Here is a 115343-nt window from a genome sequence, read left to right as displayed (position 1 = left end):
GTGAGGAAGCCGGTGCCGATGCCGACGGCCCGGCGGATTTCGTAGCGGAGAGGGCGGAGAGGGGTGGGGGCGGGGCGGACGGAGATGGGGGGTGGGAGGGGGGAGAGGGGGAGGGCGGCGTTGGACCGAGCCGAGACGTGCGGTTCGGCTTCGGCTTCGGCTTCGGCTTCGGCTTCGGCTTCGGCTTCGGCTTCGGCTTCGGCTTCGGCTTCGGCTTCGGCTTCGGCTTCGGCTTCGGCTTCGGCTTCTTGGGGAGTGTCGGGCGGCGCCAGGTGGTGCGGTGCGGCGTGGAGGGCCCGGACTGCGTCGGTGCCGGGCGCTTCGGTGGTGTGCGATTCGGTCGGCGACTGCGTGGCCTCGGCTGTTTCCGGTCCGTCCAGTGGAGCCGCCCCCGCCCCGGGTCCCATGTCCCCGACTTCGTCCGCGAGTTGGTGTACGAGGATGCCGTGGCGGAACGCAGTTTCGCCGATGTCGGCGCAGGTGCTGCCGTACACGGAGAGGCGGTTGCCGTTCTCGCGGACGACCTCTACGGAGCGCTGTGCGGTGCGGGCCTCCTTGGTGAGGAGAGCGGCGAGGCGGGCGGCGTGCGGGCTGCGGACGGCGACGCGGGGGCGCAGCCGGGTGCGGGCGAAGTCGTCGACGTCCTGGTCGGCGACGAGTCTGCCCTGCTCCAGGGTGACCACCCGGTCGGCGCTGCGCGCGGCCTCCTTGGGATCGGCCGTGGTGAGCAGGACCGTGCCGCCCTGGGCCGCGTGGGCGCGGAGCATGCCGTGCAGCCAGCGGGTCTCACGGGCGGAGAGGCCGTCGGCAGGCTCGTCGAGGACGAGTGTGTGGGGGTCGGACAGCAGGGCGCAGGCGAGGCCGAGGCGGCGGTCCATGCCGCGCGAGAGGGTGCCGAGGCGTTCGTCGCGCAGGCTCACCAGGCCGACCACTTCGAGGACTTCGTCGGCGCGGCGGACCGGGACCCCGGCGGCGGCGCAGAGCATGCGGAGATGACCGCGGACAGTGCGGGCCGGGTGTCCTGGTACGTCACCCAGGAGCACGCCGACCTCACGCGAGGGGTGGGCGATGCGGTGCAGGGGGCGGCCCCTGAAGTAGGTGACGCCACGGCCCTGTTGGAGTTCGAGCATGAGTCTGAGCGCCATCGTCAGGCCCGCGCCCGGCGCGCCGAGCAGTGCGGTGACGCGGCCCGCACGCGCCTCGAAGGAGACGTCGTCGACGGCGGGCGGAAGGTCCTTGCGGGTATTGCTGGTCAGTCCGAAGGCCTGGATCACTCGCAGCAAGATAGCGTGCTATTTCCGGTTTTTCGGGCATAGCGGCGCCCGCTCCACGCGCGCGGCCGTCACACCTCGGGGCGCAGCATCGGGGGGTTGAGCAGTGTGGCGCCACCCGCACGGAACAACTGTGCGGGCCGACCGCCCTGGCGGGTCGTCGTACCGCCGGTGGGCACCAGGAAGCCGGGCGTGCCCGTCACCTTGCGATGGAAGTTGCGCGGGTCGAGCGCCACGCCCCAGACCGCCTCGTAGACCCGGCGCAGCTCTCCGACGGTGAACTCGGTGGGGCAGAACGCCGTGGCCAGCGACGAATACTCGATCTTCGAACGGGCCCGCTCCACCCCGTCGGACAGGATCTGGGCATGGTCGAAGGCGAGCGGTGCCACCGGCTCGCCGTCCCGGCCGTAACCGCCCTGCTGCAGCAGTTCCTCGACCGGCGCCCAGCGTGCGTTGCTGGCGTCACCACCCGCCCGGGGCGGCGGCAGGTCAGGGGCGAGCGCCAGGTGAGCGACGCTCACCACGCGCATCCGCGGGTCCCGCTTGGGGTCGCCGTAGGTGGCGAGCTGCTCCAGGTGGGCACCGTTGTCCTGAGCCGGTACGGCGGGGTCGTGCGCGCGCAGCCCGGTCTCCTCGGCCAGCTCGCGCGCCGCCGCCTGCGCCAGGTCCTCGTCGGCCCGTACGAATCCGCCGGGAAGCGCCCAGCGCCCCTGGAACGGCGGTTCGCCCCTGCGCACCGCCAGCGCACACAGCGCATGGCGCCGCACGGTCAGCACGACCAGGTCCACGGTGACGGCAAAGGGCGGAAATGCTGACGGGTCGTAGGACATGCGGCGATCATAGTCGTCTGCCTGACGATAAACACTCCCTTCGTAGGCGACTTCGGTGGCTGATCCAATTCGCTTCGGGAACTGATCCAATTCGGTCCGGAATGCGTGTCGACGTCCGCTCCGGGTCGTCCCGCGGTGGTACGTCGTCCGAGGTCACCCTCCTAGTTGGAGGCCGTCGCCCGCCTCCTCGACCATGGCCAGGCCGAGTCTGCTGACCCGTACGGAAAAGGGTGCGCCCGCGACCCGCAGCCCCGTCAGGACGATCTCGCCCAGGGGTGCGCTGTGCACGGGGCGCAGCGTGACTGTCCCGCCCGGTGCGTCGGGGCGGATGCCCGCGAGGCTGATCGGCAGCAGCACTCCCGCGGCCGCCGCGGTGGCCGCGGGGCGGCAGGACGCCGGATGCGGGACGGGAACGCTTCCGTCGGCACGCTGCTCCCCCGCGTACATCTCGGGCAGCCGGTAGCCGAAGGCCTCGGCCGCCGCCAGTGCACCGCGCAGCAGCCCATTCGCCTCCTTCTCGTACCCGGCGGCCGCCAACCCCGCGACGGCCACGGCCGTTTCATGAACCCGCACGGCACCGCTGCGGTGGCCGAACGGGTTGTATCCCGCTTCCTTCGCGCCCAGTCCGCGCAGCCCCCAGCCCGAGTCCATGGCAGGGCCGCCGAGCAGTCGGGCGAGTTGCTCGGTCTGCACCTTGTCAAGCAGGCCGACGGCCAGTCCGCCGTTGCCCAGCAGGCCGGTGTCGAGAAGGTGGGCGGCGGCCGCGCCCAGGTGCGGCACCGGGCTTCCGTCCGGGGCGAGCGCCGCTGCCGGTCTGCCGCCGCCGAGGTCGTCGATCCAGAAGTCCTCCCGGAATGCCGTCCGCAGTGTCTGCGCCCACTCACGCAACTCGGCACTGCCCGGTCTGCCACAGGCATGAAGCAGATCCGCCCCGAGAAGCGCCGCGCGGTGTGCGTGGGCCTGTGTCTCGCAGCGGACGGGACCGCCGGGGTGCGGGTCGCTGAGGTAGGTGCCGTCACCAACGGTCGTCCGCAGCCAGGTCAGGCAGCGCTCGGCCGTCGGCAGCAGTTCCTCCATCTCCTGCTCGGCGAGTCCCCAGCGGCGGGCCTCCGCGAGGAGCACGGGGAAGAGCAGCGTGGCCTCCGTACCCGTGCAGCCCGGCGGCAGGTGGGTGCCCGCGTCGCGCCGTGGCCCAGGGAGCATGCCGGACTGCGGCCCGGATCCAGCGAGTTGGGTACGGGCGAGAGTACGCAACGTGCCCGCGGCGAGCCGGGTGCCGAGGGCCAGCGTCATCCGGGCGGCGGTGAGCGCCTCGGCCGGGGCCAGGCCGCAGCGCCAGGGTGCGCCGGCCGCGAGGTGGAGGTCGGAGGGGTGCGCGGGGTCGCGCAGCAGGAGGGCCTGGAGGTCCTCGACGCTCGTGCGCAGCAGCGACTCGATCCGGGGATCGTCGCCCGACGCGCGTGCGGCTGCGAGCGGGCTCGTCGCCGCACGGCCCGCGGACCGGACGGGGCCGGCTCCGTCCGGCCGCACTCGTAACTCCACCGTCCTGCTGCCGCCGGGGGCCAGCTCCAACTCCCAGCGCAGCAGACCTGCGGAGGCCAGCGCGTCGGCGGGCGGCGGATCCGCCGTGACCGAGGAGTTCCCGGTGGCGCAGGACCAGCGCAGGCCCGAGTCGTGGACGCTGGCGGGCAGTTCGGGGCCGGCGGTTCCGGAGGCGATGGCGCCCAGGTCTGCCAGGTCCGTGCCGAGGGCGACCTCGAGCGGGACCCGCAGGGGGCGCAGCGCCGCGCTGTGCAGGGTGATGCGCTCGGTCCCGTCCGCGTGCCGGATACGCTCGACCACGACGTCCGGATCCGGGCCGGAGTGCGGGGAGACACGCACGGTTCCCACGAAACGGGCCTGGTCGGCGGCGGTCATCCGGGCCTGCACGGCGAGCGGTTCACGCCCGGCCACCCGAACCTGGCAACGGGCGAGAACGCGCCGACCCGCACGGTAGAACCCCTCCAGCCCCTGCGCGGTCATCTGCGCCTGCTCCGTGGAGATGGCGAGCCCGGGAAGAGCGACGCAGATCATGGCGGTGTGGGTGGACGGCAGTTCGGCCGGCCGACGGGGTGGCAAGGGCGGTGAGGGAACTCCGCGGGTTGGAGGGGCAGTTCCTGGGGGCGGGAAGGCGGGTGGGCGGCGGGTCGGGGCTGGGGGTGGGGAGACGGGTGGGCGGGCTGTCGACGCTGTTGACGGGAAGGCGGGAGGGCGGGGTGTCGAGCCTGTTGGCGGCAAGGCAGGTGGGCAGGGGGTCGAGCCTGTTGACGGGAAAGCAGGCGAGCGGGGTGCCGGGCCTGTGGGCGGGAAAGCAGGCGGGCGGGGTGCCGAGCCTGTGGGCGGGAATTCGGCCTGGTCCTTGCTCGGCGAACAAAGCACGGGCCGCCCCGGATCCCTCGGGCGAGCGGCTGGAAAGGGCTGGTCCGTGAGTCGGCCGGCGGACTGATCACCCCGTGTCGCAGGGCTGACCGGCCATGGCTGGTCAGCCGAAGTGGACGCGGGCGGATCCGCCGGGGCGGACGAAGGCGAATCCGCCGGGGCAGACGAAGGCCGACCCGAGGGCGCAGCCACGTGCCTGCCCACAGGCGCGGCCGGGTGCCGGTCCATTGCGGCGGGTACAGAGGCGCCCCGCAGGGTGTCGTCGGCGAACTGCGGCTCGTGTCCGCCCTCCCGGGTCACATGCGGCGGCAGGTCGTCGCCCGTCCAAGGGGGCGGCTCGAAGCGGGCGCCACGTGGCCGGTCGTCGGCGGTGGAGGGCGGGGGCGGCGGCTGATGCATGTGATGGCTTCTTCTGCGCTCTGTGCACCTCGGGCGTGTGTTGCACCGGGTGAGGTATCCGGACGGACGTGGGCTGTGCGGCGGCACAGCCCATCCAGGCGCTCCGCCACTCAGGTGAACGCGACGGGGCTCTCCCGGGTCACGCTCACGATCGTCCGACCCGACCGAATGGCGGCGGCGCCACAGGCTGTCCTCGACGGCTCGCCGTTCAGTCTTCGCCCCATCCTCAAGGTCGATTTGCCGACAAGTTCCAGTGCTCTCCCGGCCGTTGCTCACGCGTCCCCCTCGGTGGCGTCGCCTCCGGGGTGCGTGTCGGCGGGACGGTTGCCGTGCCGGTGCGCAGGTCCGTTCTCGCCGCTACGCGGGCGCGTGCCACCCGCGCGCGCTGTGCCGGGACGGGTGCCGTCGGCCGCTGATGTCCGCGAACGAGGAACTCCCGCCGCGCTTCCCCGACCGTTGGCCCTCGCCGGTCGAGTCCGGCTCCCGGCCGCACGACCGGAACGAGTCCGGCGCCGCGCACGAGGAGCTTCCTCCGACACGGACAGAGCCGACGGCGCTCCGGCTCCCTCACCCACCGCTGGTACCGAAGCCGCCCGCTTGACCTCAGCCGCCTCCTTGACCTCAGCCGCCTCCGAATTTTCCCCTGGCCCCCGCCTCCCCCCGGCGCCCGGCCCATCACCCTCGGCCCGATGGACCGTTCCCCCGTCGCGGTCCCGTCGTTCCGCCCGCAAGCAGCGCCGGATCGACTCCGGATCCAGGCTCTCGTTGCAGGCCTGGTGCAGCAGTCGGGCGAAGAGATAGCCGGGGTCGGCCCCCAAGGCCATGGCCAGGGCCTCCCGCGCCTCCAGTTCGTCACCGCTGGACCAGGCGACCCAGCCGGCGAGGGTCAGCGGCGCCGCGGCATGCTCTCCGTACGGTCCGACGCAGCGGCGTGCGAGAGCCCGCCAGAGGCGCAGTGCCGGGGCTGCCTCGTCGTCCTCCATCCACTCGGCCGCACGATCGCGCGTGGCCCGGTCCTGCAGACCGAGAATCAGCCTCGCCGCTTCGTCGTGCCCGAGCAGTTCGTCGTCGCGGAGATCCGCATTGAGCGCGCCGGACAACGGAGGGACTTCCGCCAGGCGGCCCCTGATCCGTTCGGCCAGCTCCAGCGTCTCGTCGGCCACGCCCGCACGGCTGTCCCCGTCGAGAATCCTGGGCACCAGGGCCATGCTCGCACTGTCCAGGGCGGCCTCCTGTTCCAGGGCGGCGGCGGTCTCCCAGGGTTGGAGCCTGGCCCGGAGTTCGCGCAGGGTTCCCAGTACCTGCAGGCCGGCATAGGTGGCTGCGGCGGCAAGCACAGAAGTGCCGGGCAGGCCCATGGGCAGGCCGTCGGATGGGCAGCAGTTCTCGTTCACGCAGCAGTACGACCAGAAACGGCCGTCCGAGATGCACAGCGCCTCGATCACCGGGACGTCGAGCTGACCGCACTCGACGCGAAGTTTCTGGGCCAGCGGGCGCAGTCGTTCCATGACCTGTCGACCCGACTCCCCCTTCGCCGGCTCCTGGCAGAGGTAGGCGACGATCTGCTCGGGCCGGGCTCCTCGACGCTCACCACCCGTCACCAGCCCGTGCGCCAACTGCCGTGCCGCGGACGCCCAGTCGTCGGCGCTCGTCGGAATTCCGAGGCGGGCTCGGCCGCCGAACCGGCCCCGCCCGTCCCTGTCGTGCAGGGCGACCAGGACGATGCTGTCCTCGGGGCGGTACCCGAGCAGATACGGCAGTGCGTCGGCCAGTTCGGCAGGTGTGCGCAGCGTGACCTGGTGCTCGGGGCCATGGCTGTCGTAAGCGGTGCAGTCGACCGGGCCCGGGCGGAGGGTGCGCCCGTCCACGCGGGGTTCGCGGCCGTCGCGTCGTCCGGCCTCGCCGTTTTCGGGTGATCCAGTGGTTTCGCCGTGATTCGTCATGCGCCGACGATCTCGCGGATCACAAGATTCCGCTTTGCCCTGTGGATAAGTCCGACCAGGGACACGACAACGCTGTGCCGGACGGGTCCAACTCGCCCGACGGCACCGAGGGTTGGGCGGCTCGCCTCGCCTGTCGTACGAGCAGCGGCCCCTTGGGAATCCGACCCTCCCCCTTGGAGAAACGACCAGGCTCCCTCGAAAACACCGGCAGGCCGCTCCCTCCCACCCCGGCCCGGTCCGGATTGTCAGTGCCGTCCTGTTGGATGGGACGCATGGAGCACACGAGCAACGCGGAACTCCGGGCGGCTGCCGACGCGGTCCTGGCCCGCCTCGTCGGGGACGCCGGCGGCACGGCCAGGCTGCGCGAGGACCAGTGGCGGGCGATCGAAGCGCTGGTCGCCGACAGACGCCGTGCGCTCGTCGTGCAGCGCACGGGGTGGGGCAAGTCCGCGGTCTACTTCGTGGCGACGTCGCTGCTGCGGGCCCGCGGCAGCGGTCCGACGGTGATCGTCTCCCCCTTGCTCGCCCTGATGCGGAACCAGGTCGAGGCCGCCGCCCGGGCCGGCATCCACGCGCGGACGATCAACTCCGCCAACACCGAGGAGTGGGAGACCGTTCAGGCCGAGATCGCGGCGGGCGAGGTCGACGTCCTGCTGGTCAGCCCGGAGCGGCTCAACAATCCGGATTTCCGGGACCAGGTGCTGCCCAAGCTGGCCTCCGCCACCGGGCTCCTGGTGGTGGACGAGGCGCACTGCATCTCCGACTGGGGGCACGACTTCCGGCCGGACTACCGGCGCCTGCGCACCATGCTCGCCGACCTCCCGCCGGGCGTGCCGGTGCTCGCGACCACCGCGACCGCCAACGCGCGCGTGACCGCCGACGTCGCCGAGCAGCTCGGCACGGGGGGTACGTCGGACGCCCTGGTGCTGCGCGGTCCGCTGGACCGGGAGAGCCTGAGCCTGAGCGTGCTGCGGCTGTCGGACGCCGCGCACCGGATGGCCTGGCTCGCCGACCACCTCGACGAGCTGCCGGGGTCCGGGATCATCTACACGCTCACGGTGGCCGCCGCCGAGGAGGTCACCGCCTTCCTGCGCCAACGCGGCCACACAGTCGCCTCGTACACGGGCAGGACGGAGAACGCGGACCGGCAGCAGGCCGAGGACGACCTCCTCGCGAACAGGGTGAAGGCCCTGGTCGCCACCTCCGCGCTCGGCATGGGTTTCGACAAGCCGGACCTCGGCTTCGTGGTGCACCTCGGCTCGCCGTCCTCGCCGATCGCCTACTACCAGCAGGTGGGCCGCGCCGGACGCGGCGTCGAGCACGCCGAGGTGCTTCTGCTCCCGGGCCGGGAGGACGAGGCGATCTGGGAATACTTCGCGTCGCTCGCCTTCCCACCGGAGGAGCTGGTGCGCCGCACACTGGACGTCCTCGCACGCGCGGACCGGCCCGTGTCGCTGCCCGCACTGGAACCCCTCGTCGAGCTGCGCCGCTCCCGCCTGGAGACCATGCTCAAGGTACTCGACGTGGACGGGGCGGTGCAGCGGGTCAAAGGCGGCTGGATCGCCACCGGCAGGCCGTGGACGTACGAGGCGGAGCGGTACGAGTGGGTCGCGCGGCAGCGCGGGACCGAGCAGCAGGCGATGCGTGAGTACGCCTCGACGACGGACTGCCGGATGGAGTTCCTGCAGCGCCAGTTGGACGACGAGGGCGCCAAGCCCTGCGGACGCTGCGACAACTGCGCGGGCGCCCGCTTCACGGCGGACATGTCCACGGCCGCGCTGGACGCCGCGCGCGTCGACCTGGGCCGGGCGGGTGTCGAGGTGGAGCCACGCCGGATGTGGCCGACCGGCCTGCCTGCGATCGGCGTCGACCTCAAGGGACGCATTCCGGCGGGTGAACAGGCGGCTTCAGGGCGGGCGTTGGGTCGGCTGTCGGACATCGGCTGGGGCAACCGCCTGCGGCCCATGCTCGCGCCCCAGGCGCCGGACGGGCCGGTGCCGGACGATGTGGCGAAAGCCGTCGTCGGTGTGCTCGCCGACTGGGCCAAGGGGCCCGGCGGCTGGGCCTCGGGCGAGGCGGGCGCCCAGGCGCGTCCGGTGGGCGTGGTCACCGTCGCCTCACGCACCCGGCCGCATCTGATCGACTCCCTGGGCGCGCGGATCGCGGAGGTCGGCAGACTGCCGCTGCTCGGCTCCGTGGAGTACGCGGATGCCGCGCCACACGTCTCCCGCAGCAACAGCGCCCAACGGCTCAAGGCACTGGACGGCACACTGACCGTGCCGCCCGCGCTCGCCTCCGCCCTCGCCGGAGGCCCGGTCCTGCTCGTCGACGACTACACCGAGACGGGCTGGACGCTCGCGGTCGCGGCCCGAATGCTCCGACGCGCGGGCGCACAGGAGGTGCTGCCTCTCGTCCTGGCCGTCCAGGCCTGATCGCGGGCCCTCGGTCGGGGTCCGGGTCACGCCCTTTTGCCGAGTACGGCGACACTCCTCTGGACCACCTGTGTCCCAACGATGTACGAACACGAGATGAACGGCCACCTCACGCGTCGCGGCAGTAGGCACTGGGTAGGGATATAAACCGCATACCGTCAGATTCCGGTCAGTAGCCCCAATTGCTCGTTGCCGCATCCAAGTTCGACAGCAAGAATTGAACTCCGCTCCCCGCACGGCTCGTCCGTGGACCGGTAGGGCTCTGCTGCGGTGCGCGCTCCCCCGAATCCGACCTCGCCCGCAGTGTGGGCGCGTAGCCGAAGGGAGGACCGTGACCTTCGGATTCGCTCCGTCCTCGGCGGCATCCACGTCGACGTCTGCCGACCTGTCCGCCGCTTCCACCAACCCGCTCGCCCGCATGCTCGAACCGGCGGAGTGGGCCGACGCCGGGATCCCGCTGCTGCGCAATCCCCGGGAGGTCGTCAACGGACTGCACTCCCGCCACCGCCCCCGGCCGGCGACCGCGATCGTGGCCGTGCTGGATCCGGACGAACGGCTGTGCGCGAGCGCCTCGTTCACCCGCCGCCCGGCACCTGCCGACGGCTGGATGTTCCGCAACGCGCTGCTCGCCCAACTGCGCCGGGTGATCCCGCACGACCTGCGCCTGCGCACTCCGGTGCGGACCGCCGTGCTGCTCTACTGCCGCGAGGGGGACGCGCGTTGGACGGAGGAGGACGGTGCGTGGATGTGGGGCCTGCGTGACGCCTGCACACTGCACGGACTGCGCTGCGGGGCCTACATCACGCTGACCCGGGACGGCTGGCAGGTCGTCGGTGAAGGCCGTGGCGGGCGCCGCCCGAGCGCGGACTCCATACCGGAGCCGTTCGGCATGACCGAGGCGCCGCCCCCGCTGCCGCGAACCGGCGGTGCCGCTTCGGAGGTCCTGCGCCGCGCGGCAGCCCGCTGAGCCCACCGGCCGAACGGCACGCCAACCGTCGTATGCCCGCACGGCGTTCAAGGACGAAGACCCGCGCATACGACGGACACCGAGCCCCCGCGCCGGGCCTCCCCGCGGCATCGCGAGCCAGCGGAAGGACCCGCGTCACGGGCGCCCTCGGCGAGCACCCGGCCGTCATCAGTGCATGCCGAGGCGTCCGCCGTGCCGGTGCCGCCGCAGCGGCGCCGTCCTCGCTCCGGCGTCCGCGTGGACGTACCGGAGCGAGCTCAGACGCCTGCGCCCAGAACCGTGTTGATCTGCTGCGGGTCGCCGCAGACGATCAGCAGGGCGCCGGCCCGGGCGTGGGCCAGCGGCAGGGCAGTGGCGGCGGCAGTCTCCGGACCGCCGTTGACGGCGACCACGACCACGGGACGCGAGCCGGCCCGGGAGGCGACGGCGGCGTCCGTGTAGAAGACGTCGTCGCCCGCGTCGTGCTGGGCCCAGTAGGAGGGTTCACCGAAGGACAGCTCGTGGGCGGCCCACGGGTGCTGTTCGCCGGTGGTGATGACCAGTACGTCGCCGGGGGCGCGCCCCGAGTCCAGGAGCAGGTCCACAGCTTCCTCGGCGGCGTCGAGCGCGCCGTCGAGCGAGGCAGGGATCAGCTGGATCTGCGGGATCGCCGGAGCCGCGACGGAGACTGCGGCGGCAACCGGACCCGAGGGTCCGGGCTTGGCGGCCACGTCACGCGACGTACGTTGCACCGGCGGAGTGGGCCGGAGCGGACCAGGGCGACCGGGTCGCGGCGGGGCCGCGGGACGGGGGCCGGGTACGGGGCGAGGGGTCGGCGCGGTTCGGCCACTGGCCGGAGTGGCGCGGGGACCCTGGGCACTCTCGTGAATCTGAGGCTCCTCGGGAATGAGAGGCATGAGCTGATTTTTATCAAACACTGGTACGGCTCGCGTCGGGGGGTGGCACATGAGTGCGAGCGGATTCGTCAGAAGTCGAAGCCGAGCTGGCCCTCGATCTCCGGAACGCTTCCGTCCGCCCAACTACGGGCCTTCTTGAGGTGCCGCCACTGGGGCAGCGCATCAAGATACGCCCACGACAAGCGGTGGTACGGGGTGGGGCCCCGCTCCTCCAGCGCGGCCTTGTGCACGGGAGACGGATACCCGGCATTGTCCGCAAAACCGAAGTCTGCATGGTCGATACCCAGTTCGGCCATCATTTTGTCGCGCTGAACCTTGGCGATCACCGAAGCCGCCGCGACCGCCACGCAGGACCGGTCGCCCTTGATCACCGTACGGACCTTCCAGGGCGTCCCGAGATAGTCGTGCTTCCCGTCGAGGATCACGGCGTCAGGCCGGACGGGCAGCGCCTCCAGGGCACGCACCGCTGCGAGCCGCAGGGCGGCCGTCATGCCCAGGGAGTCGATCTCCTCGTGAGACGCGTGACCCAGGGCGTACGAGGTCACCCACTTCTGCAACTCCCCGGCAAGCACGGTGCGCCGCTTGACGGTGAGCAACTTGGAGTCGGTGAGGCCTTCGGGGGGTCGGCGCAGTCCGGTGACCGCCGCGCAGACGGTGACGGGTCCGGCCCAGGCGCCTCGCCCCACCTCGTCGACACCGGCAATGATCTTCGCTCCGGTCGTTGCGCGAAGGGAGCGCTCGACGGTGTGAGTAGGTGGTTCGTACGGCATGGCGCCCTTAGCCTACGCCTCGCGGATCACCTGGCGACACCCCGGCTCCCCGCGCCGCGCCACGACCGTCCCGAACCACGCTCAGCCCTCGGTGGGCCGCAGCAGCGGAACCATCAACTGGTCGATCATCTCCTCGATATCGGCATCGCTCCATTCGCTTCCGCGCATCTTCGAGCGGTACATCATCATGGCCGGGATGGCATCGAGGACGTAGCTGTTCGCCGCGTCGGGCCGCACCTCGTTCCGCTCAATTCCACGGGCGACCACCTGGCGGAGCAACTCGACCGTAGGCTCCACGATCCCGTCGAAGATCACGCTGTGGAAGCGCTCGGCCTGGATCGGATCGCATTCGTGAATCACGGCGCGGACCGCGAACCCGGGGCGCGAGAACATCGCGTCGCGCGCCTGCAGGCACAGCGCGAGCAGATCCTCCCGCACGCTGCCCAGATCGGGCGCCTCGGCGAAGCTGGGCAGTCCGGCCCGCAGCGCGTCCGCGACGAGATCCTCCTTGGATGGCCAGCGGCGATAGACCGCCGCCTTGCCGGTCTGGGCGCCGGCGGCGACGCCCTCCATCGTGAGGCCGTTCCAGCCCACCGTACTGAGTTGCTCCAGGGCGGCATCGAGGATCGCGCGTTCGAGCACGGCGCCGCGCCGACGGAGGGAGGCCGCCTGAGCGGGGGCGGCCGTCCAGCGCGAGGTAACCATCTGACTGTCTCCAGCGTGCATGGGGGAGCGGAGTTTTCGGGGACATGGGCGCGCCGCGCGACAGCAACGGGGGACCCGCCGCACGACACCAATTTAAGTGAACGCTTGCGTTCACTATCGGGGACTCACTACCGTTGACGCCACAGTGAACGGGATCGTTCACTAACCCGCTTGTGGGGGACCCATAGTGACAACCTCTCAGTTGATCAAGGACCAGAAGCCAGGTGCGGCCCGCCGCGAAGGGCATCCCGGCATCGCCCTCGCGGTCATCGCGGCCTGCCAACTCATGGTGGTACTCGACGCGACGATTGTGAACATCGCGCTGCCGCACATTCAAGACGCTCTCAACTTCAGCACCACCGACCTCACCTGGGTCGTCAGCGCCTACACGCTCACCTTCGGCGGCCTGCTGCTTCTGGGCGGCCGGGCCGGTGACATCCTCGGCCGCCGCCGGGTCTTCATGACCGGCATCCTGCTGTTCACCTTCGCCTCGCTGCTCGGCGGACTCGCCCAGGAACCCTGGCAGTTGCTGGCCGCGCGCGTGCTGCAGGGCATGGGTGGCGCGATCGCGTCGCCCACCTCGCTGGCGCTGATCACCACGACATTCCCCGAAGGGCCGGAGCGCAACCGGGCCTTCGGCGTCTTCGCCGCGGTCTCCGCGGGCGGCGGCGCGATCGGCCTGCTCGCGGGCGGCATGCTCACCGAGTGGCTCGACTGGCGCTGGGTGCTCTTCGTGAACGTGCCGATCGGCGTGGTGATCGCCCTGCTCGCGCCGCTCTACATCAGCGAGTCCGAGCGGCACACCGGACGCTTCGACATCGCGGGTGCGGTGACCTCGACGGCGGGCATGGCGGCCCTCGTCTACGGCTTCATCCGGGCCGCGGACGAGGGCTGGCGGGACAGCCTGACCATCGGCTCCTTCGCGGCTGCCGTGATCCTGCTGGTGGCCTTCGCGCTCGTCGAGTCCCGCGCCAAGGAGCCGATCACCCCGCTGCGAATGTTCGCCGACCGCAACCGCTCGGGCACGTACGTGATCATGCTGAGCCTGGCCGCGGCGATGTTCGGCATGTTCTTCTACATCGTGCTCTTCGTGCAGAACGTGCTGGGGTACAGCCCGATCCAGGCCGGCCTCGCCTTCCTGCCGGTGACGGTGGTGATCGCGATCGGGGCCGGACTGTCGCAGCGGTTCCTGCCGGTGTTCGGGCCCAAGCCCTTCATGCTCACGGGTTCGGCGCTCGCGGCGGTCGGACTGGCCTGGCAGACCCTCATCACCTCCGACAGCTCCTACGCGGGCGGGGTGCTCGGTCCGATGCTGGTGTTCGGCTTCGGCATGGGCCTGAACTTCGTGACGCTGACGGTGACCGCGGTCTCCGGCGTCGCCCAGCACGAGGCGGGCGCGGCCTCCGGACTGCTCAACGCCATGCAGCAGGTGGGAGGCTCGCTCGGGCTGTCCATCCTCACCACGGTGTTCGGCTCGGCCAGCAAGGACGAGGCGCAGAAGCAGTTGCCGAAGTTTCTCGCCGACGGCTCGGCGGAGCAGAAGGCCGAGTTCGCCAAGACGCACCAGCTGCCCGGCACTTGGGGACACCAGGTGCTGACCCAGGGCATCTCGACGGGCTTCGTCGCGGCGGCGGCCATGGCCGTACTCGCCCTCGGCACCGCCTGGTTCGTGATCCGGGTCCGCAAGAGCGACCTGGAAGCGCTGGCCGGCACGGCGGGCCCCGCTGTGGGCTGATCCACTCGGGCCCGCGAGAGACCGCGGATGGCCGGACCGAGTCCAGGGGACCGACGGCGAGGACGTCGGCCCGGCCATCCGCCCACCCCGGGCTCGCCAAGGCAACAGGAACCGCATCACCACCCCCAGGACCTCTCACGTTTCAGCTGTCGCTGTCGGACCGCACGCAACACGCCCGACATCATGACAACGGCCGTCCGGTCACGCAGAGTTCCCATCATGCACGGAGAGTTTTCAGCGGTTGTATCTCACCGCTCTCTCCCGGGTGGCGGGCCAGTCAGAAACGCGCCTCCCTCGGGCGGCGGGCCAGCCAGAAACGTGTCTCCTGGGCGGCAACCCGCTCAGGAGCGCGCCACCCGGACCTCGGGCACCCACTCCGGCAGCGCCTCGGTCCGGCCCGCCCACTCCGTCGGCGGCGCCCCTGCCGGTCCAGCGGCGATCACCCCGCCCACGATGGCGCAGGTCGTGTCCACGTCGCCGCCGACCTGGGCGGTCGCCCAGAACGCCTGCTCGTAGTCGCCGAGGGCCCGTGCGGCCGACCAGAGTGCGAAGGGCACCGTGTCGTGAGCCGACGTACGCCGCCCGCAGCCCAGTACGGCCGCGACGGTGCCGGCGTCGCCGTAGTCGAGCATGTCCCGGGCTCGACGCAGTCCCGCACCGACGGCACTCTTCGGCACGAGCGCGACGACCCCGTCGAGCAGCGCCTCGGGGCTCGGCGGGCCGTCTGGGGCGGCGGCCAGTGCGGCGGCCGCCGCGACGGCCATGGCGCCGACGACGGCCTCACGGTGCTGGTGGGTGGGGTAGGCGGAGATCTCCGCCTGGTGGGTCGCCTGTGCCGGGTCGTCCGCGTACCAGGCGCCCAGTGGGGCGATCCGCATCGCCGCGCCGTTGCCCCAGGACCCCTGCCCGTTGAAGAGCTCGGCGGCCAGCTCGCGCCAGTCGCCGCCCTCCCGGACCAGTCGCAGCAGACGGTTGACCGCGGGGCCGTACCCCCGGTCGAAGTCGTGGTGCTCGGCGAAGGAGTGCGCCAGCGCGTCCTGGTCGACGCGGTGGTGGGCGGCGAGGACGGCGACGACCGAGCAGGCCATCTCCGTGTCGTCGGTCCACTGCCAGGGACCGGGCGGCAGCTCGCGATGCTTCAGCAGCGGGTGGTTCCCCGGCACGAAGAACTGCGAGCCCAGCGCGTCCCCCACCGCCAGTCCGCGCAGGCTCGCCAGGGCGCGCGCCAGGCGCCCGCCCGGGGAAAAGTCAAAGGTCATCGCTCTGCCACTCTATCCGGTGATCCCGTACGGCTCGGGGTCCCGCCAGCGGTCGAAAGGCCGGTCCAGCACATACCTGTCGTCGTCCCCGAGAACGAGCATCCGCATCTCCGCGTTCCCCGGGTTGGACAGCGACTCGAATTCCGCGACCGTCCAGTGGAACCAGCGCATGCAGAACAGCCGCATGGCCAGGCCGTGGGTCACCAGCAGCACGTTCGGCGGGTGGTCGGGGGCCTCGAAGCTGCGGAACAGGCTCTCCAGGAAGCCGCCGACCCGGTCGTAGACGTCCGCACCGGACTCGCCCTGGGCGAAGCGGTAGAAGAAGTGGCCGTACGCGTCCCGATAGGCCTTCTGCAGGCGTACGTCGTCGCGGTCCTGCCAGTTCCCCCAGTCCTGTTCTCGCAGCCGGGGCTCCTCGCGCACCCGTATGAGATCGGGGTCGAGATGGAAAGCTCGGAGCGTCTCGTGCGTACGGCGGTACGGGGACACGTACACGCTGACGCGCTCGCGGCCGAACACCTCGCGCACCTGCTTGCCGGTCTCCTCGGCCTGCTGCCAGCCGCGGTCGGTCAGCGCGAGGGCATGGTCGGGTTCACGCTCGTAGACGGTGTCATCAACATTGCCCGTTGACTCCCCGTGCCGGACAAGGACGATGCGCCGTGGTCGTGCCATGCCAAAACCCTAGATCGAGTGACGGCCGATCGAGCACTCGTACGGGCTCCATACGGCGTAGGTCACACAGTTTTCGCACCACAGGCCACATCAGAGCGCACGTTCGGCGGGTCTGGTTTCCAAACTAACCGGTCCGGTTTTCAAACCGACCCGTCAGACCGTCCAGGTCGGTTCCATCTCCACGATGTCACCCGTGAGGGCCGCCACGTCCGCCTCGATCTGCGCGCGCAGGGCGAGCCGCTCCACGCGCTCCGTGCGGTACTTGCCGTGTTCTGCGGCCGATCGCCACATGGACAGCACCAGGAACTCGTGTCCCGGCGCCTCGCCGAACAACCCGCGGATCATGCCGGGCGAGCCGGCCATCGCGGGGTTCCAGACCTTCTCCTGCATCAGGGTGAAGTGTTCCGCGCGCTCCTCGTGGACCCGGCACAGAGCGACCCGCAGCAGGTCGGCGTCGGTGAACCGGGGCTCGAAGCCCGTCTTCACGTCGAAGCGGTAGTCGAAGAGCTTGACCTGGGCGTCCTTGAAGGTGCCCGCCTGGGACGCGGCCAGCCGGTCGTGGGAGCGGGCCATGAAGGAGTCGTAGAAGGCGCGGCTTTCCCAGAACGCGAAGATGTGCGCCACACCGGGTCGCCCCCGGCTCCAGCCACCCCCTTGTCCCCGAAACCCCGGCTCCCCCAGAAGCCCCGCCCACTTTCGCTGCCCCCGCTCGAAGCCGCGGCGGTCCACCACGGTGCAGCGAATCCACTTGACCAGCACCGCGCCATGGTAAGGCCACGGAGCGTGGCCCCGGTCACGCTCCGGCGGACATCACCGGCGCATGGGCACGCGCGGGCGTGGCAGGATGGACAACGGGCCCTGTCTGTCCAGCAGTTCGGGCCACGAGGGGCACACGGGGAACGGGGAAGGGGAAGTCTGGTGAACGCCCTCAGCAAGGGGATCCGGAAAGCGGAGGTCGCACTGAAGTGGGACCCCAGTCCGACGGGACAGCCGCCCACCGATCTTGACATCGTCGCCGCCACCTACGCCACGGGCGATCCGTACGGCGATCCCGCATATGTGGTGCACTTCGACAGCCGCTCCCCCGACGGCACCATCTACCTCAACCGGGACAGCAAGGACGGCAAGGGCTTCGGCTGGGACGAGGTCATGACCCTGGAGCTGGACCGGTTGAGCGACCGGTACGCGCGCGTGGTGGTCGGAATCGTCATCCAGCAGCGTGAGGCACACCGGACCTTCGTCAGTGTGATCAACCCCGGTCTGCGCATCCGTGAGGGCTACACCGTGCTCGCCGAGGACGACTTCGGAGACGTCCTGGGCGCCACGGCGGCGACCGTCGGGGAGTTCGTGCGCGACGAGTCCGGTACGTGGACCTTTCGGGCCGGGACCCACGGCTTCGAGGACGACCCGGCGACCTTCACCAGGACCATGGGCCGAGCACACCAGCCCTGACGACCCTCAGCCGGCTGTCCAGCCCGGGACCTCCGGCAACACCTCCTCGGCGACGCGGACCAGGGCCGCGTCGTCGGGTGTCACGTCGTCCTGGCGCCAGATGGAGACCTCGAAGAATCCGCCACCGTCCTTGGCGTCCCGCGCGACCATGAGACTGCGGGCGATGCCACCAGGGCCGGTGTCCACCTTGCCACCACCCAGGTTGAAGCTGAGGGCGACGGTCCGGTCCGAGTAGAGCACCGCCGGGTGCCCCAGGATCGTCCGCTTCTGCGCGCCGTTGCCCAGGAAGGCGGCCATGTCGGCCACCGGGACGTCGTCGTCCGACACCGAGAGCTTCAAGGAGTACGTGTCCAGGTCGACGTTGCCCTCGGGGGCCGGGGTCTTGGAGCCGTCGGCCGAGGTGATCGTGGCATCACTGCCGTAGGCGGTCTGCGCGTACTCGTCCGGCGTGCCCAGGAGCATGGGCAGGTCCGGACGGTTCAGCGCCGTACACAGCTGCGCTCCCGAGAGATGCTTCGACCGCTGCTTGCTGTCCGACTTCTCGCACACGGCCGGCGTACGGTCCTCGGCCTGCTGCTGAAAGCTTCCGCCAAGCGCCCATACGAGAGCCGCGAGACCGCCGACCGCCACCACGGCGGCAACTGCCTGAGACCCCGCGCTCCAGCCCTTCTCCGCCTCCGGAACAGCCTCGGTCATGTCCCCCGCCCCCCTTGTGCTGTGCACCTGCTGTGCGGTGGGGAGCCTAATGGGTGATCGTTTCGTGGGGGAAATGAAATTGTCCCGTGCATGCAGAAAACCCGGGGCAACAGTCCGCACATGCCGAGGGCGGTGAAGTCCCCGCAGGAACTCCACCGCCCTGACCGGCTGGTTCACGCCCAGTGGGCGTTCACGATCAGCTGCAGCCGCTGGTCGACCCGCAGCCCTCGCAGATGTAGCAGGAGCCGGCCCGCTGCATCTTCGTACCGCAGGAGAAGCACAGCGGGGCGTCGGCCTGGATGCCCAGCTGCATCTCCACCAGCTCGGCGCTGGTGTGGGCCTGCTTCGGGGCGGGCTTGGCCGCCTCGACCTCGGCCTTCGGCGTGGCGACGGCCTTCAGCTCCTGGGCGCGCGGCGCCGACTGGGCCAGACCCTCGACGTCGAGCTCCTCCTCGGAGGGCTCGTACGAACCGGTCTCCAGGTGGCGCTGGCGCTCCTCGGCGGAGTGGATGCCGAGCGCGGAGCGCGTCTCGAAGGGCAGGAAGTCCAGCGCCAGGCGGCGGAAGATGTAGTCGACGATCGACTGCGCCATCCGCACGTCCGGGTCGTCCGTCATACCGGCCGGCTCGAAGCGCATGTTCGTGAACTTCGAGACGTACGTCTCCAGCGGCACGCCGTACTGGAGGCCGACGGAGACCGCGATGGAGAAGGCGTCCATCATGCCCGCGAGGGTGGAGCCCTGCTTGGACATCTTCAGGAAGACCTCGCCGAGACCGTCGTCCGGGTAGGAGTTGGCGGTCATGTAGCCCTCGGCGCCGCCGACCGTGAAGGACGTGGTGATGCCGGGACGGCCCTTGGGGAGGCGCTTGCGGACCGGGCGGTACTCGATGACCTTCTCGACCGTCTCGCGGATGGTCGCCTCGGCCTTCTCCGTGACCTCGGCCTTCTCCTTCTCCTTGGTCTTGGCGGAGAGGGGCTGGCCGACCTTGCAGTTGTCGCGGTAGATGGCGAGCGCCTTGACGCCCATCTTCCAGGCCTCGAAGTAGATCTCCTCGACCTCCTCGACGGTCGCCGACTCCGGCATGTTGACCGTCTTGGACAGGGCGCCGGAGATCCACGGCTGGATCGCGGCCATCATGCGGACGTGGCCCATCGCGGAGATGGAGCGCTCGCCCATGGCGCAGTCGAAGACCTCGTAGTGCTCGTGCTTGAGGCCGGGGGCGTCGACGACATTGCCGTTGTCGGCGATGTGGGCGACGATCGCCTCGATCTGCTCCTCCTGGTAGCCCAGGCGGCGCAGGGCCTGCGGGACCGTGCCGTTGACGATCTGCATCGAGCCGCCGCCGACCAGCTTCTTGAACTTGACCAGCGCGAGGTCGGGCTCAAGACCGGTGGTGTCGCAGGACATCGCCAGACCGATGGTGCCGGTCGGGGCGATCACGGACGCCTGCGCGTTACGGAAACCGTTCTTCTCACCGAGACGCAGCACGTCCTGCCACGACTCGGTGGCGGCGGCCCAGATCGGCGTGTCCAGGTCGTCCATGCGGACGGCCTTGGTGTTCTCGTCCGCGTGCTGCTTCATGACGCGGTTGTGGGCGCTCGCATTGCGCGCGTAGCCGTCGTACGGGCCGACGACCGCGGCGAGTTCGGCGGAGCGCTTGTACGACGTACCCGTCATCAGCGAGGTGATGGCCCCGGCGAGGGCGCGGCCGCCGTCGGAGTCGTAGGCGTGGCCGGTCGCCATCAGCAGGGCGCCGAGGTTGGCGTAGCCGATGCCGAGCTGGCGGAACGCGCGCGTGTTCTCGCCGATCTTCTGGGTCGGGAAGTCCGCGAAGCAGATGGAGATGTCCATCGCGGTGATGACGAGCTCGACGACCTTCGCGAAGCGCTCGACCTCGAAGGACTGGTGGCCCTTGCCGTCGTCCTTCAGGAACTTCATCAGGTTCAGCGAGGCGAGGTTGCAGGACGTGTTGTCCAGGTGCATGTACTCGCTGCAGGGGTTCGAGCCGTTGATACGGCCGGACTCCGGGCAGGTGTGCCAGCGGTTGATGGTGTCGTCGTACTGGATGCCCGGGTCGGCGCAGGCCCAGGCGGCCTCGGCCATCTTGCGGAACAGGCCCTTGGCGTCGACCTCTTCGATGACCTCGCCGGTCATCCGCGCGCGCAGACCGAACTTGCCGCCCTGCTCGACCGCCTTCATGAACTCGTCGTTCACCCGAACCGAGTTGTTGGCGTTCTGGTACTGCACGGAGGTGATGTCGTCACCGCCGAGGTCCATGTCGAAGCCCGCGTCGCGCAGGGCGCGGATCTTCTCCTCTTCCTTCACCTTGGTCTCGATGAAGTCCTCGATGTCGGGGTGGTCGACGTCGAGGATGACCATCTTGGCGGCGCGGCGGGTGGCGCCACCGGACTTGATGGTGCCGGCGGAGGCGTCGGCGCCGCGCATGAAGGAGACCGGTCCCGAGGCGTTGCCTCCGGAGGAGAGCAGTTCCTTGGAGGAGCGGATGCGGGACAGGTTCAGGCCGGCGCCGGAACCGCCCTTGAAGATCATGCCCTCTTCCTTGTACCAGTCGAGGATCGACTCCATGGAGTCGTCGACGGCCAGGATGAAGCAGGCCGAGACCTGCTGGGGCTGCGGGGTGCCCACGTTGAACCACACGGGGCTGTTGAAGCTGAAGATCTGGTGCAGGAGGGCGTACGCCAGCTCGTGCTCGAAGATCTCCGCGTCGGCGGGCGAGGCGAAGTACTTGTAGTCCTCGCCGGCCTTCCGGTACGTCTTCACGATGCGGTCGATCAGCTGCTTGAGGCCGGTCTCGCGCTGCGGGGTGCCGACGGCGCCCCGGAAGTACTTGCTGGTGACGATGTTGACCGCGTTCACCGACCAGAAGTCGGGGAACTCGACGCCGCGCTGCTCGAAGTTGACCGAGCCGTCGCGCCAGTTGGTCATGACGACGTCACGGCGCTCCCACTGGACCTCGTCGTACGGGTGCACGCCGGGGGTGGTGTGGATGCGCTCGATACGCAGGCCCTTGTTCGCTGCCGCCTTGGTGCCCTTGGCGCGGGAACTCCGTGCCGGACCGCTCGCCGTCTCTGTCATGCCGCCTCCCTGTACGGGCTAAAACGCCCTGAAGTGCCACGATGTTCCCGAGGCACGGTGTTGTGTCTTGTGTTGCGGGCACCCTCACGCTGCCCCCAACAGGTCTTCGGATCGCCGCCTTCCGACCGGATCCGGGGTCTCCGCCCGGTTTCCGGTCGGCCGTCAGTCGGCGGCGTGCGCGGGCTCGGGGACCTGAACGGCCGCTCCCGGCCCCGCGTCGTCTTCCTGGCTCCCCGCGACAGCGTCCGGGCGGTCTTCGTCGTCCGCGGCGGCGCGTCGCGTCTCCTCCCTGAGTTCCACGATCGCGGCCTCGAAGTCCTCGAGCGAGTCGAACGCCCGGTAGACGGAGGCGAATCGCAGATACGCGACGAGGTCGAGCTCCTGCAACGGTCCGAGTATGGCCAGCCCCACGTCGTGGGTGGTCAGCTCGGCGCTTCCGGTGGCCCGCACCGCCTCCTCGACCCGTTGGCCGAGCTGGGCGAGTGCGTCCTCGGTGACAGGCCGTCCCTGGCATGCCTTGCGCACGCCGTTGATGACCTTGGTACGGCTGAAAGGCTCGGTGACTCCGGACCGCTTGACCACCATGAGCGAGCACGTCTCCACGGTCGTGAAACGACGGGAGCAGTCCGGACACTGGCGGCGCCTGCGGATCGACGTGCCGTCGTCGGTCGTACGACTGTCGACGACGCGACTGTCGGGGTGCCTGCAGAAGGGGCAGTGCATGATTTCCCAACCCTCCTCACAGCAGACTCAATAGCCTCGTTGAGCCCCATGGGCCCCTCGAAGCAGCCCCAAGCATAGGCGATGGCCAAGGGTCCGGAGACCCGGGGGACCACAACTTCTGGGCTGCTGTTGCAATCCAACCACTACATGTGGGGATTGGCTCATACATACACGCCGTACGCGCGTGTCGCGCGCGTATTGGCATGTGCCACGCGACCGCGGCGACGCGCGGGATGCGGCACTGCACAGCCGTACCGCTGCGGCACATGCGGAGATACCGTGGGTGCCGCAAGGAGGGGGCGTGCGACTCCCGCACAGATGGGGGCCGGTTCCCGGTTGACGGGATGCCGGATGGCAGACTGGGTCGACAACCCACGAGGTCACCACCCCGGCGGTGAAGAGTACAACAAAGGGCCCTTTTGTCCGCCAGGTGCCACGTTAGCCATACACCCAGACACATGATCAAGTCAGGCGATCCACGGTTTTTCACTCGAACGTGTGTTTGGCGCAACCTTTCGAAAGCAACTACCGTTGTCCAGCAGGGAGACCATCGAGAGGGGCCGACGTGACCACCACCGCAGACAGTGCCACCATCACTGCCCAGGACCGCTCCCAGGGCCGACTCGAGCCGGTGCATGCGATGAACGAAGCCGTGAATCCCGAGGGGCACAAGCGGTCCCTGCCGGGCCGACCTCCAGGCATCCGGGCGGACAGCTCCGGACTCACCGACCGGCAGCGCCGGGTGATCGAGGTCATCAGGGACTCCGTGCAGCGGCGGGGCTACCCGCCGTCGATGCGGGAGATCGGCCAGGCGGTCGGCCTGTCCAGCACCTCCTCGGTCGCGCACCAGCTGATGGCACTGGAGCGCAAGGGCTTCCTGCGCCGCGACCCGCACCGCCCGCGCGCGTACGAGGTGCGCGGCTCCGACCAGGGCGCCACCGTGCAGCCCACCGACACCGCGGGCAAGCCCGCCGCGTCGTACGTCCCGCTGGTCGGCCGGATCGCCGCCGGTGGCCCGATCCTCGCCGAGGAGTCGGTCGAGGACGTCTTCCCGCTCCCCCGCCAACTGGTCGGTGACGGCGAGCTGTTCGTCCTGAAGGTCGTCGGCGACTCGATGATCGAGGCCGCGATCTGCGACGGCGACTGGGTCACGGTCCGCCGCCAGCCCGTCGCGGAGAACGGCGACATCGTCGCCGCGATGCTCGAAGGCGAGGCCACCGTCAAGCGCTTCAAGCGCGAGGACGGCCACGTCTGGCTCCTCCCGCACAACGCGGCGTACGAGCCGATCCCCGGCGACGACGCGACCATCCTCGGCAAGGTGGTGGCGGTGCTGCGCCGCGTGTGACGGCTGCGGCGGGCGGTTCCTCGTGGGTACCGCCCCCTGACCGGGCCCCGGGACCCCTGCGCCGGTTCCGGGGCCCTGTGCTGTCCGGACCCCGGTGACGGGCGGTCCGGGATCCGGGGTTGGCCTGTCGCGGCGCCGCGACAGGCCAACCCCGGATCAATCGGCCTCTTCCTCCGCCGCTTCCGCGGTCTCCACCGCTGCCTCTACGGCCTTCGCGGCCGCGTCGATCGCCGCGAGCGACTTCCGGACCTGGTTGCGGTCCGTGGTGTACCAGAAGTCCGGCAGCGAGGCCTTCAGATAACTCCCGTACCGGGCCGTCGCCAGCCGCTGATCCAGTACGGCGACCACACCGCGGTCCCCCGTCGCCCGTACGAGGCGGCCGGCGCCCTGGGCCATGAGCAGCGCGGCGTGTGTGGCGGCGACCGCCATGAAGCCGTTGCCCCCCGCGTCCTCGACCGCCTTCTGGCGGGCGCTCATCAGCGGGTCGTCCGGGCGCGGGAACGGGATCTTGTCCATGACGACCAACTGGCAACTGGGGCCGGGGACGTCGACACCCTGCCAGAGCGACAGCGTGCCGAACAGACAGGTCTTCGGGTCGGCCGCGAAGTTCTTGATCAGCTCACCGAGGGTTTCCTCGCCCTGGAGCAGGATCGGGAACTCAGGGATGCGGGTGCGCAGTTCCTCGGCGGCCAACTGCGCGCCTCGCATGGACGAGAAGAGGCCGAGCGTACGGCCGCCGGACGCCTGGATCAGCTCCGTCAGCTCGTCCAGCATGTCCGCACGGTCGCCGTCGCGCGCGGGGCGCGACAGGTGCTTGGCGACGTACAGGATGCCCTGCCTGGGGTAGTCGAAGGGCGAGCCGACGTCGACGCCCTTCCACTGCGGGAGGTCCTCGCCCGCGGTGCCCTCCGGGGCGAGCCCGAGCGAGGCACCGACACCGTTGAAGTCTCCGCCCAGCTTCAGCGTCGCGGAGGTCAGGACGACGGAGCGGTCCGCGAAGAGCTTCTCCCTCAGGAGTCCTGACACCGACATGGGGGCGACCCGCAGGGAGGCTCCGAAGCGGTCGTGCCGCTCGTACCAGACGACGTCCCACTCGGACCCGTTGGTGACCCGCTCCGCCACGTCGTGCACCGACTCGACCGACGCCAGCGCTTGTTTGCGCACCGCGTCCTCGTCCTGGACGGACTTGTCGCGGGTCGTGCCGATCGCGGAGATCACCGTACGGCATGCGTCGCGCAGTGCCATGAGCGCGTAGCCGAGGTCCTCCGGGATCTCCTCCAGGCGGCCCGGCAGGGCCAGTTCCATCAGCCGCTCGAAGCCCTCGGCGGCGGTCTGGAGCTGGTCGGCGGCCTTCTCGTTGACCAGCTTCGCGGCGCGCCGCACCGCGCGGTTGACCTGGCCGGGCGTGAGCTCACCGGTGGCCACGCCCGTGACCCGGGAGACCAGCTCGTGCGCCTCGTCGACGATCAGCACCTCGTGCTGCGGCAGGACCGGAGCGCCCTCGATCGCGTCGATCGCGAGCAGCGCATGGTTGGTGACGACGACCTCGGACAGCTTGGCGCGCTCGCGGGCCATCTCTGCGAAGCACTCGGCGCCGTACGCGCATTTCGACGCGCCCAGGCACTCGCGGGACGAGACCGACACCTGGGCCCAGGCACGGTCGGAGACGCCGGGAGTCAGATCGTCGCGGTCGCCCGACTCGGTCTCGTCGGCCCAGTCCCGCATCCGCAGCAGGTCCTGGCCCAGTTTGCTGGTCGGTGCGGCCGCCTCGAACTGGTCGAAGAGGCCCTCCTCCTCGTCCTGCGGGACACCCTCGTGGAGGCGGTGCAGGCACAGGTAGTTCGATCTCCCCTTCAGCATCGCGAACTCGGGGCGGCGGCGCAGCAGCGGATGCAGGGCATCGACCGTACGCGGCAGGTCACGCTCGACGAGCTGGCGCTGCAGGGCGAGGGTGGCGGTCGCCACGATCACCCGCTCCCCGTGCGCGAGCGCGGGCACCAGGTAGCCCAGCGACTTACCGGTGCCGGTGCCGGCCTGGACCAGCAGATGGGAGCCGTCGTCGATCGCCTCCGCGACGGCTTCGGCCATGGTCACCTGGCCAGGGCGCTCCGTACCGCCGACGGCAGTGACGGCAGCATGCAGGAGTTCGGGGAGTGAGGGCTTCGTCATAGGGCGACCACCCTACGACCCGCCACTGACAAACGGGTGATCAAGGCAGGGGCAGGGGGCGGGATCAAGGTCGGGTGTTCCTCGGTCGGGGTGAGGGTCGGTCGGGGTGAGGGTCGGTCGGGGTGGGCGTTGGTCGCGACAGGGGTTGCTTGGGGGGATGCCTTGAGGCCGATTCGGGGTCGCAGCTTGGAGAGCGGAGATCGGCTCGGCGGGAGTGGGAACCGGATCGTTGCGAGTGGTGTACCAAAAGTGATGATGCGGTGGCACGGCGTCACAGCAGATCGCGCAGGGACCGGTCTCGGACCATGAGGGCGGCTCGCTTGGCGGGCAGGTCGACCTCGGCGGAGAACCGGAAGCCGGCGCTCAGGAAGGCGGCGACGGAGGGGGTGTTGCGAAGGTCCGGCTCGGCGATGACGCGTGCGCAGGCAGGGCGCCTGTCGAGCACGAGGTCGGCGACAGCTCGCAGCAGCGTGCTGCCCAGTCCGCGCCCGCGGTCGGCGACGGACCCGATGAGGAGGTGGATTCCGGTGTCATGAGGTCGAGCGGGATAGTGGCGGGCCAGCGGGTCGAGGTCCGTCCGGTAGATCTCCCAGTAGCTCATCGGCGTGCCCTCCAGCACACCGAGGCACGGAACACTCCGTCCGTCCCCGGCGAGCTGGGCCCGCAGGTGATCCTGGGTCACGGTCTGGGAACCGGCCAGCTCCCAGAACTCCGCGACAGCAGGGTCGTTCATCCAGCGGGTGATCAGGGACAGGTCCCTGTCGATGTGCACGGGGGTGAGGTGGAACTCTCCGAGGGCCGTGAGGACGGGTCCCCAGTCCGCGACGCGATCGAGGAGGTCGTCGTCGGCCTCAGTGCCGGTGCCTGTGCCGAAGACGGAGCCGGAGCCGACGTCAGGCGGACCCTCGTCTTCACCCCGGCTCCGGGCCTGATCACCTTCACCCTCCTCCGCGAAGAGGGCGATCAGCTCGTCGGGCAGACGCAGGTCCAGCGTGTCCTCGCAGTCCGTGCCCGAGCCGGTACCGCTCTCGGCGGTTCGGAGGCCTGTGTCGGCGCCGGTGTCGGTGCTGGGGACGGGCGTGGCAGTTGCGTCTGCGCCGGCGTCGGTGGAAGGCACGACGACGCTCCTCTCAGAAGACGGGGTGGGGCATGTTCCTCAGGAATGAAGGGAGTTGGGGCTCAGGGAAGTGGCAGGTGGGTGGCGGTGGACGGGATGGTCAGAGCTGGAGGGGGTTGGCGATGGTGACGTAGACGGACTGGGTGTCGACCGGGCCGACGAGTTCGTCGAGGCCATGCAGCCGGGTCAGCAGGTTGGCCTTGCAGCGCAGGACGGGTGAGTCGAGGAGGTGGGCCGACAGCGAGGTGCGCAGGCGCGCGGGACCGGAGGCGACGTCGCCGAGGAAGCGGCGGAAGGCGGCGAGCAGCAGCAGTTCGTCGGCCAGCCGCTGGGAGCCGAACGCGCCGATGAGGCCGAGGACGTTGTTGATCGCGAGGTAGTACGCGAAACGCTCGTCGGTGACCTCGTCGGAGACGAAGGTGTCGCTGTGGTCGCCGATGCCGGGCAGCCGGGCGTCGAGTTCCGCGCGTCGGGATTCGCGGAAGTAGTAACCCTGGTTGTCGCGGTAGCGGCCGCCCACGGGCCAGCCGTCGGCGTCCAGCAGGAGCAGCGTGTTCTGCTGGTGGGCCTCCAGGGCGATCCCCGCTTCCGCGTCCAGCCACAGCACGGGCCGGACGACCCGCTCCAGGTAGCGGAGGAACCACTCGGCGGCGACGGCTCCACAGGGACGGCCGGTCCGGGCAGCGAGACGGGTGACGACCGTGGCCAGTCGTGAGCGCATGACTGACGGGGCCGACTCCGCGGGGCGGTCCGAGGCCGACGCGGTCGCTTCGGTACGGCGGTTGGAGGCCGATGTGCTGCGGGGGTCGGCCTCCGGTCGCGGGGAGACGAGTCCGGCGATGCAGGAGACGTCGTCCGCGGGGCTGAACGGGTTGTGCCGGATCATCACGTCGACTCCCGGCACAGGCTCGCCGTCCGGTGTGTCGACGGCGAGCCAGGCAGGGTCACGGACGATGTCGAACCCCGGGTGCGCCGCCAGCCACTGCTGAGACAGGCCGGTGCGCAGCAGACGGTGGACCTCGACGCCGCGGTGCAGTTCCTTACGGAGGTTCTCGCGGCGGGAGTTGGTGATGCGCAGGCCCAGGGACAGCTTGAGCATCGCGGAGGCGCCGGTTCGGTGGACGGTACGTACGGAGGAGGTGGGGTGCCACGGGGAACCGTGGGGGCCGAGGTCGCGGAGCAGTCCGGTGTCGAAGAGGTGCGCGGTCTCGGTGCGCTGCCTGATCTCGCGCATCTGCCAAGGGTGCAGCGGGAGGGCCGCGTAGCGCTCGGGCAGCGGCAACGGGCGGTCTGTCTCGGCGAGCCGTGCCGTGAGCCGGGGTGCGGGGACGGGACGGCCGCGTTCGGTCCAGGCGGAGTCGGTGGCGAGGACGGAAGGTGCGACAGCCAGCCAGTGCAGGGGGAAGGAGCCGCGCAACTCCGGTGAGTACAGCTGCGCTTCGGCCTCGGAGAGACCTTCACGGCTCTTCGGGGTGGGGTGCAGCGGGTGACCGAGCAGGAGCGCCTGTTCGGCGGCGAGGAAGAGGTCGGGGCCGTCGGCGGGGTGCTCGCGTCGCTCGCGGATGAAGGTGACGGTACGGCGGAGGGAGTCGGCGACACGGGCGACGAGGTTGGTGGCGGATGCGGGGGCAGTCGGTGCGGGGGTGATGGCAGGGAGGTCGGGCGTGTCCCCGGCGCGGGTTGACTCCCGGGCGAGCAGGGCGGCGACGGTGATCGCGTCGACCCACCGGGATGATGCCGGGGCGTCGGCGAGGTGCGGGAGGCCGAAGCGGTGCCATCCCGTCCGGGACCAGTAGTGGACGGGGACTAGCAGGGTCGTACCGCTGGCCGGCAGGGGGATGCGGAGCGTGCCGTCGCTCGGGGCGTGGAGGCCGGTCTCGCGGGCCCAGCAGCGCAACAGGTTCTCGACGGCGGCGGCCTCGGCGGCGAGGTCCGGGTCCGGGTGCGCGAGGAGGTCGGGGGCGGCACGGCGGAGGTGTCCGACACCGGGAGGGGTGCGCTGCTCGGGGACCCTTTCCTGCGCGGGCGCCCTGCCCAGTTCCGGGATCCCCTCCTCCGCCGCCTCTTCCTCCTCCGGTACCCCCTCCGCCGTGGACACCCTGCCCTGCTCCGGAAGCCGACTCTCGCCCACAGCACTTCCCTGCCCCGGCAACCGGCCCATCCCCGACGCGGTTTCTCGCTCAGGCCGCCCGCCCGGCCCGGACTCGGCCCCGTGTCGGTCGGCTACCGAAGCAGCCTCCGAGGCGCCTGGCGTCCGGCCGGACGACGACCACTCCGGGACGTCTCGCCAGGCGGTCCCTGTCGGGCTGTCGGATGCGGGGGCGGGGTTGGGGCTGGGGCTGGGGCTGGGGTTGGGGTTGGCGTTCACGGTGGTCCTCAGGGGTGGTTCTGGATTGTGCGGTGACGAACCTGAGCCGCCAGTCGGCAGCCGCAGCGGCAGCGGCAGCGGCAGCGGCAGCACGGGTGTTGGTGGCAGCCTCGGCATACGCACGCGCGGCTGTCAGTCACGGTGTTGCCCCACGCACTCGGCTCGATCGGGCTCCCGTCGGTATCGGTGATCCGATCCGGGCGGTCGGCTCCGGCCAGGTGGTCGGTCGGCGTGCGTGCGGGCCGCCGTCTCCAGCGCGTCGGCCAGGCGGTCGAGTACCGCGGTCGCCTGTTCGTCGGTGATCGTCAGTGGGGGGAGGAGGCGTACGACGCTGGCGTCGCGGCCGCCCAGTTCGACGATCAGGCCTCGGCGCAGGCATTCCCGTTGGACGGCGGCGGCGAGTTCGGGAGCGGGCGGGTGCGGGCCACCGGCCGCGGGGAGGGGGCCGTCCGTCGGGGACGGTTCGGCGTCGGGAGAGCCGAGGCCGACGATCCCCGCGGGTGCCGGAGCCGTCTCCGTCTCGGTGTCCACCAGCTCCATTCCGATCATCAGCCCCCGCCCCCGCACGTCACCGATGCATGGCAAGTCCCTGGTCAGCGCCCCGAGTTGGTCGAGCATGCGGGAGCCGAGGGTCGCCGCTCGTTCCGCGAGGTGGTTTTCGCGGACGTGGGAGAGGGTCGCCGTGCCGGCGGCCATGGCGAGTTGGTTGCCTCGGAACGTGCCTGCGTGGGCGCCGGGTTGCCAGACGTCGAGGTCGTCGCGGTAGACCACCACGGCGAGCGGGAGGCTGCCTCCGATGGCCTTGGAGAGGACCATCACGTCGGGGGTGATGCCGCTGTGCTCCACGGCCCAGAAGGCGCCTGTGCGGCCGACGCCCGTCTGGACCTCGTCGGCGATGAGGGGAATGGAACGGGCGGCCGTGATCTCCCGCATCCGCCGCATCCAGGCGTCCGGCGCGGGGATCACCCCGCCCTCGCCCTGCACGGGTTCGAGGATCATCCCCGCGGGGTGCGGTACCCCCGACTTGGGGTCGTCGAGGACGGACTCCGTCCAGCGGGCGGCGAGTTCGGCGCCGCGTTGGCCGCCGACGCCGAAGGGGCATCGGTAGTCCTGCGGATAGGGCAGGCGGGCGACCCTTACGTCGGTGGCGTCACCGGACGCGGCCAGGGCTCCGGCGGTCATGCCGTGGTAGGCGCCGGTGAAGGCCAGGACACCGCTACGGCCCGTCGCGGCCCGTACCAGTTTCAACGCGGCCTCCACCGCGTCGGTTCCCGCCGGCCCGCAGAACTGCACGCGCGCGTGGTCGGCGAGTCCGGGCGGCAGGGTGTGGAACAGCTCTGTGATGAAGGCGTCCTTGACGGGTGTGGCCAGGTCCAGGACGTGCAAGGGGGCGCCGGAGTCCAGGACCTTGCGGATCGCCTCCAGGACGACGGGGTGGTTGTGGCCCAGGGCGAGCGTTCCGGCGCCGGAGAGGCAGTCGAGGTAGCGGCGGCCGTCGGCACCTTCGATGGTCAGGCCCCGCGCCCTCACCGGCACGATCGGCAGGGCACGCGCGTAGGTACGAGCCGCAGACTCGCGCGCCTTCTGGCGCCGCAGAATCCCTTCGTGCGCGTCCCGCGACGCCAACGCCACCTCGCCGGCGGCCGGGCCGCCCGCGATCGCACCAGCGCCCCGGTCCCCCACCATCTCCCCGACGACCGCTCCCCCACCGCCCCCGTCGGACACCCGGCTCCCCACCGCTCCCCCGGACGCACTCCCCCCACACGAAGACTCGGTCACGGCTCCCTGTCCTTCCGCCCACACAGGCACGGGGGACCTCGCACGGACAGCAGACCCCCCACCGGTACCAACAGCGCACCGCCGACCGGGTTACGGGTTGCCTCAAGATCCTTGCCGTGACGGAACCGTTGCGCTTCCGTCGGGAGTCCCCCACAGCGAGCGCATAGTGTGTGATGCCGTTCCAGGGAAGGCCCAGTTCGTTCACCTCAGGGGGAGTTCAGACCATGCGATCCACACGGCCGTCGTTCCATGTTCGGCGAGACAGGGGTGCGAGCCGCAGAACCTCCCCTGTGCTCGCCGCCGTTGCGCTCGCCGCCGCGCTGGCGCTCACCGCCACCGCCTGCAACTCCGGGGACGACAAGGCGGACGGCCAGGCCTCCGCCTCCGCGACCGACACGGGCAGCGGCGATGGCAAGATCAAGATCCCGGACGACATCAGGAACCGGCTCAAAGAGCATGGGATCGACATCGACAAGTGGAAGAACGGCGCCTGGAAGAACTGGGACAAGGACGACTGGCTGCGCGAGGCCGACGAGTTCATCAACCCGATCATCAAGGGCCTGTGGGACCCGGACCGGATGCGGGACGCCAACGACCCGGACAAGGGCGTCGACGACAACGACCTCTCCGGTGACCAGGGCGTGACCGACCCGGAGCCGACGCCGGTGGACGCGAAGGCCGTGGCGACTACGTACCACGCCAACGCGGCGACGGCCGGCAAGGTGTTCTTCGACTCCCCCGAGGGGACGATGGTCTGCTCGGCGACGGTCGTGGAGGACCCGGCCCATCCGGGCAAGTCCAACCTCGTGTGGACGGCGGGGCACTGTGTGCACGCCGGCAAGAACGGCGGTTGGTACCGCAACATCGCGTTCGTGCCGTCGTACAACAACTCGGGCAAGTCCGAGGCGCAGTTGCAGAACGCCTCGCGGGACGAGGTCGCCCCCTACGGTGTCTGGTGGAGTGACTGGGCGAAGACCTCCGAGCAGTGGATCGAGCAGGGTGGTGAGACGGGCGGTGACGGTGCTTCGTACGACTACGCCGTCATCCATGTGACGCCGGAGAAGGGCGGCAACGGCAAGTCACTGGAGGAGACGGTCGGTTCGGCACTGCCTGTCGATTTCAACGCGCCTGCCGTGCCGAAGGTTCCCAGCATCACCGCGACCGGCTACCCGGCCGCCAAGCCCTTCGACGGCCAGTTGCTCTACCGGTGCACGGACCGGCCCGGACGGCTGTCGATCAACGCCTCGGACCCGACGATGTACCGCATCGGCTGCACCATGACCGGCGGTTCGTCCGGTGGCGGCTGGGTCGCGACGGGCTCGGACGGCAAGCCCGCGCTGGTGTCCAACACCTCGATCGGCCCGGTGTCCTCGGGCTGGCTGGCCGGTCCGCGGCTGGGCGACGTGGCCAAGGGCGTGTACGACTCGGTGAGCGAGAAGTTCGCCGGTCAGTGACCGGTCGCTGAGCACCGACGGGGGCGGGGCGCCGCACGGCAGCCTTCACCGCCCCGTCCCCGTTCGCACGGAGTGCAGATGCTCACGTGTCACGCCGAAAGGCCCGCCCCCGCGGTGAAGCGGGGGCGGGCCTTTCGGCTGTTCTGCGGTGGTCAGGCCACCGGTGCCGGTACGTACGGCGCGAGGTCCGCCGCCAGTTCCTCGTGCACCCGCGCCTTCAGCAGGGTGCCCTCCGGGGTGTGCTCCTCGGAGATCACGTCGCCCTCGTCGTGCGCACGCGCGACGAGCTTGCCGTGGGTGTACGGGACCAGTGCCTCGATCTCGACGGACGGCCTGGGCAGCTCGTTGTCGATGAGCGCGAGCAGCTCCGCGATGCCCTGGCCGGTGCGGGCCGAGACGGCGATCGAACGCTTCTCGATCCGCATCAGCCGCTGGAGCGTCAGCGGGTCGGCCGCGTCGGCCTTGTTGATCACGACGATCTCGGGCACGCGCGTGGCGCCGACATCGGTGATCACCTCACGTACGGCGGCCAGCTGCTCCTCCGGGTTCGGGTGCGAGCCGTCCACCACGTGCAGGATCAGGTCGGACTCGCCGACCTCCTCCATGGTGGAGCGGAACGCCTCGACCAGGTGGTGCGGCAGGTGCCGTACAAAACCGACCGTGTCGGCCAGCGTGTACAGGCGGCCGCTCGGGGTCTCCGCCCGGCGGACGGTGGGGTCCAGGGTCGCGAACAGGGCGTTCTCGACCAGGACACCGGCGCCGGTCAGGCGGTTGAGCAGCGAGGACTTGCCCGCGTTGGTGTAGCCCGCGATGGCGACGGACGGCACCTTGTTGCGCTTGCGCTCCTGGCGCTTGATCTCGCGGCCGGTCTTCATGTCCGCGATCTCCCGGCGCATCTTCGCCATCTTCTCGCGGATCCGGCGCCGGTCGGTCTCGATCTTGGTCTCACCGGGACCACGGGTGGCGAGGCCGCCGCCCTTGCCGCCGCCCATCTGACGGGACAGCGACTGACCCCAGCCGCGCAGCCGCGGCAACATGTACTGCATCTGCGCGAGCGCGACCTGCGCCTTGCCCTCTCGGGACTTGGCGTGCTGGGCGAAGATGTCGAGGATCAGGGCCGTACGGTCGACGACCTTGACCTTGACGACGTCTTCGAGGGCGATGAGCTGGCCCGGGCTGAGCTCGCCGTCGCAGATGACGGTGTCGGCGCCGGACTCGACGACGATGTCGCGCAGCTCCAGGGCCTTGCCGGACCCGATGAAGGTGGCCGCGTCGGGCTTGTCGCGGCGCTGGATCACGCCGTCGAGCACCAGCGCGCCCGCGGTCTCCGCGAGGGCGGCGAGCTCGGCGAGGGAGTTGTCCGCGTCCTGCACGGTCCCCGTGGTCCAGACGCCGACGAGGACGACCCGCTCCAGGCGGAGCTGACGGTACTCGACCTCGGTGACGTCCTCGAGCTCGGTGGAGAGGCCGGCCACACGGCGCAGGGCCGCGCGCTCGGAGCGGTCGAACTGCTCGCCGTCCCGCTCTCCGTCGATCTCGTGGCTCCAGGCGACGTCCTCTTCCATCAGGGCATCGGCCCGAAGACCTTCGGCGTATGACTGCGCGAAGCGCTGCGTGTCCTGGGAAGGGGATGAAGAGGAGGTCATTGGATCCTTACGTCGATGGGGATTCCGATTCGGCGATCACTTGCACAACGCACGAGTGCTCCGGGAGATTCCCGTGTCCCGTGCCGCGCCGACCTGAAGATGGTCGCACGGTACGGCCCGTCTCGTCACCGCCTTATTTCACGGCCTTCCTGCCCGGATCGGCCGACTTCCAGTCCGGGTGACCGGGCATCGGCGGGGTTTTCTCGCCGTACAGCCAGGCCTTGAAGAAGCCGCTCAGGTCGCGTCCGGCGATCTCCGAGGCGAGGTGCTCGAAGTCGGCCGTGGTGGCCGTGCCGTCGCGGTGCATGCCCACCCAGGCGCGTTCCAGGCGCTCGAAGCGCTCGCGGCCGATCTTCTGGCGCAGCGCGTAGAGGGCGAGGGCGGCGCCGTCGTAGACGTTCGGCCGGAAGATGCTGATCTTCTGGCCGGGCGCGGGGGCCTTCGGGGCGGCCGGCGGTCCCCCGGCGGCGCGCCAGCGGTCGGAGGCACCGTACGCGGCTTTCATGCGCGCCTCCATGGGGTGGCCGCCCTTCTCCTCCGCGTAGAGCTCCTCGTACCAGGTGGCGTGCCCTTCGTTGAGCCAGAGATCGGACCACGTGCGGGGGCTGACACTGTTGCCGAACCACGAGTGGGCCAGCTCGTGCACCATGATCGACTCGACGTACCACTTGGGGTAGGCGGGCTCGGTGAAGAGCTCTCTCTCGAAGAGGGTGAGCGTCTGCGTCTCGAGTTCGAAGCCGGTGGTGGCCTGTGCCATGAGCAGGCCGTACGTCTCGAAGGGGTACGGGCCGACCTTGCTCTCCATCCAGGCGATCTGGTCGGGGGTCTTGGCGAGCCACGGTTCGAGGAGCTTGCGGTCCTTGGTGGGCACGACGTCGCGGACGGGCAGGCCGTGCGGGCCTTCGCGGTGCAGGACGCTGGAACGGCCGATGGAGACCTGGGCGAGCTCGGTGGCCATGGGGTGCTGAGTGCGATACGTCCATGTCGTCGACCTGCCGACCCGGTCGACGCCGGTGGGCAGACCGTTCGCGACGGCCGTGTAGCCGTTGGGCGCCTTGATCCTGATCGTGAACATGGCCTTGTCGGACGGGTGGTCGTTGCACGGGAACACCAGGTGCGCGGCATCGGCCTGGTTGGCCATCGCGAGACCGTCCGCGGTGCGCACCCAGCCGCCGTCCTGCCCGTCCGCGGCCACGGGGTCGCTGGTGTGCCGCACGGTGATCCGCGTCCAGCTGCCCTCCGGCAACGGGTCCGCCGGCGTCACCACCAGGTCCTCACCGGCACTGGTGTACGAGGCCGGCTCGCCGTCGACCTCGACCGACTCGACCTTGCCGTGCGCGAAGTCGAGGTTGATGCGGTCCAGGTCGGCCGTGGTCCAGGCGTCGATCGTGGTGACCGCCTGGAGGGGCTTGCTGTTGCTCCCGGGATAGGTGAAGGAGAGGTCGTACGACGCCACGTCGTACCCGGGGTTGCCGAGGTACGGGAAGAGGCGGTCACCGACGCCCAGGGGGGCCGCCGGGGCGCTCGCGGCGAGCAGGCAGACGGAGACGGCGGAGGCGAGCAGGGCGGTGGCCTTGAGCCGGCGGCGGCTTCCGGCGCCGGTGCGGGAGGCCGGGGCGGGGGCCGGGATGCGGGAGCCCGCGGCGCCGGGAGTGGTGCGAGGGGTGAGCAGCATGCATCACGGCTATCAGCGCACGCGCGCGTGGAGGCGACGACGCGCGATCGGCCCACTCGAACGGGTAGGGCGAGCGGGGGCGCGTGGGTCAGGCGCGTGGGTCAGGGACACGCGGGCGCGAATCGTGTCCTGCCGGCGCACGGCCCCTTTCTCACGCCCCCCGTTTCACGCCTCTCACGCCCCCGTTTCACGCCCCCGGCGTCTGCGCCCGGCTCACGTCGTACACGCCCGCCACATTGCGCATCGCGCGCATCAGGGCGGGCAGGTGGGCGGCGTCCGGGAGCTGGACCGTGTAGGTGTGGCGGACTCGCTGCTGGGTCGGTGGTTCGACCGTCGCCGAGACGATCTCGGCGCCCTCCACGGCCATCGCCTCCGTGAGGTCCGCCAGCAGGTGGGGGCGGACGAACGATTCGGCGAGCAGGGTGACCCGGCACTCGGTGGTGTCCCCCAGCGCACGCCGACCTCCGCGCGCCCCGCGTCCTTCATACGCGCCACCGCGGCGCATTCCACGCGGTGCACGGTGACCACACCACCCCGGACGGCGAAGCCGGTCACCTCGTCCGGCGGCACGGGCGTACAACAACCGGCGAGGCGTACGGTCGCGCCCGGCTGGTCGACGGCGACGGCGGGGGTGCCGGGTCGCGGGGTGGTGGCCTCGGTGGTGGGCCGGGGCGCGACCGAGGGCTCGGCGGCGGGCCGGGGCGCCGCATGCGCCGGATGGGCCGTCAGCCAGCGCTGGATGGCGATACGGGCCGCGGGCGTGTGGGCGTGCTCCAGCCACTCCCTGGAGGGCTCGGAGGCCGGGTCCTGGCCCATCAGGAGCTGGACGGTGTCGCCGTCCCGCAGGACGGTGCTCAGCGTCGCCAGGCGGCCGTTGACGCGGGCGCCGATGCAGGCGTGCGCGTCCTCGCCGTACTGCGCGTACGCGGCGTCGACGCAGGTGGCGCCCTCGGGCAGGCCGAGCGTGCCGCCGTCGGGGCGGAAGACGGTGATCTCGCGGTCCTGGGCGAGGTCCTCGCGGAGCGTGGACCAGAAGGTGTCCGGGTCGGGCGCGCCCTCCTGCCAGTCGAGGAGGCGGGAGAGCCAGCCGGGCTTGGTGGGGTCGACGCGCTCGCCGTCGGCCGGGTCGTCGGCCGCGGGGGCGTACGGGTTGCCGAGCGCGATGACGCCGGCCTCGGCGACCTTGTGCATCTGGTGGGTGCGGATGAGGACTTCGGCGACCTGGCCGTCCCCGCGGGCGACCGCGGTGTGCAGCGACTGGTAGAGGTTGAACTTCGGTACGGCGATGAAGTCCTTGAACTCCGAGACGACGGGCGTCATACAGGTGTGCAGTTCGCCGAGGACGCCGTAGCAGTCCGCGTCCTCGTTCACCAGGACCAGCAGCCGGCCGAAGTCGGCGCCGCGCAGTTCGCCGCGCTTGCGGGCCACGCGGTGGACGGAGACGAAGTGCCGTGGCCGGATGACCACTTCGGCCTGGATGTCGGCGCCGCGCAGATGGCCGCGGACCTCGTCGGCGATCTCGGCGAGCGGGTCGTCCGCGCGGGAGGCGTTGTCGACGATCAACTCACGCGTGTGCTCGTACTCCTCGGGATGGAGGATCGCGAAGACCAGGTCTTCCAGTTCGGTCTTGAGCGCCTGGACGCCGAGCCGTTCGGCGAGCGGGATGAGGACGTCCCGGGTGACCTTGGCGATGCGCGCCTGTTTCTCGGGGCGCATGACGCCCAGGGTGCGCATGTTGTGCAGCCGGTCGGCGAGTTTGATCGACATCACCCGGACGTCGCTGCCGGTGGCCTTGAGCATCTTGCGGAAGGTCTCGGGCTCGGCCGCGGCGCCGTAGTCGACCTTCTCCAACTTGGTGACGCCGTCGACGAGATAGCGGACCTCCTCGCCGAACTGCTCGCGGACCTGGTCGAGGGTCACATCGGTGTCCTCGACGGTGTCATGGAGCAGAGAGGCCGTCAGGGTCGTTGTCTCGGCGCCGAGTTCGGCGAGGATCAGGGTCACCGCGAGGGGGTGCGTGATGTACGGCTCGCCGCTCTTGCGCATCTGGCCGCGGTGCGAGGACTCGGCCAGCACGTAGGCGCGGCGCAGGGGGTCGAGTTCGGCCTGCGGGTGGTGGGCCCGGTGGGCGTCGGCGACATGGCTGATGGCGTCGGGCAGCCGGTCGCGGGTGGCGGGGCCGAGGAGGGCCGCGCGTCCCAGGCGGCGCAGGTCGATCCGGGCCCGCCAGCGAGCCGCCGGGCCTGTTACCGAACCTGGGGTCGCGGGATTCGTGGCCTCCGCACTCATGGGCACCTCCGGCTGCGTGGACCGGTGGACGGGGTGCCCCAGGGCGGACACGGCTCAGGGGGCGGCAACGGTCCCCCGTCCGGGCCGGTGCTTGATGCTACCGAGCCCATCACGTGCGTCCGACCGCCTCTCGCCGAGCGTGAAACGGATCACCCATTCGAGCGAAGGTTTGTAGGTTTACGGTTTCGCGCCACACAAAGTGAGGCCGACCGTCGTTTCGAACCCGCAGTCGATGTCCCGGTAGTTGACGCGTGCACCATCCGGCACACGCGCCTCCGATCCCAAACCGCACGGCCACTCAGCGAGCGATGCTTTCCAGCCACTCGGCGTCGATCTCGCCTTCGGCGACGATCACCGCGGGACCTGTCATCTCGATCTCGCCGTCGGGGTGTTCGGTGATCACCAGGGTGCCGCCGGGCAGATCGACGGTGTACGTCACCGGGGTCCCGGTGGCGGCCGGGTCGGTGCCGTCGCGGCGAGCGGTGGCCACGGCGACCGCGCACGCGCCCGTGCCGCACGAACGGGTCTCGCCGGCGCCGCGCTCGTGCACGCGCAGGGCGACGTGCCGGGGGCCGCGGTCGACCACGAACTCGACGTTCACGCCGTCCGGGTAGGCGGAAGCCGGGCTGAAGGGGGGTGCCGCGAACAGGTTGCCCGCGTGCGCCAGGTCGTCCACGAAGGCGACGGCGTGCGGGTTGCCCATGTTCACGTTCAGCGCGGGCCAGCTGCGCTCGCCGACGCTCACCGCGACCTCGCCTTCGGGGAGCAGCGCCTTGCCCATGCCGACGGTGATGTCACCGTTCTTCGCGATGTGCACGGTCTTCACGCCGCCGCGGGTGGCCACGGCGAGGTCGCCCTCGTCGGCGTGGCCGGTGCGCTGGAGGTAGCGGGCGAACACGCGCACGCCGTTGCCGCACATCTCGGCGATCGAGCCGTCGCCGTTGCGGTAGTCCATGAACCACTCGGCCTCGGACGCCATGTGCGCGGCCTCCGGGTGGGCGGCGGAGCGGACCACGTGGAGCAGGCCGTCGCCGCCGATGCCGGCCCTTCGGTCACAGAGGGTGGCGACCGTGGCGGGGGGCAGGTCGATGGCGTTCTCGGGGTCCGGGACGATGACGAAGTCGTTCTCGGTGCCGTGGCCCTTGAGGAAGGCGATCCGCTTGCTCATGTGTCGATCGTAAGGGAATCCCGAAAAGCAAAGACCTCAGCGCAGCCTTGCTACCCGCCATACCGCGAGGACGACCACCGCGGCGACCAGCACGACGTACGCCAGGACCACCCGCCAGTCAGGCCTGCGCCCGGAACCCCGCTGCGGGAGCCCGGGCCACGTGTAACCCACCCGGCGCGCGGCCATCATTCCCCAGCCCGCCGCGCAGGAGCAGATCAGGAGGCCCAGCATGGCGATCACCGCGCCGCTGTCGCCGAAGTCGAAGGCCAGGGGGAAGGCGAACATCAGGGAGCCGACGGCGGCCAGGGCGACAATGGGGGCGAGCTGCCAGATGCGCAGGCGACGCTGCGGGCGCAGCTCGACCTCGACCTCGGGGCCGCTCGCGAACATCTCCTCGGGCTCGGGACCGTCCTCGGTCACCCCGCCCTGCGTGTCGTCGGGCCCGTCGGGGCTCAGACGATCCTCGTCCTGCTCCGGTTCACCGCTCTCCGCGGTGAGGGGCTCGGTGCCTTGTGCGGTGTCGCGAGGGCCGGCCTCCATCGCCACGCGCCCTCCCAACTAGGACTCCACTTGGTCGATCGAAGCACGATGATGGCACGGCGCCGGAGGGCCGGATGACGGCCTGAGCGTCCCGATGCCATGACGTGATCAGGCTGTAACCGGTCGTTCCACCAACGCCAGCGCGAGCTGCGGAAGTTCTGTGAGATCCGCCGCAGCCCCACTGAGCCAGTGCACCCTGGGGTCGCGCCTGAACCATGAATCCTGGCGGCGCGCGAAGCGTTTGGTGGCACGCACGGTCTCGGCCCGCGCCTCGTCGAGCGTGCACTCCCCGGCAAGCGCCGCGAGCACCTGCTGGTAGCCCAGCGCGCGGGAGGCCGTGACCCCCGAGCGCAGGCCGCGCGCCTCCAGCGCACGCACCTCGTCCACGAGCCCCGCGTCCCACATCCGGTCCACCCGGCGGGCGATGCGCTCGTCGAGTTCGGGGCGGGCCACGTCGACGCCGATCTGGACGGTGTCGTAGACCGAATCGTGGCCTGGGAGGTTGGCGGTGAAGGGCTTCCCGGTGATCTCGATCACTTCCAGGGCCCGGACGATACGGCGGCCGTTGCTGGGCAGGATCGCGGCGGCGGCCTCGGGGTCCGCGGCGGCCAGACGCGCGTGCAGGGCGCCGGAGCCACGCAGCGTGAGCTCCTCCTCCAGGCGGGCCCTGACCTCGGGGTCCGTGCCGGGGAACTCCAGGTTGTCGACGGCCCCGCGGACGTACAGCCCGGAGCCGCCGACCAGGATCGGCCAGCGGCCCTCCGCGAGGAGCGCGTCGATGCGGGCGCGGGCCAGCCGCTGGTACTCGGCGACGGACGCCGTGACCGTCACGTCCCAGATGTCCAGCAGGTGGTGCGGGACGCCGCCGCGCTCCTCGGGCGTCAGCTTGGCGGTGCCGATGTCCATCCCTCGGTAGAGCTGCATGGAGTCGGCGTTGACGACCTCGCCGCCCAGCCGCCGGGCGAGGAAGACGCCCAGATCGGACTTTCCGGCCGCGGTCGGTCCGACGACGGCGATGACTCGGGGGGCGGGGGGTGCGCTGCTCACCGCACCAGTCTCGCAAACCCCGAAGCCTCTCCTCGAACGAGTTAGGTGACGTGGCGTGAGCGGGGTCGTTGCCCGTTCGAGGTTCGCGCCGCCGGTATCGGGAGGCGGCGACCCGGGCGACGCAAATGGGCGCACCGGACGACGCGGGATTTCGCCCGCACGAGTAACGTATGGAGCGGATATGGGTGTTTTCGCACGACTTCTCCGGAGGTCCAAGGCTACGGAGGAGGCGTCAACCGCCGAGGACCGGGCCGGCACAGCGACGGCCGAGCCCGTGGCGGAGGAGGCGGCAGAGGCGAAGGGGCCGGCCGAGGCCGAGGGCACGACCGCCGTGGAGCGGACCGAGGCCGAGCCGGTGGCCGGGTCCTCGGACGAGGCCACCGCGACCGTGTCCGGCGAGGGCGTCGTCGAGATCCCCAAGCAGCAGTCCGCCGAGGAAGCGGCCGACAGCGAGGCCGGCGAGGGCGCCCGCACATGACCGCGCCGTGCGCGGGTACTCCCGGGAGCTGACCGGGCTACAGGAAAGGTGGACCATGGGTCTCCTGGACAATTTGAAGGCCAAGCTCTCCCCGGCCAAGGACAAGGTCTCCGGCCTCGCGCAGCAGCACGGGGACAAGATCTCCCACGGTCTGGACAAGGCCGCGAAGGTCGTGGACGAGAAGACCAAGGGCAAGTACAGCGACAAGATCCAGACCGGGACCGGCAAGGCCAAGGGCGCCATGGACCGACTCGCGCACAAGGGCGAGACGGAGACGGGCGGCGGCACGGTGCCGCCGGACACTCCGACTCGGCCGGCTTCCTGAACGGCACGGCACATCGACGGACGGCCGCGGGGCCACTGCCTCCCGGCCGTCCGCCGTTTCCCGGCCCTACGACCAGGTCGCGACCACGTACCCCACCCCGTACGGCGCGTCCTCGTACAGCAGGGTGCCGGACAGGGCCGCGTCCTCGGCCGCGCCCGCGAGCACCTGCCAGGGGGCCCGGCCCGAGGCCTTCAGTTCGTACGCCAGCTCGGCGTCCAGCGTCTTGAGGGCCGCCACGTCCGCCGTCCCCAGCGCACGCGCGACCTCCGCGTCGAAGGGGGCCGCGCGCTCGTCGAGATAGCCGGGGGCCTTGAGCGTGCGGCAGGCGCTGGCGTCGCCCATCACCAGCAGCGCCACCCGCTCGGCCCGGGCGGCGATTTCCCTTCCGACTTCAATACACCGCTCGGCGGCGAGAGGTTCCCCCACGCCGAGTCCCTCGATCGGGGCGTCCGACCAGCCGGTCCGCTCCAGCAGCCACGCGGCGACGGCGAGGGAGGGCGGAAGCTCGCGTCCCGGCGCCGTGCCGTCCCCCGTACCGAGCCGGACGTCCACGTCCACGCCGAAGCCGCGGAAGGAGCCCCGGGTGCCCTGCGGATGCGTGCCTCGCCCGCTCTGCTCGGCGGGGCCGAGGACCACGAGCAGGTCGGGCCGGGACGCGGCGAGCACGCCGAGCGCATCCGCGCACGCGGTCCGCGCGGCGTCCAGCTCGGGCGCGGCGCCCGCGGCGGCCTCGGGCACGAGGAGCGGCGGGCAGGGGCAGACGGCGGCGGCGACAAGCATGATCGGGAGCCTACCGCCAGGGTTCGGGCGCCGGATCGGAGCTCCACACCAACTCCGCGAGCCGGTACGTCACGGCGCTGCCGGCGCCGTCCGCTGCGCGGGAAGTGGGTGCGGGCGATCTCGTAGAGGCAGGCGGCGGGCCTCCTCATGAGTGCACTCGAACTCATGAGTGCCCTCGAAGCGCGCCACCTCGCTGCAGCGGTAGTCGTCGTAGCCTCTGGTACTCGCCTGTACGAGAACCACCCAACGCGCCACGACCCGTCCCCCGTCCGCCCTGCGTGAGAACGGCGTTCGCTCAGTGCGCCGCGCAGCCGCCCGTCGCCACCGGCAGCGGCTCCGGCACCCCGATCTTCGGCAGGCCCAGCAGGACTCCCGCCGGCTTCGCGGCCTCCGCCGCGTTCCGCTTCTCCCAGGCGTCCCCCGCGGCCGTGCGGCGCACGTCCAGGACGGCGCCCTCGGCGAGGAGGTGGTGCGGGGCGGCGTAGGTGATCTCGACCGTGACCACGTCGCCGGGGCGGACCTCCTGGTCGGGCTTGGTGAAGTGGACCAGGCGGTTGTCGGGGGCGCGGCCGGAGAGGCGGTGGGTGGCGCCGTCCTTGCGGCCCTCGCCCTCCGCGACCATCAGGTCCAGGGTGCGGCCGACCTGCTTCTTGTTCTCCTCCCAGGAGATCTCCTCCTGAAGGGCGACGAGACGCTCGTAACGCGCCTGGACGACCTCCTTGGGGATCTGGTTCTCCATGGTGGCGGCCGGGGTCCCGGGGCGCTTGGAGTACTGGAAGGTGAAGGCCTGGGCGAAGCGGGCCTCGCGGACCGCGTGCAGGGTCTGCTCGAAGTCCTCCTCGGTCTCGCCGGGGAAGCCCACGATGATGTCGGTGGTGATCGCCGCGTGCGGGATGGCGGCGCGCACCTTCTCGATGATGCCGAGGTAGCGCTCCTGCCGGTACGAGCGGCGCATCGCCTTCAGGACCGTGTCCGAGCCGGACTGCATCGGCATGTGCAGCTGCGGCATCACGTTCGGGGTCTCGGCCATCGCCGCGATCACGTCGTCCGTGAAGTCGCGCGGGTGCGGGGAGGTGAAGCGGACCCGCTCCAGGCCCTCGATCTTCCCGCAGGCCCGCAGCAGCTTGCTGAAGGCCTCGCGGTCCCCGATGTCGGAGCCGTACGCGTTGACGTTCTGGCCGAGCAGGGTGATCTCGGAGACTCCCTCGGCGACCAGGGCCTCGATCTCGGCCAGGATGTCGCCGGTGCGGCGGTCCTTCTCCTTGCCGCGCAAGGCCGGGACGATGCAGAAGGTGCAGGTGTTGTTGCAGCCGACGGAGATCGACACCCAGGCCGCGTAGGCGCTCTCACGGCGGGTGGGGAGTGTGGAGGGGAAGGCTTCGAGGGACTCGGCGATCTCGACCTGGGCCTCCTCCTGCACGCGCGCGCGTTCCAGCAGGACCGGCAGCTTGCCGATGTTGTGCGTGCCGAAGACGACGTCCACCCAGGGCGCCTTCTTGACGATGGTGTCCTGGTCCTTCTGCGCCAGACAGCCGCCGACCGCGATCTGCATGCCGGGCCGCGAGGCCTTCCGCGGCGCGAGTCGGCCGAGGTTGCCGTACAGCCGGTTGTCGGCGTTCTCGCGGACCGCGCAGGTGTTGAAGACGACGACGTCCGCGTCGCCGTCGGAGCCCTCGGGGGCACGTACGTAGCCGGCCTCCTCCAGCAGTCCGGACAATCGCTCGGAGTCGTGGACGTTCATCTGGCACCCGTAAGTGCGCACTTCGTAGGTCTTGGGTGACTGAACGTCCACTGCCGGGCTCCGGTCGCTGCTGCTGGTCATGGGTCAAGGGTAGGCGTTCCCCGGACGGCCCCGAACGGGTCAGGCCGCGAAGCGGAACCAGTGGACGTTGACGAAGTCGGCGGGCTGTCCGCTGGCGAAGGTCAGGTACACCGTGTGGACGCCGGTGACCTTGCTGATGTTCGCTGGGATGGTGACCCAGCTCTGCCAGCCGCCGGTGTTCGCCACGGCGAAGCTGCCCACCGGTGCGGCCGTGGGACTGTCCAGCGCGACCTGCACCAGGCCGCTGACCCCACTCGCGGCTCCGGAGGCCACCCGGGCCAGGAACTGGGTCGCCCCGCCGCTGCCGAAGTCGATGTCCGCGTAGCCGAGCCAGTCGCCGTTCGCGATGTAGCCCACGTCGTAGCCGCCGCCGGTGTCGCCGGTGGGCTCGGTGACGGTGCCGGACTGGGCGGTGTACGAGGACGCCTGGACCGTGGAGTAGGCGCTTGTCCCGCCGGCGGGCGGGGTGGTTCCGCCGCTGCCGTGGACGGGGCTCAGGGTGACCGTGAGCAGGGTGGGGTCACCGGCCGTGACGAAGCCGGACTGGTCGGTGCCGCCGTCGGGGGTGACGTCGTCGTAGGGGAAGGCGTAGCCGCGTCCGTCGGTGGAGGTGGCGTGCACCAGGCGGGCGTAGTGGTTGGTGGGGGTCGTCGTGTAGTAGGTGGCGGGGTTCTCGCCGCCCGGCTGGTTTGCGTCGGCGAGCAGGGTGCTGCGGTTGAGGGCCGCGCTGATCCGGGCGGTGAGGGCGCCCATGACGGCCGAGGAGACGTTGAAGGGGCCGGAGTTGCAGCTGAAGATGTCGGCGGCCGACGGCTTCGCGAAGGATCCCGCCCCCGGGAAGGTCAGCAGACCGCCCGAGACCGTGCCGGTGAGGGTGCCCCAGGACGCCTGCGTGTCGACGTACAGCGGGGTGGACGCGTACTTCGCCCAGACCTGGTCGACGTAGGAGGAGTAGTAGCCGGAGAAGAGCGCGGAGTCGCGGACGATTCCGGCGGTTGGGCTGAGGGCGCGCAGGTTCTGGCCGCCCGAGGTGACGATCAGCTGCTCCCAGCCCTGCCCCTGCGCGCTCAGCCCGGCGCAGATGGTGTCGAGTCCGCCGGCCGGCAGGCCCGGGACGGTCTGGGTGCCGCCGGAGTCGGTGGTGAGCTCGAGTGCGATGGGTACGGCCGCGAAGTCGACGGCGCTGACGTTGGCGTACAGGACGGAGCTGTCGAAGGTGAACTCGCAGAAGTCCCACTGGATGTCGATGTTCGGGTCGGAGGAGTTGGTGACGGACGGCTCGACGAGTGCCGGGCCGGGGTTGAGCAGGAACGTCAGCTTCTGGTCGAGGGAGACCCAGATCCGGCCGCCGGCCGTGCGCGGGATGGTGATCCGCTTGGCGCCGGCGCCCGAGGGGTCGAGCGGGATCGCGCAGTCCGCGGCGAGCGGGGTGCCGTTCGAGGCGGGGGACGTGGGGTAGTACGGCGTCCGGCCGTCCGCCTGGAGCAGGTACCAGGCGTTGCCGTTGTCGAGAGCGAGGCCGGTGACGTACGCGTAGACCGTGTCGGAGCCGGTGTTGTTCCGGAGGTCGACGCTGACGGTGGACGCGGTGGCGGAGGCCCGTGCGGCCACGCCCGTGACGAGCGCGGGAGCGGCCAACGCGGCCACGGAGGCTCTGAGCAGGGTTCGGCGGGGCAGCATGCGGATCTCCTCGTCAGGGCGTCAGGTAGCAGGTCTTGGCCACGCCCGGCAGCGGGTCGGTGCCGAACGCCGTCGTCGTGCAACTGGCGCCACCGGTGAAGGACTTGTAGAGGAACCGGCCGCGTGCGCCATAGGCGACGGTGCGCTGCCCGCTGAAGGCGCAGGTGCCGCCCTCGGCGGAACAGGAGGTGGCGTAGCCGGGCGGGCCGCCGGTGGCGGTGTAGCAGGCCTTCGACTCGTTGGGGATCGGGTCGCCGCCGAACGTGGCGTTGGTGCACGGGGTGTCGCCGGTGGCCGTGATCGTCGTAAACGCTCCGTAGGCTCCGTAGGCCACCGGCTGTCCCGCGGCGGCCGGGCAGGTGCCGGCCTCGGCGGCGCACTGGGTGTAGCCGGGCGGGGCGCCGGCGTTGGCGACGTAACACGACTTGGCGACGCCGTCGATGGGGTCGCCGAAGTGGGCATTGGTGCAGGCGACCGAGCCATTGGTGACCTGGTGGGCGAAGTTGCCGTTGGCGCCGTAGGCCACGTCCCGGTTGTAGCCGGGGACCGAGCAGGTGCCGTTCTCGGCCGCGCACACGGTGTACCCGGGCGGTCCGCCCGCGTCGGCGACGTAACAGGACTTGAGAACGTTCACCGCCGGGTCGCCGCCGAAGGAGACGCTGGTGCAGGGGGTGGAGCCGGTGACCGTCTTGTACGTGTACGTCCCGGCGCCGTACGCCACCGAGCGGGTCCCGCTGAAGGAGCAGGTGCCGCCCTCCCCCGCGCACCGGGTGAAGCCCGCCTTCAAGGCACCGCTCACAGCGGGGTCGTTGGGGGCGGCCGGGTCGCCCAGGCCGGAGGCGGTCACGGTGTAGCTGCCCGGGGCCACGCCGGTGAGGTAGACGTAGGTGTCGTCCTGGCTCGCACCGGTGATGCCGGTGGTGGGTGTGAAGGTGCCGTTGCTCCAGACCGTGGCGCCGTTCACGGACACCGTGATGTTGCCGCCGCCGGACTTCGGGACGCCGATACGGCCGGTCGTGCCCGACGGGCTGGTGAGCTGGGCCTGGTAGGTGCCGGCGCTCCGGTCGATCGACCACGAGGCGTCGACCGCGCCCTGGGGCATGGTGATCCGCCCCTGGGCATCGGCCAGGTCGCCGGGGTGCGGGACGAAGCGGTACGAGGCGGCCACCGACTCCGGTGCGATACCCAGCACGTCGAAGGTGAGCGTGGACGTGGGGGCGGTGGACCAGCCGTGGGCCAGGCTCATGAACGAACCGCCGTACGCGAGGCCGCCGTCGGCCTTCACGCCCTCCCAGAAGGTGCTCTTCGTACCGATGTCACTGTCGAGCATGTGGCCCCAGGTCCGGCGGATCTGGTCCAGGGCGGTGTAGTCGTCGCCCGCCGTGAAGCGGGCGTTGAGCTCCATGCCGCCGGCGAAGGGCGAGACGTTGCCGCCCCATTCGGGGGTGGTGGGGCCGTACGCGCCCCAGTTCTTCCCGAGGCCCGCCACGATGCTCTTCGCCTTGGCGGCGGTGTCGGTCAACCCGTACCAGACGGCAAGGGAGTTGCCGTCCTGCGGGTACAGGCCGCTGGTGGGGTTGTCCTTGTACATGCCCTTCGAGGCGTCCCACAGCAGGGAGTTGGCCGCGGTCCTGAGGGCGACCGCCTTGGTGAGCCAGCTGGAGGCGAGCGCGCTGTCCCCCTCGGCCGCGGCCAGGGTCGCGCCGCCCTTGAGCGCGGCGAACAGCAGCGCGTTGGCCGAGATGTTCTCTCCGCCCTGGCCGACCCGGGCCCAGTCCTGGGTGCGGGTCACGTTCAACAGGCTGTTGCCGTCGACCTTGTTGAGGATGAAGGCCATCCCACGCTTGTAGTTCGCCCACTCGGAGTCCAGCCACGCGCGGTCGCCGGTGTACGTGTAGTACGTCGACGTGCCCAGCAGGGTCCAGGTGTGGTACGTGTCCGAGCCGGTGAGGTTGAACGGCGGTCCCGACCAAGGGATTTCACCCTCGGCCGACTGCGCGTTGTACATCGTGGTGAGCGCGTTGCGGGTCGAGGTCAGGTCCCCCGAATAGGCGTACTGCGTGGGTACGGCGATGCCCAGGTCGCCGGGCCACACGGTGCGGTCGCGCTTGGCGCCGTCGACCAGGACGGAGTCGCCCACGCCGACGGTGGCGCCGTTGTCCCACGTCGAGGCGGGCGGGGGCCAGGCGCGCCCCTGGTTCGGGGCGATCGTGTCGAGCTGGACCGTGTAGGCACCGGCGTACCAGATGCGGTTGAGCAGGTCGTCGCTGGAGTGGAAGTAGTTGGCGTAGTCGGCCGGGTTCGACTTCCCCGGAGCCGCGGTGAAGTCGAGGCTGACGCCGGTCAGGTCCACCCAGCCCGAGGTGTCGAGGAAGATCGTCAAGTAGCGGAAGCCGCCCCGGAGTTGGGCGGTCGGCATGGTGTACGAGCCGTTCGCGGCGGCCGTGGCGTACAGGGCACCGTCCTCGCCGCCCCGGCCGCTGCTGAGGTCGCTGTTGTTGCCGACGTACAGGGACGACTCACTGAAGGCCAGCCCGACCCGCTGGCCGCTGTCGCTGGTGGAACCGAACGACAACGTTGCCAGGCCGCCGACCTCTTTGCCGAAGTCGAGCGTGATGGCCGACTGGGAGCCGGAGATCCGCGTGGCCTGACCGCTCAGGACGTTCGACGGGTTCGCGACGCCGCCCGAAGCGGCGTACACGGCGGTCGGCTTGAGAGTGCGTGAGGTCGGTGAGTAGTTGAGGGCGTCAACTGCCGCCCGGGGCTCGGCGGTTGCGGTTGCGGTTGCCGACTCCACGGCGGTTGCCGTCACGGGCTCCACAGCGGTCGCGGGCGGCGCGAGGGCCGTGGCCGTCACGGTGGCCGTGGCCAGGGCGAGGCCGAACAGGCGGCGGCGCATGGGTACCTCCCGGATCGGAAACACACACTCGATATGAATCGATTCAAATCGATCGACCAGTAGACCCCTCGGTCGATCAGGTCAGGGATGTGCGAAGTGCCTCGCCGAATTCGCACCGATGATGGGCGCCCCGAAACGCCAGTGTCAACCCGTCGCACCCATCCCGAACTCCACTGGAACGAGCGGCCGTTGACCAGAACCACGGGAGTTGGGTCAAGGAATGGTCGAGACGCAGGTCTGGTCCATTGACGCGCACCCTCGCGCTGGCTAGCTTCCGAGAGCGATTGGTTCCGACGCCATCATGACAACGTTGTCTCTCTGCACATCACTTCACTTCCGCATGCGCCGTACCAGGAGGATGAAATGTCATGGGCATGACCTATTTGCCGTCCAGACGCCCGCACGGCCACCCGCCCAGAGCGCGACGCCTCACCGCGGTCCTCGGTGCGGGCGTCGCGCTCGCCCTTTTCGCCGCGCTCCCCGCCCAGGCGGCGGCCCCGAAGGCGCTGGTCTCCGACCCGGCCTCGCTCGTCAACCCCTTCATCGGCACCACGAACGACGCCAACGACTTCCCCGGTGCCGACGTCCCGTTCGGCATGGTGCAGTGGAGTCCGGACACGCCCTCGCGTCCGGACGGCGGCGGTTACCAGTACAACGACACCACGATCAGCGGATTCAGCCTCACCCATATGTCGGGCCCCGGCTGTGGCGCGGCCGGCGACATCCCCGTGCTGCCGACCGTCGGGGCGGTCAACACCGGTACCACCGTGGGCTTTTCGCACTCCGACGAGTCCGCGACGGCCGGCTACTACAAGGTCGGGCTCGCCAACAAGGTCACCACCGAACTCACGGCCACCACCCGCAGCGGCATGGCCCGCTTCACCTTCCCGGCGAGCACCCAGTCCAACCTGGTCTTCAAGGTCGCCGGGAGTCAGAGCACCGCGACCAACACCCAGTTCACCAAGGTGTCCAGCACCGAGGTGAGCGGACAGGTCACCAGCGGCCACTTCTGCGGGGCGGGGAACACCTACACCGTCTACTTCGACATGGTCTTCGACCGGCCCTTCGCCTCCCAGGGCACGTCGGCCGCCGCGGCCGTGAAGCCCTCCCCCACCCCGCGCGCCTCCAAGAACGCGGCCGAGAAGCCCAACAAGCCGACGCTGCACGGCAAGATGCCGAAGGCCGCCGCCGTCACTCCGAGCGTGGCCGCTTCCAACGGGTACGTCACCTTCGACACCACCGCCAACCCGGTCGTCCAGGCCAAGGTCGGCGTCTCGTACGTCTCGACGGCGAACGCGGTCGCCAACCGCACCGCGGAGAACGCCGGTTGGGACTTCGACGGCACCCGCGCCGCCGCCAAGAGCAGCTGGAACGCGCTGCTGGGCAAGATGCAGATCGGCGGGGGCACCGCCGACCAGCAGACTCAGTTCTACACCGCCCTCTACCACTCGCTGCTGCACCCGAACGTCCTCAGCGACACGAACGGGCAGTACTACGGCTTCGACGGCAACACGCACACCGTCGACTCCGGCCACTCGGCGGTCTACGCCAACTACTCGGGCTGGGACATCTACCGCTCCCAGGCGCAGTTGGAGGCGGTGGTCGCACCCCAAGTCGCCTCCGACACCGCCCAGTCGATGCTGGACGACTACGCGCAGACCGGGCAGTTCCCCAAGTGGTCGGAGAACAACGGCGAGTCGTACGTGATGGTCGGCGACCCCGCCATCTCGATCCTCGCCGACTACTACTCCTTCGGCGCCCGCGACTTCGACACCGCGACGGCTCTGAAGGACATGATCGCCGAGGCGGGCAAGGCCAACAACAACTGGCCGGGGCAGGGTTATCTCACCGCACCGGGCTTCCTGCCGCACGACGGCAGCTACGGCTGCTGCAACTTCTACGGCCCGGTGTCGACCACCCTCGAGTACGACACCGCCGACTTCGCCCTCTCCGCGTTCGCGGGCGCCCTGGGCGACACCGACACCCAGCAGACGTACGCGGGCCGCGCGCAGGACTGGCGCAACACGCTCAACCCCGCCTCCGGCTTCGTCCAGCCACGCACCGCCAACGGCAAGTGGACCACCGACTTCGACCCCACCAGCGGCAACGACATGGTCGAGGGCGACTCCTGGATCTACACCGGCATGGTGCCGTTCAACGTGGCAGGTCTGGCCCAGGCCAAGGGCGGCAACACCGCCATGAACCACTACCTGGACACCGTGCTGCGCAGCTACACCGGTGCGAACGGCTACGCCTGGGTCGGCAACGAGCCCAGCATCGAACTGCCCTGGGAGTACGACTACACCGGGAAGCCGTACAAGACGCAGGCCACGGTACGTGACGTCATGGACCGGATCTGGTCCAACTCCCCCGCGGGGCTGGCCGACGGCAACGACGACCTCGGCACGATGAGTGCCTGGTACGTGTGGGCCGCGCTCGGCATGTACCCCATGACCCCGGGGACTTCGGACCTGGCGCTCGGCTCACCGCTGTTCCCGCAGGCCGTCGTCACCCTGCCGTCCGGCAAGACGCTGACCGTGAACGGCACCGGCGCCGCGGACAACGCCCCCTACGTGCAGTCGGCGTCCTTCAACGGCTCCGCCTGGAACAACGCCTACGCCCCCACCTCGGCCGTCAGCGCCGGCGGCACCCTGACCTTCGCCCTCGGGACCACCGCCAACACCTCCTGGGCGACGGGCTCCGACCAGGCACCACCCTCCTACGGCGGCAACGTCACGGCCCCGCCCCGGCCGCGCATCGGCACCATCGTCTCGGGCCTCTCCTCGGGCCTGTGCGTCGACGACGCGCAGTCGGGCACCACGAACGGCACCCACGTCCAGATCTACGGCTGCGACGACACCTACGCCCAGGACTGGACGATCGCCGACGACGGCACCATCCGTACCCTCGGCAAGTGCCTCGACGTCTCGGACAGCGGCACGAGCGACAAGACCCCGGTCCAGCTGTGGACCTGCAACGCCACCGGCGCCCAGCAGTGGCAGCCCGGCGCGAGCGGCTCCCTGGTCAACCCACAGTCCGGCAAGTGCCTGGACGTCCCCGACTCCACCACCACCGAGGGCACCCAGCTCCAGATCTACACCTGCAACAACAGCACCGCCCAGAACTGGACCCTGCCGGCCGCCCCGACCGCCCGCAAGGGCGCCATCACCGCGGGCGTCTCCTCCAGCCTGTGCGTGGACGACCGCAACTCGTCCGCCACGAACGGCAATCCGATCCAGATCCAGGGCTGCGACAGCTCCGACGCCCAGACCTGGACGGTGGCCGCGGACCACACCCTGCGGGTCCTCGGCGGCTGCCTGGACGCGGCCAACAGCGGTACGACGGACCGCACTCCGGTGCAGTTCTACGCATGCAACGGCACCGGCGCCCAGCAGTGGCGTGCCACCAGTGCGGGCCAACTGATCAACCTCAACTCCGGGCTGTGCCTGGACGACCCGGGCTCCTCCACCACCGCGGGCACCCAACTACAGCTCTACACCTGCAACAACAGCACCGCCCAGAAGTGGCAACTGCCCTCCTGACGCCCCCAGTGCCGCCCGTCGGCCGGACCGGCCGACGGGCACCCGAACCGGAGGGACCATGGTCACACTCGCCAAGCGTGTCCACATCGCGCTGGTCGCCGCTGTCGGACTACTCACGTTACTCACGGCCCAGGCGTCCACCGCGCACGCCGCCGAGCCAACTCCGTTGCGCGTCATGCCACTTGGTGACTCCATCACCTGGGGCGAAGCCAGCAGTACGGGCAACGGCTACCGGTCGACCCTGTGGAACGACCTCGCGGCCGAGGGCCACACCCCGGACTTCGTCGGCTCGGTCCACAGCGGCACCATGACCGACCCCGACAACGAGGGTCACCGTGGGTGGCGTATCGACCAGATCGCCTCGATCGCCGACGCGAGCCTGGCCCGCTACCGGCCCAACGTCGTCACCCTGGAGATCGGCACCAACGACCTGCTCCAGAACTACCAGGTGTCCACCGCCGCCGACCGACTTCGCTCCCTGGTCGACCGGATCACCACCGCCGTCCCCGACGCCACCGTGCTGGTCGCCTCGCTCATCGTGTCCACCAGTTCGGTGGAGGAGCCCAACCGGCCGGCCTACAACCAGGCCATCCCCGGGATCGTCGAGGCGGCGCAGGCCGCGGGCAAGCATGTGCGGTACGTCGACATGGGTGCCGTGACCGCCGCCGACCTCGTCGACGGGGTGCACCCTGGCGACGCCGGCTACGCCAAGATGGGCGACGCCTTCAACACCGGCATCCAGGCGGCCGACAGCGCCGGCTGGCTCCAACAGCCCAGGCCCTACAGCGCGTTGCCCGGTACCTGGGACCTGTGCGCGACCGAGAACGGGACCTGCGACACCGGCGGGGCGGCGGCCGTCGCCTACGGCGCGAGCGGCAGGTTCAAGTACCTCACCTCGACGGGTTCCGTCGCGTGCACCAACACACTCTTCGAGGACCCGATCCCGGGCACCGTCAAGGCCTGCTACGGCCAGACCGCCCCGCCCGCGGAGAACGTGTGGTCCCCGTGCGCCACCGAGGGCGGCACCTGCGCCTTCTCCGGCGTGATGACGGTCGCCTACGGCGCGAACGGCTCGTTCCACTACGCGACCCTGCCCGGCGGCACGGCGTGCACCAACGCCGTGTTCGAGGACCCGACCCCCGGCACTCCGAAATCCTGCTACCTGATCTCCGCCCCACCCTCCTTCACCACCTGGACCGTCTGCGCCGCCGAGAACGGAACCTGCACCTTCAGCGGCGAGCACGAGGTCGCGTACGGCGCAGGCGGCCGCTTCGTCTACCGGTCCGTCACCGGTTCGACCGCCTGCACCAACGCCGTCTTCGACGACCCGATATCCGGCACCCCGAAGTCCTGCTACGTACAGTAAGAAGCATCTCCGGATGAATCCGATACGGCGGTGATCCGCGGCGCGGGTACCTCGTCCCCGAGCGCCGTCAACCTCGTGCGGAGTTCCTCGGCCGCCGTCGGATCGGTCCGCGCCAGGAGCCGCAGGGCTCGCTCCCAGACCGTGCGGGCCGAACCGGGGTCCCCGGTGACGAGGTAGGTGTCACCGAGGTGGCGGAGCGTGCCCGCCTCGCCGAAGGTGTCGCCCACCTCACGGTAGAGCCGCAGCGCGCACTGGTAGGCGGCGACCGCCCGCCGGTGTTCGCCGAGGTGGTGACGGGCGATGCCGAGGCTGTCCCAGCAGCCGGCCTCGCCGTACCGGTTGCCCTGGGAGAGACCGGCGAGGCCGCCGAGGGCCTCCTCGAAGTAGGCGGCGGCCCTTCGGTGTTCGCCGCGCAGGACATGGGTCCAGCCCAGGGCGTGCAGGGCGCTGGTCTCCGCGGCGCGGTCGTCCAGCTCCCGGTAGCGGGCGAGCGCCCGTCCGGCCGCGTCGAGCGCACCGTCGTAGTCGCCGAGCCGGTCGAGCAGCCAGCCATGACTGCGGTGGGCGTGGCCGAGGCCGAGCCGGTCCCCGAATTCGGTGAACAGGTCGAGGGAGTGCCGGATGTGGGTGCGGGCGTCGTCGTACCGCTCCAAGCGGGCGGAGGCGCGCGCCAGGCCACGGTGCAGATGGGCCTGCGCCGTGCGGTTCCCGTCGCGGACGGCCGCCTCCAGCCCGGCGCGCTGGAGCGCTGCCCCGTCGTGCCAGTGCCCCTGCCGGTCCATGAACCGCTCCAACGCCCAGGCCAGCCCCCAGACATGGGCATGGTCGCCCCGCGCGACGGCCCGTCCCGCGACCGCGGACAGCACCCGCGCCTCGGCCGTGTACCACCGCAGCGCCTGCCCGTCGTCGGCGAAGGCCTCGGGACGCGCGCCCGGGGCGGCGGGCGGTGGCGGATGGAGCCGCCAGAACGGCGAGTAGACGGCACCCGCGGCGTGCGCGGTGTGCAGGTAGTGGTCGAGGAGTCGGCATACGACGGCCTCGCGCTCCGCCGAGTCGTCGTGCTCGGCGGAGCGTTCCGCCGCGTAGGTGCGCAGCAGGTCGTGGCAGACGTACCGGCCGGGCAGGTGCTCGGTGAGCAGATGGGCGCGGGTGAGCTCGGCGAGCAGGCGGCGGACCTGGCCCGGCTCGTCGCCCGTGGCGGCCGCCGCGGCCGGCAGCGTGACGTCCGGGCCGGGGTGCAGGGACAGCAGCCGCAGCAGCCGCGCCGCGCCGGGGCTGAGCGCACGGTACGACCAGGAGAGCACCGCCCGTACGTCCCCGGCCGGGTCCGCGTCGCTGAACGCGTCGAGGCTGCCGTGGGCCGTGCGCAGTTCGCCCGCGATCGCGGTGAGCGGGAAGTCCGGGTGGGCGGCGGCCCGGGTCGCGACGACGGCCAGGGCCAGCGGGAGCCCCGAGCACCGGGCGACGATCTCGTCGACGGCCGTCGGATCGGCGAGCACGCGGTCGGCGCCCAGGCGCCGGGTGAGCGACTCGCGGGCCTCGGCCACGGGCAGCCGGTCCAGCGCCAGCGGGCGGGCGGCCTCGGCCGTGACCAGGCCGAGGAGGCGGTCGCGGCTGGTGACGAGGACCAGGCAGCCGGGGCTGCCCGGCAGCAGCGGACGCACCTGATCGACGTCCCGCGCGTTGTCGAGCAGGATCAGCGTCCGGCGCCGGGCCAGCAGGCTGCGGTAGAGCCCCGCCTGGGCGTCCGTCCCGGCGGGTATCCGCTGCGCGGGCACACCGAGGGCCTCCAGGAAGGCGCGCAGCACCTGCTCCGGATCCGCCGGGGCCCCACCGGGGTCGAAGCCGCGCAGGTTCGTGTACAGCTGCCCGTCCGGGTAGCGGTGGGCGACGCGATGCGCCCACCGCACGGCCAGCGTGGTCTTGCCGATGCCGCCCATCCCGCTGATCACGGCGATCCGGGTGCCCGGCGCCTCCTGCGCCGACAGCTCGGTCACCCGGGCGAGTTCGGCCCGCCGGCCCGCGAACGCGGCCAGGTCCGCGGGCAGTTGGGCGGGCCTGACGAACGGAGTGGCGGGCCGCGGGTCGTTCCGTGGCGCATCGGGTACGACGGTCAGCCGGACCGGCGCGGTACGCCCCCGCGTCGACGGCTCGGCCGTACCGGCGTCCCCGCGCAGCACCTCCCGCTGCGCGGCCCGCAGTTCGGCGCCGGGCTCGACGCCCAGCTCGGCGGTGAGCCGGGCGCGTACCCGCTGCCAGGTGTCGAGCGCCGACGCCCGCTGCCCGGTGACGGCGAGCGCGCGCACCAGGCGGGCCTGCACCGACTCGTCCAGCGGGTGCTCGCCCGCGGCGCGGTGCAGCACGGCGAGCAGCCGCCCGGCCGTGCCGGTGGCCAGGGCCGCGTCGGCCGTCTCCTTCACCACCGCCAGGTGTTCACGCTCCAGGGCGTTGAACGCCGGGTGGGACCGCGCCTCCACCGGGACGCCGGTGGCGACCGGCCCGGTGCGCAGGCTCAGCGCCTCCAGCAGCAGCGGTACGGCCTCTGCCGTGCCCCGGGTCCCGCTCTGCCGGGCCTGGCTCACCAACTCCCGGAACCGCAGCAGGTCCAGGGTCTCGGGCGAGGCGTTGAGCCGGTACCCGCCCGCGTCCCGGACCAACCAGCGACCCGGCGCCCGGACCCGCAACTGCGGCTCCAGCAACCGGCGCAGCACACCGATGTGCCGGTAGACCGCGTTGGCCGGCCCGCCCGGCGGCGCCTCGCCCCAGAGCGCGTGCTGCAGCTCCTCCATGGCCACGGGACCGCCCGCGTGTGCCATCAACTGGGCCAGCAGCAGCCGCTGTTGGGCCGCGCCGAGTCCCACCTCGGCGCCGTCGCGCCAGACCCGTACCGGTCCCAGGACCTCGAACCGCATCGTCACCGTCGTAATCCCCGTGTCACCGTGTTCCCCGACTCCCCCGTGCCCTGCCTCCGTTCAGGTGGCCGGCAGTCCTTCGATCCAGCTCAGCACCAGCGCGTTGAACTCGGCCGGACGCTCCTGGAACAGCCAGTGGCCGACCCCGTCGAGGACCACCGACGCGCTGTACGGGTGCCGGCTCAGGGACTCCTCCCAGTCCGCGTCGACGCCCTTCGCCTTGAGAGAGGCGGCCGCCGAGACGGACAGCACCGGGCAGGCGCGGCGCGCGAGGTAGCTCTCGACGCCGGGCCGGGCGGTCAGCGGGGCGGCCGTCTCGTCGAACATGCCGTGGAAGACGTCCCGTACGGTCATCGGGTCCATGCCGAGGACCCGCCGGCGGTGCCAGACGCGCAGCGCGTCCTCGGCGCCGGCCGTGGCGGGGTTCTCCAGCCCGCCCAGGACCGCCGCGGCGGTGGCGACCGGGTCGGGGACGCGGAAGGCCGCGGCGAGCTGCGGCACGAACTCCGCCTCGAAGCCGTAGCCGGGATCCACCGCGACCACGGCCCGTACCAGGGACGGGTGTTCGACGGCGAGCACGGAGGCGACCAGCGCGCCCATCGAGTGGCCCACGACGACGACCGGCCCGGGGTCGATGCCGTCGAGCAGCTCGGCCAGGTCCGTGGCGAAGTCGCGCGGGCGCATGCCGCCGGTCAGGCCCGTGGAGTGGCCGTGCCCGCGCAGGTCCGGCGCGAGCACCCGGTGTCGCGTGGCGAACGCCCCGATCTGGGCCGACCAGTCGTGGGAGTCGCAGGTCCCGCCGTGCACCAGCAGCAGTGTCTCGCCCGCGCCGTCGCCGACCGGTCCCTCGTCGGTGTGGAACAGCCGGTTGCCGTTGATCAGGCTGTACGTCACTGGGATCCGCCCCTCGCTCATGGAAGCCGCCGACTGCCGGCGGGTGGCGGGAGCGTAGGCAAGGGGCAGTGGACGAAGTGTGCCTGGCTTGTGAGCCGGCCCCGGACGAGTTCGGCGGCGTACGCCCGCAGCAGGTCGTGGCAGGCGTACCGGCCGGGCGAGCGTTCGGTGAGCAGGTGCGCGTCGGCCAGCTCGGTGAGCAGTACTCGGACCCTGGCGGCCGGTTCGCCCGCGAGGGCGGCCGCGGTGCGGACGGTCAGCTCGGGCCCGGGATGCCGGGAGAGCAGCCGGAACATCCGCGCCGCCGGCCCACCGAGTGCGTCGTACGACCACGAGAACACCGCCCGTACGTCGCTCGCCGGGTCGGCGGCTCGGAACGCGTCGAGCCCGCCGTCCGCGGCCCGCAGCTGCTCGGCCGGCGTCGCCAGCGCGAACGCCGGGCGGTCGGCCGCTCGGGCGGCCACGACCGCCAGGGCGAGCGGCAGCCCCGCGGTGAGCGAGACGATCTCCGCCACCGCCCGGGGCTCGGCGGCCACCCGTTCGGCGCCGAGCCGCAGGGCCAGCGCGGAGCGGGCCTCGGCCGGCCCGAGCACGTCAAGCGTGACCGGGTGGGCGCCCTCCGCGGAGGCCAGGCCGCCGAGCCGGTTGCGGCTGGTGACGAGCACCAGGCAGCCGGGGGCGCCGGGCAGCAGCGGCCGGACCTGGGCGGCGTCACGGGCGTTGTCGAGCAGGACGAGCAGTCTGCGTCCCGCCGACAGGCTCCGGTACAAGGCCGCCCGGGCGTCGAGTCCGTCGGGTATGCGGGCGGGCGGTGCGCCGAGGGCGTCCAGGAAACCCCGTAGGACGTCCTGCGGCGGGGTGGGCCGCCCGGCGGGGCCGAATCCGCGCAGGTCCACATGGAGCTGCCCGTCCGGGAAGCGGTCGGCCACTTCGTGGGCCAGGCGCACGGCGAACGCGGTCTTGCCGACGCCCGGCGGACCGCCGATGGCCGCGATCGCGAGGGCGGGGGTGCGATGCCCGGCGCCGTCCAACAGGTTGCGCAGCCGGTCGAGTTCGGCGGTACGGCCTGCGAAGACGGTGAGGGCCGGGGGTAGTTGGGCGGGGCGGACCGGGGGAACGGACGGGGTTGCGGGGAGCGGGGTGTCCAGGTCGGCCGCGCCGGTGTGGTGCGCGAGGGCTCGGTCGGTGTGCGGGTCGCCGCCCCGCGCGGTTCCCGGCCCCGAAGTCACCCACAGCCGGGCCGCGTTCAGCTCCGCCCCCGGGTCCACGCCCAGTTCGTCGGTGAGCCGGGCGGCCGTCGCGCGGAACACCTCCCGTGCCTCCGCGCGGCGGCCGGTCGCCGCGAGCGTGCGGATGTGCAGCGCCTGGAGTCCCTCGTCGAGCGGGTGGCGGGCCGCGCTCTCCGACAGGGCGGGCAGCACGCGGTCCGCGTGGCCGTGGCGCAGCGCCGCGTCGGCGGCCTCGCGCACCATGGCGTCGTACTCACGGTCCAGGTCCGAGAAGACGGGGTGCGGCGGCGCCGCGGACGGGCATCCCGCGGCCGATCCGTGCCGTAGCGCGAGCGCCTCCGCGAACACGGACACCGCCTGCTCCGAGGCATCGCTACGGAGCAACTCCCGTGCGGTCGTCGCCAGTTCACGGAACACCAGCAGGTCCACGGAGCCGGACGGGGCCAGCAGCCGGTAGCCGCCACCGCCACGCAACAGCAGGCTGCCCTCGGCCCGGTTGGGCAGCTCCGGCTCCAACAGCCGCCGCAGCTCCCCCACATGACGGTGCACCATGTTGACCGCGCGAGCGGGAGGCCGGTCGGCCCACAGCGCGTCCACGATGTCCGGCAGCGGCACCGGGGAGCCGGCCCGGGCCAGCAGCAGGGCGAGGAGGGTCCGGCGCAGCGGCGGCCCAGGGTCCACCTCGGCCCCGTCCCGCCAGACCCGTAACTCCCCGAGCACCGTGAACCGCCACGGCATCGATGTCATCGCCCCGCCTCCCCTGCCGACCGCACATGCTAGGCAGCGGCGGGGACGGCTTCACGGGGCTGGACATTACGGGCGTGGCACACCGCGAGCCGGTGCGTCGACCGTCCAACTGCCCTTCCTCACAAGGCGGTTACGACACCTTGGCAACCACGTCCGCGATCGCCTCGAACGCGTCGTGCCGCCCGAACTCCGCCCTCAACGCGCCCGCACGTTCGCGGTACCCGGGCTCGGCCAGCACGGTGCGCACCGCGTCGCGTACGGCCTTCGGCGACGGCTCCCCGGTCCGCAGGTCGAGCCCGGCCCCGCTCCACTGCACACGGGCGGCGACCTCCGGCTTGTCCTCGCCGTCCCCGGCCACGACGAGCGGTACCCCGTGCCGCAGCGCCTCGTGCACGCCGCCGTACCCGCCATTGGTGACCAGCACAGACGCGTGCGGCAGCAGTGCGTCGAAGGGGACGTACCCGCCGATGCGTGCGTTCGCCGGCACGGGTCCGGCCGCCTCGATCGCGGCCGGACCGTCCTCGCGTCCCGTCGTGGCCACGACCAGGACGTCCTCGTCGGCCAGCGCCTCGACGGCGGGCCGCACGAGCCGGCCGAGATCGCGGTTGTCGAACGACCCCTGGGTGACCACGACCACGGGCCGATCCGCCCGCGCCACCTCCGCCCACCAGTCGGGCAGCGGCCGCGGTGCGCGCGGCGCGGCGGGCAGCGGCCCGACGAACCGGAACGAGGGGGGCAGATCGGTGCGCGGATACTCGAACCCCGGGACGGTCAGCTGGAGATAGTGGTCCGGCACGGTCACCAGGCAGTCCAGGACGAACCCGGGCAACTTGGTGCCGCTCTCCCCGAAGTTCTCCTCGATGTGCCGCTGGGCACCGGCGAAGACCTCCTTGACCTGCTCGTTCATTTCCCGGTGCCGCTTCCGGGCGCCTTCGCCGACCAGTGGCGGCATGGCGAGCCCGATGGGTGGCGCGTCCTCGCTCAGCAGGGTCGGCATCGTGATGCCGAGGCCCACGGTGACCGGACGGCGCCCGGGCGGGGCGGACAGGGTGAGCGCCGTCGTCCCGAGGAAGAGCGGATCACTGATGACGACGGATGCCGGGTACCGGCGCTCCAGCAGGGTCCGCAGCGCGCGGTACTGGGCGGCGGTCGGATCGCCGAAGACGTGCTTCATGTCGTAGTCCAGCTGGGCCGGTCCGGTCGGGAAGGCGGCCCGGTCGGGGAAGTACAGCTCGAGGCGCCGGTCGTCGAAGTCGGCGGCCGGCGGCAGCGACACGTGCTGGGCACCCGCGGCCCGTACGTCCTCGGCGAACCGGCTCCCGGTCAGTACGACGACCTCGTGCCCGCGCCGCACCAGGTCGGAGGCGACGGCGAGGACCGGCTGGACGTGGCCGTGGAACGGCGTCGCGGCGGCGATGATCAGTGTCACGGACGGCTCCCTGTGCTCGGTGGACGATGCCCGGGGAGCGTAGGAACCCGTTGTGCAGAAGAAGTGCGCCCGCCTCAGGGTTCGATCAGGCCGGCCCGGATCGCGTAGCGCGTGAGCTCCAGGCGGTCGCGCATGCCGAGTTTCTGCAGCAGATTCGCCCGGTGGCGTTCGACCGTCTTCGCGCTGATGAAGAGCAGCTCGGCGATCTCCTTGGAGGTGTGACCCTCGGCGACGAGCTTGAGGATCTCCTCCTCGCGCTCGGTGACCGCCCGGGCCGGCAGATCGTCGCCCCGGCGCAGCCGCTCCAGGTAGGACCGCACCAGGGCGCGTTCGGCGCCCGGATACACGAAGGGCTCGTCGCGCATCGCCGCCCGGCAGGCCTCCACCAGATCCCGGTCGGCGACGGACTTGAGGACGTAGCCGCTGGCCCCGGCCCTGAGCGCCTCGAAGAAGTACTGCTCGTTGTCGTACATGGTCAGCACGAGCGTGCGCAGTCCGGGCAGCCGGCGGGAGAGCTCGCGGGCCGCCTGGAGGCCGGTCTGCCGGGGCATGGCGATGTCCAGGACGGCCAGATCGACGTCACGCGCGCGTGCCAGCTCGACCGCCTCCGCGCCGTCCCCGGCCTCGGCGACCACCGTGAGGTCCGGCTCGCCGTCCAGGATCAGCCGCACCCCGCGGCGTACGAGCGCGTGGTCGTCGGCGAGGAGGATGCGGATCACTGCCGTACCCCCTCGGCGACCGCCATCCGCAGCCGCACGTCCGTGCCGTCCTCGGGCCCGGGTCCCAGCGACAGCTCGGCCCCGACCAGCAGCGCCCGCTCCCGCATCCCCCGTATCCCGGCCCCCTCCGGAGCCGTACCGAGGCCTTTTCCGTTGTCTCTTACGAGGAGTTCGACGCCGTCGGCGACCCGGGCGAGGCGGATCTCCGCGCGGTCGGCACCCGCGTGCCGGGCCGTGTTGGTGAGGCCCTCCTGGGCCACGCGGTAGAGCACCAGTTCGGACTCCTCGGTCAGCGGGGGCAGGTCGCCCGGGACGTGGTGCCGTACCGTCAGCCCGCGTGTGGTGAACTCCGCCGCCAGCGAGCGCACCGCGCTGGCCAGACCGAGTTCCTCCAGGACGCCGGGGCGCAGCCGGCGGGCGATGCGGCGGATCTCGTCGAGACCGGCCCGGGTCGCCTCCTGGGCCTGGGTGACCTCCTCGCGCAGCTCGTCGGGGGCGCGGTCGGCGACGCGCTTGAGCTGGAGCAGGACGGCGGTCAGGGTCTGGCCGACCTCGTCGTGCAACTCCCGCGCGATCCGCCGCCGTTCCCGCTCCTGCGCGGACAGGGCACGGGCGGCGCCGGCAGTGCGTTCGCTCTCCAGGCGGTCGAGCATCATGTTGTACGTCGTGATCAGCTCGGCCGCCTCCGCGGGGCCGGCGACGACCGCGCGGGCGCCGGGGCGCAGCAGGTCGGCCGTGGTCATGGCGCTGCCGAGGCGGCGCAGCGGAGCGAGCCCGACGCGCAGCACGACCGCGTTGCCGGCGAGGAGCGCGGCGAGGCCGGCGACGACGACCAGGGCCTCGGCGGGCAGCACGGGCGTGGAGACGGTGACCGGGCCGAGCAGGAGGGCGGCGGCCAGCACCAGGCCGGCGGCGTTGAGGGAGAAGATCCGCCAGAACAGCGACACGGTTCCCGTCCTCTCCCCGACCTTCGTTTTCGGCACCGTTTCGGTCACCTTCTCCGCCCGATCCCGGTCGCGTATATCCGTGCTGTCACCCATGTCGCCACCGTACGGGCGGGTGGCAGCATGCGAGGCGGCCGAGGGTGATCACGGCCCATCGACGTGACAGCCCATCAATGGAACAAAGGGGAGAAACGTGTCTGCGCCACGTCTGAGGGCGACGCCGCTGCCAGGCATCGGAGTCCAGTACGACCTGGTGACGCGCGACGGGCGCCAGCTGTCCGTGGTGGCGCACCGGGACGGCGTCCGCACGGTGAACGTGTACCGGGCCGACGACCCCGACTCCTGTGCCCACTCGCTGCGGCTGACCGGCTCCGAGGCAGGCGCGCTGATCGACGCGCTGAAGCCGTCCCACCACAGCGCGAGCCTGCTCTACGCCTCCGACCTGGGCCTGGTCGCCGAGCGGATCGAGGTGGCGGCGGCCTCACGCTTCAACGGGCGGGTGCTCGGCGACACCCGGATGCGTACCGCGACCGGCGCGTCCGTGGTGGCGGTGCTGCGGCGGGCGGAGGCGATTCCGTCCCCGGCGCCCGACTTCCGGCTGGCGGGCGGCGACATCCTGATCGTCGTCGGCACGCGCGAGGGCGTCGACGCCGCCGCGGCGATACTCGGGCGGGAGTGAACCGGTGCACTCCGCGGTCCTGTTGATCGAGTTCGGTTCCATCCTCCTCGCCCTCGGCCTGCTCGGCCGGTTCGCCGGACGCTTCCGGCTCTCCCCGATCCCGCTCTACCTCCTCGCCGGGCTGGCCTTCGGCGAGGGCGGGCTGCTGCCGCTCGGGGCGAGCGAGGAGTTCGTCTCCATCGGCGCCGAGATCGGCGTCATCCTGCTGCTGTTGATGCTCGGGCTGGAGTACACGGCCGGCGATCTGGTCACCAACCTCAAGGCGCACTACCCGTCGGGCCTGGTCGACTGTGCGCTGAACGCCCTGCCGGGCGCCCTGGCGGCGCTGCTGCTCGGCTGGGGCCCGGTGGCCGCCGTGGTGCTGGCGGGCGTCACCTGGATCTCGTCGTCCGGCGTCATCGCGAAGGTGCTCGGCGATCTGGGCCGGGTCGGCAACCGGGAGACGCCGGTGATCCTCAGCGTGCTGGTCCTGGAGGACCTGGCCATGGCGGTGTACCTGCCGATCGTGACCGCGCTGGTGGCCGGCGCCGGGCTGCTGGCGGGGAGCGTGACGCTGGCGGTCGCGCTCGGGGCGGCGGGGCTGGTGCTGTTCGTGGCGGTCCGGTACGGCCGGGTCATCTCTCGGTTCGTCTCCAGCGACGACCCGGAGAAGCTGCTGCTGGTGGTGCTGGGCCTGACCATCGTGGTCGCGGGCGTGGCCCAGCAGTTGCAGGTGTCGGCCGCCGTCGGTGCCTTCCTGGTCGGCATCGCGCTGTCCGGGGAGGTCGCGGAGGGCGCGCACACGCTGCTGAGCCCGCTGCGCGACCTGTTCGCCGCCGTGTTCTTCGTCTTCTTCGGGCTGCACACGGACCCGGCGAGCATCCCGCCGGTGCTGCTGCCGGCCCTCGCGCTGGCTCTGGTCACCGCGGCCACGAAGATCGCCACCGGCTACTGGGCGGCACGCCGGGCCGGTATCTCCGTCAAGGGCCGTTGGCGCGCGGGCGGGGCGCTGGTGGCGCGCGGAGAGTTCTCGATCGTCATCGCGGGGCTGGCGGTCGGCGCGGGCATCGAGCCGTCGCTCGGACCGCTGGCGACGGCGTACGTCCTGATCCTGGTCGTCCTCGGCCCCCTCACCGCCCGCTACACGGAGCCACTGGCCCGCTGGTTCGGCGAGCGCCGGGAGCCGCGCGCGGACGCTGCGCCGGAGACTGCGAATGCGGGCGCGCCGGTCAGGGACTGAAGGCCGATGCCCTCCGCGTCCGGGTCTCGTTCTTCGGCACGCCGTAGGGCTCAGGCGCCGTCGGGGAGCCAGCCCTGGCGACGCAGCACCGCCGACACGTCCGGCGCCTCGTAGTGCTCCCCCTTGAGCACCTTGCCGTCCTCGCGCCGGGCGACGCTGCCGTCGGGGCCCAGCTTGGTCATGTTGGAGCGGTGGATCTCCGCGATGACCGCGTCGAGGTCTATGCCGTGGACGAGAGCCGTGCCGTACGCCACATAGACGACGTCGGCCAGTTCGTGCGCGAGTCTGTCGAGCGGGCCGGTGACCGAGACCTCGGCGACCTCCGCGGCCTCCTCGGCGAGCAGCTCACCGCGGTGGGCGGCCAGCCGGGGCGAGACCTCGGTGGGCGTGGTGCGGGCGTCGAGCCCGAAGGCGTGGTGGAACTGACGGACCAGGTCGGCGGGCGATGAGCTCATGCGACGACTGTATCGATCACCACTGACAGTCCCGGCCGGCCGACCGTCCCGGCCGACCGCCGCCACCGTCGGGCGCCGCGCCCTTGTGACCCCTGCCCTGGTCAGCACGGTGTTCCGGCTGGCAGGATCGCCCGCATGTCCAGTGTGCTCGCCCGGATCGGCAGGCGCCGGGCCCTTCAGGGCGCGGCCGCCGGTCTCGTCGTCCTCGGGCTGCTGATGTGGTGGCTGCTGCCACTGGGCGAGGCCCCGCCGAGCGGGACGATCAGGTTCAGCACGGGCACCAAGGCGGGGGTCTACCAGGACTACGGCGAGCGGCTGCGCAAGGCGTTCCGCAAGGACATGCCCGACCTGTCGGTCAAGCTGCTCACCAGCGACGGTTCGCAGGAGAACGTCAAGCGCCTGGCGACCGGCGGCGCCGAATTCACCATCGCCGCGTCCGACGCGGTGGAGACGTACAAGCTCGCCGCCGACCACCCGGGCGCCGACCGGCTGCGCGGTGTGGCCCGGCTCTACGACGACTACGTACAGCTGATCGTCCCGCGCGACTCGGACATCAAGTCGGTCGCCGACCTGCGGGGCAAGCGGGTGTCCATAGGGCCCACCCGGTCCGGTGTGCGGCTGATCGCCGAGCGGGTGCTCAAGGCGGCCGGGATCGACGCGAAGAAGGACATCACGCCCCGGGCCGACGGCATCGACACGGCTCCGATGCACCTGAAACAGGGCAAGATCGACGCCTTCTTCTGGTCGGGCGGGCTGCCGACGGAGGGGGTCGCGAACCTCGCGGACTCCTTCACCTTCCGGTTCGTGCCGATCGGCGCCGACCTCGTCGCCAAGCTGCACGCCCAGGGCGGCGCCACCCGCTACTACCGCGCCACCAACATGCCCGAGTCGGCCTACCCGAGCATCCAGAACGGCGTCGCCGTGCCGACGATCGCGGTGGCCAACCTCCTGATGACCCGCTCCGACATCGATCCCCGGCTCACCGAGTGGGTGACCCGCGCGGTGATCAAGAGCCGCGACGAGATCGGCGCCCACGTCCACTCCGCCCAGCTCGTCGACCTGCGCACCGCGATCTACACCGACCCGCTGGCCCTGCACGAGGGCGCCCGGCGCTACTACCGCTCCGTCAAGCCGTAGGAGACGGTGCTACGGCGCCGGTGACCTCGGCACCGACACCGTCACCGTCAGCCCGTGCGGCTCGTGATGGCCGTACGCGATGGAGCCGCCGCCCGCGGCCAGCAGGGTGCGCGAGATGGAGAGGCCCAGGCCGGAGCCCTTGATGTTCTGGTGGCGGCCGCTGCGCCAGAAGCGGTCGCCGACGCGGGCGAGTTCCTCGTCGGTCAGGCCGGGGCCGCGGTCGGTCACCACGACCGTCGAGGTGGTGCCGTCGGCTGTGACGGTCACCTCCACGCACTGGTCCTTCGGGGTGAACTTGACCGCGTTGTCGATCACCGCGTCCAGGGCGCTGGACAGGGTGACCGGGTCGGCCCAGGCGGTGGTCGGCGGGCAGTCGCCCACCAGCCGTACGCCCTTGGCCTCGGCGGTCGGGGTCCAGGCGGCGACCCGCTCGGCGGTCAGCGCGCCGATGTCGGTGACCCTGAGGTCGGCCTCGGTGTGCTCGGCCAGGGCCAGGTCGAGCAGGTCGTCCAGGACCTCGGCGAGGCGCTTGCCCTCGGTGCGGACCGATGCGATCTCCTCGTTGTCCTCCGGCAGTTCGAGCGCGAGCAGTTCGATCCGCAGCAGCAGCGCCGACAGGGGGTTGCGCAGCTGGTGCGAGGCGTCGGCGACGAAGGCACGCTGCTGCTCCAGCACGTCCTCGACGTTGTCCGCCATCTCGTTGAACGCCCGGGCCAGGCGCCGAAGTTCCGGCGGCCCGCCGGCGGCGGCGACTCGGGACTTCAGCCGGCCGCTGGCGATCGCGTGCGTGGTGGCGTCCAGGACGCGTACGGGCCTGAGCACCCAGCCGGTGAGCCGGAGCGCGGCGCCCACGGCGAGCAGCATCGCGGCGATCTCGCCGACGCCGACGACCAGCCAGCCGTGCAGGATCCGCGAACGCATCGGCCCGGTGGGCGAGTCGGTGACGACGACCGCGACGACGTCACCGTCCCGGATCACCGGCGAGGCGACGACGAGCCGGTGGCGCTGCCAGGGCCACACCTGCTTGGGGTCGTGGCTGCGGCGGCTGAGCTTCGCCTCGTTGAACGCCTCCCGCACCTCGCCCGAACTCGGCAGGAAGAAGCTCGACGGCGCCTTGGCCATGGGGATGTCGGTACGGCAGAACACCCCCGCGCGGATGCCGTAGACGCCGTAGTAGCTGGTGAGTTCGCTGCTCAGGGTCTCAAGACGCTCGTCGGTGGAGGTGCTCGTGGAGTTGCAGGCGTCGGTGACGAACTGGGCGAGGGCCGCGAAGCGTGCGGTGTCGTCGATCCGGTCGACGACGACCTTCTGCTGCTGGGCGGCCGCGACACTCACCGCGAGGGGGATGCCGAGGGCGAGCAGCACGGCCGCCATCAGGACGATCAGCAGCGGGAGGAGTCGGGTACGCACCCGTGCACGCTACGAGGCCGGGGCGACGAGCCGGTAGCCGACGCCGCGAACGGTCTCGATCAGGGCCGGCATGCGCAGCTTGGCGCGCAGGGAGGCGACATGCACCTCCAGGGTGCGTCCGGTCCCCTCCCAGCTGGTGCGCCAGACCTCGCTGATGATCTGCTCCCGGCGGAAGACGACCCCGGGGCGCTGCGCGAGCAGGGCGAGCAGATCGAACTCCTTGCGGGTCAGTTGGACTACCGAACCGTCCACGGTGACCTGCCGGGTGGGCAGTTCGATGAGCACGGGGCCGAGGCGCAGCGCGCTCTCCTCGCCGTGCGCGGCGTCCTCGTGGACGGTGCGCCGGCTGACGGCGTGGATCCGGGCGAGCAGTTCCCCGGTGTCGTACGGCTTCACCACGTAGTCGTCGGCGCCCAGGTTGAGGCCGTGGATGCGGGAGCGGACGTCGGAGCGCGCGGTGACCATGATCACCGGGGTGGCGGTGCGCTTGCGGATCTTGCCGCAGACCTCGTATCCGTCCTGGTCGGGCAGGCCCAGGTCGAGCAGGACGACGCCGAAGCCGTCACCCTCGGGGACGAGCGCCTGGAGGGCCTCCTCGCCGCTGCGGGCGTGCGTGACGTCGAATCCGTGCCGTGCCAGAACCGCCGAGAGAGCGGCGGCGACATGGTTGTCGTCCTCGACAAGCAGCAGTCTCATCCGGGCCCCCTTCGATTCATCGGCCGTACCGTCGGCATCCGTGAAAACGCGTCCACGCGCGCGTGTGCATCATGGCAGTCACGCCGATGGACGAGGACGCAGTCAAGCGGGTTCCGGTTGCGCGCCGCTTCCGTTACCCGGCCGATACGCGCCCGCCGGGAAGTGCTACAACACGTGTCCGATCGCTATCGGATCGTGATGCTCAGATCTCCCTCAGATGTAATGACGCTGGTCGCGGCCGCTCACTACTGTCCTCCGAAACCGAGGAGGACGGAGCCCGATAGCGATGACCGAAGTATCGGTGGCCAAGGAAGACGCGGTACCCGAGGCCGGAGAACTGGTCGTCCTGAAGAGCGTCAACAAGCACTTCGGCGCGTTGCACGTACTCCAGGACATCGACCTGACGATCGCCCGCGGCGAGGTCGTCGTGGTCATCGGGCCCTCCGGGTCCGGTAAGTCCACCCTGTGCCGCACCATCAACCGCCTGGAGACCGTCGACTCGGGCACGATCGCGATCGACGGCAAGCCGCTGCCCCAGGAGGGCAAGGAGCTGGCCCGGCTGCGGGCCGACGTCGGGATGGTCTTCCAGTCCTTCAACCTCTTCGCGCACAAGACCGTGCTCGAGAACGTGATGCTGGGCCAGATCAAGGTCCGCAAGGCCGACCGGAAGCAGGCCGAGGAGAAGGCCCGCGCCCTGCTCGACCGGGTCGGCGTGGCCACGCAGGCGGACAAGTACCCCGCCCAGCTCTCCGGCGGCCAGCAGCAGCGCGTCGCCATCGCGCGCGCCCTGGCCATGGACCCCAAGGTCATGCTCTTCGACGAGCCGACCTCGGCCCTCGACCCGGAGATGATCAACGAGGTCCTGGAGGTCATGCAGCAGCTCGCCCGGGACGGCATGACCATGATCGTCGTCACCCATGAGATGGGCTTCGCACGATCGGCCGCGAACCGCGTGGTGTTCATGGCGGACGGCCGGATCGTCGAAGAGGCCGCGCCCGACCAGTTCTTCAGCAACCCGCGCAGCGACCGCGCCAAGGACTTCCTGTCGAAGATCCTGCACCACTGACGGCCCGCCCAGCCCCCACCACCGACGGCTCTCGTCTCTTCACCAGCCAAAGGATGTCCATCATGAAGCTCCGCAAGGTCACCGCCGCCTCGGCCGCCGTGCTCGCCCTCGCCATGGCCGCCACGGCGTGCGGTTCGAGCGACAACGACAAGGACAGCGGTTCCTCCTCGGGCGGCAGCAAGAAGATCACCGTCGGCATCAAGTTCGACCAGCCCGGCATCGGCCAGAAGACGCCGTCGGGCTACTCCGGCTTCGACGTCGACGTCGCCACCTACGTGGCCAAGAAGCTCGGCTACAGCGCGGACCAGATCGAGTGGAAGGAGTCGAAGAGCGCCGACCGCGAGACCATGCTCCAGCGCGGTGACGTCGACTTCATCGCCGCCTCGTACTCGATCACCCCGGAGCGCCAGCAGAAGGTCGACTTCGCCGGCCCGTACCTGCTCGCCCACCAGGACGTGCTGATCCGCTCCGACGACAGCTCCATCAAGTCGCCGTCGGACCTCAACAGCAAGAAGCTCTGCTCGGTGACCGGCTCGACCTCGGCGCAGAACGTCAAGGACAAGCTGGCCCCCAAGGCCCAGCTCCAGCAGTACCCGACCTACTCCGCGTGTCTGACCGGTGTACAGAACGGCGCCATCGACGCGCTGACCACGGACGACTCGATCCTCGCCGGCTACGCCTCGCAGTCGCAGTACAAGGGCAAGTTCAAGCTCGGCGGCTTCAAGATGACCAACGAGAACTACGGCATCGGCGTCAAGAAGGGCAGCGACCTCAAGGCGAAGATCAACACCGCGCTCGAGTCGATGGTCTCGGACGGTTCCTGGCAGAAGGCCGTGACCAAGAACTTCGGCCCGGCCGGCTACAAGAACGAGCCCGCGCCGAAGATCGGCGACATCAAGAGCTGAGGCAACGCCTGACCGGTGCGCCGCCTCCCGGGCGGCGCACCGGGGGCATCCCTACACGCGGAAGCGCGGGAGATCGTGTTCGACTTTCTTGAAGGTTACGACGTACTGGGGGCCTTCTGGACGACGGTGCAGCTGACGCTGCTCGCCGCCGTCGGCTCCCTGGTCTGGGGCACCCTGCTGGCCGCCATGCGGGTCGGGCCGGTGCCGCTGATGCGCGGTTTCGGAACCGTCTACGTGAACATCGTGCGGAACATCCCGCTGACCGTGATCATCCTGTTCACGTCACTGGGCCTGAACAACACCCTGGGCATCAGCCTCGGTTCGTCGGTCATCGACACGATCAACTTCCGGCTCGCCGTCCTCGGCCTGGTCGCCTACACCTCGGCGTTCGTGTGCGAGGCGCTGCGGTCCGGCATCAACACCGTGCCGGTCGGACAGGCGGAGGCGGCGCGCGCGATCGGCCTGAGTTTCTCCCAGGTGCTGCGGCTGGTCGTGCTTCCGCAGGCGTTCCGTTCGTCCATCGGCCCGCTGACGAACGTCCTGATCGCCCTCACCAAGAACACCACGGTGGCCGCCGCCATCGGCGTCGCCGAGGCGGCGACCCTGATGAAGACGATGGTCGAGAACGAAGCCCAGCTGATCCCCATCTCCGCGGTCTTCGCCCTGGGCTTCGTGATCCTTACGCTGCCGACCGGCCTGATCCTCGGCTGGGTGGGCAAGAAGGTGGCGGTCAAGCGATGAGTTCCCTTCTCTACGACGCCCAGGGCCCCCGCGCCAAGCGTCGCAACGTCCTCTTCACGGCCGTCTTCGTGGTCGCCCTCGCGGCGGTCGTCTGGTGGGTGTACACCAGCCTCGACGACAAGGGCCAGCTCGAGTGGAACCTCTGGAAGCCGTTCTTCACCGGCACCGAGGCCTGGTCCACGTACATCTGGCCGGGCCTGGAGAACACGCTGAAGGCCGCGGCGCTGGCCATGGTCATCGCGCTGCCCCTCGGCGCGGTCCTCGGCATCGCACGACTGTCCGACCACCGCTGGATCCGCGTCCCGGCCTCGGTCGTGGTCGAGTTCTTCCGGGCCATCCCCGTGCTGGTCCTGATGATCTTCGGCGTCGCGCTGTACGCGAAGTACACGAACATCAGCTCGGACGACCGCCCGCTGTACGCCGTCGTCACCGGCCTCGTGCTGTACAACGCGGCCGTACTCGCGGAGATCGTCCGGGCCGGCATCCTGGCGCTGCCCAAGGGCCAGTCCGAGGCCGCGGTGGCGATCGGTCTGCGCAAGAACCAGGTCATGCGGCTCATCCTGCTGCCGCAGTCGGTCACCGCGATGCTCCCGGCCATCGTCAGCCAGCTCGTCGTGATCGTGAAGGACACGGCGCTCGGCGGCGCGGTCCTCACCTTCCCGGAGCTGCTCTCGTCGGCGAACACGATGATCGGCTACTACGGCAACACCATCGCCAGCTTCACGGTGGTGGCCGTGATCTTCATCGCCGTCAACTTCTCCCTCACCAGCTTCGCGAGCTGGCTGGAAGGCAGGCTGCGGCGCGGCAAGAAGTCGACGGGCGCGGTGCTGGCGCCGGACGACGCGGCGGTGGCGGGCACCTTCGGTACGGGGGCGGGCGGCGCCAACGCCTGACGGCTCGTCACATCGTATGAGCGGGCATGGAGGCAGTGGCACGACGGCCACTGCCTTCGTCACTTGACGCAAGCACCGGCAATGGGTTGCATACGTTCTGTGATCGTGCACCCTGCTCCAACTTCCTGTTCACATACGTCCGTCAGGACACCGTCGCGGGCAGGGGGCGCCGCGCCGTGGACCCGGTGATCATCGTCGGAGCGGGGCCCGTGGGGCTCACGCTCGCCCTGTCGCTGGCGCGTCAGGAGGTCCCGTCCGTCGTGCTCGACGAGGGGCCCGGCAAGGACGAACCGCGTCCCGCGCGCACGGTCGTCCTGCGGGAGGACACCGCCGACCTGATGGCGCGGCTGACGGGTCTGGACATGGAGCAGGCCGGCACGCGATGGGCCGGATGGAGGTCGCTGCGGCGCAAGCAGGTGATGCGTGAGGTCACCTTCGACGACGCCGGCGAACCCGCCCCCCTGCACATCGCCCAGCACGTCCTGACCACCGCCCTGCGCGAGGCCCTGGCCGGCGAGCGGCTCGCCAAGGTCGCCGTCGACAGCCGCCTCGACACCGTCGAGCAGGAGCGCTCCGGCGTCACCGCCCACACCCGCGGGCCCAAGGGCACGTGGTGGCGCGGCAGTTACCTGGCCGGCTGCGACGGCCCGCGCTCCACGGTCCGCAAGCTCCAGGACATCCGCTTCCCCGGCCGTACCGCGGTCGAGCGACACGCCGTGGCGGCGCTGCGCGCGGAACTTCCGTGGGACGGCGAGGCGTTGCTCCATCGGATGCCGCCGTGGCGGACGTCCGGACCTTCGGCCGGGGAGGTCACCGGACGCCCGCTCCCGGACGGGGTGTGGCGCCTGGACTGGCTGCTGCCGCCGGGCAAGGACCTGGTCACACCCGAGCTGCTGCTTGCCCGCATCCGGGAGACCCTGTCCGGCTGGACCGGGGGCGCCACACCGTCGTACGAACTCCTCGACACGGGAGTCCACACGGTCCACCACCGGCTCGCCCGCCGGTGGCGGTCCGGCCGGGTCTTCCTCGCCGGGGACGCGGCGCATCTACTTGGCGCGCTCGGTACACAGGGGCTCGACGAGGGGCTGCGGGACGCCGACAACCTCGCCTGGAAGCTGGCGCTGGCCTGGCACCACGGGCCGCACGAGGCGCTGCTCGACAGCTACCAGGCGGAGCGGCGCGGCGCGGTCGCCGCCCGGCTGCGCGCCGCCGACCAGGTGCTGCCGCTGCTGCGCGGTGGCGGCGGGCTGCGCGCCTACGTCCCCGGCGCGACCCGGGGTCACGACGCGCTGCTCACGGACGGTCACCTGGGGCGTGGGGCGCTCGGCACGCCGGGGGCGTACGCCGCCTCACCGCTCGCGCCCCGGCACCTGGAGGGCGAGGTGCCCGTGGACACAGCGCCGGGGGCGCCGATCGCCGATGTCCGCGTGACCGCGGAGGACGGCTCCTTCGTACGACTGCGGGACCGGCTCGGCCGCGGCGCCCTGCTCGTCGTCCTGGTCGCCCCGGGCACGGGCGTATGGGACCGCAAGCACTGGGTGAAGGCGGGCGTCATGCCCCGCCTCGCAGCCGCGGTGGCCGCCCTGCCGCACCCCGCGGAACTCCTGGTCGCCGAGAGCTACCCGGGCGCGGCCGCACACACGGTCCTGCTGGCCCGCCCCGACGGCCACCTGGTCGCGGCGCTGGGCGGCGTACGCCCGGCGGACCTGTACTCGGCCGCGGAGGCGGCACTGGGCGGACCGGCGAAGACGGAGAGCGAGGCGGGGGCGGGGGCACGGTGACGCCGCGGCCGGGGCCTGACGCGGGGTGGGTCGAGGGCGCGGCCGAGGGTGAGGCGGGGGGCGCGTCGAGGGCGCGGCCGAGGGTGAGGCGGGGGGCGCGTCGAGGGCGCGGCGCTGAAGCTGAGGCGCGGGCGCGTCGAGGTCATGGCCGGGGCGAAAGCGGGGCGCTTTGAGGGCTCCGCGCCACCGGCTGCCGTACTCACCGTCACTGTGCGGTCCACATAGTGACGGTGAGTTGACCGGTCCGGAGCGCCATGGTGTACTCCGGATCGTGACCGACACCTGTGTGCGCCTGTGGCGGAGGGTCCATATGGACCTCGTCCGCTATGCGGGCTGCGTGTGTCGCCCGTCCTGCTGAATTCGCATCCCCCTCTTCAATCGCGCGCCGCCCGCTGCCGTCGCGCGCCCTCCGCGAACGCTCTTCAGGACGGTGCCCCGTGTCTGTCTCCCCCTCTGTCCCGGCCTCCGCGCCCACGGCCGTTCCCACGCCGACGCAGGCCGACCTCCTCGACTTCGTACGGCGTACGGCCGCCGACGCCGAGCTCATCGCCTCGCTCCCGCTCGACCCGGAGGGCCGCACCTGGGTACGGCTGGAGGGCCCCGGCGGCAGCGAGGCCTGGCTGATCGGCTGGCCGCCCGGCACCGGCACCGGCTGGCACGACCACGCCGAGTCCGTGGGCGCCTTCGTCACGGCCGCCGGTGAGCTGAAGGAGCACTCGCTCGCCGCCCGGCTGCCCGCCGACGGCTGGAAAACCCTGGAACTCACGGACGGAGTGGACCGCGAACGGCGACTGCCGACCGGCCGGAGCCGGTCCTTCGGCCGCCACCACGTCCACGAGGTCCTCAACGAGTCGACCGACCGGCACGCGGTCTCCGTCCACGCGTACTACCCGCCCCTGCCGCAGATCCGCCGGTACAGCCGGGTCGGACAGGTACTGCGACTCGAGCAGGTGGAGCGGCCGGAGGACTGGCAGTGACAGCGACAGCGAGCGGCGTGGGATCAGGATCGGGGAGCGGGCAAGTGAGTGGTACGGGCGAACAGCCCGTCGGTATCGACGAGTTGCTGGAGCGGGTGCGTGCGGGGTACGGGCGGATCGAGCCGAAGGCGGCTTACGACTCCGCCCGGGCCGGTGAGGCGCTGCTGGTGGACATCCGGTACGCGGCCCTGCGCGAGCGGGACGGCCTGATCCCCGGCGCCCTCGTCGTCGAGCGCAACGAACTGGAGTGGCGGCTCGACCCACAGGGCAGCCACCGCGCGCCCGAGGCCACCGGCCATGACCTGCGGGTCGTCGTGATCTGCAACGAGGGATACGCGTCGAGCCTCGCGGCGGCCTCCCTGCACCGGTTGGGACTGCACCGGGCCACCGATCTGGTCGGCGGCTTCCAGGCGTGGAAGGCGGCGGGGCTGCCGGTGGCCGGAGCCGCTGCTCAGTAGCCGTCGGCCTGGCAGTACAGCGGGGCGGTGTCCGCGTTGACCTTGGTGATCAGCTCGGCAGGCGTCTTCGCGATCTTCTCCGCCTTACGTCCGCGCAGCAGATCGATGGCGTTCGTCACCGCCAACTCGCCGGTGTCCGCGGCGGAGTTGGAGACCGTGGCCGAGAAGCGGCCGTCCTTGAGGGCGGCCAGCCCCTCGTCCGTGCCGTTGACGGTCACGATTTTGACGTCCTTGGCGCCGGCCGCGTCGAACGCCTTGCGGACCGCGAAGGCCATCTCCTCGTTGGCGACGAAGGCGTAGTCCAGGTCGGGGTGGGCCTCGATCATGTTCTCGGCGACGGTCCGTGCCTTCGTGGGGTCGAACATGCCGGGCTGGTTCGCCACGACCTCGGCGTTGCCGGGCAGCGCCTTGGTGAATCCGCCGACCAGGAGGTCGGAGGCGGCACCGGGGGCGCCGGCGATCACACCGACGTTCACGTGTCTGCCCGCCGCGTCCTTCTCTACCCAGCCGGCGTCCAGCTGCCCGACCTTCTTCAGGTCGACGACGACCGCCCCCAGGATGTGCGAGGTGTCGTCCGGCGCGACGGAGGTGAAGAAGATCGGTATGCCCGCGCTACGGGCCTTGGTGACGTCCGCTTTCAACGCCTCCGCGTCGACCGTCTGCACGATCAGCGCGTCGACCTTGCGGGAGATCATGTCCTCGATGTTGGACAGCTCGGTCGCCGCGTCCTGATGCGAGTTCGCCGTCCGGATCCGCGCGAAGTTGCTCTGCCCCACATCTTCGACGGCCTCCTGCAGACAGGTGTGGAACTTGGTGGTACCGCCGTTGACGAAGCCGAGGGTGATGGTGCCTTGGACCGTCGCGCCCTTGTTGTCTCCGTCGGACATCAGCCCGCAGCCGCTCAGCGTCAGGGCCATGGCCATGGCCAATGCGGTGGCGGTGGCGGTGGCGGTAGGACACGCAGGCAGGGTCTTGGGCGATCTTCGGGACGGCGTTCTTCGGGACGGCGTTCTTCGGGGCTGTGCGGAGTCGGACACGGCGGGGAGCCTTTCGGCGTGCGGCAGGGCGGGCGCGGGAGCGGCGGAGGACGCGGGCAGGGATGGCGACGCGCCCGGTAGGTGGCTGCGCGCCACAGACCTGCAAGGCCCCGGGCGGCTCCGCGACGGCAGCAGACAGTACCCACGCCCGGGACCACCTCACCCTTCCGGGAGCGCAAGGTAAGGCTGCGCACCGGAGAAGGCTCACGCGATGCGAGAGGCTCTAGCGTCGGGGGCCGAGTGGCTCGGCGCTTCGGAACTCCTCGTTCCGGAAGGCCTGGTCGGCGCGCTTCGCAACTCCTCGTTCCAGAAGGCCCGTTCGGCCGAGAACCCTTTGCTGCCAAGGCCCGCCGACTCGGAACGCCTCACCTCCCGAGCCCGGCCGCTCAGAACCCTTCGTCCCCGAGGAACTCCGTGTCCTCGCCCTCCTCCTCGAGCGCCTGCCGCACCACCCGCAGGGCCATGCCCTCGGGATAACCCTTGCGGGCGAGCATCCCCGCGAGGCGGCGCAGCCGCTTGTCGCGGTCGAGACCTCGGGTGGCACGCAGCTTGCGGGCGACGAGTTCGCGTGCCGTCTGTTCCTCCTGCTCGGAGTCCAACTGGGAGACGGCCTCGTCGATCAGCGTCGAGTCGACCCCCTTGGTCCGCAACTCCTGCGCGAGCGCCCTCCGGGCGAGCCCCCGGCCGTGATGCCGGGACTCCACCCATGCCTCCGCGAAGGCACTGTCGTTGATCAGCCCGACCTCCTCGAACCGGGACAGCACCTCCTCCGCGGCGTCGTCCGGGATCTCCCGCTTGCGCAGGGCGTCGGCGAGTTGCTTGCGCGTGCGCGGGGTCCCGGTGAGCAGACGCAGACAGATCGCCCGCGCCCGCTCGACCGGATCCCCCGGAGGCTCCTCCTGCTCGGCCCTCGACGAGGAGGAGAAGCCCCCGTCCTGATCGGCCCCCTCCCCGCGACGCCGCTGCCGACGCCCACGGGAGCCGTCCGCGCCACGGACACCACCGTCACGACCTGCGCCACGCCGACGCGAATCACGCCCCCGCGAGCCGGACTCGGCCCCGACCCCGTCGTCGTCCGGCCGCTCCCCGCCGACGGCCAGGCCGTCCTCGTACGACCGACTGCCCTCGGACGACCGACCGTCCCCGGAGGACCTGCCCCGCCGCTGCGACCAGCCACCCCCGGACGACCGGCCGCCCCCTTGCGGTCGGCTGCCCTCGGACGCCTGGCCGCCCCCGTGCGACCTGTTGTCCTCGGACGCCCGGCCGCCCCCGTACGGCTGCTCGTCCTCGTACGGCCAACCGGTGCCGTACCGGTCGTCATCCCCGCGCGAGCCCCCCGTGCCGTACGACCCGGCGCGGTCGTATCCCCCGTCCGCGCCGTGCCCCGCATTCCCGTGTGCATCGCCGTCCGGCCCGGCAGATCCCCCGTCGCCCGCCCCGCCCCGCTCCCGCGAGGAGTCGGGGTAGACGTACTCGGCCCAGTCGGTTGGCCACGCCTTTGAATCAGACACGGTGCGGGTCAGCTCTTGGCAGCCGGAGCCTTGGCCTTTGCCGCCTTGGCCGCCGCCGGAGCAGGCACCTTCGCGGCGTCGTCCGCGGGAGCGGTGACCGCCGCGGCGTCGGCGCCCGGCTCCTTGGTCGGCTCCTCGGGCCGTACGCCCACGCCCAGCTTCTCCTTGATCTTCTTCTCGATCTCATTGGCCAGGTCGGGGTTGTCCTTCAGGAAGTTGCGCGCGTTCTCCTTGCCCTGGCCCAGCTGGTCGCCCTCGTACGTGTACCAGGCGCCGGCCTTGCGGACGAAGCCGTGCTCCACGCCCATGTCGATCAGACCGCCCTCACGGCTGATGCCCTGGCCGTAGAGGATGTCGAACTCGGCCTGCTTGAAGGGCGGCGCGACCTTGTTCTTGACGACCTTCACCCGGGTACGGTTGCCGACCGCGTCGGTGCCGTCCTTCAGGGTCTCGATGCGGCGGATGTCCATGCGCACGGAGGCGTAGAACTTCAGCGCCCGGCCACCGGTCGTGGTCTCCGGGGAGCCGAACATCACGCCGATCTTCTCGCGCAGCTGGTTGATGAAGATCGCGGTGGTCTTGGACTGGTTGAGCGCGCTGGTGATCTTCCGCAGCGCCTGGCTCATCAGCCGGGCCTGGAGACCGACGTGGCTGTCGCCCATCTCGCCCTCGATCTCCGCGCGCGGGACGAGCGCGGCGACGGAGTCGATGACGATCAGGTCGAGGGCGCCGGAGCGGACCAGCATGTCCACGATCTCCAGGGCCTGCTCGCCGTTGTCCGGCTGGGACAGGATCAGGTTGTCGACGTCGACGCCGAGCTTGCGCGCGTACTCGGGGTCGAGGGCGTGCTCCGCGTCCACGAAGGCCACCTGGCCGCCGGCCCGCTGCGCGTTGGCCACCGCGTGCAGCGTCAGGGTCGTCTTGCCGGAGGACTCCGGTCCGTACACCTCCACCACGCGGCCGCGCGGGATGCCGCCGACGCCGAGCGCGACGTCGAGCGCGGTCGACCCGGTGGGGATGACCTCGATGGGCTCGTTCGGCCGCTCGCCCATGCGCATGACCGCGCCCTTGCCGAACTGCCGTTCAATCTGTGCGAGTGCGGCGTCAAGGGCCTTCTCGCGGTCGGTTCCTGCCATGGGTTCCACCCGATTTGCTTGAGTCGATCGCTTCACGTCAAAGACGCTAACGCCTGCCACTGACAATGCGCCCCGACGCCCGTCCGGCCTGTGGATAACTCGGGTACTTCTCCATCAAAACCGTGCCGAATCACCCGCGGAGAGTCTCGCCGGAACCTCAATAAGAATGGATGTTCGATTTTTGTGTCAAGCGCACCACGCGGCACTTCCGAGACCGGATGTCCTGTGCCATCGGATCTTGAGCGCATGTCATCGTCATCGCACTTTGGCGGGGTGGACGCGATTCCGGCCGTACCGATGAGTTCGGTGCGGATCCGCGGTCGACACCCCTGGATCCACCGACGGCGGTGGGCCTGTGCTGGAAACGTTCCACCGCGGGAGGAAGCACATGGAGGCAGTGATGAACGTCGGCGACTCCGAGCAGGAGCACACCATCCGGACCGGCGACCAGGGGAACCGGTTGAGGGATCCCAGGGTGCTGGTGGCCGGGGCGAGCATCGCGGGACCCGCGCTGGCCCACTGGCTGCGCCGGCGAGGGGCTGAGGTGACCGTGGTGGAGCGGGCTCCCGAGCTGCGTCCCGGCGGGCAGGCGGTGGACGCGCGCGGGGTCGCCAAGGAGGTCATCGAGCGCATGGGGCTGGACGCGGCGATCCGCGCGGCGTGCACCGACACAGCCGGCGCGCACACCGTGGACGCGGACGGGCAGGTGCTGGAGACCTTCCGCGCGGACGACGACGGTGGCGACGGGTTCATCGCGGACATCGAGATCCTGCGCGGGGACCTGTCCCAGGTGCTCTACGACGACACCCGCGACGGCGTCGAGTACATCTTCGGCGACCGAATCGCCGAGCTCTCCCAGGACGCGGACGGGGTCGACGTGGTCTTCGCGGGCGGCGACCGGCGGCGCTTCGACCTGGTGGTCGGGGCGGACGGGCTGCACTCGGAGCTGCGGGCGATGGTCTTCGGGCCGCACGAGCGGTTCCTCCGCCACCTCGGGCACGTGCTGGCCTTCTACAGCGTGCCCAATGAGTTCGGGCTGGACCGCTGGCTGCTGGAGTACCAGGACCAGGAGTCCGGGCGCTCCGCCCTCCTGCGACCCATCCAGGACGCCACCCGGGCGATGGCCATGTTCTACTCCGCCTCGGCTGACTTCGACGTCGACCACCGTGACGTCGCGGCCCAGAAGCGCCTGCTGCGTGAGCGGATGGCGGGCCTGGGCTGGCTGGCCCCGGACATCCTCGCGCACTTGGACGACACCCCGGACTTCTACCTCGACCAGGTCGCCCAGGTGGTGATGGACCGCTGGTCGAGCGGACGGGTGGGGCTACTCGGGGACGCGGCGTTCAGCTCGTCGCCGATGTCCGGGCAGGGCACCGGGCTGGCACTGGTCGGCGCCTACCTGCTGGCCGGAGAGCTGGCCGCCGCCGAGTGGGACCCCGACACCGGGTTCACCCGCTACGAGGCGCGGATGCGCTCGTTCGTCGAGGCCAACCAGGAGATCGGCCGATTGAACGCCCGCAGCCGCGACGTCCCCGGGCCGGACGCCGAGCCGCGCCCCGATTTCGCCGGCGAATGGTTCACCGAGTTGGTCGGGCGCGCGATCAACGGCATCGAACTGCCCGACTACGCGGGGGCGCCGGACTCCGCAGCCCCGGCCGAATCGTCGACCACCTCGCCGGCCAAGCCGTAGGTGTCACATGACCGGGCTGCATCGGGACCGGCGGAAGATGCGCCAGGACTTCCGGCGCGCGACGCCACGCTCGACCGGCGCTCGTGCAGCGGCATGGTGACCCACTCCACGAGCGCATGCGGCAGGTCGAGTGCGGCGGGATGGATGACCAACGAGGCTCCCGAGCAGTGTGGTTGAGACGTCAGACATCTCGATCAACAGCCCGAGGGCCTCGCTCGTTGCGCTTCACAGGCCATCACCTGAACGATGACCAACTCGAAGAAGCTCACTGATCAAGGCCCCCGCCTGCCGATTTCCCGCAGGCGGGGGCCTTTTCGCTGTGCCAACGCCGTAGCGGGAGTCGACTACTCACCTGGGATTCAGCCGGTGGGCGAGATCGTGGGCGGTGGCGCTGCTGAGATCCCCGACGTAGGCCCCGACGATTTCGAAACGGCCGCCGGTGATCGAGGAGGTCACGTGGGGGCTGCCCCAGAGCTTGCCGTCGATGACGATGGCGAATTCGTTGCGCGGGACCGGGGCCGCCGCGATGGAGCCGGTGAGGGCGGCGAAACGGGTCCGGTCGGCGGGGCTGAGGGTCACCTCGACCCGCCAGGTGCCGTCGATGGTGCTTTTCCCGGCCTTCGCGGAGGTGACGCGGACGTCGGTCATGCCTTTGGCCCGGTCGGTGTGGACGCAGAACGCCGGTTGGGTCGCGGTCGCGTGCACGGTGTAGCCGTCGCTGCCCTGGGTGCAGGCGCGCTCCACGGACGAGGTGACCGGCAGGAGGGAGACCGGGGCCGCCTTCCCGGTGCCGCCCCCTGTGGCGGGCTGGACCACGTGAGCGCGCGGGGTCGCGCCGTCCGCGACGGCCACCCAGACGGTGGCGACCGCGGCGGCTGCGACGACGCCGACGCCGACGCGGGCCAGCCACTGCCGCCGCCGGGCGACCCGCAACGCGCCGTCGGCCAGGCCGACCAGATGGGCACCGGCGGCGTCACTGCCGCTCTCCCGGACATGGGCGTGCAAGGCATCGTGCAGCGGGTGTTCGGTCGAGTCGTTCATGCGATGGTGCCCCTTCCGGCGGCGGTGGAGGAGGCGGCCGACGGCCCTGCCTCGGCCAGGGTGGTGCGGAGAGAGGCGAGGGCCTTGTGGGTCTGGCTGCGGACCGTCCCCTGGGCGACGCCCAGAATCGCGGCGATCTCGTTGTCCGGCCGGTCCTCGAAGTAGCGCAGGACGATCACCGCACGCTGGCGCTTGGGCAGCCGCCGCAGCGCGGCCATGATGTCCTGCCGCTGGACCACGGTGTCGGCCCAGTCGGCGACCTGTCCGGACGGCTTGTCCGGCACGGTGTCCGTGACCGTTTCCCGCCCCCAGCTGAGGAGCCGGAAGCGATCCACCTGGGCGTGGTAGAGAGCCCGGCGGACATAGATCTCCGGCTGTTCCCGGTCGCGCAGCTTCGACCAACGCCGAGCGGTGGAGGCAAGCGCGGTCTGGAGCAGGTCCCGGCCCTGCTCCCAGTCCCCGGTCAGCAGGTAGGCCGTGTGCAGCAGCGATCTCGACCGCGCCGCCACGAATTCGCGGAACTGGCGTTCCTCGTCGGCGTTCAATGCGCCCTCCCTCGTTCCCCTGTAAAGACGGGTACGGAAGGGAGTTCGACTGCCCTGCCGCTCAGACTTTCTCGACCGTCACGTCTCCGGGCCCCAGTGCTCCGGCCCCCTCCGCGCCAGTCGATCCACGGCGACTCCGCCACCTCCGCCGAGTCGATCTCCAGCCCCGCTCGGCGGAGGAACTCCGCGACGTCGGCCACGTTGTGGGCCAGGCCGAGGATCTCGCCGTCCACCCGCACCCTGCGGCCACCCGTGGGTGACGGCGGATGCACGATCACGCGTATCGGTCCGGCCATGTCTTCAGGATCATCCGTGGGATGCGGACCTACATTCCAGCGCGTCATCGGGGGACCGCTCACTCACGGCACCGGTCCTACTTGTAGCGGTGTGTACCAGCGCGGTGGGCAGGGGGCAGGTCGAGTGCGGCAGAATACGGAACCAACGCGGCTCCTTTGCCTGTGGGTTGAGACTTCGAACACTTCCCCCAACGGCACGGGAGCCTCGTGCGTTGCGCACACCGCCAGCGTCACCCGATCCATACCTTTCTTCATGGGTTGATCCCGGTCATTCGTAGGATCGGGACGCCCCCAGGAGTGCCGGGTGTGGCTGTCCGTGCTCTTCTCTGCGGCTGCGTTGGCCGGAGTGGCTGCCTATCTGTGGTACCAGGCTCGGCAGACGCAGACAGCCCAGGAAGCCGCGCGGCGTGACGCGCATCGAGAGCTCGTCATCTTGGCGCTCGGCGACGCGTCACTCCTTGAATGCTGGGAGCCGCCGCAAACGCCAATGACGGCGGCCCGGAGGAAGCAGATTCTGTTCACCAACCTCATCGTTTCCAACTGGGAGTCCGACTTCAGGCTCGGGAGCCTGGGCGAAGCCGCGCTCCGGGACATGTTCGACGGCCACTTCCAAGGCGAGATCGCCGACGAACGCTACGCACTCGCCGTCGCTGCCGGCTCGCCGGTCATTGCTGCTGAGTACTTCGAGACTGCTACGTAGCAAAACCAGGCATCGGCTCGTGGGCGAGCCGATCAACTTCGATGGCACGCTACTTCCGGTGGCGTACGACAGGTGTCTTCGGCCGGACGACGACCGAACCGGGCGCTTTCGCGAGCCTGATGGCCATGGAGACCGAGAAGAGCACCCGAGAGAACAGCAGGGCGGCGGTCCCGGCGGCCTGGTGGTCCGGGGCGCGCCCGGTGGAGCGTCTCTGCCACGCCACCGGCCTCCTCCTGATCCTGTCCGGCCTCGCGCACCTGGTGGTGTTCGCCGTCGACGGCGGCCCCTGGTTCGGCCCCGTCTCATGGCGCAAGCCTGTGACCTTCGGGCTGTCCTTCGGGGCGACACTGATCGCGGTCACCTGGGTCACGTCGTATCTGCGCGTCGGCCCGCGCCTGCGCACCGTGCTGCTCGCCGTGTTCGCCGCCGACTGCGTCGTGGAGGTCGGCGGCATCACCCTTCAGGCGTGGCGCCGGGTGCCCTCGCACCTCGACATGGAGACGCCCTTCGACACCGGGGTGTCGATGACGCTCGCAGTGGGCGGCGGGGTCCTGGTGGTGCTGCTCACCGCGTTCGCGCTGGCCTCGTTCCGGCACCGGCCCACCGGCCCCGTGGGGATGCCGCTCGCGGTGCGCTCCGGCTTCGCGATCCTGCTCGTCGCCCTCGTCTCGGGCGCCGCGATGATCGCGCGCGGCGTCGTCCTCGCCCGCACCGGCCACCAGGAGGCGGCGTACCACTCGACGGCCCCGCTCAAGCCGCTGCACGGGGTCAGCCTGCACGCCGTCCTGGTCCTGCCCGCGCTGGCCTGGCTGCTCTCCCGCACTCCCTGGAGCGAGCCGACAAGGCGGCGGATCGTGGCCACGGCGACGGGCTGCTACGTGGTGGCGGTCATCGGCGCCGGGTTGTGGGCGGCTGCCACGTACTGAACCGGCTGCCCGTGTCCCCACCGGCCCGCCCCACCGCCGTATCGACTGGCGCGCCTCAGGAAGAGGAGCTTCCCCCGCCCGAGGAACCTTCTCCGCCCGAGGGGCCCTCCCCGGACTCCCTCGCATCGCCCGGTGTCGCATCGTCCCGCGCCGCCCCGGGCCGCCGTCCCCACAGCCGTCTCGCGCGCGTGGCGACGCCCCGCCCCGCTCCCCGTCCCCGGTGTCCGTGCACACGGGGGTCGTCGGTGACCGCGTACCGCTTCACGTACGCCCCCAGGAACGCCTGCAGCGTGGCGACCGCCGGGATCGCTATCAGTGCGCCGACGGCGCCCAGGAGTGCGGTGCCGGCGATGACCGAGCCGAAGGCGACGGCGGGGTGGATGTCGACGGTCTTCGCGGTCAGCTTGGGTTGCAGCATGTAGTTCTCGAACTGCTGGTAGACCACGACGAAGATCAGCACCCACAGCGCGTACCAGGGATCGACGGTGAACGCGATCAGCATGGGCAGCGCGCCCGCGAGATAGGTGCCGATGGTCGGGATGAACTGCGAGACCAGGCCCACCCAGACGCCGAGCACGGGCGCGTAGGGCACGCCCAGGATCTGCAGCAGGATGTAGTGGGCTATGCCGGAGATGAGCGCCATCAGACCGCGCGAGTAGATGTAACCACCGGTCTTGTTGACGGCGATCTCCCACGCGCGCAGCACCTCGGCCTGCCGCGCGGGCGGCAGTACGGAGCAGAGCGCACGGCGCAGTCGCGGGCCGTCGGCGGCGAAGTAGAACGAGAACAACGCGATCGTCAGCAGCTGGAAGAGGCCGCCGAGGACCTGGGCGGACACGTCCAGGACGCCGGTGGCGCTGTGCTGCACGTAGTTGCGCAGCCAGTCGGACTTGAGCAGGCCCTCCTGGACGTCCACCCGCTTCAGGTCGGTGTTGAAGTGCGTGTTGATCCAGTTGATGACGGAGTCGAGGTAGTCCGGGAAGTCCTCGACGATCTTGATGATCTGCCCCGCCAGCATGGAGCCGAGCAGGGTGACGAAGCCCGCCGCCGCGATCATCACGCCGAGGAAGACGAGACCGGTGGCCAGCCCCCGGCGCATGCCGCGCGCGGCCATCCAACTCACCGCGGGCTCGATGGCGAGGGCCAGGAAGAACGCGATCAGGATGTTGATCAGCAGGCCGGTCAGCTGGTGGAAGGCCCAGGTGCCCAGCTGGAAAACGGCGAAGAGCGAGAGCACCAGCACCACGGCCCGCGGCAGCCAGCGCGGCATGCGGGCGCCCGACGCGGCGGCGCCGTCGGCCGGGGGCCGGTCGGGCGGCGTCGTGCCGAACGGAGATGCTTGCCGGGCCGTCTGCCCGGTCTCGTCAGTGGGTGCCACGGATCAAGTCTGGCTCACGCGTCTGACATTCAACTGTCGTCCTGCGGTCTTCCCCACGGATCAGCGCTTCTCCCCCGGAACATTCATGACCGTGCAGACCACGCGCCAGACGTCCTTGGCCTCCCAGCCGGCGTCCAGCGCCCCGTGCACCGTGTTCCCGCCGAGCTCCGTCATCACGTGGTCGCGCGCGAAGGTGTCGGCGTACCCCGGACCGAAGTGATCCGCCATCCGCTCCCAGAAGACCGTCAACCGCATGACTCCAGTATCCCGCCCCTGAGGGTGGGCCTGAGCCAGGACCGCTTGCCGAGACCGCTTTCCGCCCTACGGTCTGTCGCATGTCCGAAACAGGAGCTTCCCCACTCCCCGCCACGCCTTCGGCGCGCTCCCCGCTCTTCCGCGCCGAGCACTTCGTCTGGCTCACCGCGCGCGTGCTGGAGCAGCGCCTCTTCGCACACCACTTCCTGAACGGCACCGCCGACCCGGTGGAGACCGCGCTGGACGCCTACCGCAACGAGGACGGCGGATACGGCCACGCGCTGGAGCCCGATCTGCGCGGTCCGGTGAGCCAGCCGCTGCACACCATGCACGCGCTCCGCGTCCTGGACTCCATCGGGCGCTGCGGCGGACAGCGCATCGAACGGGTGTGCCGCTACCTCACCTCCGTCTCCACCGCGGACGGCGCCCTGCCGGCGATCCGTCCCAGCCAGCGCGGTTACCCGACGGCCCCGTTCATCCCCGTCCTGGACGACCCGCCGAGCGAACTGCTCACCACCGGTCCGGTGGTGGGCCTGCTGCACCGCAACGAGGTGTGGCACGCCTGGCTGTTCCGGGCCACGGACTTCTGCTGGCAGGCGATCGACTCCCTGGAGAAGTCCCACCCCTACGAGGTCGAGGCCGCCGTGGCCTTCCTGGACTCCGCCCCCGACCGCCCGCGCGCGGAGGCGGCCGCCGACCGCCTGGGCCGCCTGGTCCGCGAACACCGCCTCGCCGCACTGAACCCGGACGACCTCACCGCCTACCCCGTATCAGCCGGCTACGCCCCCGGCGAGCACCACTTCCCGCACGACTACGCGAAGACCCCGAGTTCGCTCGCACGCGCGTGGTTCACCGACGACGAGATGACGCGCTCCCTGGACCACCTGACGGCCACCCAGCAACAGGACGGCGGCTGGCCGATCCGCTGGCGCCAATGGGCACCGGGCACGGCCCTGGAAGCACGCCCCATGGTGACGATCGAGGCCCTGCGCACCTTGAGAGCGCACGGTCGCCCCATCGGCTGAGCCGAACTCCGGCCCATCACCCACCCACGGCGCGCACGCCCGCAGTGACGAGCACGGCGGCCGCGACGACAAGGAGGAAGGGCGCGCGCAGAACCAGCGCCACGGCGGCCGCGGCGAGCCCCGCCGCCCTCGCGTCGACCACCAGGACGTGCCCGTCGGCAAAGGTCTGCTGAGCCGTCAGCGCAGCAAGAAGAGCAACCGGCAGCAACGCGGCCAGCCGCCGCACGAGCGGCCTCTCAAGGGCCCCGGCGGGCACGAGCAGCCCGACGAGCTTGACGGCGTAACAGCCAAGAGCGGTCACCCCGATAGCGATCCAGGTGTTCAACGCTCCTCCCCCTCCCGGCCGTTGCGAGGCGTCTGCCGCCGACGGCCCTCCACGAAAAGGACAACGGGCGCCGCGAGCGCAGCCACCAGCACAGGTACACCGGCCGGCAGAACGGGCAGCAACCCCAGCCCCAGAACCACGGCGAGACCGGCGACGGCCCGTTCAATGGCGGTCTTCAGCATCGGAGCGAGCAGCGCCAGGAAGACGGCGGGCCCGGCGGCATCAAGACCCCAAACCCTCGTGTCACCGATCGCCTTGGCGCCCAGCGCACCGAGCAGAGTGGTCAGATTCCACAACACGTACAGACTCAGTCCGGTGACGGTGAACCCGATGCGCACACTGCGCCGCGTGGGCTGCGCCAGCGCGACCGCGGTCGTCTCGTCGATGACCCACTGCGCGGCGAACGGCCGCACCGCGCGCGGGAGCGCCAGCAACTCCGACAGCCGCAGCCCGTAAAAGGCATTGCGCACCCCCAGGAAGAACGCCCCCGCAGCCGCGGTGAGCGGATTCCCGCCACCGGCGAGCGCCCCCACGAGCGCGAACTGCGACGCCCCTGTGAACACCAGCAGACTGAGCGCACAGCTCTGCAACAACGAGAGCCCACCGCCCGCCGAGGTCACCCCGAAGGCAAAGCCGGAAAGTCCTACGGCGACGCCGACACCGAGAGCGTCACGGACAACGGCGGCGTCCGGCTTCCCCTCGTCGTCATCACGTATATCTGCGAGAGCTGTCTGTTCTGCCACGCACCGGACGCTAGAAGAAGCTCCCCCGCGCGTCTTGTACGTTCTTGCGCTCCCGCTGATAGGCCCCCGGCGGCACCCCCACGATCCGGGCGAAATGCCGATTCAGATGCGGCTGATCGGTGAACCCCACCGCCACAGCCGCCTCGGCAGGCGACGTACCGCCGTCCAACAACCGCAGCGCCCGCCGCACCCGGGCATCGGTCAACCAGGCATGCGGCGGCATCCCATAGGCATCCCGAAAGCCCCGCAACAACGAGAACGAGCTGACCCCGAGATCAGCCGCAAGCCTCTCCAGAGTCGGCGGCTCGACCATCCGCTCCTCCAACACGGCACGCGCACGTGCCGCGACCCGAGCACCGGCCGTCCGCACCTCCCGCCGCACCAGCGACCCACCGTTCAACCGCAGCAGCCGCGTCACGGCAACCCGCAGCAAAGTATCGGCGGCCAGCGCATTCCCTTCCTCGGCAGCCCGCAACACCTGATGCACCAGCCCCACGGCATACGGATCATCAAGCACCGGACTGACGAACCCCGGCGTCCCCCGAATAACCGTGGTCTCGGCAGCAATCTCCCCCACCACCTCGGGCGACGGATAAACAGCCCCGTACCGCCACCCCTCGGGCACCCCGGCCCGCCCGGTATGCGGCGTATCAGGATTAACCAGCGCAAGCGCCCCGGCCCCCGCGTACTGATCGGCCCCGTGATGGTGAAAGACCTCCACCCCATCAGCAATAGCGGCAATCACAAAGTGCTCATGCGTATGCCGCACAAACTCCTTCCGCACATAGCGAGCCCGCAACAGATCAACGCCGGGCAACTCGGCATACCGCCAGTGCCGCGCCACGTCACCACCGGAACCTGCCATACCCCCATTCTCCGCCACACCCCGGCCACGATGGCGAGCCGCCCGCCCACGCAGGGGAGCGGGCCGGTAGCCACGACGGGCCCGCAGCCGCGAACGCACCGGGAGCGGATCGGGCCGCCACCACGCACCCGCAGCCGCGAACGCACGGGAGCGGGTCGGGGCGGTACGGCGCAACCCGCCGCTTACGTGGCTAATTGGGCTCGTTCCCCTCCCGACCCACAGCAGTACCGTCGGCGGCGGGTTCGCCGTACCGCCCCGACCCCGACCCACAACGCGCCCCACGGCACCCCCAGGCCAGCAAACCCCCAGCTCAGAGCCATTGTCAGTCCCGAGGTGCAGGATGGACGCATGGTCAGCTCCGCACACCGAGCCCTAGCCGGCTTCTCCCCCGCCACCCGAGGCTGGTTCACGGGCGCCTTCGACGCCCCCACCGCAGCCCAGGCCGGCGCATGGAACGCCATCAACCAGGGCTCGGACGTGCTGGTAGTAGCCCCCACCGGCTCCGGCAAAACCCTCGCCGCATTCCTCGCCGCCCTGGACCAGCTGACCTCCACCCCACCCCCCGCCGACCCCAGAAAACGCTGCCGAGTCCTCTACGTCTCCCCCCTCAAGGCCCTCGCGGTGGACGTGGAACGCAACCTCCGCAGCCCCCTCACCGGCATCCGCCAGGAATCCGTCCGCCTGGGCCTGCCCGAACCCGAGGTCAAGGTAGGCATCCGCTCCGGCGACACCCCCGCCGCCGAACGCCGAGCCCTGTCCACCCGCCCTCCGGACATCCTGATCACCACCCCGGAATCCCTGTTCCTGATGCTGACGTCGGCAACCCGCGACGCCCTCACCGGCATCGAAACGGTGATCCTCGACGAGGTGCACGCCGTGGCCGGCACCAAGCGAGGCGCCCACCTGGCCCTCTCCCTGGAGCGCCTGGACGAAATCCTGCCCAAACCGGCCCGCCGCATCGGCCTCTCCGCAACCGTCCGCCCGGTGGACGAGATCGCCCGCTACCTCTCCCCGCACCACAAGGTACAAATCGTCCAGCCGAAATCAGAGAAGGAATTCGACCTCTCGGTAGTGGTCCCGGTCGAGGACCTCGCCGAACTGGGTGGCTCCCCGGTGGCCGACGGCACCGAAGGCACAGAACGCCCCTCCATCTGGCCGCACGTGGAAGAACGCATCACCGACCTCGTCCAGGCCCACCGCTCCACGATCGTCTTCGCCAACTCCCGCCGCCTCGCGGAGCGCCTCTGCAACCGCCTCAACGAGATCGCCTACGAGCGGGCCACCGGCGAACCCCTCGACGAACACCACGCCCCGGCCGAACTCATGGGCGGCTCCGGCGCAGCCCAGGGCGCACCCCCGGTCATCGCCCGCGCCCACCACGGCTCGGTCTCCAAGGAACAGCGGGCCCTGGTCGAAGAGGATCTCAAAGCAGGCCGCCTCCCGGCCGTGGTAGCCACCTCCAGCCTCGAACTGGGCATCGACATGGGCGCGGTCGACCTCGTCGTCCAGGTCGAATCACCCCCCTCCGTAGCCTCCGGCCTCCAGCGAGTGGGCCGAGCCGGCCACCAGGTGGGCGCGGTCTCCACCGGCGTCGTCTTCCCCAAGTACCGAGGCGACCTCGTCCAGGCAGCCGTCGTCACCGAGCGCATGCGCACCGGCTCCATCGAGTCCCTCAAGGTCCCCGCGAACCCCCTCGACGTCCTGGCCCAGCAGCTGGTCGCCATGACGGCCCTGGACACCTGGCAGGTCGACGACCTCCTGGCCACGGTCCGCCGCGCAGCCCCCTTCGCCTCCCTCCCCGAGTCCGCCTTCACGGCCGTCCTCGACATGCTCGCGGGCCGCTACCCCTCGGACGCCTTCGCCGAGCTGCGCCCGCGAGTCGTCTGGGACCGAGTCGCCGGCACGGTCACCGGCCGCCCCGGCGCCCAGCGCCTCGCCGTCACCTCCGGCGGCACCATCCCCGACCGCGGCCTCTTCGGCGTCTTCCTGGCCGGCTCCGACCCGAAGAAGGGCGGCGGCCGGGTCGGCGAGCTGGACGAGGAGATGGTCTACGAGTCCCGCGTGGGCGACGTCTTCACGCTCGGCACCAGTTCCTGGCGCATCGAGGACATCACCCGCGACCGCGTCCTGGTCTCCCCCGCCCCGGGCGTGCCGGGCCGGCTCCCGTTCTGGAAGGGCGACCAGCTGGGCCGCCCGCTCGAACTGGGCCGCGCGGTGGGCCAGTTCCTGCGCGAGGTCGGCTCCCTGCCCAAGGAGGACGCCCGCCTGCGCCTCCTCGCGGCGGGCCTGGACGCCTGGGCGGCCGACAACGTCCTCTCCTACCTGGACGAGCAGCGCGAGGCCTGCGGGCACATCCCGGACGACCGCACGATCGTGGTCGAGCGCTTCCGGGACGAGCTGGGCGACTGGCGGGTCGTCGTCCACTCCCCCTTCGGCGCCCAGGTGCACGCCCCCTGGGCGCTCGCCCTGGGCGCCAAGCTCTCCGAGCGCTACGGCATGGACGCCCAGGTCATGCACGCCGACGACGGCATCGTCCTGCGCCTGCCGGACGCCGACCTGATGAGCCTGGACCTCCTGGACCAGGAACCGGCGAGGACCGGCACCGAGTACGACGCCGAACAGGCCCCCGTGGGCGCCGCGGACGTCGTCTTCGACAAGGGCGAGGTCGACCAGATCGTCACCGACCAGGTGGGCGGCTCCGCCCTCTTCGCATCCCGCTTCCGCGAGTGCGCCGCCCGCGCCCTCCTGCTGCCCCGCCGCAGTCCCGGCAAGCGGACACCCCTCTGGCAGCAGCGTCAGCGCGCCGCCCAACTGCTCCAGGTGGCAAGCGAGTTCGGTTCGTTCCCGATCGTTCTGGAGGCGGTCCGCGAGTGCCTCCAGGACGTCTTCGACGTCCCCGGCCTGGTCGAGCTGATGGGCGACCTGGAGTCCCGCAAGGTGCGCCTGGTCGAGGTCACCACCCCCGAACCTTCGCCCTTCGCCCGCTCGCTCCTCTTCGGCTACGTCGCCCAGTTCCTGTACGAGGGCGACTCGCCGCTCGCCGAACGCCGTGCCGCGGCCCTCTCCCTCGACTCCCGGCTGCTGGCCGAACTGCTCGGCCAGGCGGAGCTGCGCGAGCTGCTCGACGCCGAGGTGCTGACCGAGCTGGAGCGGGAGCTCCAGTGGCTCACCGAGGACCGGCGCGTCAAGGACGCCGAGGGCGTCGCGGACGTACTCCGGCTCCTCGGCCCGCTCACGGACGCCGAGTTGACCGAGCGGGGCGCCCGGCCGCAGTGGGCCCAGGATCTGGCCCGGGCCCGTCGGGTGATCCGGGTCCGTATCGGCGGCGCCGACCACTGGGCGGCGATCGAGGACGCGGGCCGCCTGCGCGACGCGCTCGGCACGGCGCTCCCGGTGGGCGTCCCGGAGGCCTTCACAGAGCCGGTCAAGGACCCCCTCGGCGACCTCCTGGCGCGCTATGCCCGCACCCACGGCCCCTTCACTTCGGCCACGGCGGCGGCCCGCTTCGGTCTCGGAGTGGCGGTCACGGAGGGCGCGTTGCAGCGCCTCGCCGCGAACGGGCGTGTCGTACAAGGTGAGTTCCATCCGGCGGGCATCGGCCAGGAGTGGTGCGACGCGACTGTGCTACGACGTCTGCGCCGCCGTTCCCTGGCAGCGCTGCGGCACGAGCTGGAGCCGGTGGCGCCGGCCGCGCTCGCCCAGTTCCTGCCGCAGTGGCAGCACATCGGCCGGGGCCACGGACTGCGCGGCATCGACGGACTGGTGCGCGCGATCGAGCAGTTGCAGGGCGCGTCCGTGCCCGCCTCGGCCCTGGAGAAGCTGGTCCTGCCGTCCCGCGTCACGAACTACACGCCCGCGATGCTCGACGAACTCACCGCCGCCGGGGAGGTCGTCTGGGCCGGGGCGGGCTCCCTCCCCGGCAAGGACGGCTGGGTCTCCGTGTACCTGGCGGACGCGGCCCCGCTGCTCCTGCCCCCGCCCCACCCCCTGGAGCTGACGGCGCTCCACCAGTCCGTCCTGGACGCGCTCTCCGGCGGCTACGGCCTGTTCTTCCGCCAGATCGCCGACCATGTCCGCGCGACCACCCACCCCGACAGCACCGATCCCCAACTGGCCGACGCCGTCTGGGACCTTGCCTGGTCCGGCCGGCTCACCAACGACACGCTGGCACCGATGCGCTCGCTCCTGGGCTCGGGCCGCACCGCGGGCTCCACGGCCCACCGCGCCAAACGCACCGTCCCGCGCGGGCGCTACGGCTCGCTCACCGCCGCCGCCCGCCCGGCCTCCCGCAGCGGGCCGCCGACCGTCGCCGGCCGCTGGTCGGTCCTCCCCGCGCAGGAGGCCGACCCCACCGTGCGCGCCCACGCCCTCGCCCGCACCCTTCTGGACCGGCACGGAGTGGTCACCCGGGGCGCCGTCGCCGCGGAGGGCGTGGAGGGCGGCTTCTCGGCGACGTACCGCATCCTGTCCGTGTTCGAGGAGAGCGGTCAGGCCCGGCGCGGCTATGTGGTGGAGGGGCTCGGCGCGGCCCAGTTCGCGATGGACGGCGCGGTGGACCGCCTGCGCGCGGTGTCGAACGCCCGCGAGCGCGGCGAAGCGCTGCCGCAGCCCCCGACCGACGGCACCCCGGCCGCCCCCTTCGGCGCACCCCACGCCTTCACCGCCCCCGGCGAAGGCACACCTGACACCGACACCCCCCTCGGCCACACCCCGCACGACCCCGACTCCCCCGACACCTTCGACTGGACCGACCCCTTCGGCCCGGCCGACGGCACGCCCCCCGACGACGGCACCCCCGGCGGCAGCCGCGCCCGCGGCGACCGCACCCGCGCGGGCGAGCCCGACTTCGGCATCACCGGCTTCGACGACGACTTCGCCTTCCCACCCACTCCCGCCTCACGAGACGAGTACGTCTCCCCGCGCGACTTCGCCCCTCCAGGCTCAGGTGGCCCCCGAAACGCCCCAGGCTCGCCATCCGGCTCCTATGGCTCCTACGGCTCCCCCAGCTCCCCGTACGGTCCCTACGCCGCCCACGGAGCCGCATTCCCCAACCGCCGCCGCACACCCCCCGACTCCCGTGCCGTCGTCCTGGCCGCCGCCGACCCGGCGAACGCGTACGGCGCGGCCCTCCCCTGGCCGGAGCCCCCGACCGGCGCGGGCCACAAGCCGGGCCGCAAGGCGGGCTCCCTGGTCGTCCTCGTCGACGGCGAGCTCACGCTCTACATGGAGCGCGGCGGCAAGTCCCTGCTGGCCTGGCCCGCCGACCCGGACGCCGAAGCCACCGACGACCCACGCCTACAGGCGGCCGCCGAAGCCCTCGCGGCCGCCGCGAAAGCGGGCTCCCTCGGCACGGTCACTGTGGAGCGCGTCAACGGCACCTCGGCCCTGACCTCCCCCATCGGCACTCTCCTGGAAGGAGCAGGCTTCATCGCGACCCCACGCGGCCTGCGGCTACGAGCATGAGCCCGGCCCCGTCCGCCCCGGCCCCCGTCCGCACTCCACCCCGCCCATTCCACCCGTGCCACCCTTGACCCATGCCCGAAGGAGACACGGTCTGGCAGACCGCGAGGCGGCTGCACGGCGCCCTCGCGGGCAAGGTGCTGATCCGCAGTGACTTCCGGGTGCCCAAGTACGCCACGGCCGACCTCACCGGCCGCACCGTCCTGGACGTCACGCCCCGCGGCAAGCACCTTCTGACCCGCATCGAGGGCGGTCTGACCCTCCACTCGCACCTGAGGATGGACGGCTCCTGGCGGATCTTCGAGAACGGCAGGCGCTGGACCGGCGGCCCGGCCCACCAGATCCGCGTGATCCTCGGCAACACCGACCGCACGGCCGTCGGCTACCGCCTCCCCGTCCTCGACCTCCTGCGCACGAGCGACGAAGAGCGCGCCGTGGGCCACCTCGGCCCCGACCTCCTCGGCCCGGACTGGAACCCCGAACAGGCCCTCGCCAACCTCCTCGCCGACCCCGCCCGCCCCCTCGGCGAGGCCCTGCTCGACCAGCGCAACCTCGCCGGTATCGGCAACATCTACAAGAGCGAGCTCTGCTTCCTCCTCGGCGCCACCCCCTGGCTCCCCGTCGGCGCCCTCCCCGCCGAGCGCGCGGCGAAGCTGCCGGCGCTCGCCAGGAAGCTCCTGGAGGCCAACCGCGACCGCCCGGTCCGCAGCACCACGGGCCGCCGCGGCCAGGACCTCTTCGTCTACGGCCGCGCCCCCCGCCCCTGTCTGCGCTGCCACACCTCGATCCGCGTGGCCGACCAGGGCGACGGCTCCCGCGAGCGCCCCACCTACTGGTGCCCCAACTGCCAAGCAGGACCGACCCCGAGCTCCGCGCCGCCCCGGACAACTCCACGCCGCACGACTAATTGACGACCCGTCAGAAACCCTCGTACCGTCCCTTCATGACGGTCCAGGCGTACGACCTCACCGGACGCACCGCATTCGTCACCGGCGCGGCGGGCGGCATCGGCCGCGCGTCGGCCGTGTTGCTCGCCGAGGCCGGCGCCACGGTCCACTGCGCCGACCGCGCCGCCCCGGGTCTGCACGAGACGGCGACCCTGATCAAGGACGCCGGCGGCATCGCCCGCACCCACCACCTCGACGTCACCGACCGGGAACAGCTCCGCCAGGCCGTGGCCTCGTGCGAGCGGCTGGACGTGATGGCCGCGATCGCCGGGATCATGCACAGCAGCCCCGTCCTGGAGACCCGCGACGAGGACCTCGACCGGGTCCTGGACGTCAACTTCAAGGGCGTGCTGTACGCCTGTCAGGAGGCGGCCCGCGCGATGCTCGCCGGGAACGTCCGCGGCTCCATCGTCACCATGGCCTCCAGCGCCATCGACACCGGCCGCCCCGGCCTGCTCTGCTACGGCGTGGCCAAGGCGGCCGTCGTCCAGCTGACGAAGACCCTGGCGAGCGAGGTCGGCGGGCACGGCATCCGCGTGAACGCGGTCGCGCCGGGCTGGACCCGCACACCCATGACCGACCGCCACGAGGCCGAGGAGCAGGCGCGGACCGAGGCGCTGATGGCCCGGATGTCTCCGCTGGGCCGGGTCGGCGAACCGGAGGACATCGCCCACACCGTGCTCTATCTGGCGAGCGACGCCTCGTCGTTCACGACGGGCCAGATCCTGCGTCCGAACGGCGGAGTGGCGATGCCGTGGTGACTCCGGCCGCCCGCCAGGCGGTCCGCCACCGCCCGGCGCCGACGGCCCCCGCGGCCCGCGCCTTGGGCACGCAGTGCACCGGCAGCAGGCTCAGCCCCCATCCCCCGGCGGCGACGGCCCCCTCCAGCACCCCGGCCCCGGGCGCGAACGCGAGCCGCAGCACGGCCCACCACCACACGGCCCCGAGCCCGAGAAGGACCCCCCAGCGCGCTATCGGCCGTGCCATTCACCCACCACCTCCAGCCCGACGCTAGGCCGCACAAACCACCCGCGGAAAGGGCGCACCGACGGCACACGGGCGCACCGCGCCATCCGTAGGCTCCGATCCCCGCGCATGGCCCCGGGCCGGCCTTTCCACGATGCACGAAAGCCCCCGCCGTCGCCTCTCCGGACCGTCCCTTCCCCGGGACGCACGAAGGCCCCGGCCGACACCCCTCCGGTCTCCCGGAGAGGCCCCCGGCCGGGGCCTCGCGCACTTCTTCAGCGCATCGTCAGCTCATGCGCGCAACCGCGTGAACGTCACGCGGCGACCACGTCCACCGCCTCAGCGGGCGCCTTGATCGTCACCCGTTCCGGTGGCACACCGGTCACGGAGACGGAACCCAGCATCGGGCGCACCGGCGCCGACGAAGTGGCCGCAGCAGACTGGGCCAGCTCGGCGAGGGCGAGCTCGTCGCTCACTTCCCGCATGAGCTCGGACATCCGTACGTCCAGCGCGTCGCAGATCGCGGAGAGCAGCTCGGAGGAAGCCTCCTTCTGCCCCCGCTCCACCTCGGAGAGATAGCCGAGTGAGACTCGGGCGGACGAGGAGACTTCGCGCAGAGTACGGCCCTGGCGCTGGCGCTGCCGACGCAGCACGTCACCCAGCAGGCGACGGAGCAGAATCATCGGTGGCTCCCTCCTCGGACCGCGTAGCCGCATCCTTCACGCCCCACCGTACCGCCTCGCGCCGCGGCCGTGCGGGGAGCGATGTCGTGTTCACTCAGGGCTGCAAACATCAAAACCCCCCGTTCTGTTCCGTATCCTGTGCCCGCTCATTCCCGGTGTGTTCGCTCGCGAGCTCCTTCAGGAGCAGCGCGAGTACGCTCCGTACACTCTCCATACGAATTTCCGCGCGGTCGCCGTTCAACCGCAGCGCAGTGACTTTTCCGCCACCGGCGGAACCGGAATCCGCGCCGCGCGGCCCGTCCACGGCCACGAAAACCGTCCCGACGGGCTTTCCGTCCTGCGGTTCCGGACCCGCCACACCGGTCGTCGCGACGCCCCAGTCGGCGCCGAGCGCCTTGCGCGCTCCGGCCGCCATCTGGGCCGCGACCTGCGCATCTACCGCTCCACGCTCGGCCAGCAGAGTGGCGTCGACACCCAGCAGTTCATGCTTGAGCTCAGTGGCGTACGCCGTCACCGAACCGCGGAAGGCCTTGGAGGCTCCGGGGACCGCTGTGATTTCCGCCGCAACCAGCCCACCGGTCAGCGACTCGGCGACCGCGAGGGTCTCGCCCTTCACGGTCAGTAGTCGCACCACGTCGGCGGCCGGGGAACTCACGCTTCCGTCTCCTCCAACGCGGCTTGGCGCTCGGCGATTCCCTGCCTGCGCAGCACAATGGCTTGTCTCACATAGTCCAGCCCGGTCGCGACGGTCAGGACGACTGCCGCTGCCATCACCCAGAACCTCAGGGTGGCCAGCCATCCCGTCAGTGCCAGCACGTACATGCCGACGGCCACGCCCTGGGTGAGGGTCTTGAGCTTGCCGCCGCGGCTCGCCGGGATGACGCCGTACCGGATGACAAGAAAACGCAGCAGCGTGATCCCCAGTTCCCGGCCGAGGATGACGATCGTCACCCACCACGGCAGGTCGCCCAGCGACGAGAGACAGATCAGAGCCGCTCCCATGATCGCCTTGTCGGCGATGGGGTCGGCGATCTTCCCGAAGTCGGTGACGAGGTCGTAGGTGCGCGCCAGATGGCCGTCGAACAGGTCGGTGATCATGGCGATGGCGAAGGCCGCCCAGGCGAGCGAGCGCCACGCCGGGTCGTACCCGCCCTCGGCCAGCATCAGCGCGACGAAGCCGGGGACGAGGAGCAGCCGGAGCATGGTCAGCAGGTTGGCGATGTTCCAGACGCTGGCCTGGTTGACGGCCGCGGCCACGACCTTCTTGCCCCGCGCCGGCTTCACGCCCCCGACCGCGTCGGAATCGGTGCCGTCGACTCTCGGGGGACCCGCCTTCGAGGAGCCGTTCGCCGCCGATGCCGGCACTCCGGTCATCTGCCCGCCTCCTCACTACACGCGAGCGAGCCCTGCAGCGGCTCGGCCACCAGGTCGACACCCTCCGTACCGACCACCTTGGCCTCGACGATACGGCCGACGCTCAGGCCTTCGCCGCTCGTGAGCAGCACCTGACCGTCGGTCTCCGGCGCCTGGTGCGCCCCACGGCCGTACACGCCCTCCTCGTCCACGGACTCGACCAGCACGTGCACGCTCTCGCCGAGGCGCTCCTCGGCGCGCTGCGAGACGAGTTCCTCGGCGAGCCGGGAGACGCGGGCCAGCCGCTCGGCGACGACGTCCTCGTCCAGCTTGTTCTCGTACGTCGCCGCCTCGGTGCCGTCCTCGTCGGAGTAGCCGAAGACGCCGATGGCGTCCAGGCGCGCGCCGTTGAGGAACCGCTCCAGCTCGGCCAGGTCGGCCTCGGTCTCGCCGGGGAAGCCCACGATGAAGTTGGAGCGGACGCCGGCCTGGGGGGCCTTGCTCCGGATGGTGTCGAGCAGCTCCAGGAAGCGGTCGGTGTCGCCGAAGCGGCGCATCGCGCGCAGCACGTCCGGGGCGGAGTGCTGGAAGGAGAGGTCGAAGTAGGGGGCGACCTTCGGGGTCGAGGTCAGTACGTCGATGAGGCCGGGGCGCATCTCGGCCGGCTGGAGGTAGCTGACGCGCACCCGCTCGATGCCGTCGACCTCGGCGAGCTCGGGCAGCAGCGACTCGAGCAGGCGGATGTCGCCCAGATCCTTGCCGTACGAGGTGTTGTTCTCGGAGACCAGCATGATCTCCTTGACGCCCTGCTCGGCCAGCCAGCGCGTCTCGTTCAGCACGTCGCTGGGGCGGCGGGAGATGAAGGAGCCGCGGAAGGACGGGATGGCGCAGAAGGTGCAGCGCCGGTCGCAGCCGGAGGCGAGCTTCACCGAGGCGACCGGGGCGCCGTCGAGACGGCGGCGCAGGGGCGCGCGGGGGCCCGAGGCGGGCGCGAGGCCGTCCGGGAGGTCCACGGGCGCGTGCCCGGGCAGCGCGACCTCGGCCGCGGACTCCTGGCGCTCGGCGGGGCTGATCGGCAGCAGCTTGCGCCGGTCGCGGGGGTGTGGGCGGCATGGATGCCGCCGTTCAGGATGGTCTGCAGGCGGTCGGAGATGTTCGCGTAGTCGTCGAAGCCGAGCACGCCGTCGGCCTCGGGAAGCGCCTCGGCGAGCTCCTTGCCGTACCGCTCGGCCATGCAGCCCACCGCCACGACGGCCTGGGTTCTGCCGTGCCCCTTGAGGTCGTTGGCCTCCAGGAGGGCGTCGACGGAGTCCTTCTTGGCGGCGTCGACGAAGCCGCAGGTGTTGACGACGGCGACGTCCGCGTCCTCGGCGTCCTCGACAAGCTGCCAGCCGTCCGCCTCCAAACGGCCTGCGAGCTCCTCCGAGTCCACCTCGTTACGGGCGCAGCCAAGGGTGACGAGTGCGACGGTACGGCGTTCAGGCATGCGCTCAAGACTACTTTGTCTCACTGACACCCCACGTCGACGGGGCTGGCGATCATCGCCAGCCCCGTGGAAACACGCATCAGGTCCTCAGCCGACCTGGGGGTCGCCCTTCGTATACGTCAGCCGCTCCACCGCGCCCGGCTGGAAGTCGTCCTCGATCTTCTTGCCGTTGACGTAGAGCTGGATCGCTCCCGCGTCGCCGAGGACGAGGTTGATCTTCTCGTTGTCCTGGAAGGTCTTGGAGTCGCCCTGCTTGAGGAGGCCGTCGAAGAGCAGCCGGCCGTTGTGGTCCTTGGCGGAGATCCAGCTGCGTCCGTCGGTGGCGCTGACCTGGACGGTCACCTTGTCCTGGGGCGCGGCCGCGATGGCGCTGTCGGAGGGGTCGCTCTTCGGGGTGTCGCTCTTGCTGCTCTTCGGCGTGGGCGAGGCGGACTTGCTCGCCGTGGGCGTGGAGCCCTCGGCGACCTGGTTGCTGGTCCCGCCGTCGTCGCCGCCCTTGAAGGCGGTGAACCCGACGAAGCCGACCACGGCGACGATCGCGGCGACCATGGCCGCGGTCCAGTTGGGCCCGCGCCGCTCGGGGCGGATGCGTTCCGCCTCGAAGAGGGGCGCGGCCGGGGTCGGGGCCGGGCGGCCGCCGTGATCGGCGTCGTACTGCGCGAGCAGCGGGGCCGGATCGAGGTGGACGGCCTTGGCCAGGGTCCGGATGTGACCCCGTGCGTAGACGTCGCCGCCGCAGGGGGCGAAGTCGTCCGCCTCGATGGCGTGCACGATGGCGATGCGGACCCGGGTGGCGTTGGTGACGTCGTCGACGGTCAGCCCGGCCTCGATGCGCGCCTGTTTCAGGGCGCGGCCGACGGAGATACGGGCTGCCTCGCGGTCGTCTTCGAACGGACGCTCGTCTTCAGGGGAGTTGCCGATGGACACGGGGGCGCCTTTCGAGCGTTTAAGCCACCTGTGCTGGAGGTTCAGTCTATGGGGGGTGCGAAAGGGTGGGGCAACCGGGCGGAGGAGCTTGTTAGCCCATCGGTATGGCCGGACACGCCGATGGCGGGGTACGCGATTGTCGCTTCCCTCAACTTGACGTACGCCGAAGGGAAACGGTTGCTCAATGATCCCTTACGGGTGAGTCACGATCGAACACCGATGGCCGCACCCGCTCCGGGCTCCTCCTAAGCCTCCCCGCGGATCACCGCGAGCACTCCGTCCAGCTCATCAGGCTTCACAAGAACGTCACGAGCCTTCGAGCCCTCGCTCGGCCCGACGACCCCCCGGGACTCCATGAGGTCCATGAGGCGCCCGGCCTTCGCGAACCCGACGCGCAGCTTCCGCTGGAGCATGGACGTCGACCCGAACTGGGTCGAGACCACGAGCTCGGCCGCCTGGCACAGCAGGTCGAGGTCGTCGCCGATCTCCTCGTCGATCTCCTTCTTCTGCTTGGTGCCCACGGTGACGTCGTCCCGGAAGACGGGCGCCATCTGGTCCTTGCAGTGCTGCACGACGGCGTGGATCTCGTCCTCGGTGACGAAGGCGCCCTGCATACGGGTCGGCTTGTTCTGCCCCATCGGCAGATACAGCCCGTCACCCTTGCCGATCAGCTTCTCGGCGCCGGGCTGGTCGAGGATGACCCGGCTGTCGGCGAGCGAGGAGGTGGCGAAGGCGAGCCTGGAGGGGACGTTCGCCTTGATCAGACCGGTGACGACGTCGACCGACGGCCGCTGCGTGGCGAGCACCAGGTGGATGCCGGCCGCGCGCGCGAGCTGCGTGATGCGCACGATCGAGTCCTCGACGTCCCTGGGCGCGACCATCATCAGGTCGGCCAGCTCGTCGACGATCACCAGCAGATACGGATAGGTCTTGAGCTCCCGCTCGCTGCCCTCCGGCGTCTTCAGCTTGCCGTCCCGGATCGCCTGGTTGAAGTCGTCGATGTGCCGGTAGCCGAACGCCGCGAGGTCGTCGTAGCGCAGGTCCATCTCGCGTACGACCCACTGCAGGGCCTCGGCCGCCCGCTTCGGGTTGGTGATGATCGGCGTGATCAGGTGCGGGATGCCCTCGTACGCGGTCAGTTCGACGCGCTTGGGGTCGACGAGGACCATGCGGACGTCCTCGGGGGTCGCCCGGCACATGATCGACGTGATCAGGCAGTTGATGCACGAGGACTTGCCGGAGCCGGTGGCGCCGGCCACCAGGATGTGCGGCATCTTCGCCATGTTCGCCATGACGTAGCCGCCCTCGACGTCCTTGCCGAGCGCGACGAGCATCGGGTGGTCGTCCTCGGCGGCGTCGGCGAGCCGCAGGACGTCGCCGACGTTGACCATCTCCCGGTCGGTGTTCGGGATCTCGATGCCGACCGCCGACTTGCCGGGGATCGGGCTGATGATCCGCACGTCGGGACTGGCGACGGCGTACGCGATGTTCTTGGTCAGCGCGGTGATCCGCTCGACCTTCACGGCGGGGCCGAGCTCGACCTCGTACCTGGTGACCGTCGGTCCGCGGGTGAAGCCGGTGACTGCGGCGTCGACCTTGAACTCGGTGAAGACGTTCGTCAGCGAGGCGACGACGGCGTCGTTGGCCGCGCTGCGCGCCTTGCCGGGGCCGCCGCGCTCCAGGAGGTCGAGCGAGGGCAGCGAGTAGGTGATGTCGCCGGACAGCTGGAGCTGCTCGGCGCGCGGCGGGAGGTCGCGGAGCTCCTCCGGGGGCGCCTTGGTGAGGTCCAGTACCTCGGGCTTCAGCTTCTCCTGCTTGGGCCGCGCGGCCGGGACCGGCGTCGGGGTCGGAGTGGGCGTGGTCTCCTCGCGGTCCCCGACGCTGACGCCCTGGGTCAGGTCGGCGACGATCGGCGAGGGCGGCATTCCGTGCAGGACGGCGCCGTCGAGCGCGGCAGCGGCGGCCGCGGCGACGTCCACGGCGTCCATGGGGCGCTGCATGTCCGGCTGCGGCACCGCGGAGCGCCTGGGGCGTCCACGGCGCTTGGAGAGGGCCTCCTGCTCCGCGCCGTCGGGGTCGTACGCCTCGGGGGCGGAGGAGCGCCCACGCGCGCGTGCCGGCAGCGCCTCGCGCCACTGCTCGTCGTAGCGCTGGTCGTCGTCGCCGAACTCGTCGTAGTCCTCGTCCCGGTCGTGGACGATGCCGAGCTTCACTCCGAGCAGCCGCAGCCGCTGCGGGATGGCGTTGACCGGGGTCGCGGTGACGACGAGCAGCCCGAAGATCGTCAGCAGCACGAGCAGCGGTACGGCGAGTACGTCGCCCATGGTGTACGTCAGCGGGGTCGCCGCGCCCCAGCCGATGAGGCCGCCGGCGTCCCTTATGGCCTGCATGCCGTCGCTGCGGGCGGGCGCGCCGCAGGCGATGTGGACCTGGCCGAGCACGCCGATGACGAGCGCCGAGAGGCCGATCACGATCCGGCCGTTGGCCTCGGGCTTCTCCGGGTGCCGGATGAACCGTACGGCGATGACCGCGAGCAGTATCGGCACCAGCAGGTCCAGGCGCCCGAAGGAGCCGGTCACCAGGATCTCGACCAGGTCGCCGACGGGGCCGCGCAGATCCGCCCAGGTGCCCGCGGCGACGATCAGCGCGATGCCGAGGAGGAGCAGGGCGATGCCGTCCTTGCGGTGGGCCGGGTCGAGGTTCTTCGCGCCGTTCCCTATGCCGCGGAACACCGCGCCCACGGCGTGCGCCAGGCCCAGCCAGAGGGCGCGTACGAGCTTGACGATGCCGCCGGTCGGGCTGGGGGCCGGCTTCGGCGGCGGCGCCGACTTCTTGGCCGCGGCCTTCTTGGCGGGCGCCTTCTTCGCCGGGGGCTTCTTCGCAGCGGCCTTCTTCGCCGGAGCCGCCGCCTTCTTCGCGGGCTGCTTCTTGGCAGCGGAGGGACGTGAGGCCATAGGTGTGAGATTACCGGTGGAGACGGCAACGGACACGTGTGCCCACTGCTTCACCCGTTCGTGTCGCCCTTGGGTGAACGTGGAACTGACGCTTCCTCAACGGCAACTGGGCCACGGGTGTACGTCAGTTCTGCGAGGGCACCGACGATGTGTTCCCGGCGCCCGGCTCCAGCGCGTCCAGCGCCCGCCGCAGGCCGGTCAGTTTGCGTTCGAGATGAGCCGCGGTGGCCACCGCCGCCGCGTCCGCCGACTCGTCGTCCAGCTGCTTGGACAGCGCCTCGGCCTGCTCCTCGACCGCCGCCAGGCGCGCCGACAGCTCGGCGAGCAGACTCGCCGGCTCCTTGCTCTCGCCGACCGCGGCCTTGCCACCGCCGCCCTCCAACTGGAGCCGCAGCAGCGCCGCCTGCTCCCGCAGCTGGCAGTTCTTCATGTACAGCTCGACGAAGACCGAGACCTTCGCGCGCAGCACCCACGGGTCGAACGGCTTGGAGATGTAGTCCACCGCGCCCGCCGCGTACCCGCGGAAGGTGTGGTGCGGGCCGTGGTTGATCGCGGTGAGGAAGATGATCGGGATGTCCCGGGTCCGCTCCCGCCGCTTGATGTGCGCGGCGGTCTCGAAACCGTCCATGCCCGGCATCTGGACGTCCAGCAGAATGACCGCGAAATCGTCCGTGAGCAGTGCCTTGAGCGCTTCCTCCCCGGACGATGCCCGCACCAGTGTCTGATCGAGCGCGGAGAGGATGGCCTCCAGCGCGAGCAGATTCTCCGGCCGGTCATCGACCAGGAGGATCTTGGCCTTCTGCACCATGGCCCGCCCTCCTCGCCCCGGATGTGCACCGGGCGCCGCCCCTGGGGACGACTCCCTTTCGCCGCCCGTCCTTGTGCCGGTCATCGTAGCCGCACCCCGCCTGTCGCCACACCCTGTCACCGCGATGTCACTGTGCACGTAGCAGAAACGGACCGGGAGACCAGAAGGTTCCCCGAATCCCGTACTTCTACACGGCATCGGCCACACTGAGTCAGCAACTCCGCGTGAACATCGATGATTACCGTCACTCGCCCCGCATCCACTGCTCCATCACCGCCAACAGGTGATCGGGGTCGACGGGCTTGGTGACGTAGTCGGAGGCGCCCGACTCGATCGCCTTCTCCCGGTCGCCCTTCATCGCCTTCGCGGTGAGGGCGATGATCGGCAGGCCCGCGAACTGCGGCATCCTGCGGATCGCCGTCGTCGTCGCATATCCGTCCATCTCGGGCATCATGATGTCCATCAGGACGACCGCCACGTCGTCGTGCTGCTCCAGGACCTCGATGCCCTCCCGGCCGTTCTCGGCGTACAGCACCGACAGGCCGTGCTGCTCCAGCACGCTGGTCAGCGCGAAAACGTTGCGGATGTCGTCGTCGACGATCAGCACCTTCTGCCCGCCGAACCGGATGCCGCGGTGCACCTCCGGCGCCGCGGCCTGCTCGGTCGCCGACCACTGCTCCGGCGCCCCGGAACGCCCGAGTTCCAGGCCGTTCCTGCGGCGGCGCCTGAAGAGCGCGGCGGCGCCGTTCTGGGTCTCCCGGTACGACTTCACCTCGGCCGGCGTCTCGATCTCCACCTCGGAGAGCTGGGCCAGGTCGGCGGCGGCGACCAGGTCACTGGCCCCGAGGGCCGCCACCGGCTGCTGGTAGCCCTGCGGCGGCAGTTCGCTCGGGTGCAGCGGCAAATACAGCGTGAACGTCGAACCGCGTCCCGGCTCGCTCTGCGCGTGGATCTCGCCGCCGAGCAACTGGGCGATCTCCCGCGAGATCGACAGCCCCAGACCCGTACCGCCGTACTTCCGGCTGGTCGTGCCGTCGGCCTGCTTGAACGCCTCGAAGATCACCCGCATCTTGCTGGCCGCGATCCCGATGCCGGTGTCGGTCACCGAGAACGCGATCAGGGCCGCGTCCGGATCGCGGAGCGAACCGGTCTCGAGGAGCTGTTCCTTGATCGCCATCGGGACGTCCGCGCCGGCCGGCCGGATCACCAGCTCGACCGAGCCGGAGTCGGTGAACTTCACCGCGTTGGACAGCAGGTTGCGCAGCACCTGGAGGAGGCGCTGTTCGTCGGTGTGCAGCGTGGCGGGCAGCTCCGGGGAGACCCGTACGGACAGGTCCAGGCCCTTCTCCGCGGTCAGCGGGCGGAAGGTGGCCTCCACGTAGTCGACGAGCTGGACGAGCGCGATACGCGTCGGGGAGACGTCCATCTTGCCCGCCTCGACCTTCGAAAGGTCGAGGATGTCGTTGATCAGCTGGAGCAGGTCGGAGCCCGCGCCGTGAATGGTCTCGGCGAACTCGACCTGTTTCGGGGTGAGGTTGGCGTCCGCGTTGTCGGCGAGCAGCTTGGCCAGGATCAGCAGCGAGTTGAGCGGCGTACGCAGCTCGTGCGACATGTTGGCCAGGAACTCGCTCTTGTAGCGCATGGAGACCGCGAGTTGCTCGGCGCGCTCCTCCAGGACCTGCCGCGCCTCCTCGATCTCGGTGTTCTTCACCTCGATGTCGCGGTTCTGCTGGGCCAGCAGCTCGGCCTTCTCCTCCAGTTCGGCGTTGGACGCCTGGAGGGCCTTCTGCCGGTTCTCCAACTCGGCCGACCGCTCACGGAGTTGCTCGGTCAGCTCCTGCGACTGCTTCAGCAGCTGCTCCGTCTTGGTGTTGACGGAGATCGTGTTGACGCTGGTCGCGATCATCTCCGCGATCTGGTTGAGGAAGTCCTTCTGGATCTGCGTGAAGGGCGTGAAGGAGGCCAGCTCGATGATCCCGAGCACCTTCCCCTCGAACAGCACCGGAAGGACGATCACCTGCGCCGGAGGCGCCTCGCCGAGGCCGGAGGAGATCTTCAGGTAGCCGCTGGGCGCGTTCTCCACCAGGATCGTGCGTTTCTCCTCCGCGGCCGTCCCGATCAGCGCCTCGCCGGGCCGGAACGACGTCGGCATGGAGCCCATCGAGTAGCCGTACGACCCGAGCATGCGCAGTTCGTACGCGTCCTCGCTCTCGGCGCTGATGTCCTTGCCGTCCATCAGCGGCATCGCCACGAAGAACGCGCCGTGCTGCGCGGAGACCACCGGGGTCAGCTCGCTCATGATCAGCGAGGCGACGTCCTGGAGGTCGCGCCGTCCCTGCATCAGCGCGGAGATGCGGGCGAGGTTGCCCTTGAGCCAGTCCTGCTCCTTGTTGGCGATCGTGGTGTCGCGCAGGTTGGCGATCATCTTGTTGATGTAGTCCTGCAGTTCCTGGATCTCGCCGGACGCGTCGACGTCGATCTTCAGGTTCAGGTCGCCTCGGGTCACCGCGGTCGCCACGCGGGCGATGGCGCGCACCTGGCGAGTAAGGTTTCCTGCCATTTCGTTCACGGACTCGGTGAGGTCGCGCCAGGTACCGTCGACGTCACGCACGCGTGCCTGACCGCCGAGCGCGCCCTCCGTGCCCACCTCGCGGGCGACGCGGGTGACCTCCTCGGCGAACGACGACAGCTGGTCGACCATCGTGTTGATCGTCGTCTTGAGTTCGAGGATCTCGCCGCGGGCGTCGATGTCGATCTTCTTGGTCAGGTCGCCCTTGGCGATGGCCGTGGTGACCATGGCGATGTTGCGCACCTGACCGGTCAGGTTGGACGCCATCTGGTTCACGGACTCGGTGAGGTCCTTCCACGTACCGGCCACACCCGGTACGTGCGCCTGGCCGCCGAGGATGCCGTCCGTGCCCACCTCGCGGGCCACCTTGGTGACCTGGTCGGCGAACGAACTCAGCGTCTTCACCATGGTGTTGAAGGTGTCGGCGAGCTGCGCGACCTCGCCGCGCGCCTCGATCGTCACCGTCCGGGTCAGGTCGCCGTTGGCGACCGCGTTCGCGACCTGGGAGATGTTGCGCACCTGCATGGTCAGGTTCTTGGCCATCAGGTTCACGTTGCCGCTGAGGTCCTTCCAGATGCCCGTGACACCCGGAACGTGCGCCTGGCCGCCCAGGATGCCCTCGGTGCCCACCTCGCGGGCCACCCGGGTCACCTGCTCGGCGAAGCTGGACAGCTGGTCGACCATCGTGTTGACGGTCGTGACGAGTTCGAGGATCTCGCCCTTCGCGTCGACGGTGATCTTCTTGGACAGGTCGCCCTTGGCGACCGCGGTCGTGACCTCGGCGATGTTGCGCACCTGGATGGTCAGGTTGTTGGCCATGAAGTTCACGGACTGGGTGAGGTCCTTCCAGGTGCCGGAGACGCCCTGCACCTCGGCCTGACCGCCGAGTTGGCCCTCCGTACCCACCTCACGGGCCACACGCGTGACCTCCTCGGCGAACGACGACAGCTGGTCGACCATCGTGTTCAGGGTGTTCTTCAGCTCCAGGATCTCGCCGCGCGCGTCCACGGTGATCTTCTGGGAGAGGTCACCTCGGGCGACCGCGGTGGCGACCTGGGCGATGTTGCGGACCTGGGCAGTAAGGTTTCCTGCCATTCCGTTCACGGAGTCGGTCAGGTCCCGCCACACACCGGCGACACCGGGCACCTGCGCCTGGCCGCCGAGGCGGCCCTCGGTGCCCACCTCGCGGGCCACCCGGGTCACCTGGTCGGCGAACCCGGAGAGCTGGTCGACCATCGTGTTGATGGTGTTCTTCAGCTCCAGGATCTCGCCGCGCGCGTCGACGTCGATCTTCTGGGAGAGGTCGCCCCGGGCCACCGCGGTGGTCACCTGGGCGATCTGCCGCACCTGCGAAGTCAGGTTGCCGGCCATGAAGTTGACGGAGTCGGTGAGTTCCTTCCAGGTACCGGAGACGCCCGGCACGACCGCCTGCCCGCCCAGCCGGCCCTCCGTGCCCACGTCCCGGGCCATCCGGGTCACCTGGTCGGCGAAGGCCGACAGCTGGTCCACCATCGTGTTCACGGTGTTCTTCAGCTGGAGCATCTCGCCGGACACGTCCACGGTGACCTTCTGCGACAGGTCACCGTTGGCCACCGCCGTCGTCACCTGGGCGATGTTGCGCACCTGCCCGGTCAGGTTGCGGAACGCGGTGTTGACGGAGTCCGTCAGGTCCTTCCAGGTGCCGGCCGCCCCGGGCACCTGCGCCTGCCCGCCGAGCTCACCCTCGACGCCGACCTCCCGGGCCACCCGCGTGACCTCGGAACCGAACGACTGGAGCTGGTCCACCATCCCGTTGACGGTGTTCTTCAGCTCCAGCATCTCGCCGGCCACGTCGACGGTGACCTTCTGCGACATGTCACCGTTGGCCACGGCCGTCGTGACCGCCGCGATGTCCCTCACCTGAATGGTCAGATTCCGGAACACGGTGTTGACGGAGTCCGTCAGGTCCTTCCAAGTGCCCGCGGCACCCGGCACGTTCGCCTGTCCGCCCAGCTGCCCCGCGGCACCGACCTCGTTGGCCACGCGGGTGACCTCGTCCGCGAAGATCCGCAGCGTCTCGGTCATCTGGTTGATCGTGTCCGCGAGCTGCGCGACCTCGCCGCGTGCCGAAACGGTCACCTTCTGGGACAGGTCACCGTTGGCAACCGCGGTGGTCACCTGCGCGATCCCGCGCACCTGGGCCGTCAGGTTGCCGGCCATGAGGTTCACCGAGTCGGTGAGGTCCTTCCACACACCGGCCACACCCGGCACCTGCGCCTGACCGCCGAGTTCGCCCTCGGTGCCCACCTCGCGGGCCACCCGGGTCACCTCGGAGGAGAAGGACGACAGCTGGTCCACCATCGTGTTGACGGTGTTCTTCAGCTCCAGCATCTCGCCGGCCACGTGCACGGTGACCTTGCGGGACAGATCGCCCTTGGCCACCGCGGTCGTCACCAGCGCGATGTCCCGCACCTGCGCGGTCAGCCGGTACGCCATGGTGTTGACGGAGTCCGTGAGGTCCTTCCACGAACCCGACATGCCACGCACGCGTGCCTGGCCGCCCAGCTTGCCCTCGGTGCCCACCTCACTGGCCACCCGCGTGACCTCGTCGGTGAACGTCGACAGCTGATCGACAAGGTTGTTAACAGTACGTCCGACCTTGAGGAACTCCCCACGGAGCGGATGCCCGGTCCCGTCCGGCGACTGCGTCCGCAGCTCCATCCGCGGCGAGAGGTCGCCCTCCGCCACCGCGGACAGCACCCTGCCGACCTCGGAGACGGGCCGTACGAGGTCGTCCACAAGCGCGTTGGAGGCCTCGACCGCCGCGGCCCAGGAACCCTCGTAGGCGCCCGTCTCGAGCCGCTCCGTGAGCTTGCCCTCGCGGCCCACCATCCGCCGCACCCGTGACAGCTCACCCGTCAGATGCAGATTGCGATCGGCCACCTCGTTGAAGACCGCGGCGATCTCGGACATCACGCCGTCGCCGGACACCGTGAGCCGCTTGCGGAAGTTCCCGTCGCGCATCGCCTCGAGAGCCGCCAGCAGTCGGTTCATGGCCGCCGTGTCCACCGCCGTGGTCCCACCGCGCGGTTTGCGCTGGTTACTCAGGGACTGTCCGCCTTTCGCGCGCGTTTTAGTGCCCCGCGTCGCTGCGCCAGACTCCACTGTGTCCCTCCCGCAGGGGTCGACCGTTACTGCTGTGCTCCGGTACTACCGTTCGAGGTACCAGATACTGCTGTGTGTTTCTGCCGGATATACCAGGCCGCACCCCGGGCTGCTGCCCGCTGTACGCGGAAGTCACTCGGCCTGCCCGGACCTTCACAAGAAGCTTGCCCAGTGTTTCACCCTGCCTGAACCCGGCCATAACAGTTCGGCAGCTTCGCACATCGTCCGCACACCCTCTGGGCGGAAACACTGCCGACCGGCATCCGCATGGCCGTCGAAGGTAAGTAACCTTGCATGCGGCTGTCCAGCCGCGCCGGTCCGTCCGGCCTGGGCGGTGGCACGAGAACGAGCGGGCATCGGAGGGGCGGCCGCACAACATGACCACCGGACTGATCCCGGGGGACAGCCCCCGGACCCCCGGCCGACGGGCGGCCTGCCGCATCAGCGGCACGAGCCGGCCGTCCACGGAGCCCTGCACGCCGACAACCGGACGAGGAGTTCAGTGATCACCGCGCGCGCGGCCGCCAGCTTCGAGCCCGTCGGGCGATCGGTAGCGACCGCCCGCTCCTTCGTCCGTGACACGCTCCAGGGCTGGGGGTTCGCCGACATCGTCGACGACGCCGTGGTCCTCACCAGCGAGCTGGTGACCAACGCCGTGGTCCACGCGGGCACCGCCGCCGACGTCCTGTGTCTGCGCAGCGACGAGGGCGTACGCATCGAGGTGGCCGACCGGTATCCGGACCGCGAGATCCCCCTTCAGGGCCATCCCTCCACCATGGGCAGCCCCGACCGCGAGGGCGGCCGCGGACTCCAGCTGTGCGCGGCCCTGGCCGGCCGCTGGGGCGTCGAGTACACGCCCACGCACAAACAGGTCTGGTTCCAACTCGACCTCCCCGCACGCGCGGTGGGCACCCGCGCGGCCGGCCCGTCCCTCCCCGCCGACCTCCTCCCCCTCGCCGACGGCAGGGTGCGCGTCGCGGTCGTCCAGATCGACCGCACCGGTTCCATCACCTCGTGGAACGAGGACGCCGACGAACTCTTCGGCTACCAGGCCGAACAGGTAATCGGAAAGCCTCTTACCGATCTCGCCGCCTGGCCGCACACCCCGGGCACCAGCACCGGCATCGCCGAGGCGCTCCAACTCTCCCGCTGGGAGGGCAGTTACGGCATAAGGGGCGCCAACGGCCGCGTCACCCCGGTGTACGCCTCCCACCTCCGGGTCCGCGACACGGGCGGCGAGCCCTCCACGGTCTGCCTCCTGGTCCGGGACCACGAACGGGCCGTCCTGCAGACCCCGTTGCGCCTCCCGGCCTCCGACACGGGCTCCGCCTCCGAGGGCCAGAACACCGACCCCTTCGAGGTGTTCATCGGCTCGCCGGCCCCGGACGACCTCGACGGTCTCCTCCAGCGCACGGTCGAGCGCGCCCGCGACATGCTCGACGCCGACTCGGCGTTCCTGCTCCTCGCGACCGACGACGAGACGGAGTTGGAGGTCCGCGCCTCCACCGGCCTGCCCTCCGCCCGCCAGCGCTTCGCGCGCGTGCCCGTCGAAGCGGGCCCCGGCCGCTACGGCTCGGCACGTATGCCGGCCGTCCACGACGACCTGTCGGCCGTACCCGGCGCCGTACCGCTGCTGAGCGGCACGGGCATGCGCTCGGTCGTCACGGTCCCGCTGAAGGTCGAGGGACGCCTCACCGGCTCCCTGGGCGTCGCGGCCGAGTCCCCCGGCAGATACTCCAACGAGGAGGCCCTGCGCCTCCAGTTCGCCGCGGACCGCATCGCGTTGGCCGTCGAATCGGCCCGCCTGGGCGAGCTCGAACGCCTCCGCCGAGGCTCGCTCAGCTTCCTCGTCGAGGCGTCCGATCTCCTCGCCGGCACCCTTGACCGCGACCAGACCCTGGCCCTGATGGCCCAGATGACGGTCCCGACCCTCGCCACCTGGTGCGCGGTCTACACGATCGCCGACCAGGCCTCCGAGCCGTACCTCTCGTACGTGCTGCACGAGGACGAGGAACTCATCGACGGCATCAAGTCGTTGCTCTCGAAGGTGCCCCCGCCGGACCCGGTCCCCACCCCCGGCGCCCGCGTCTGGTCCGCCCCGGGCGAGGTCGCCCACCAGGCGGCCCTGCGCAGCTCCATGCGCAGCCTCGGCCTGGCCGGCGGCCCCACCCACCAGATCGCCTCGGGCATCGGCCCCACGCTCGCCACAGCCTCCGCGGTGGGCGGCGAGACGGTCGTCCTCCCCCTGGTCGCCCGCAACCGCGTCATCGGCATGCTGACCCTCGGCAAGCCCACCGACGAACACTTCCGCCAGGAAATCCTGGAACTGGCCGAGGACTTGAGCCGCCGGGCCGCCCTGGCCCTCGACAACGCCCGCCTCTACTCGGAGCGCACGGCCATCAGCCAGTCCCTCCAGCGCAGCCTCCTGCCGCCGGAGCTCCCCGAGATCGACGGCGTCGAGGTCGAGGTCATCTACCGCGCGGCCGGCGAGGGCAACGAGGTCGGCGGCGACTTCTACGACCTCTTCCCGATCAGCGACGGCGCCTACGGCTTCGCCATCGGAGACGTCTGCGGTACGGGCCCCAACGCGGCGGCCGTGACAGGCCTGGCCCGGCACGCCCTGCGCCTGCTCGCCCGCGAGGGCCTGAGCGGCCCGGCGGTCCTGGAGCGCCTCAACTCCGCGATCCTCGACGAGGGCGCCCGCAGCCGCTTCCTGACCCTCCTCTACGGCGAGCTGCGCCCCCAGGAGGACGGCAGCGCCGAACTGAAGGTCGTCTGCGCCGGCCATCCCCTCCCGCTCCGCCTGCGCCAGGACGGCACGGTCGAACCCTTCGCCGAACCCCAGCCGCTCCTCGGCGTGATGGAAGACCTGGAGCTCTACGAGCAGACCGTCACCCTCGACCCCGGTGACGTCCTGCTGTGCGTCACGGACGGCGTCACGGAGCGCCGTGAGGGCACCCGCATGCTGGGCGACGACGGCCTCACCGACGTCCTCACGACCTGCACGGGCCTCACGGCGGGCGCGGTCGCGGCCCGCATCATGCGCGCGGTGGAGCGCTTCGCGTCGGACGCCCCGTCCGACGACATGGCGATCCTGGCGATGCGCGTCCCGGGCCTCCACAAGGACTGACGGGAGTTACGGATACGAAAAAGGCCCCGCCCAATTGGGCGGGGCCTTTCAAGTGGAGCCCCCTAACGGAATCGAACCGTTGACCTTCTCCTTACCATGGAGACGCTCTGCCGACTGAGCTAAGGGGGCTTGTCGCCTTTTCGAGGTTTCCCTCGCGGCAACGGAATAGATCATACCCCGAACGGACTCGTGCTCCCAACCACGCTCAGAAAGCGGGCTGAAGCAGTCCACCCAGCGCATTGCAGGCGCCCACGATGCGCTGCATGTCCCGCTTCGTCAACGCCGCGTCGACGGGCAGCGCAAGCGTCTCGTCAGCGGCCCGCTCGGTCTCCGGCAGCGAGACACACCGCCGGAACTCCGGCAGCCGATGCACAGGCGTCTTCACCGGCACCCGGCACTCGACTCCCCTGGCCCGCACGGCTCGTGCGAAGGCGTCGCGATCGGGCCGCCCGTTCCCGGGCACCCGCACGACGTACTGCTGATAGGTGTGCCCGTCACCGCCATCGGGTGCCCGTACACCCCTGAGCTTGGCGTCCAGATAGGCCGCCCGCTCCCGACGCTGAGCGATTTCGTCGTACGGCGCCTCGGACTCCCCCTGCTCCAGCACCAGCAGCCCGTGACGCTGCCCCACCCCGTGCAGCCGCGCGATGTCCGCGGGCCGACCGAAGCGATGCACGACAACCACAGCCGCGGTACGAGGAGTTACGGCCGCCTCGACGGCGGACGAGTCGAGGCAGTACGTCACCGGATCTATGTCCGCGAACACAGGCAGCGCCCCGGCCATGGCAACGGCCTCGGCGACCTCGACGTTCCCGAACGCCGACACGACCACCTCGTCACCGAGTCCGACGCCGGCGGCCCTGAGCATTGCAGCAGTACCCATGCTTCGGATCGTTGTTGCGCAACGTGAACTTCAAGTGACGCAGAACAAAAAAGGGCTAGTCCCGGAACAGAAGTTCCGGGACCAGCCCTGAATAATTGTTCGGCGGCGTCCTACTCTCCCACAGGGTCCCCCCTGCAGTACCATCGGCGCTGTAAGGCTTAGCTTCCGGGTTCGGAATGTAACCGGGCGTTTCCCTCACGCTATAACCACCGAAACACTATGAAACTCGACCGGAAAACAACACGGTCGTTGCCTCAGAACTAACACAGTGGACGCGAGCAAATATGGACAAGCCCTCGGCCTATTAGTACCGGTCACCTCCAGCAGTTACCTGCCTTCCAGATCCGGCCTATCAACCCAGTCGTCTACTGGGAGCCTTACCCCATCAAGTGGGTGGGAATACTCATCTCGAAGCAGGCTTCCCGCTTAGATGCTTTCAGCGGTTATCCCTCCCGAACGTAGCCAACCAGCCATGCCCTTGGCAGAACAACTGGCACACCAGAGGTTCGTCCGTCCCGGTCCTCTCGTACTAGGGACAGCCCTTCTCAATATTCCTGCGCGCGCAGCGGATAGGGACCGAACTGTCTCACGACGTTCTAAACCCAGCTCGCGTACCGCTTTAATGGGCGAACAGCCCAACCCTTGGGACCGACTCCAGCCCCAGGATGCGACGAGCCGACATCGAGGTGCCAAACCATCCCGTCGATATGGACTCTTGGGGAAGATCAGCCTGTTATCCCCGGGGTACCTTTTATCCGTTGAGCGACGGCGCTTCCACAAGCCACCGCCGGATCACTAGTCCCGACTTTCGTCCCTGCTCGACCCGTCGGTCTCACAGTCAAGCTCCCTTGTGCACTTACACTCAACACCTGATTGCCAACCAGGCTGAGGGAACCTTTGGGCGCCTCCGTTACTCTTTAGGAGGCAACCGCCCCAGTTAAACTACCCATCAGACACTGTCCCTGATCCGGATCACGGACCCAGGTTAGACATCCAGCACGACCAGACTGGTATTTCAACGACGACTCCCCCCGAACTGGCGTCCGGAGTTCACAGTCTCCCAGCTATCCTACACAAGCCGAACCGAACACCAATATCAAACTGTAGTAAAGGTCCCGGGGTCTTTCCGTCCTGCTGCGCGAAACGAGCATCTTTACTCGTAGTGCAATTTCACCGGGCCTATGGTTGAGACAGTCGAGAAGTCGTTACGCCATTCGTGCAGGTCGGAACTTACCCGACAAGGAATTTCGCTACCTTAGGATGGTTATAGTTACCACCGCCGTTTACTGGCGCTTAAGTTCTCAGCTTCGCCACACCGAAATGTGACTAACCGGTCCCCTTAACGTTCCAGCACCGGGCAGGCGTCAGTCCGTATACATCGCCTTACGGCTTCGCACGGACCTGTGTTTTTAGTAAACAGTCGCTTCTCGCTGGTCTCTGCGGCCACCCCCAGCTCACACTGCAAGAGTGATCACCGGTGATGGCCCCCCTTCTCCCGAAGTTACGGGGGCATTT

81 protein-coding genes, 1 tRNA gene, 2 rRNA genes and 5 pseudogenes (2 of these 89 cut by a window edge) are annotated in these 115343 nt (G+C 70.8%); 29 read left to right on the top strand and 60 right to left on the bottom strand.

Going from position 1 to position 115343, the window contains the following annotated elements; translation table 11 throughout:
• The 4 genes from ACQEWB_RS36435 to ACQEWB_RS36420 form a co-directional block, all read right to left on the bottom strand.
• On the bottom strand, positions 1-1274 hold the 5' portion of the coding sequence (locus tag ACQEWB_RS36435) for an ABC transporter ATP-binding protein (RefSeq protein WP_432838722.1). 700 nt of this gene lie to the left of the window's left edge; 1274 of the gene's 1974 nt are visible here — the first part of the coding sequence; it begins with the start codon at positions 1272-1274; the stop codon falls past the left edge of the window.
• A 68-nt stretch (positions 1275-1342) separates the two neighbouring features.
• On the bottom strand, positions 1343-2101 hold the full coding sequence (locus ACQEWB_RS36430) for an NUDIX hydrolase (protein ID WP_432838720.1): 759 nt from the start codon (positions 2099-2101) through the stop codon (positions 1343-1345).
• A gap of 153 nt (positions 2102-2254) precedes the next feature.
• Positions 2255-4174, bottom strand: a complete 1920-nt coding sequence (locus tag ACQEWB_RS36425) for a glycogen debranching N-terminal domain-containing protein (protein ID WP_432844199.1) — start codon at positions 4172-4174, stop codon at positions 2255-2257.
• 1016 nt (positions 4175-5190) lie between these two features.
• Positions 5191-6861, bottom strand: a complete 1671-nt coding sequence (locus ACQEWB_RS36420) for a DUF4192 domain-containing protein (protein WP_432838718.1) — start codon at positions 6859-6861, stop codon at positions 5191-5193.
• A 272-nt stretch (positions 6862-7133) separates the two neighbouring features.
• Between ACQEWB_RS36420 and ACQEWB_RS36415 the strand changes: the two genes are divergently transcribed.
• Entirely contained in the window at positions 7134-9293 is a 2160-nt protein-coding gene (locus ACQEWB_RS36415) for a RecQ family ATP-dependent DNA helicase (RefSeq protein ID WP_432838716.1), read from the top strand.
• Positions 9294-9624: 331 nt separating this feature from the next.
• Positions 9625-10260, top strand: coding sequence for a hypothetical protein (locus ACQEWB_RS36410; RefSeq protein ID WP_432838714.1), 636 nt, complete (start codon positions 9625-9627; stop codon positions 10258-10260).
• Between the two features lie 257 nt (positions 10261-10517).
• Here ACQEWB_RS36410 and ACQEWB_RS36405 read toward each other — a convergent pair whose 3' ends face one another.
• The 3 genes from ACQEWB_RS36405 to ACQEWB_RS36395 all read right to left on the bottom strand — a co-directional run bounded on the left by ACQEWB_RS36405 (position 10518) and on the right by ACQEWB_RS36395 (position 12631).
• A complete protein-coding gene (locus ACQEWB_RS36405) occupies positions 10518-11156 on the bottom strand; it encodes a hypothetical protein (protein WP_432838712.1) in 639 nt (212 codons plus the stop codon).
• A 68-nt stretch (positions 11157-11224) separates the two neighbouring features.
• Entirely contained in the window at positions 11225-11926 is a 702-nt protein-coding gene (locus tag ACQEWB_RS36400; protein ID WP_432838710.1) for a ribonuclease HII, read from the bottom strand.
• Positions 11927-12007: 81 nt separating this feature from the next.
• Positions 12008-12631, bottom strand: a complete 624-nt coding sequence (locus ACQEWB_RS36395; RefSeq protein ID WP_432838708.1) for a TetR/AcrR family transcriptional regulator — start codon at positions 12629-12631, stop codon at positions 12008-12010.
• A 187-nt stretch (positions 12632-12818) separates the two neighbouring features.
• Here ACQEWB_RS36395 and ACQEWB_RS36390 point away from each other — a divergent pair, with 187 nt between their 5' ends.
• Entirely contained in the window at positions 12819-14366 is a 1548-nt protein-coding gene (locus ACQEWB_RS36390) for an MFS transporter (RefSeq protein ID WP_432838706.1), read from the top strand.
• Positions 14367-14707: 341 nt separating this feature from the next.
• Here ACQEWB_RS36390 and ACQEWB_RS36385 read toward each other — a convergent pair whose 3' ends face one another.
• The 3 genes from ACQEWB_RS36385 to ACQEWB_RS36375 all read right to left on the bottom strand — a co-directional run bounded on the left by ACQEWB_RS36385 (position 14708) and on the right by ACQEWB_RS36375 (position 17056).
• Positions 14708-15625, bottom strand: a complete 918-nt coding sequence (locus ACQEWB_RS36385; RefSeq protein ID WP_432838704.1) for an ADP-ribosylglycohydrolase family protein — start codon at positions 15623-15625, stop codon at positions 14708-14710.
• Between the two features lie 12 nt (positions 15626-15637).
• Positions 15638-16297, bottom strand: coding sequence for a histidine phosphatase family protein (locus ACQEWB_RS36380; protein WP_432838702.1), 660 nt, complete (start codon positions 16295-16297; stop codon positions 15638-15640).
• Between the two features lie 153 nt (positions 16298-16450).
• Entirely contained in the window at positions 16451-17056 is a 606-nt protein-coding gene (locus ACQEWB_RS36375; RefSeq protein WP_432838700.1) for a YdbC family protein, read from the bottom strand.
• A 159-nt stretch (positions 17057-17215) separates the two neighbouring features.
• Between ACQEWB_RS36375 and ACQEWB_RS36370 the strand changes: the two genes are divergently transcribed.
• Complete coding sequence (locus ACQEWB_RS36370; RefSeq protein ID WP_432838698.1) at positions 17216-17749, top strand: TerD family protein; 534 nt, start codon at positions 17216-17218, stop codon at positions 17747-17749.
• 6 nt (positions 17750-17755) lie between these two features.
• Here ACQEWB_RS36370 and ACQEWB_RS36365 read toward each other — a convergent pair whose 3' ends face one another.
• From ACQEWB_RS36365 to nrdR, 3 genes are all read right to left on the bottom strand, one after another.
• On the bottom strand, positions 17756-18445 hold the full coding sequence (locus ACQEWB_RS36365) for a DUF6215 domain-containing protein (RefSeq protein WP_432838696.1): 690 nt from the start codon (positions 18443-18445) through the stop codon (positions 17756-17758).
• Between the two features lie 196 nt (positions 18446-18641).
• On the bottom strand, positions 18642-21542 hold the full coding sequence (locus tag ACQEWB_RS36360) for a vitamin B12-dependent ribonucleotide reductase (RefSeq protein WP_432838694.1): 2901 nt from the start codon (positions 21540-21542) through the stop codon (positions 18642-18644).
• 162 nt (positions 21543-21704) lie between these two features.
• Entirely contained in the window at positions 21705-22265 is a 561-nt protein-coding gene (nrdR, locus tag ACQEWB_RS36355) for a transcriptional regulator NrdR (RefSeq protein WP_432838692.1), read from the bottom strand.
• A gap of 565 nt (positions 22266-22830) precedes the next feature.
• On the opposite strand from nrdR, the gene lexA reads away from it, so the two are divergent.
• Complete coding sequence (lexA, locus tag ACQEWB_RS36350) at positions 22831-23610, top strand: transcriptional repressor LexA (RefSeq protein WP_432838690.1); 780 nt, start codon at positions 22831-22833, stop codon at positions 23608-23610.
• Positions 23611-23766: 156 nt separating this feature from the next.
• Here lexA and ACQEWB_RS36345 read toward each other — a convergent pair whose 3' ends face one another.
• The 4 genes from ACQEWB_RS36345 to ACQEWB_RS36330 all read right to left on the bottom strand — a co-directional run bounded on the left by ACQEWB_RS36345 (position 23767) and on the right by ACQEWB_RS36330 (position 30950).
• Positions 23767-25779 (bottom strand): ATP-dependent DNA helicase, encoded by a 2013-nt coding sequence (locus ACQEWB_RS36345; protein ID WP_432838688.1) that lies wholly within the window; start codon positions 25777-25779, stop codon positions 23767-23769.
• Positions 25780-26050: 271 nt separating this feature from the next.
• Positions 26051-26896 carry a GNAT family N-acetyltransferase gene (locus tag ACQEWB_RS36340; RefSeq protein ID WP_432838686.1) on the bottom strand — a complete coding sequence of 282 codons (846 nt, stop codon included), beginning with the start codon at positions 26894-26896 and terminating at the stop codon, positions 26051-26053.
• Between the two features lie 100 nt (positions 26897-26996).
• Positions 26997-29057: an IucA/IucC family protein gene (locus ACQEWB_RS36335; protein WP_432838684.1), complete on the bottom strand. Its 2061-nt coding sequence runs from the start codon at positions 29055-29057 to the stop codon at positions 26997-26999.
• A gap of 339 nt (positions 29058-29396) precedes the next feature.
• A complete protein-coding gene (locus tag ACQEWB_RS36330) occupies positions 29397-30950 on the bottom strand; it encodes a diaminobutyrate--2-oxoglutarate transaminase family protein (RefSeq protein ID WP_432844197.1) in 1554 nt (517 codons plus the stop codon).
• A 317-nt stretch (positions 30951-31267) separates the two neighbouring features.
• On the opposite strand from ACQEWB_RS36330, the gene ACQEWB_RS36325 reads away from it, so the two are divergent.
• A complete protein-coding gene (locus ACQEWB_RS36325) occupies positions 31268-32497 on the top strand; it encodes a trypsin-like serine peptidase (protein ID WP_432838682.1) in 1230 nt (409 codons plus the stop codon).
• A gap of 152 nt (positions 32498-32649) precedes the next feature.
• Here the strand turns inward: ACQEWB_RS36325 and hflX are convergent, their stop codons facing one another.
• The 6 genes and pseudogenes from hflX to miaA all read right to left on the bottom strand — a co-directional run bounded on the left by hflX (position 32650) and on the right by miaA (position 40862).
• Entirely contained in the window at positions 32650-34143 is a 1494-nt protein-coding gene (hflX, locus tag ACQEWB_RS36320) for a GTPase HflX (RefSeq protein ID WP_432838680.1), read from the bottom strand.
• Between the two features lie 133 nt (positions 34144-34276).
• Positions 34277-35818 (bottom strand): M1 family metallopeptidase, encoded by a 1542-nt coding sequence (locus ACQEWB_RS36315; protein WP_432838678.1) that lies wholly within the window; start codon positions 35816-35818, stop codon positions 34277-34279.
• A gap of 187 nt (positions 35819-36005) precedes the next feature.
• Positions 36006-38107: pseudogene (locus ACQEWB_RS36310) on the bottom strand (RelA/SpoT family protein).
• Between the two features lie 298 nt (positions 38108-38405).
• On the bottom strand, positions 38406-39275 hold the full coding sequence (dapF, locus tag ACQEWB_RS36305) for a diaminopimelate epimerase (protein ID WP_432838676.1): 870 nt from the start codon (positions 39273-39275) through the stop codon (positions 38406-38408).
• Positions 39276-39311: 36 nt separating this feature from the next.
• Entirely contained in the window at positions 39312-39815 is a 504-nt protein-coding gene (locus ACQEWB_RS36300; protein WP_432844195.1) for a hypothetical protein, read from the bottom strand.
• Positions 39816-39923: 108 nt separating this feature from the next.
• Positions 39924-40862, bottom strand: a complete 939-nt coding sequence (miaA, locus tag ACQEWB_RS36295) for a tRNA (adenosine(37)-N6)-dimethylallyltransferase MiaA (RefSeq protein WP_432838674.1) — start codon at positions 40860-40862, stop codon at positions 39924-39926.
• A gap of 181 nt (positions 40863-41043) precedes the next feature.
• Here miaA and ACQEWB_RS36290 point away from each other — a divergent pair, with 181 nt between their 5' ends.
• On the top strand, positions 41044-41340 hold the full coding sequence (locus ACQEWB_RS36290; protein ID WP_432838672.1) for a hypothetical protein: 297 nt from the start codon (positions 41044-41046) through the stop codon (positions 41338-41340).
• Between the two features lie 55 nt (positions 41341-41395).
• A complete protein-coding gene (locus ACQEWB_RS36285; RefSeq protein WP_432838670.1) occupies positions 41396-41665 on the top strand; it encodes an antitoxin in 270 nt (89 codons plus the stop codon).
• 66 nt (positions 41666-41731) lie between these two features.
• Here ACQEWB_RS36285 and ACQEWB_RS36280 read toward each other — a convergent pair whose 3' ends face one another.
• The 4 genes from ACQEWB_RS36280 to ACQEWB_RS36265 form a co-directional block, all read right to left on the bottom strand.
• Positions 41732-42445, bottom strand: a complete 714-nt coding sequence (locus tag ACQEWB_RS36280) for a class III extradiol dioxygenase subunit B-like domain-containing protein (protein WP_432838668.1) — start codon at positions 42443-42445, stop codon at positions 41732-41734.
• Positions 42446-42740: 295 nt separating this feature from the next.
• Positions 42741-44267, bottom strand: a complete 1527-nt coding sequence (miaB, locus tag ACQEWB_RS36275; RefSeq protein WP_432838666.1) for a tRNA (N6-isopentenyl adenosine(37)-C2)-methylthiotransferase MiaB — start codon at positions 44265-44267, stop codon at positions 42741-42743.
• 39 nt (positions 44268-44306) lie between these two features.
• Positions 44307-45947: a beta-1,3-glucanase family protein gene (locus ACQEWB_RS36270; RefSeq protein WP_432838664.1), complete on the bottom strand. Its 1641-nt coding sequence runs from the start codon at positions 45945-45947 to the stop codon at positions 44307-44309.
• Positions 45948-45960: 13 nt separating this feature from the next.
• Positions 45961-48846 (bottom strand): MGH1-like glycoside hydrolase domain-containing protein, encoded by a 2886-nt coding sequence (locus tag ACQEWB_RS36265; RefSeq protein WP_432838662.1) that lies wholly within the window; start codon positions 48844-48846, stop codon positions 45961-45963.
• A gap of 368 nt (positions 48847-49214) precedes the next feature.
• Between ACQEWB_RS36265 and ACQEWB_RS36260 the strand changes: the two genes are divergently transcribed.
• Together ACQEWB_RS36260 and ACQEWB_RS36255 are read left to right on the top strand one after the other, a co-directional pair.
• On the top strand, positions 49215-52388 hold the full coding sequence (locus ACQEWB_RS36260; protein WP_432838659.1) for a lectin: 3174 nt from the start codon (positions 49215-49217) through the stop codon (positions 52386-52388).
• Positions 52389-52446: 58 nt separating this feature from the next.
• Positions 52447-53754, top strand: a complete 1308-nt coding sequence (locus ACQEWB_RS36255; RefSeq protein WP_432838657.1) for an SGNH/GDSL hydrolase family protein — start codon at positions 52447-52449, stop codon at positions 53752-53754.
• Here the strand turns inward: ACQEWB_RS36255 and ACQEWB_RS36250 are convergent.
• The 6 genes from ACQEWB_RS36250 to ACQEWB_RS36225 form a co-directional block, all read right to left on the bottom strand.
• Positions 53742-56666: an AfsR/SARP family transcriptional regulator gene (locus ACQEWB_RS36250; RefSeq protein ID WP_432838655.1), complete on the bottom strand. Its 2925-nt coding sequence runs from the start codon at positions 56664-56666 to the stop codon at positions 53742-53744. The genes ACQEWB_RS36255 and ACQEWB_RS36250 overlap by 13 nt on opposite strands.
• Positions 56667-56726: 60 nt before the next feature.
• Positions 56727-57560 carry an alpha/beta fold hydrolase gene (locus ACQEWB_RS36245; RefSeq protein ID WP_432838653.1) on the bottom strand — a complete coding sequence of 278 codons (834 nt, stop codon included), beginning with the start codon at positions 57558-57560 and terminating at the stop codon, positions 56727-56729.
• Positions 57561-57577: 17 nt separating this feature from the next.
• Positions 57578-59536 (bottom strand): BTAD domain-containing putative transcriptional regulator, encoded by a 1959-nt coding sequence (locus tag ACQEWB_RS36240; protein ID WP_432838651.1) that lies wholly within the window; start codon positions 59534-59536, stop codon positions 57578-57580.
• 130 nt (positions 59537-59666) lie between these two features.
• Positions 59667-60965 (bottom strand): glycosyltransferase, encoded by a 1299-nt coding sequence (locus tag ACQEWB_RS36235; protein WP_432838649.1) that lies wholly within the window; start codon positions 60963-60965, stop codon positions 59667-59669.
• Between the two features lie 74 nt (positions 60966-61039).
• The gene (locus tag ACQEWB_RS36230) at positions 61040-61684 is read right to left on the bottom strand and encodes a response regulator (protein ID WP_432838647.1); all 645 of its coding nucleotides are present in this window, start codon (positions 61682-61684) and stop codon (positions 61040-61042) included.
• The gene (locus ACQEWB_RS36225; RefSeq protein WP_432838645.1) at positions 61681-62724 is read right to left on the bottom strand and encodes a sensor histidine kinase; all 1044 of its coding nucleotides are present in this window, start codon (positions 62722-62724) and stop codon (positions 61681-61683) included. The genes ACQEWB_RS36230 and ACQEWB_RS36225 overlap by 4 nt, the downstream gene beginning before the upstream one ends.
• A gap of 97 nt (positions 62725-62821) precedes the next feature.
• Here ACQEWB_RS36225 and ACQEWB_RS36220 point away from each other — a divergent pair, with 97 nt between their 5' ends.
• The gene (locus ACQEWB_RS36220; protein ID WP_432838643.1) at positions 62822-63307 is read left to right on the top strand and encodes a cation:proton antiporter regulatory subunit; all 486 of its coding nucleotides are present in this window, start codon (positions 62822-62824) and stop codon (positions 63305-63307) included.
• A 4-nt stretch (positions 63308-63311) separates the two neighbouring features.
• Complete coding sequence (locus ACQEWB_RS36215) at positions 63312-64526, top strand: cation:proton antiporter (RefSeq protein ID WP_432838641.1); 1215 nt, start codon at positions 63312-63314, stop codon at positions 64524-64526.
• 50 nt (positions 64527-64576) lie between these two features.
• Here the strand turns inward: ACQEWB_RS36215 and ACQEWB_RS36210 are convergent, their stop codons facing one another.
• Positions 64577-64981 carry a MazG nucleotide pyrophosphohydrolase domain-containing protein gene (locus tag ACQEWB_RS36210; RefSeq protein WP_432838639.1) on the bottom strand — a complete coding sequence of 135 codons (405 nt, stop codon included), beginning with the start codon at positions 64979-64981 and terminating at the stop codon, positions 64577-64579.
• A gap of 135 nt (positions 64982-65116) precedes the next feature.
• On the opposite strand from ACQEWB_RS36210, the gene ACQEWB_RS36205 reads away from it, so the two are divergent.
• Complete coding sequence (locus ACQEWB_RS36205) at positions 65117-66118, top strand: TAXI family TRAP transporter solute-binding subunit (RefSeq protein WP_432838637.1); 1002 nt, start codon at positions 65117-65119, stop codon at positions 66116-66118.
• Positions 66119-66127: 9 nt separating this feature from the next.
• Here ACQEWB_RS36205 and ACQEWB_RS36200 read toward each other — a convergent pair whose 3' ends face one another.
• Both ACQEWB_RS36200 and ACQEWB_RS36195 read right to left on the bottom strand, forming a co-directional pair.
• A complete protein-coding gene (locus ACQEWB_RS36200) occupies positions 66128-67528 on the bottom strand; it encodes a sensor histidine kinase (RefSeq protein ID WP_432838635.1) in 1401 nt (466 codons plus the stop codon).
• Positions 67529-67537: 9 nt separating this feature from the next.
• Positions 67538-68224: a response regulator transcription factor gene (locus tag ACQEWB_RS36195; RefSeq protein ID WP_432838633.1), complete on the bottom strand. Its 687-nt coding sequence runs from the start codon at positions 68222-68224 to the stop codon at positions 67538-67540.
• A gap of 286 nt (positions 68225-68510) precedes the next feature.
• Here ACQEWB_RS36195 and ACQEWB_RS36190 point away from each other — a divergent pair, with 286 nt between their 5' ends.
• The 8 genes from ACQEWB_RS36190 to ACQEWB_RS36155 all read left to right on the top strand — a co-directional run bounded on the left by ACQEWB_RS36190 (position 68511) and on the right by ACQEWB_RS36155 (position 75045).
• Positions 68511-69290, top strand: a complete 780-nt coding sequence (locus ACQEWB_RS36190) for an amino acid ABC transporter ATP-binding protein (protein ID WP_432838631.1) — start codon at positions 68511-68513, stop codon at positions 69288-69290.
• 62 nt (positions 69291-69352) lie between these two features.
• Entirely contained in the window at positions 69353-70195 is an 843-nt protein-coding gene (locus ACQEWB_RS36185) for a glutamate ABC transporter substrate-binding protein (RefSeq protein ID WP_432838629.1), read from the top strand.
• Positions 70196-70270: 75 nt separating this feature from the next.
• Complete coding sequence (locus ACQEWB_RS36180) at positions 70271-70936, top strand: amino acid ABC transporter permease (RefSeq protein ID WP_360837134.1); 666 nt, start codon at positions 70271-70273, stop codon at positions 70934-70936.
• Positions 70933-71829 (top strand): amino acid ABC transporter permease, encoded by an 897-nt coding sequence (locus tag ACQEWB_RS36175; RefSeq protein WP_432838627.1) that lies wholly within the window; start codon positions 70933-70935, stop codon positions 71827-71829. The genes ACQEWB_RS36180 and ACQEWB_RS36175 overlap by 4 nt, the downstream gene beginning before the upstream one ends.
• A gap of 176 nt (positions 71830-72005) precedes the next feature.
• Positions 72006-73610 (top strand): FAD-dependent monooxygenase, encoded by a 1605-nt coding sequence (locus ACQEWB_RS36170; RefSeq protein ID WP_432838625.1) that lies wholly within the window; start codon positions 72006-72008, stop codon positions 73608-73610.
• Positions 73611-73881: 271 nt separating this feature from the next.
• Positions 73882-73968: a putative leader peptide gene (locus ACQEWB_RS36165; protein ID WP_313960178.1), complete on the top strand. Its 87-nt coding sequence runs from the start codon at positions 73882-73884 to the stop codon at positions 73966-73968.
• 79 nt (positions 73969-74047) lie between these two features.
• The gene (locus ACQEWB_RS36160; RefSeq protein WP_432838623.1) at positions 74048-74587 is read left to right on the top strand and encodes a cysteine dioxygenase; all 540 of its coding nucleotides are present in this window, start codon (positions 74048-74050) and stop codon (positions 74585-74587) included.
• Positions 74588-74631: 44 nt separating this feature from the next.
• Positions 74632-75045, top strand: coding sequence for a rhodanese-like domain-containing protein (locus ACQEWB_RS36155; protein WP_432838621.1), 414 nt, complete (start codon positions 74632-74634; stop codon positions 75043-75045).
• Here the strand turns inward: ACQEWB_RS36155 and ACQEWB_RS36150 are convergent.
• From ACQEWB_RS36150 to recA, 3 genes are all read right to left on the bottom strand, one after another.
• Entirely contained in the window at positions 75039-75968 is a 930-nt protein-coding gene (locus ACQEWB_RS36150; RefSeq protein ID WP_432838619.1) for a sugar ABC transporter substrate-binding protein, read from the bottom strand. The two genes, ACQEWB_RS36155 and ACQEWB_RS36150, sit on opposite strands and share 7 nt — an antisense overlap.
• Positions 75969-76468: 500 nt before the next feature.
• The gene (recX, locus tag ACQEWB_RS36145) at positions 76469-77182 is read right to left on the bottom strand and encodes a recombination regulator RecX (protein WP_432844193.1); all 714 of its coding nucleotides are present in this window, start codon (positions 77180-77182) and stop codon (positions 76469-76471) included.
• A 419-nt stretch (positions 77183-77601) separates the two neighbouring features.
• Positions 77602-78729 carry a recombinase RecA gene (gene recA, locus ACQEWB_RS36140; protein WP_432838617.1) on the bottom strand — a complete coding sequence of 376 codons (1128 nt, stop codon included), beginning with the start codon at positions 78727-78729 and terminating at the stop codon, positions 77602-77604.
• A 388-nt stretch (positions 78730-79117) separates the two neighbouring features.
• On the opposite strand from recA, the gene ACQEWB_RS36135 reads away from it, so the two are divergent.
• Positions 79118-80419 (top strand): FAD-dependent monooxygenase, encoded by a 1302-nt coding sequence (locus ACQEWB_RS36135; RefSeq protein WP_432838615.1) that lies wholly within the window; start codon positions 79118-79120, stop codon positions 80417-80419.
• A gap of 3 nt (positions 80420-80422) precedes the next feature.
• Here ACQEWB_RS36135 and ACQEWB_RS36130 read toward each other — a convergent pair.
• The 3 genes and pseudogenes from ACQEWB_RS36130 to ACQEWB_RS36120 form a co-directional block, all read right to left on the bottom strand.
• Positions 80423-80512, bottom strand: a pseudogene (locus ACQEWB_RS36130) (IS5/IS1182 family transposase); the annotation flags it as partial.
• A gap of 255 nt (positions 80513-80767) precedes the next feature.
• A complete protein-coding gene (locus ACQEWB_RS36125) occupies positions 80768-81460 on the bottom strand; it encodes a SecDF P1 head subdomain-containing protein (RefSeq protein WP_432838613.1) in 693 nt (230 codons plus the stop codon).
• Positions 81457-82005: a SigE family RNA polymerase sigma factor gene (locus ACQEWB_RS36120; RefSeq protein ID WP_432838611.1), complete on the bottom strand. Its 549-nt coding sequence runs from the start codon at positions 82003-82005 to the stop codon at positions 81457-81459. Before ACQEWB_RS36120 ends, ACQEWB_RS36125 begins: the two co-directional genes overlap by 4 nt.
• A gap of 600 nt (positions 82006-82605) precedes the next feature.
• Here ACQEWB_RS36120 and ACQEWB_RS36115 point away from each other — a divergent pair.
• Entirely contained in the window at positions 82606-83001 is a 396-nt protein-coding gene (locus tag ACQEWB_RS36115) for a DUF6082 family protein (RefSeq protein WP_432838609.1), read from the top strand.
• A gap of 125 nt (positions 83002-83126) precedes the next feature.
• Positions 83127-83927, top strand: coding sequence for a hypothetical protein (locus ACQEWB_RS36110; protein ID WP_432844191.1), 801 nt, complete (start codon positions 83127-83129; stop codon positions 83925-83927).
• A gap of 55 nt (positions 83928-83982) precedes the next feature.
• Here the strand turns inward: ACQEWB_RS36110 and ACQEWB_RS36105 are convergent, their stop codons facing one another.
• Positions 83983-85305, bottom strand: a complete 1323-nt coding sequence (locus ACQEWB_RS36105; protein WP_432838607.1) for an AI-2E family transporter — start codon at positions 85303-85305, stop codon at positions 83983-83985.
• A 60-nt stretch (positions 85306-85365) separates the two neighbouring features.
• On the bottom strand, positions 85366-85560 hold the full coding sequence (locus ACQEWB_RS36100) for a DUF3046 domain-containing protein (RefSeq protein ID WP_432838605.1): 195 nt from the start codon (positions 85558-85560) through the stop codon (positions 85366-85368).
• 80 nt (positions 85561-85640) lie between these two features.
• On the opposite strand from ACQEWB_RS36100, the gene ACQEWB_RS36095 reads away from it, so the two are divergent.
• Positions 85641-86585, top strand: a complete 945-nt coding sequence (locus ACQEWB_RS36095) for a hypothetical protein (protein ID WP_432838603.1) — start codon at positions 85641-85643, stop codon at positions 86583-86585.
• A gap of 16 nt (positions 86586-86601) precedes the next feature.
• Here the strand turns inward: ACQEWB_RS36095 and ACQEWB_RS36090 are convergent, their stop codons facing one another.
• The 3 genes and pseudogenes from ACQEWB_RS36090 to ACQEWB_RS36080 all read right to left on the bottom strand — a co-directional run bounded on the left by ACQEWB_RS36090 (position 86602) and on the right by ACQEWB_RS36080 (position 88518).
• Entirely contained in the window at positions 86602-86910 is a 309-nt protein-coding gene (locus tag ACQEWB_RS36090; RefSeq protein ID WP_432838601.1) for an AzlD domain-containing protein, read from the bottom strand.
• Positions 86907-87653, bottom strand: coding sequence for an AzlC family ABC transporter permease (locus tag ACQEWB_RS36085; RefSeq protein ID WP_432838599.1), 747 nt, complete (start codon positions 87651-87653; stop codon positions 86907-86909). Before ACQEWB_RS36085 ends, ACQEWB_RS36090 begins: the two co-directional genes overlap by 4 nt.
• A pseudogene (locus ACQEWB_RS36080) lies at positions 87554-88518 on the bottom strand (helix-turn-helix domain-containing protein). Before ACQEWB_RS36080 ends, ACQEWB_RS36085 begins: the two are co-directional and overlap by 100 nt.
• 348 nt (positions 88519-88866) lie before the next feature.
• Here ACQEWB_RS36080 and ACQEWB_RS36075 point away from each other — a divergent pair.
• From ACQEWB_RS36075 to ACQEWB_RS36065, 3 genes are all read left to right on the top strand, one after another.
• Positions 88867-93981, top strand: a complete 5115-nt coding sequence (locus ACQEWB_RS36075; protein WP_432838597.1) for an ATP-dependent helicase — start codon at positions 88867-88869, stop codon at positions 93979-93981.
• Positions 93982-94052: 71 nt separating this feature from the next.
• Positions 94053-94889, top strand: a complete 837-nt coding sequence (locus tag ACQEWB_RS36070; protein ID WP_432838595.1) for an Fpg/Nei family DNA glycosylase — start codon at positions 94053-94055, stop codon at positions 94887-94889.
• 32 nt (positions 94890-94921) lie between these two features.
• Positions 94922-95686: an SDR family NAD(P)-dependent oxidoreductase gene (locus ACQEWB_RS36065; RefSeq protein ID WP_432838593.1), complete on the top strand. Its 765-nt coding sequence runs from the start codon at positions 94922-94924 to the stop codon at positions 95684-95686.
• On the opposite strand, the gene ACQEWB_RS36060 is transcribed toward ACQEWB_RS36065, so the two are convergent.
• From ACQEWB_RS36060 to ACQEWB_RS36020, 9 genes and pseudogenes are all read right to left on the bottom strand, one after another.
• Positions 95634-95912 (bottom strand): hypothetical protein, encoded by a 279-nt coding sequence (locus tag ACQEWB_RS36060; RefSeq protein ID WP_432838591.1) that lies wholly within the window; start codon positions 95910-95912, stop codon positions 95634-95636. The genes ACQEWB_RS36065 and ACQEWB_RS36060 overlap by 53 nt on opposite strands.
• 293 nt (positions 95913-96205) lie before the next feature.
• A complete protein-coding gene (locus tag ACQEWB_RS36055; protein WP_432838589.1) occupies positions 96206-96574 on the bottom strand; it encodes a helix-turn-helix domain-containing protein in 369 nt (122 codons plus the stop codon).
• 109 nt (positions 96575-96683) lie between these two features.
• Entirely contained in the window at positions 96684-97229 is a 546-nt protein-coding gene (locus ACQEWB_RS36050; protein WP_432838587.1) for a CinA family protein, read from the bottom strand.
• Positions 97226-97948: a CDP-diacylglycerol--glycerol-3-phosphate 3-phosphatidyltransferase gene (gene pgsA, locus ACQEWB_RS36045; RefSeq protein WP_432838585.1), complete on the bottom strand. Its 723-nt coding sequence runs from the start codon at positions 97946-97948 to the stop codon at positions 97226-97228. The genes ACQEWB_RS36050 and pgsA overlap by 4 nt, the downstream gene beginning before the upstream one ends.
• Positions 97945-99413: pseudogene (gene rimO, locus ACQEWB_RS36040) on the bottom strand (30S ribosomal protein S12 methylthiotransferase RimO). The gene pgsA and the pseudogene rimO overlap by 4 nt, the downstream one beginning before the upstream one ends.
• Before the next feature lie 87 nt (positions 99414-99500).
• Positions 99501-100340, bottom strand: a complete 840-nt coding sequence (locus ACQEWB_RS36035; protein WP_432838583.1) for a helix-turn-helix domain-containing protein — start codon at positions 100338-100340, stop codon at positions 99501-99503.
• Between the two features lie 245 nt (positions 100341-100585).
• Positions 100586-103294: a DNA translocase FtsK gene (locus tag ACQEWB_RS36030; RefSeq protein ID WP_432838581.1), complete on the bottom strand. Its 2709-nt coding sequence runs from the start codon at positions 103292-103294 to the stop codon at positions 100586-100588.
• Between the two features lie 124 nt (positions 103295-103418).
• A complete protein-coding gene (locus ACQEWB_RS36025; protein ID WP_432838579.1) occupies positions 103419-104102 on the bottom strand; it encodes a response regulator in 684 nt (227 codons plus the stop codon).
• Between the two features lie 244 nt (positions 104103-104346).
• Positions 104347-109815, bottom strand: a complete 5469-nt coding sequence (locus tag ACQEWB_RS36020) for a HAMP domain-containing protein (protein ID WP_432838577.1) — start codon at positions 109813-109815, stop codon at positions 104347-104349.
• A gap of 377 nt (positions 109816-110192) precedes the next feature.
• Between ACQEWB_RS36020 and ACQEWB_RS36015 the strand changes: the two are divergent.
• Positions 110193-112945 (top strand): annotated as a pseudogene (locus tag ACQEWB_RS36015) (SpoIIE family protein phosphatase).
• A 53-nt stretch (positions 112946-112998) separates the two neighbouring features.
• On the opposite strand, the gene ACQEWB_RS36010 reads toward ACQEWB_RS36015, so the two are convergent.
• The 4 genes from ACQEWB_RS36010 to ACQEWB_RS35995 all read right to left on the bottom strand — a co-directional run.
• Positions 112999-113074 (bottom strand) — tRNA-Thr (locus ACQEWB_RS36010).
• 76 nt (positions 113075-113150) lie between these two features.
• Positions 113151-113813 (bottom strand): DegT/DnrJ/EryC1/StrS family aminotransferase, encoded by a 663-nt coding sequence (locus ACQEWB_RS36005; protein ID WP_432844189.1) that lies wholly within the window; start codon positions 113811-113813, stop codon positions 113151-113153.
• Positions 113814-113925: 112 nt separating this feature from the next.
• Positions 113926-114042, bottom strand: a 5S ribosomal RNA gene (gene rrf, locus ACQEWB_RS36000).
• Between the two features lie 70 nt (positions 114043-114112).
• Positions 114113-115343 (bottom strand): 23S ribosomal RNA (locus tag ACQEWB_RS35995) (it continues 1889 nt past the right edge of the window).

It is taken from the genome of Streptomyces sp. CA-249302 (assembly GCF_050936785.1).
Lineage (GTDB): Bacteria > Actinomycetota > Actinomycetes > Streptomycetales > Streptomycetaceae > Streptomyces.
The sequence above is the reverse complement of the archived record's forward strand: the minus strand, read 5'-3'. Positions and strand labels throughout refer to the sequence as shown.

Excerpts from the sequence above, each read along its gene's own strand:
- ACQEWB_RS36255 (WP_432838657.1), top strand. The coding sequence starts at position 52,447 with ATGGTCACACTCGCCAAGCGTGTCCACATCGCGCTGGTCGCCGCTGTC.
- ACQEWB_RS36315 (WP_432838678.1), bottom strand. The coding sequence starts at position 35,818 with ATGCTGCTCACCCCTCGCACCACTCCCGGCGCCGCGGGCTCCCGCATC.
- ACQEWB_RS36100 (WP_432838605.1), bottom strand. The coding sequence starts at position 85,560 with ATGCGGTTGACGGTCTTCTGGGAGCGGATGGCGGATCACTTCGGTCCG.
- ACQEWB_RS36025 (WP_432838579.1), bottom strand. The coding sequence starts at position 104,102 with ATGGTGCAGAAGGCCAAGATCCTCCTGGTCGATGACCGGCCGGAGAAT.
- ACQEWB_RS36280 (WP_432838668.1), bottom strand. The coding sequence starts at position 42,445 with ATGCTTGTCGCCGCCGCCGTCTGCCCCTGCCCGCCGCTCCTCGTGCCC.
- ACQEWB_RS36395 (WP_432838708.1), bottom strand. The coding sequence starts at position 12,631 with ATGGTTACCTCGCGCTGGACGGCCGCCCCCGCTCAGGCGGCCTCCCTC.
- ACQEWB_RS36095 (WP_432838603.1), top strand. The coding sequence starts at position 85,641 with ATGTCCGAAACAGGAGCTTCCCCACTCCCCGCCACGCCTTCGGCGCGC.
- ACQEWB_RS36185 (WP_432838629.1), top strand. The coding sequence starts at position 69,353 with ATGAAGCTCCGCAAGGTCACCGCCGCCTCGGCCGCCGTGCTCGCCCTC.
- ACQEWB_RS36430 (WP_432838720.1), bottom strand. The coding sequence starts at position 2,101 with ATGTCCTACGACCCGTCAGCATTTCCGCCCTTTGCCGTCACCGTGGAC.
- ACQEWB_RS36330 (WP_432844197.1), bottom strand. The coding sequence starts at position 30,950 with ATGGTGGGGGACCGGGGCGCTGGTGCGATCGCGGGCGGCCCGGCCGCC.
- ACQEWB_RS36360 (WP_432838694.1), bottom strand. The coding sequence starts at position 21,542 with ATGACAGAGACGGCGAGCGGTCCGGCACGGAGTTCCCGCGCCAAGGGC.
- ACQEWB_RS36030 (WP_432838581.1), bottom strand. The coding sequence starts at position 103,294 with ATGGCCTCACGTCCCTCCGCTGCCAAGAAGCAGCCCGCGAAGAAGGCG.
- ACQEWB_RS36425 (WP_432844199.1), bottom strand. The coding sequence starts at position 4,174 with ATGATCTGCGTCGCTCTTCCCGGGCTCGCCATCTCCACGGAGCAGGCG.
- ACQEWB_RS36070 (WP_432838595.1), top strand. The coding sequence starts at position 94,053 with ATGCCCGAAGGAGACACGGTCTGGCAGACCGCGAGGCGGCTGCACGGC.
- ACQEWB_RS36065 (WP_432838593.1), top strand. The coding sequence starts at position 94,922 with ATGACGGTCCAGGCGTACGACCTCACCGGACGCACCGCATTCGTCACC.
- ACQEWB_RS36325 (WP_432838682.1), top strand. The coding sequence starts at position 31,268 with ATGCGATCCACACGGCCGTCGTTCCATGTTCGGCGAGACAGGGGTGCG.
- dapF (WP_432838676.1), bottom strand. The coding sequence starts at position 39,275 with ATGAGCAAGCGGATCGCCTTCCTCAAGGGCCACGGCACCGAGAACGAC.
- ACQEWB_RS36385 (WP_432838704.1), bottom strand. The coding sequence starts at position 15,625 with ATGACCTTTGACTTTTCCCCGGGCGGGCGCCTGGCGCGCGCCCTGGCG.
- ACQEWB_RS36345 (WP_432838688.1), bottom strand. The coding sequence starts at position 25,779 with ATGACGAAGCCCTCACTCCCCGAACTCCTGCATGCTGCCGTCACTGCC.
- ACQEWB_RS36125 (WP_432838613.1), bottom strand. The coding sequence starts at position 81,460 with ATGAACGACTCGACCGAACACCCGCTGCACGATGCCTTGCACGCCCAT.
- miaB (WP_432838666.1), bottom strand. The coding sequence starts at position 44,267 with ATGACCAGCAGCAGCGACCGGAGCCCGGCAGTGGACGTTCAGTCACCC.
- ACQEWB_RS36225 (WP_432838645.1), bottom strand. The coding sequence starts at position 62,724 with ATGGGTGACAGCACGGATATACGCGACCGGGATCGGGCGGAGAAGGTG.
- ACQEWB_RS36415 (WP_432838716.1), top strand. The coding sequence starts at position 7,134 with ATGGAGCACACGAGCAACGCGGAACTCCGGGCGGCTGCCGACGCGGTC.
- ACQEWB_RS36300 (WP_432844195.1), bottom strand. The coding sequence starts at position 39,815 with ATGGAGGCCGGCCCTCGCGACACCGCACAAGGCACCGAGCCCCTCACC.
- ACQEWB_RS36205 (WP_432838637.1), top strand. The coding sequence starts at position 65,117 with ATGTCCAGTGTGCTCGCCCGGATCGGCAGGCGCCGGGCCCTTCAGGGC.
- ACQEWB_RS36250 (WP_432838655.1), bottom strand. The coding sequence starts at position 56,666 with ATGCGGTTCGAGGTCCTGGGACCGGTACGGGTCTGGCGCGACGGCGCC.
- ACQEWB_RS36060 (WP_432838591.1), bottom strand. The coding sequence starts at position 95,912 with ATGGCACGGCCGATAGCGCGCTGGGGGGTCCTTCTCGGGCTCGGGGCC.
- ACQEWB_RS36005 (WP_432844189.1), bottom strand. The coding sequence starts at position 113,813 with ATGCTCAGGGCCGCCGGCGTCGGACTCGGTGACGAGGTGGTCGTGTCG.
- ACQEWB_RS36210 (WP_432838639.1), bottom strand. The coding sequence starts at position 64,981 with ATGAGCTCATCGCCCGCCGACCTGGTCCGTCAGTTCCACCACGCCTTC.
- recA (WP_432838617.1), bottom strand. The coding sequence starts at position 78,729 with ATGGCAGGAACCGACCGCGAGAAGGCCCTTGACGCCGCACTCGCACAG.
- ACQEWB_RS36290 (WP_432838672.1), top strand. The coding sequence starts at position 41,044 with ATGGGTGTTTTCGCACGACTTCTCCGGAGGTCCAAGGCTACGGAGGAG.
- ACQEWB_RS36405 (WP_432838712.1), bottom strand. The coding sequence starts at position 11,156 with ATGCCTCTCATTCCCGAGGAGCCTCAGATTCACGAGAGTGCCCAGGGT.
- ACQEWB_RS36270 (WP_432838664.1), bottom strand. The coding sequence starts at position 45,947 with ATGCTGCCCCGCCGAACCCTGCTCAGAGCCTCCGTGGCCGCGTTGGCC.
- ACQEWB_RS36260 (WP_432838659.1), top strand. The coding sequence starts at position 49,215 with ATGGGCATGACCTATTTGCCGTCCAGACGCCCGCACGGCCACCCGCCC.
- hflX (WP_432838680.1), bottom strand. The coding sequence starts at position 34,143 with ATGACCTCCTCTTCATCCCCTTCCCAGGACACGCAGCGCTTCGCGCAG.
- ACQEWB_RS36365 (WP_432838696.1), bottom strand. The coding sequence starts at position 18,445 with ATGACCGAGGCTGTTCCGGAGGCGGAGAAGGGCTGGAGCGCGGGGTCT.
- ACQEWB_RS36400 (WP_432838710.1), bottom strand. The coding sequence starts at position 11,926 with ATGCCGTACGAACCACCTACTCACACCGTCGAGCGCTCCCTTCGCGCA.
- ACQEWB_RS36420 (WP_432838718.1), bottom strand. The coding sequence starts at position 6,861 with ATGACGAATCACGGCGAAACCACTGGATCACCCGAAAACGGCGAGGCC.
- ACQEWB_RS36175 (WP_432838627.1), top strand. The coding sequence starts at position 70,933 with ATGAGTTCCCTTCTCTACGACGCCCAGGGCCCCCGCGCCAAGCGTCGC.
- ACQEWB_RS36135 (WP_432838615.1), top strand. The coding sequence starts at position 79,118 with ATGGAGGCAGTGATGAACGTCGGCGACTCCGAGCAGGAGCACACCATC.
- ACQEWB_RS36190 (WP_432838631.1), top strand. The coding sequence starts at position 68,511 with ATGACCGAAGTATCGGTGGCCAAGGAAGACGCGGTACCCGAGGCCGGA.
- ACQEWB_RS36055 (WP_432838589.1), bottom strand. The coding sequence starts at position 96,574 with ATGATTCTGCTCCGTCGCCTGCTGGGTGACGTGCTGCGTCGGCAGCGC.
- ACQEWB_RS36335 (WP_432838684.1), bottom strand. The coding sequence starts at position 29,057 with ATGGGCCGGTTGCCGGGGCAGGGAAGTGCTGTGGGCGAGAGTCGGCTT.
- ACQEWB_RS36265 (WP_432838662.1), bottom strand. The coding sequence starts at position 48,846 with ATGCGCCGCCGCCTGTTCGGCCTCGCCCTGGCCACGGCCACCGTGACG.
- ACQEWB_RS36110 (WP_432844191.1), top strand. The coding sequence starts at position 83,127 with ATGGAGACCGAGAAGAGCACCCGAGAGAACAGCAGGGCGGCGGTCCCG.
- nrdR (WP_432838692.1), bottom strand. The coding sequence starts at position 22,265 with ATGCACTGCCCCTTCTGCAGGCACCCCGACAGTCGCGTCGTCGACAGT.
- ACQEWB_RS36150 (WP_432838619.1), bottom strand. The coding sequence starts at position 75,968 with ATGGCCATGGCCCTGACGCTGAGCGGCTGCGGGCTGATGTCCGACGGA.
- pgsA (WP_432838585.1), bottom strand. The coding sequence starts at position 97,948 with ATGACCGGAGTGCCGGCATCGGCGGCGAACGGCTCCTCGAAGGCGGGT.
- ACQEWB_RS36075 (WP_432838597.1), top strand. The coding sequence starts at position 88,867 with ATGGTCAGCTCCGCACACCGAGCCCTAGCCGGCTTCTCCCCCGCCACC.
- ACQEWB_RS36240 (WP_432838651.1), bottom strand. The coding sequence starts at position 59,536 with ATGACATCGATGCCGTGGCGGTTCACGGTGCTCGGGGAGTTACGGGTC.
- ACQEWB_RS36195 (WP_432838633.1), bottom strand. The coding sequence starts at position 68,224 with ATGAGACTGCTGCTTGTCGAGGACGACAACCATGTCGCCGCCGCTCTC.
- ACQEWB_RS36285 (WP_432838670.1), top strand. The coding sequence starts at position 41,396 with ATGGGTCTCCTGGACAATTTGAAGGCCAAGCTCTCCCCGGCCAAGGAC.
- ACQEWB_RS36380 (WP_432838702.1), bottom strand. The coding sequence starts at position 16,297 with ATGGCACGACCACGGCGCATCGTCCTTGTCCGGCACGGGGAGTCAACG.